Source organism: Pseudotabrizicola algicola, from assembly GCF_010915705.1.
GTDB lineage: Bacteria > Pseudomonadota > Alphaproteobacteria > Rhodobacterales > Rhodobacteraceae > Pseudotabrizicola > Pseudotabrizicola algicola.
Genome location: NZ_JAAIKE010000003.1, coordinates 447,129 through 556,576, shown reverse-complemented (window position 1 = coordinate 556,576; position 109,448 = coordinate 447,129). Strand labels below are relative to the sequence as shown.

Annotated in this window: 123 protein-coding genes, 2 tRNA genes, 1 pseudogene and 1 riboswitch (1 of these 127 only partly in view); of the genes and pseudogenes, 44 read left to right on the top strand and 82 right to left on the bottom strand. The window is 64.4% G+C overall.

Annotated features, from left to right (window positions below):
* The 10 genes and pseudogenes from G3572_RS12375 to bcoG all read right to left on the bottom strand — a co-directional run.
* Positions 1-819: the 5' portion of a hypothetical protein gene (locus G3572_RS12375; RefSeq protein WP_164612227.1), read on the bottom strand. 1,257 nt of this gene lie to the left of the window's left edge; 819 of the gene's 2,076 nt are visible here — the first part of the coding sequence; its start codon is at positions 817-819; the stop codon falls past the left edge of the window.
* Entirely contained in the window at positions 816-3,581 is a 2,766-nt protein-coding gene (locus tag G3572_RS12370) for a DUF4159 domain-containing protein (RefSeq protein WP_164612225.1), read from the bottom strand. Before G3572_RS12370 ends, G3572_RS12375 begins: the two co-directional genes overlap by 4 nt.
* The gene (locus tag G3572_RS12365; RefSeq protein WP_164612555.1) at positions 3,581-4,393 is read right to left on the bottom strand and encodes a DUF58 domain-containing protein; all 813 of its coding nucleotides are present in this window, start codon (positions 4,391-4,393) and stop codon (positions 3,581-3,583) included. The genes G3572_RS12370 and G3572_RS12365 overlap by 1 nt, the downstream gene beginning before the upstream one ends.
* Before the next feature lie 53 nt (positions 4,394-4,446).
* Positions 4,447-5,460, bottom strand: coding sequence for an AAA family ATPase (locus G3572_RS12360; protein ID WP_164612223.1), 1,014 nt, complete (start codon positions 5,458-5,460; stop codon positions 4,447-4,449).
* 120 nt (positions 5,461-5,580) lie between these two features.
* The gene (locus G3572_RS12355) at positions 5,581-6,381 is read right to left on the bottom strand and encodes a carnitinyl-CoA dehydratase (protein WP_240335514.1); all 801 of its coding nucleotides are present in this window, start codon (positions 6,379-6,381) and stop codon (positions 5,581-5,583) included.
* A 3-nt stretch (positions 6,382-6,384) separates the two neighbouring features.
* Positions 6,385-8,373, bottom strand: coding sequence for an acetate--CoA ligase family protein (locus G3572_RS12350; RefSeq protein ID WP_164612222.1), 1,989 nt, complete (start codon positions 8,371-8,373; stop codon positions 6,385-6,387).
* Between the two features lie 275 nt (positions 8,374-8,648).
* Positions 8,649-9,813, bottom strand: a pseudogene (locus G3572_RS12345) (acyl-CoA dehydrogenase family protein).
* Complete coding sequence (locus tag G3572_RS12340) at positions 9,813-11,270, bottom strand: carnitine 3-dehydrogenase (protein ID WP_164612220.1); 1,458 nt, start codon at positions 11,268-11,270, stop codon at positions 9,813-9,815. The pseudogene G3572_RS12345 and the gene G3572_RS12340 overlap by 1 nt, the downstream one beginning before the upstream one ends.
* A gap of 56 nt (positions 11,271-11,326) precedes the next feature.
* A complete protein-coding gene (locus G3572_RS12335) occupies positions 11,327-11,839 on the bottom strand; it encodes a lipocalin family protein (protein WP_164612217.1) in 513 nt (170 codons plus the stop codon).
* On the bottom strand, positions 11,836-12,744 hold the full coding sequence (bcoG, locus tag G3572_RS12330) for a 3-dehydrocarnitine:acetyl-CoA trimethylamine transferase BcoG (protein ID WP_164612215.1): 909 nt from the start codon (positions 12,742-12,744) through the stop codon (positions 11,836-11,838). The genes G3572_RS12335 and bcoG overlap by 4 nt, the downstream gene beginning before the upstream one ends.
* Before the next feature lie 73 nt (positions 12,745-12,817).
* On the opposite strand from bcoG, the gene G3572_RS12325 reads away from it, so the two are divergent.
* Positions 12,818-13,801 carry a GlxA family transcriptional regulator gene (locus G3572_RS12325; RefSeq protein ID WP_164612213.1) on the top strand — a complete coding sequence of 328 codons (984 nt, stop codon included), beginning with the start codon at positions 12,818-12,820 and terminating at the stop codon, positions 13,799-13,801.
* 222 nt (positions 13,802-14,023) lie between these two features.
* Here the strand turns inward: G3572_RS12325 and G3572_RS12320 are convergent, their stop codons facing one another.
* Positions 14,024-16,039 (bottom strand): M3 family metallopeptidase, encoded by a 2,016-nt coding sequence (locus tag G3572_RS12320; protein ID WP_164612211.1) that lies wholly within the window; start codon positions 16,037-16,039, stop codon positions 14,024-14,026.
* Positions 16,040-16,149: 110 nt separating this feature from the next.
* Positions 16,150-16,848 (bottom strand): aminoacyl-tRNA hydrolase, encoded by a 699-nt coding sequence (pth, locus tag G3572_RS12315; protein WP_164612209.1) that lies wholly within the window; start codon positions 16,846-16,848, stop codon positions 16,150-16,152.
* A gap of 76 nt (positions 16,849-16,924) precedes the next feature.
* Between pth and G3572_RS12310 the strand changes: the two genes are divergently transcribed.
* Positions 16,925-17,911, top strand: a complete 987-nt coding sequence (locus tag G3572_RS12310; protein WP_164612206.1) for a glycosyltransferase family 2 protein — start codon at positions 16,925-16,927, stop codon at positions 17,909-17,911.
* A 15-nt stretch (positions 17,912-17,926) separates the two neighbouring features.
* Positions 17,927-18,307: a GFA family protein gene (locus G3572_RS12305; RefSeq protein WP_164612203.1), complete on the top strand. Its 381-nt coding sequence runs from the start codon at positions 17,927-17,929 to the stop codon at positions 18,305-18,307.
* A 56-nt stretch (positions 18,308-18,363) separates the two neighbouring features.
* Here the strand turns inward: G3572_RS12305 and G3572_RS12300 are convergent, their stop codons facing one another.
* A complete protein-coding gene (locus G3572_RS12300; RefSeq protein WP_164612201.1) occupies positions 18,364-18,969 on the bottom strand; it encodes a 50S ribosomal protein L25/general stress protein Ctc in 606 nt (201 codons plus the stop codon).
* 350 nt (positions 18,970-19,319) lie between these two features.
* Between G3572_RS12300 and G3572_RS12295 the strand changes: the two genes are divergently transcribed.
* Positions 19,320-20,459: an MFS transporter gene (locus tag G3572_RS12295; RefSeq protein WP_164612199.1), complete on the top strand. Its 1,140-nt coding sequence runs from the start codon at positions 19,320-19,322 to the stop codon at positions 20,457-20,459.
* Here the strand turns inward: G3572_RS12295 and G3572_RS12290 are convergent, their stop codons facing one another.
* Positions 20,460-21,623: an alpha-hydroxy acid oxidase gene (locus tag G3572_RS12290; protein WP_164612197.1), complete on the bottom strand. Its 1,164-nt coding sequence runs from the start codon at positions 21,621-21,623 to the stop codon at positions 20,460-20,462.
* Positions 21,624-21,759: 136 nt separating this feature from the next.
* On the opposite strand from G3572_RS12290, the gene argC reads away from it, so the two are divergent.
* The 3 genes from argC (at position 21,760) to G3572_RS12275 (ending at position 24,046) form a co-directional block, all read left to right on the top strand.
* On the top strand, positions 21,760-22,677 hold the full coding sequence (gene argC / locus G3572_RS12285; RefSeq protein WP_164612195.1) for an N-acetyl-gamma-glutamyl-phosphate reductase: 918 nt from the start codon (positions 21,760-21,762) through the stop codon (positions 22,675-22,677).
* Positions 22,678-22,871: 194 nt separating this feature from the next.
* Entirely contained in the window at positions 22,872-23,522 is a 651-nt protein-coding gene (locus G3572_RS12280; RefSeq protein WP_164612193.1) for a pyridoxamine 5'-phosphate oxidase family protein, read from the top strand.
* Positions 23,523-23,560: 38 nt separating this feature from the next.
* Positions 23,561-24,046: a GNAT family N-acetyltransferase gene (locus G3572_RS12275; RefSeq protein ID WP_164612191.1), complete on the top strand. Its 486-nt coding sequence runs from the start codon at positions 23,561-23,563 to the stop codon at positions 24,044-24,046.
* Between the two features lie 30 nt (positions 24,047-24,076).
* Here G3572_RS12275 and trpA read toward each other — a convergent pair whose 3' ends face one another.
* The gene (gene trpA / locus G3572_RS12270) at positions 24,077-24,868 is read right to left on the bottom strand and encodes a tryptophan synthase subunit alpha (RefSeq protein ID WP_164612189.1); all 792 of its coding nucleotides are present in this window, start codon (positions 24,866-24,868) and stop codon (positions 24,077-24,079) included.
* 139 nt (positions 24,869-25,007) lie between these two features.
* On the opposite strand from trpA, the gene ychF reads away from it, so the two are divergent.
* The 5 genes from ychF (at position 25,008) to tdh (ending at position 29,387) form a co-directional block, all read left to right on the top strand.
* A complete protein-coding gene (ychF, locus tag G3572_RS12265) occupies positions 25,008-26,105 on the top strand; it encodes a redox-regulated ATPase YchF (protein WP_164612188.1) in 1,098 nt (365 codons plus the stop codon).
* Positions 26,106-26,243: 138 nt separating this feature from the next.
* Positions 26,244-26,540, top strand: a complete 297-nt coding sequence (locus G3572_RS12260; RefSeq protein ID WP_164612186.1) for a hypothetical protein — start codon at positions 26,244-26,246, stop codon at positions 26,538-26,540.
* A gap of 171 nt (positions 26,541-26,711) precedes the next feature.
* Complete coding sequence (locus G3572_RS12255) at positions 26,712-27,029, top strand: hypothetical protein (RefSeq protein WP_164612184.1); 318 nt, start codon at positions 26,712-26,714, stop codon at positions 27,027-27,029.
* A gap of 133 nt (positions 27,030-27,162) precedes the next feature.
* Positions 27,163-28,350 (top strand): glycine C-acetyltransferase, encoded by a 1,188-nt coding sequence (locus G3572_RS12250; RefSeq protein WP_164612182.1) that lies wholly within the window; start codon positions 27,163-27,165, stop codon positions 28,348-28,350.
* 11 nt (positions 28,351-28,361) lie between these two features.
* Complete coding sequence (tdh, locus tag G3572_RS12245) at positions 28,362-29,387, top strand: L-threonine 3-dehydrogenase (RefSeq protein ID WP_205518712.1); 1,026 nt, start codon at positions 28,362-28,364, stop codon at positions 29,385-29,387.
* Between the two features lie 6 nt (positions 29,388-29,393).
* On the opposite strand, the gene G3572_RS12240 is transcribed toward tdh, so the two are convergent.
* The 5 genes from G3572_RS12240 to thiM form a co-directional block, all read right to left on the bottom strand.
* A complete protein-coding gene (locus tag G3572_RS12240; RefSeq protein ID WP_164612178.1) occupies positions 29,394-29,954 on the bottom strand; it encodes a helix-turn-helix domain-containing protein in 561 nt (186 codons plus the stop codon).
* Between the two features lie 85 nt (positions 29,955-30,039).
* Positions 30,040-30,804: a 3-oxoacyl-ACP reductase gene (locus G3572_RS12235; protein WP_164612176.1), complete on the bottom strand. Its 765-nt coding sequence runs from the start codon at positions 30,802-30,804 to the stop codon at positions 30,040-30,042.
* A complete protein-coding gene (gene thiD / locus G3572_RS12230) occupies positions 30,801-31,607 on the bottom strand; it encodes a bifunctional hydroxymethylpyrimidine kinase/phosphomethylpyrimidine kinase (protein ID WP_164612174.1) in 807 nt (268 codons plus the stop codon). The genes G3572_RS12235 and thiD overlap by 4 nt, the downstream gene beginning before the upstream one ends.
* On the bottom strand, positions 31,604-32,215 hold the full coding sequence (thiE, locus tag G3572_RS12225; RefSeq protein ID WP_164612172.1) for a thiamine phosphate synthase: 612 nt from the start codon (positions 32,213-32,215) through the stop codon (positions 31,604-31,606). The genes thiD and thiE overlap by 4 nt, the downstream gene beginning before the upstream one ends.
* Positions 32,212-33,015: a hydroxyethylthiazole kinase gene (gene thiM / locus G3572_RS12220; protein WP_164612170.1), complete on the bottom strand. Its 804-nt coding sequence runs from the start codon at positions 33,013-33,015 to the stop codon at positions 32,212-32,214. Before thiM ends, thiE begins: the two co-directional genes overlap by 4 nt.
* Positions 33,016-33,075: 60 nt before the next feature.
* A riboswitch (TPP riboswitch) is annotated at positions 33,076-33,171 on the bottom strand.
* Between the two features lie 306 nt (positions 33,172-33,477).
* Here thiM and G3572_RS12215 point away from each other — a divergent pair.
* The 9 genes from G3572_RS12215 (at position 33,478) to G3572_RS12175 (ending at position 45,424) form a co-directional block, all read left to right on the top strand.
* Positions 33,478-34,500: a hypothetical protein gene (locus G3572_RS12215; RefSeq protein ID WP_164612168.1), complete on the top strand. Its 1,023-nt coding sequence runs from the start codon at positions 33,478-33,480 to the stop codon at positions 34,498-34,500.
* Between the two features lie 225 nt (positions 34,501-34,725).
* Entirely contained in the window at positions 34,726-35,823 is a 1,098-nt protein-coding gene (locus G3572_RS12210; RefSeq protein WP_164612166.1) for a hypothetical protein, read from the top strand.
* Positions 35,816-36,841: a site-specific integrase gene (locus G3572_RS12205; protein WP_240335513.1), complete on the top strand. Its 1,026-nt coding sequence runs from the start codon at positions 35,816-35,818 to the stop codon at positions 36,839-36,841. Before G3572_RS12210 ends, G3572_RS12205 begins: the two co-directional genes overlap by 8 nt.
* 157 nt (positions 36,842-36,998) lie before the next feature.
* The gene (locus G3572_RS12200) at positions 36,999-39,023 is read left to right on the top strand and encodes a type I restriction-modification system subunit M (RefSeq protein WP_164612164.1); all 2,025 of its coding nucleotides are present in this window, start codon (positions 36,999-37,001) and stop codon (positions 39,021-39,023) included.
* Between the two features lie 8 nt (positions 39,024-39,031).
* Positions 39,032-40,435, top strand: coding sequence for a restriction endonuclease subunit S domain-containing protein (locus G3572_RS12195; RefSeq protein ID WP_164612162.1), 1,404 nt, complete (start codon positions 39,032-39,034; stop codon positions 40,433-40,435).
* Complete coding sequence (locus G3572_RS12190) at positions 40,435-41,253, top strand: hypothetical protein (RefSeq protein WP_164612160.1); 819 nt, start codon at positions 40,435-40,437, stop codon at positions 41,251-41,253. Before G3572_RS12195 ends, G3572_RS12190 begins: the two co-directional genes overlap by 1 nt.
* Positions 41,254-41,416: 163 nt before the next feature.
* A complete protein-coding gene (locus G3572_RS12185) occupies positions 41,417-43,030 on the top strand; it encodes a hypothetical protein (RefSeq protein ID WP_164612158.1) in 1,614 nt (537 codons plus the stop codon).
* A 13-nt stretch (positions 43,031-43,043) separates the two neighbouring features.
* Complete coding sequence (locus G3572_RS12180) at positions 43,044-44,549, top strand: AlbA family DNA-binding domain-containing protein (RefSeq protein WP_164612156.1); 1,506 nt, start codon at positions 43,044-43,046, stop codon at positions 44,547-44,549.
* Entirely contained in the window at positions 44,546-45,424 is an 879-nt protein-coding gene (locus tag G3572_RS12175; protein WP_164612154.1) for a hypothetical protein, read from the top strand. Before G3572_RS12180 ends, G3572_RS12175 begins: the two co-directional genes overlap by 4 nt.
* Before the next feature lie 51 nt (positions 45,425-45,475).
* Here G3572_RS12175 and G3572_RS12170 read toward each other — a convergent pair whose 3' ends face one another.
* Positions 45,476-45,841, bottom strand: coding sequence for a helix-turn-helix domain-containing protein (locus G3572_RS12170; protein WP_164612152.1), 366 nt, complete (start codon positions 45,839-45,841; stop codon positions 45,476-45,478).
* Between the two features lie 88 nt (positions 45,842-45,929).
* Between G3572_RS12170 and G3572_RS12165 the strand changes: the two genes are divergently transcribed.
* Complete coding sequence (locus G3572_RS12165) at positions 45,930-46,382, top strand: YdbT family protein (RefSeq protein WP_164612150.1); 453 nt, start codon at positions 45,930-45,932, stop codon at positions 46,380-46,382.
* Positions 46,383-46,460: 78 nt separating this feature from the next.
* Here the strand turns inward: G3572_RS12165 and G3572_RS12160 are convergent, their stop codons facing one another.
* Entirely contained in the window at positions 46,461-46,781 is a 321-nt protein-coding gene (locus tag G3572_RS12160; protein ID WP_164612147.1) for an Arc family DNA-binding protein, read from the bottom strand.
* Between G3572_RS12160 and G3572_RS22375 the strand changes: the two genes are divergently transcribed.
* The 3 genes from G3572_RS22375 to G3572_RS12145 are packed head-to-tail and all read left to right on the top strand — an operon-like array spanning position 46,753 to position 48,354.
* Positions 46,753-47,013 (top strand): FitA-like ribbon-helix-helix domain-containing protein, encoded by a 261-nt coding sequence (locus G3572_RS22375; protein ID WP_354004025.1) that lies wholly within the window; start codon positions 46,753-46,755, stop codon positions 47,011-47,013. The two genes, G3572_RS12160 and G3572_RS22375, sit on opposite strands and share 29 nt — an antisense overlap.
* Positions 47,013-47,291: a hypothetical protein gene (locus G3572_RS12150; RefSeq protein ID WP_164612143.1), complete on the top strand. Its 279-nt coding sequence runs from the start codon at positions 47,013-47,015 to the stop codon at positions 47,289-47,291. Before G3572_RS22375 ends, G3572_RS12150 begins: the two co-directional genes overlap by 1 nt.
* Position 47,292: 1 nt before the next feature.
* The gene (locus G3572_RS12145) at positions 47,293-48,354 is read left to right on the top strand and encodes a tyrosine-type recombinase/integrase (RefSeq protein ID WP_164612125.1); all 1,062 of its coding nucleotides are present in this window, start codon (positions 47,293-47,295) and stop codon (positions 48,352-48,354) included.
* Between the two features lie 56 nt (positions 48,355-48,410).
* On the opposite strand, the gene G3572_RS12140 is transcribed toward G3572_RS12145, so the two are convergent.
* From G3572_RS12140 to G3572_RS12130, 3 genes are all read right to left on the bottom strand, one after another.
* Positions 48,411-48,485: transfer RNA gene (locus G3572_RS12140), tRNA-Glu, on the bottom strand.
* 55 nt (positions 48,486-48,540) lie between these two features.
* A complete protein-coding gene (locus G3572_RS12135; RefSeq protein WP_164612123.1) occupies positions 48,541-49,341 on the bottom strand; it encodes a lytic murein transglycosylase in 801 nt (266 codons plus the stop codon).
* A 165-nt stretch (positions 49,342-49,506) separates the two neighbouring features.
* Positions 49,507-49,767: an accessory factor UbiK family protein gene (locus G3572_RS12130; protein ID WP_164612121.1), complete on the bottom strand. Its 261-nt coding sequence runs from the start codon at positions 49,765-49,767 to the stop codon at positions 49,507-49,509.
* Positions 49,768-49,893: 126 nt separating this feature from the next.
* Here G3572_RS12130 and lgt point away from each other — a divergent pair, with 126 nt between their 5' ends.
* The 4 genes from lgt (at position 49,894) to G3572_RS21875 (ending at position 52,969) form a co-directional block, all read left to right on the top strand.
* Complete coding sequence (gene lgt, locus G3572_RS12125; RefSeq protein WP_164612119.1) at positions 49,894-50,769, top strand: prolipoprotein diacylglyceryl transferase; 876 nt, start codon at positions 49,894-49,896, stop codon at positions 50,767-50,769.
* Positions 50,766-51,821 carry a class I SAM-dependent methyltransferase gene (locus tag G3572_RS12120; protein WP_164612117.1) on the top strand — a complete coding sequence of 352 codons (1,056 nt, stop codon included), beginning with the start codon at positions 50,766-50,768 and terminating at the stop codon, positions 51,819-51,821. The genes lgt and G3572_RS12120 overlap by 4 nt, the downstream gene beginning before the upstream one ends.
* A gap of 4 nt (positions 51,822-51,825) precedes the next feature.
* Positions 51,826-52,578 carry a peptidoglycan editing factor PgeF gene (gene pgeF / locus G3572_RS12115; RefSeq protein WP_164612115.1) on the top strand — a complete coding sequence of 251 codons (753 nt, stop codon included), beginning with the start codon at positions 51,826-51,828 and terminating at the stop codon, positions 52,576-52,578.
* A gap of 244 nt (positions 52,579-52,822) precedes the next feature.
* Positions 52,823-52,969, top strand: a complete 147-nt coding sequence (locus G3572_RS21875) for a hypothetical protein (protein WP_205518697.1) — start codon at positions 52,823-52,825, stop codon at positions 52,967-52,969.
* A gap of 438 nt (positions 52,970-53,407) precedes the next feature.
* Here the strand turns inward: G3572_RS21875 and G3572_RS12110 are convergent, their stop codons facing one another.
* Complete coding sequence (locus G3572_RS12110; RefSeq protein ID WP_164612112.1) at positions 53,408-53,908, bottom strand: Lrp/AsnC family transcriptional regulator; 501 nt, start codon at positions 53,906-53,908, stop codon at positions 53,408-53,410.
* Positions 53,909-54,108: 200 nt separating this feature from the next.
* Here G3572_RS12110 and trxB point away from each other — a divergent pair, with 200 nt between their 5' ends.
* Together trxB and G3572_RS12100 are read left to right on the top strand one after the other, a co-directional pair.
* Positions 54,109-55,071 carry a thioredoxin-disulfide reductase gene (trxB, locus tag G3572_RS12105; protein WP_164612110.1) on the top strand — a complete coding sequence of 321 codons (963 nt, stop codon included), beginning with the start codon at positions 54,109-54,111 and terminating at the stop codon, positions 55,069-55,071.
* Between the two features lie 129 nt (positions 55,072-55,200).
* Positions 55,201-56,316: a 2OG-Fe(II) oxygenase gene (locus G3572_RS12100; RefSeq protein WP_164612108.1), complete on the top strand. Its 1,116-nt coding sequence runs from the start codon at positions 55,201-55,203 to the stop codon at positions 56,314-56,316.
* Here the strand turns inward: G3572_RS12100 and G3572_RS12095 are convergent.
* Positions 56,310-56,879 (bottom strand): hypothetical protein, encoded by a 570-nt coding sequence (locus G3572_RS12095; RefSeq protein ID WP_164612106.1) that lies wholly within the window; start codon positions 56,877-56,879, stop codon positions 56,310-56,312. The two genes, G3572_RS12100 and G3572_RS12095, sit on opposite strands and share 7 nt — an antisense overlap.
* 162 nt (positions 56,880-57,041) lie before the next feature.
* Here G3572_RS12095 and G3572_RS12090 point away from each other — a divergent pair, with 162 nt between their 5' ends.
* Entirely contained in the window at positions 57,042-58,070 is a 1,029-nt protein-coding gene (locus tag G3572_RS12090) for a Hint domain-containing protein (RefSeq protein ID WP_164612104.1), read from the top strand.
* A 17-nt stretch (positions 58,071-58,087) separates the two neighbouring features.
* Here the strand turns inward: G3572_RS12090 and G3572_RS12085 are convergent, their stop codons facing one another.
* Complete coding sequence (locus G3572_RS12085) at positions 58,088-58,315, bottom strand: DUF1150 family protein (RefSeq protein ID WP_164612102.1); 228 nt, start codon at positions 58,313-58,315, stop codon at positions 58,088-58,090.
* 21 nt (positions 58,316-58,336) lie between these two features.
* Positions 58,337-58,750, bottom strand: a complete 414-nt coding sequence (locus G3572_RS12080) for an Hsp20 family protein (RefSeq protein ID WP_164612100.1) — start codon at positions 58,748-58,750, stop codon at positions 58,337-58,339.
* Between the two features lie 281 nt (positions 58,751-59,031).
* Between G3572_RS12080 and G3572_RS12075 the strand changes: the two genes are divergently transcribed.
* The 3 genes from G3572_RS12075 (at position 59,032) to G3572_RS12065 (ending at position 60,869) form a co-directional block, all read left to right on the top strand.
* The gene (locus tag G3572_RS12075; protein ID WP_164612098.1) at positions 59,032-59,250 is read left to right on the top strand and encodes a YdcH family protein; all 219 of its coding nucleotides are present in this window, start codon (positions 59,032-59,034) and stop codon (positions 59,248-59,250) included.
* A 64-nt stretch (positions 59,251-59,314) separates the two neighbouring features.
* Positions 59,315-59,800, top strand: a complete 486-nt coding sequence (gene purE / locus G3572_RS12070; protein WP_164612096.1) for a 5-(carboxyamino)imidazole ribonucleotide mutase — start codon at positions 59,315-59,317, stop codon at positions 59,798-59,800.
* The gene (locus G3572_RS12065; protein WP_164612094.1) at positions 59,793-60,869 is read left to right on the top strand and encodes a 5-(carboxyamino)imidazole ribonucleotide synthase; all 1,077 of its coding nucleotides are present in this window, start codon (positions 59,793-59,795) and stop codon (positions 60,867-60,869) included. The genes purE and G3572_RS12065 overlap by 8 nt, the downstream gene beginning before the upstream one ends.
* A gap of 179 nt (positions 60,870-61,048) precedes the next feature.
* Here the strand turns inward: G3572_RS12065 and G3572_RS12060 are convergent, their stop codons facing one another.
* Together G3572_RS12060 and G3572_RS12055 are read right to left on the bottom strand one after the other, a co-directional pair.
* Entirely contained in the window at positions 61,049-61,447 is a 399-nt protein-coding gene (locus G3572_RS12060) for a DUF4864 domain-containing protein (RefSeq protein ID WP_164612092.1), read from the bottom strand.
* A gap of 113 nt (positions 61,448-61,560) precedes the next feature.
* The gene (locus G3572_RS12055; protein WP_164612090.1) at positions 61,561-63,144 is read right to left on the bottom strand and encodes a lysine--tRNA ligase; all 1,584 of its coding nucleotides are present in this window, start codon (positions 63,142-63,144) and stop codon (positions 61,561-61,563) included.
* Positions 63,145-63,258: 114 nt separating this feature from the next.
* On the opposite strand from G3572_RS12055, the gene G3572_RS12050 reads away from it, so the two are divergent.
* Positions 63,259-63,681, top strand: coding sequence for a tellurite resistance TerB family protein (locus G3572_RS12050; protein ID WP_164612088.1), 423 nt, complete (start codon positions 63,259-63,261; stop codon positions 63,679-63,681).
* Between the two features lie 13 nt (positions 63,682-63,694).
* Here G3572_RS12050 and dacB read toward each other — a convergent pair whose 3' ends face one another.
* Together dacB and G3572_RS12040 are read right to left on the bottom strand one after the other, a co-directional pair.
* Positions 63,695-65,188, bottom strand: a complete 1,494-nt coding sequence (gene dacB, locus G3572_RS12045) for a D-alanyl-D-alanine carboxypeptidase/D-alanyl-D-alanine endopeptidase (RefSeq protein ID WP_164612085.1) — start codon at positions 65,186-65,188, stop codon at positions 63,695-63,697.
* Positions 65,189-65,213: 25 nt separating this feature from the next.
* Positions 65,214-65,879 (bottom strand): nicotinate-nucleotide adenylyltransferase, encoded by a 666-nt coding sequence (locus tag G3572_RS12040; RefSeq protein ID WP_164612083.1) that lies wholly within the window; start codon positions 65,877-65,879, stop codon positions 65,214-65,216.
* Positions 65,880-66,087: 208 nt separating this feature from the next.
* Between G3572_RS12040 and ettA the strand changes: the two genes are divergently transcribed.
* Entirely contained in the window at positions 66,088-67,743 is a 1,656-nt protein-coding gene (ettA, locus tag G3572_RS12035; protein ID WP_164612081.1) for an energy-dependent translational throttle protein EttA, read from the top strand.
* 501 nt (positions 67,744-68,244) lie between these two features.
* Here the strand turns inward: ettA and G3572_RS12030 are convergent.
* The 4 genes from G3572_RS12030 to G3572_RS12015 form a co-directional block, all read right to left on the bottom strand.
* Positions 68,245-68,321: transfer RNA gene (locus G3572_RS12030), tRNA-Arg, on the bottom strand.
* 50 nt (positions 68,322-68,371) lie between these two features.
* Positions 68,372-69,721, bottom strand: a complete 1,350-nt coding sequence (locus G3572_RS12025) for a sensor histidine kinase (RefSeq protein ID WP_164612550.1) — start codon at positions 69,719-69,721, stop codon at positions 68,372-68,374.
* A 99-nt stretch (positions 69,722-69,820) separates the two neighbouring features.
* Positions 69,821-71,239, bottom strand: coding sequence for a dihydrolipoyl dehydrogenase family protein (locus G3572_RS12020; protein ID WP_164612079.1), 1,419 nt, complete (start codon positions 71,237-71,239; stop codon positions 69,821-69,823).
* Position 71,240: 1 nt separating this feature from the next.
* On the bottom strand, positions 71,241-71,954 hold the full coding sequence (locus tag G3572_RS12015; RefSeq protein WP_164612077.1) for a TVP38/TMEM64 family protein: 714 nt from the start codon (positions 71,952-71,954) through the stop codon (positions 71,241-71,243).
* A 260-nt stretch (positions 71,955-72,214) separates the two neighbouring features.
* Here G3572_RS12015 and rpmH point away from each other — a divergent pair, with 260 nt between their 5' ends.
* From rpmH to yidD, 3 genes are read left to right on the top strand one after another with little or no spacing between them, the layout of a single operon-like run.
* Positions 72,215-72,349 (top strand): 50S ribosomal protein L34, encoded by a 135-nt coding sequence (gene rpmH, locus G3572_RS12010; RefSeq protein ID WP_100195973.1) that lies wholly within the window; start codon positions 72,215-72,217, stop codon positions 72,347-72,349.
* Between the two features lie 41 nt (positions 72,350-72,390).
* Positions 72,391-72,807 (top strand): ribonuclease P protein component, encoded by a 417-nt coding sequence (gene rnpA / locus G3572_RS12005; RefSeq protein WP_164612075.1) that lies wholly within the window; start codon positions 72,391-72,393, stop codon positions 72,805-72,807.
* Positions 72,808-72,824: 17 nt separating this feature from the next.
* The gene (gene yidD, locus G3572_RS12000) at positions 72,825-73,094 is read left to right on the top strand and encodes a membrane protein insertion efficiency factor YidD (protein WP_164612073.1); all 270 of its coding nucleotides are present in this window, start codon (positions 72,825-72,827) and stop codon (positions 73,092-73,094) included.
* On the opposite strand, the gene yihA is transcribed toward yidD, so the two are convergent.
* The 6 genes from yihA to G3572_RS11970 all read right to left on the bottom strand — a co-directional run bounded on the left by yihA (position 73,065) and on the right by G3572_RS11970 (position 79,791).
* Positions 73,065-73,718: a ribosome biogenesis GTP-binding protein YihA/YsxC gene (yihA, locus tag G3572_RS11995; protein ID WP_164612071.1), complete on the bottom strand. Its 654-nt coding sequence runs from the start codon at positions 73,716-73,718 to the stop codon at positions 73,065-73,067. The genes yidD and yihA overlap by 30 nt on opposite strands.
* Positions 73,715-74,461, bottom strand: coding sequence for an MOSC domain-containing protein (locus G3572_RS11990; protein ID WP_164612069.1), 747 nt, complete (start codon positions 74,459-74,461; stop codon positions 73,715-73,717). The genes yihA and G3572_RS11990 overlap by 4 nt, the downstream gene beginning before the upstream one ends.
* Positions 74,458-76,305 carry a membrane protein insertase YidC gene (gene yidC, locus G3572_RS11985; protein ID WP_164612066.1) on the bottom strand — a complete coding sequence of 616 codons (1,848 nt, stop codon included), beginning with the start codon at positions 76,303-76,305 and terminating at the stop codon, positions 74,458-74,460. The genes G3572_RS11990 and yidC overlap by 4 nt, the downstream gene beginning before the upstream one ends.
* 160 nt (positions 76,306-76,465) lie before the next feature.
* The gene (locus tag G3572_RS11980) at positions 76,466-78,001 is read right to left on the bottom strand and encodes a putative bifunctional diguanylate cyclase/phosphodiesterase (protein WP_164612064.1); all 1,536 of its coding nucleotides are present in this window, start codon (positions 77,999-78,001) and stop codon (positions 76,466-76,468) included.
* Between the two features lie 70 nt (positions 78,002-78,071).
* Positions 78,072-78,941 carry a tRNA 2-thiocytidine(32) synthetase TtcA gene (gene ttcA, locus G3572_RS11975; protein ID WP_164612062.1) on the bottom strand — a complete coding sequence of 290 codons (870 nt, stop codon included), beginning with the start codon at positions 78,939-78,941 and terminating at the stop codon, positions 78,072-78,074.
* 118 nt (positions 78,942-79,059) lie between these two features.
* Positions 79,060-79,791, bottom strand: a complete 732-nt coding sequence (locus tag G3572_RS11970; protein WP_164612060.1) for an SDR family NAD(P)-dependent oxidoreductase — start codon at positions 79,789-79,791, stop codon at positions 79,060-79,062.
* Positions 79,792-79,927: 136 nt separating this feature from the next.
* On the opposite strand from G3572_RS11970, the gene argB reads away from it, so the two are divergent.
* The 4 genes from argB (at position 79,928) to G3572_RS11950 (ending at position 82,384) form a co-directional block, all read left to right on the top strand.
* Positions 79,928-80,806, top strand: coding sequence for an acetylglutamate kinase (argB, locus tag G3572_RS11965; protein ID WP_435530979.1), 879 nt, complete (start codon positions 79,928-79,930; stop codon positions 80,804-80,806).
* A 45-nt stretch (positions 80,807-80,851) separates the two neighbouring features.
* Complete coding sequence (locus G3572_RS11960) at positions 80,852-81,508, top strand: ferredoxin (RefSeq protein ID WP_435530975.1); 657 nt, start codon at positions 80,852-80,854, stop codon at positions 81,506-81,508.
* A gap of 25 nt (positions 81,509-81,533) precedes the next feature.
* Positions 81,534-82,037 carry a SixA phosphatase family protein gene (locus tag G3572_RS11955; protein WP_164612056.1) on the top strand — a complete coding sequence of 168 codons (504 nt, stop codon included), beginning with the start codon at positions 81,534-81,536 and terminating at the stop codon, positions 82,035-82,037.
* A gap of 158 nt (positions 82,038-82,195) precedes the next feature.
* Positions 82,196-82,384 carry a hypothetical protein gene (locus tag G3572_RS11950; protein WP_164612055.1) on the top strand — a complete coding sequence of 63 codons (189 nt, stop codon included), beginning with the start codon at positions 82,196-82,198 and terminating at the stop codon, positions 82,382-82,384.
* A gap of 60 nt (positions 82,385-82,444) precedes the next feature.
* Here the strand turns inward: G3572_RS11950 and G3572_RS11945 are convergent, their stop codons facing one another.
* The 39 genes from G3572_RS11945 to G3572_RS11755 all read right to left on the bottom strand — a co-directional run.
* Positions 82,445-83,362 (bottom strand): SdiA-regulated domain-containing protein, encoded by a 918-nt coding sequence (locus G3572_RS11945; RefSeq protein ID WP_164612053.1) that lies wholly within the window; start codon positions 83,360-83,362, stop codon positions 82,445-82,447.
* 31 nt (positions 83,363-83,393) lie between these two features.
* Complete coding sequence (locus G3572_RS11940) at positions 83,394-84,197, bottom strand: amino acid ABC transporter ATP-binding protein (protein WP_164612052.1); 804 nt, start codon at positions 84,195-84,197, stop codon at positions 83,394-83,396.
* A gap of 12 nt (positions 84,198-84,209) precedes the next feature.
* Positions 84,210-85,520 (bottom strand): amino acid ABC transporter permease, encoded by a 1,311-nt coding sequence (locus tag G3572_RS11935; RefSeq protein WP_164612050.1) that lies wholly within the window; start codon positions 85,518-85,520, stop codon positions 84,210-84,212.
* 1 nt (position 85,521) lies between these two features.
* Entirely contained in the window at positions 85,522-86,775 is a 1,254-nt protein-coding gene (locus tag G3572_RS11930; protein ID WP_164612048.1) for an amino acid ABC transporter permease, read from the bottom strand.
* Between the two features lie 135 nt (positions 86,776-86,910).
* On the bottom strand, positions 86,911-87,936 hold the full coding sequence (locus G3572_RS11925) for an amino acid ABC transporter substrate-binding protein (RefSeq protein ID WP_164612046.1): 1,026 nt from the start codon (positions 87,934-87,936) through the stop codon (positions 86,911-86,913).
* A 242-nt stretch (positions 87,937-88,178) separates the two neighbouring features.
* Positions 88,179-88,886, bottom strand: a complete 708-nt coding sequence (locus G3572_RS11920) for an ATP12 family chaperone protein (protein ID WP_164612044.1) — start codon at positions 88,884-88,886, stop codon at positions 88,179-88,181.
* Positions 88,883-89,926 (bottom strand): RluA family pseudouridine synthase, encoded by a 1,044-nt coding sequence (locus G3572_RS11915; protein ID WP_164612042.1) that lies wholly within the window; start codon positions 89,924-89,926, stop codon positions 88,883-88,885. Before G3572_RS11915 ends, G3572_RS11920 begins: the two co-directional genes overlap by 4 nt.
* Before the next feature lie 181 nt (positions 89,927-90,107).
* On the bottom strand, positions 90,108-91,421 hold the full coding sequence (locus G3572_RS11910; protein ID WP_164612040.1) for a replication-associated recombination protein A: 1,314 nt from the start codon (positions 91,419-91,421) through the stop codon (positions 90,108-90,110).
* Positions 91,422-91,453: 32 nt separating this feature from the next.
* Entirely contained in the window at positions 91,454-92,830 is a 1,377-nt protein-coding gene (locus tag G3572_RS11905) for a Do family serine endopeptidase (protein ID WP_164612038.1), read from the bottom strand.
* Between the two features lie 204 nt (positions 92,831-93,034).
* Complete coding sequence (gene rplQ, locus G3572_RS11900) at positions 93,035-93,448, bottom strand: 50S ribosomal protein L17 (RefSeq protein ID WP_164612036.1); 414 nt, start codon at positions 93,446-93,448, stop codon at positions 93,035-93,037.
* 167 nt (positions 93,449-93,615) lie between these two features.
* A complete protein-coding gene (locus G3572_RS11895; RefSeq protein WP_164612034.1) occupies positions 93,616-94,632 on the bottom strand; it encodes a DNA-directed RNA polymerase subunit alpha in 1,017 nt (338 codons plus the stop codon).
* A 119-nt stretch (positions 94,633-94,751) separates the two neighbouring features.
* Complete coding sequence (gene rpsK, locus G3572_RS11890) at positions 94,752-95,147, bottom strand: 30S ribosomal protein S11 (protein ID WP_164612033.1); 396 nt, start codon at positions 95,145-95,147, stop codon at positions 94,752-94,754.
* A 15-nt stretch (positions 95,148-95,162) separates the two neighbouring features.
* Positions 95,163-95,531: a 30S ribosomal protein S13 gene (rpsM, locus tag G3572_RS11885; protein WP_164612031.1), complete on the bottom strand. Its 369-nt coding sequence runs from the start codon at positions 95,529-95,531 to the stop codon at positions 95,163-95,165.
* A gap of 177 nt (positions 95,532-95,708) precedes the next feature.
* Positions 95,709-96,293, bottom strand: a complete 585-nt coding sequence (locus tag G3572_RS11880; RefSeq protein WP_164612029.1) for an adenylate kinase — start codon at positions 96,291-96,293, stop codon at positions 95,709-95,711.
* 3 nt (positions 96,294-96,296) lie between these two features.
* Positions 96,297-97,655 carry a preprotein translocase subunit SecY gene (gene secY / locus G3572_RS11875; protein ID WP_164612027.1) on the bottom strand — a complete coding sequence of 453 codons (1,359 nt, stop codon included), beginning with the start codon at positions 97,653-97,655 and terminating at the stop codon, positions 96,297-96,299.
* 109 nt (positions 97,656-97,764) lie between these two features.
* The gene (rplO, locus tag G3572_RS11870) at positions 97,765-98,235 is read right to left on the bottom strand and encodes a 50S ribosomal protein L15 (protein ID WP_164612025.1); all 471 of its coding nucleotides are present in this window, start codon (positions 98,233-98,235) and stop codon (positions 97,765-97,767) included.
* Between the two features lie 158 nt (positions 98,236-98,393).
* Complete coding sequence (locus G3572_RS11865; RefSeq protein ID WP_164612023.1) at positions 98,394-98,927, bottom strand: hypothetical protein; 534 nt, start codon at positions 98,925-98,927, stop codon at positions 98,394-98,396.
* A 156-nt stretch (positions 98,928-99,083) separates the two neighbouring features.
* Positions 99,084-99,278, bottom strand: a complete 195-nt coding sequence (gene rpmD, locus G3572_RS11860; protein WP_164612021.1) for a 50S ribosomal protein L30 — start codon at positions 99,276-99,278, stop codon at positions 99,084-99,086.
* 2 nt (positions 99,279-99,280) lie between these two features.
* Entirely contained in the window at positions 99,281-99,850 is a 570-nt protein-coding gene (gene rpsE, locus G3572_RS11855; RefSeq protein ID WP_164612019.1) for a 30S ribosomal protein S5, read from the bottom strand.
* Between the two features lie 11 nt (positions 99,851-99,861).
* Entirely contained in the window at positions 99,862-100,221 is a 360-nt protein-coding gene (gene rplR / locus G3572_RS11850; RefSeq protein WP_164612017.1) for a 50S ribosomal protein L18, read from the bottom strand.
* A 10-nt stretch (positions 100,222-100,231) separates the two neighbouring features.
* A complete protein-coding gene (gene rplF / locus G3572_RS11845) occupies positions 100,232-100,765 on the bottom strand; it encodes a 50S ribosomal protein L6 (protein ID WP_164612015.1) in 534 nt (177 codons plus the stop codon).
* Positions 100,766-100,775: 10 nt separating this feature from the next.
* The gene (rpsH, locus tag G3572_RS11840; protein WP_205518695.1) at positions 100,776-101,174 is read right to left on the bottom strand and encodes a 30S ribosomal protein S8; all 399 of its coding nucleotides are present in this window, start codon (positions 101,172-101,174) and stop codon (positions 100,776-100,778) included.
* Between the two features lie 12 nt (positions 101,175-101,186).
* Positions 101,187-101,492, bottom strand: coding sequence for a 30S ribosomal protein S14 (gene rpsN / locus G3572_RS11835; RefSeq protein WP_164612013.1), 306 nt, complete (start codon positions 101,490-101,492; stop codon positions 101,187-101,189).
* An 18-nt stretch (positions 101,493-101,510) separates the two neighbouring features.
* Positions 101,511-102,071: a 50S ribosomal protein L5 gene (gene rplE, locus G3572_RS11830; RefSeq protein ID WP_164612011.1), complete on the bottom strand. Its 561-nt coding sequence runs from the start codon at positions 102,069-102,071 to the stop codon at positions 101,511-101,513.
* Positions 102,071-102,376 (bottom strand): 50S ribosomal protein L24, encoded by a 306-nt coding sequence (rplX, locus tag G3572_RS11825; RefSeq protein WP_164612009.1) that lies wholly within the window; start codon positions 102,374-102,376, stop codon positions 102,071-102,073. The genes rplE and rplX overlap by 1 nt, the downstream gene beginning before the upstream one ends.
* Complete coding sequence (rplN, locus tag G3572_RS11820; RefSeq protein WP_013066055.1) at positions 102,376-102,744, bottom strand: 50S ribosomal protein L14; 369 nt, start codon at positions 102,742-102,744, stop codon at positions 102,376-102,378. Before rplN ends, rplX begins: the two co-directional genes overlap by 1 nt.
* A gap of 81 nt (positions 102,745-102,825) precedes the next feature.
* Positions 102,826-103,059 carry a 30S ribosomal protein S17 gene (gene rpsQ / locus G3572_RS11815; RefSeq protein WP_164612007.1) on the bottom strand — a complete coding sequence of 78 codons (234 nt, stop codon included), beginning with the start codon at positions 103,057-103,059 and terminating at the stop codon, positions 102,826-102,828.
* A gap of 10 nt (positions 103,060-103,069) precedes the next feature.
* Positions 103,070-103,270, bottom strand: coding sequence for a 50S ribosomal protein L29 (gene rpmC / locus G3572_RS11810; RefSeq protein WP_164612005.1), 201 nt, complete (start codon positions 103,268-103,270; stop codon positions 103,070-103,072).
* A gap of 238 nt (positions 103,271-103,508) precedes the next feature.
* Positions 103,509-103,922 carry a 50S ribosomal protein L16 gene (gene rplP / locus G3572_RS11805; protein WP_100195933.1) on the bottom strand — a complete coding sequence of 138 codons (414 nt, stop codon included), beginning with the start codon at positions 103,920-103,922 and terminating at the stop codon, positions 103,509-103,511.
* Positions 103,923-103,936: 14 nt separating this feature from the next.
* Complete coding sequence (rpsC, locus tag G3572_RS11800) at positions 103,937-104,653, bottom strand: 30S ribosomal protein S3 (protein WP_100195932.1); 717 nt, start codon at positions 104,651-104,653, stop codon at positions 103,937-103,939.
* Entirely contained in the window at positions 104,653-105,033 is a 381-nt protein-coding gene (rplV, locus tag G3572_RS11795; RefSeq protein ID WP_100195931.1) for a 50S ribosomal protein L22, read from the bottom strand. Before rplV ends, rpsC begins: the two co-directional genes overlap by 1 nt.
* A 3-nt stretch (positions 105,034-105,036) precedes the next feature.
* Entirely contained in the window at positions 105,037-105,315 is a 279-nt protein-coding gene (rpsS, locus tag G3572_RS11790) for a 30S ribosomal protein S19 (RefSeq protein WP_100195930.1), read from the bottom strand.
* Positions 105,316-105,318: 3 nt separating this feature from the next.
* Positions 105,319-106,158: a 50S ribosomal protein L2 gene (rplB, locus tag G3572_RS11785; RefSeq protein WP_164612003.1), complete on the bottom strand. Its 840-nt coding sequence runs from the start codon at positions 106,156-106,158 to the stop codon at positions 105,319-105,321.
* A 263-nt stretch (positions 106,159-106,421) separates the two neighbouring features.
* Positions 106,422-106,991, bottom strand: coding sequence for a hypothetical protein (locus tag G3572_RS11780; RefSeq protein WP_164612001.1), 570 nt, complete (start codon positions 106,989-106,991; stop codon positions 106,422-106,424).
* 132 nt (positions 106,992-107,123) lie between these two features.
* The gene (locus G3572_RS11775) at positions 107,124-107,420 is read right to left on the bottom strand and encodes a 50S ribosomal protein L23 (protein WP_164611999.1); all 297 of its coding nucleotides are present in this window, start codon (positions 107,418-107,420) and stop codon (positions 107,124-107,126) included.
* Positions 107,417-108,037 (bottom strand): 50S ribosomal protein L4, encoded by a 621-nt coding sequence (gene rplD / locus G3572_RS11770; RefSeq protein ID WP_164611997.1) that lies wholly within the window; start codon positions 108,035-108,037, stop codon positions 107,417-107,419. The genes G3572_RS11775 and rplD overlap by 4 nt, the downstream gene beginning before the upstream one ends.
* Entirely contained in the window at positions 108,034-108,753 is a 720-nt protein-coding gene (gene rplC / locus G3572_RS11765; protein WP_164611995.1) for a 50S ribosomal protein L3, read from the bottom strand. Before rplC ends, rplD begins: the two co-directional genes overlap by 4 nt.
* Positions 108,754-108,768: 15 nt before the next feature.
* Positions 108,769-109,077 carry a 30S ribosomal protein S10 gene (gene rpsJ, locus G3572_RS11760; RefSeq protein WP_023666234.1) on the bottom strand — a complete coding sequence of 103 codons (309 nt, stop codon included), beginning with the start codon at positions 109,075-109,077 and terminating at the stop codon, positions 108,769-108,771.
* A 166-nt stretch (positions 109,078-109,243) separates the two neighbouring features.
* A partial coding sequence (locus G3572_RS11755) for an EF-Tu C-terminal domain-related protein (RefSeq protein ID WP_494338099.1) occupies positions 109,244-109,448 on the bottom strand: 205 nt, incomplete at its 5' end.

Here is a 109,448-nt window from a genome sequence, read left to right as displayed (position 1 = left end):
GCCGTTGATCTGCACAACGGCGGCATTGTTGCGGTCGGTCAACTCGCCCGTCGCGGTGGCCACGGTGAATTGCAGCACGTTCATCCCGCCATGCGGCAGCGTGACCGGCAGTTCCAGATCCTCCCCCACCGGCACACGGTAGGTTTGCGGTTCGTCGGCATCAACCGCGATGGTCAGTTCCGCCAGCGGGCTGATGTCGGCAGGCACCGCGCCCTGATCCTCGATACGCAGGGTCAGCATCACCTCTTCGCCCAGGATGGCAAAGGCGGGCGCGTTCTTGATGATCAGGCGGCGGTCCCAATCCTCGGGCTCTCCGGTCAGCAGCAGGTGCAGCGGCGCGGGCACGTTCGGCGCAAGCTCCAGATCATGCACCTGCCCGTCGCTGATGATCACCGCCCCAGCCACACGCGCGCGCGGCTCCTCGGCCAGCGCCTCGGCCAGCGCGGTCATCGCCAGCGTGCCGGCATCCTCCGGCCCGTCGCCCACGCGGGTGACGCGCAATTCGGTATTCTCCAGCGCCGCCACCTCTGCCTGCAAGGCGGCCAGCGCCCTCGCGGTCTGCTCGGGGCGGCCTGCAAGCTGCTGGCTGGCGCTGTCATCGACCACCGCGATCACGATATCGGATTGCGGCGCGCGGTCCTCTTCCTGCAAGGCCGGATTGGCCAGCGCCAGCAGCACCACGCCCGCCGCCACCGCCCGCAACCACCAGCCCGACAGGCCGCGCAGCACGGCCAGCGCCAGCAGCACCACGGCAAAGGCCAAGGCCCCCCACAGCATCGGCCACGGGATCAGCGGGGCGAAGATAAGGCTTTGTGTCATTGTCCCAACCTGTCCAGCAGCGCAGGCACATGGACCTGATCGGATTTGTAGTTGCCTGTCAGCACATGCATGATCAGGTTGACGCCAAAGCGGTAAGCCATCTCGCGCTGCCGCTCTCCGGCAAAGCCGCGCCCCACCGGCAACAGCGGCGCGCCGCTGTCGGTCACCGCCCAGGCCGAGGCCCAGTCATTGCCGCCGATCACCACCGGCGTCACCCCGTCATTGAGGTTGCGAAACGGCATCCCCTCCACCTGCTCGGCATCCGGCGGCGCGGCTTCCACCCAGACCGCCCCGCGCGCATGACGTCCGGGGAAGTCCTGAAGCAGATAGAAGGTGCGCGTCAGCACATGATCCACCGGCATCTGCTCCAGCGGCGGAATGTTCAAGCCCGCGGCCAACCGCTGCAGATGCTGCGCCTCGGGCGACGATCCGCCCGCAAGATCGGCGTCTCGGGTATCAAACAGGATCATCCCGCCAGTGCGCAGGTAATCGTTCAGCTTGGAATAGGCCTCCGCCGAGGGCAGCGGCTGCGCGGTCGACACCGGCCAGTAGAGAAAGGGGAAGAAGGCCAGTTCATCGGTTTCGATGTTCACCCCGATCGGCGGGTCCGGCTCGATAGAGGTGCGCGCCCACAAAATCTCGCCCAGCCCGGTCAGCCCGCGCGCCGCCGTGTCATCCAGCCGCGCATCGCCCGTCAACACATGCGCCAGCACCAGCCCCGTCGTCGCCTGCAGGGCAAAGGCATCATCGGCGGGCGCCTGTGCCTGCGCCTGCGCGTCCGGCGTAACCAGCAGCAACGCCGCCAGCACCGCCGCCCCGCGCGCAAAGCCGCCCAAGCGGCCCGAAACAAACAGCGCCGCCAGAATGTCCAGCATCAACAGCGCCAGTGCGCCCGACAGGAACGCGCCCTTCAGCGCCTGTTCCGGCGGCGTCTCCAGCCCTTCGATCACCGTGCCCTGCGGCCATGCGGCGGCCACCAGCGTCGTCTCGGCGCCGATCACGTTCAGCGCCACCCGCCGGTCGGCCCCGGCATAAAGACCCGGCGGCTGCTCCGGCCCCGGTCCTGCGGCCATCGCCTGCGCCAGCACCTCGCCCGCCTGCCCCGGCAGATCGCCTGCATCGCGCAGCTGGCCATAGGCGTCCAGCACCACCTCGGGCACCCATGTCTGCCCCGCCAGATCGGCGGCTTCGGGTGCTGCGGGGCGGGTCGACACCGCCAGCCGCTCCAGCATCGACATGAACAGCCCTGACAGCGGCAGCGTCGACCATTCCGCATTGGCGGTCACATGCACCAGCACGACCTGCCCCTGCCCCACCACCTTGCGCGTGACCAAGGGCGTGCCGTCGGCCAGCGCCGCAATCGTGCGCTCGGCCAGCGTCGGGTCGGGCTGGGCCAACACCTGCGCGGTCACCGCCACATCGGCAGGCAAGGGCAGGCCATGAAACGGCGACTCTTCGGGGAAAGGCGCCAGCGCCTTCGGCTCGCCCCAACTCATCGCGCCGCCCACGCTGCGCCCCCCTTCGCGCAAGCGCACCGGCATCAGCGGGTCTTCACTCATCCGGCTGACATCGCTCGCCGCCAGTTGCGGACCGGCAAAGCGCAGCAACAGCCCCCCCGTATCCAGCCAATCCAGCAGCGCATCGGTGTCGGATTGCGACAGCCGCGCCACATCGGCCATGATCACCACATCGGGCGAGGCCAGCAGCATGTCGCGCAGCCCCCCCTCCATCAGGTCGGCCACAGGCTCCAGCGCCTGCCGCAGATAGTGCAGCGGAGACAGCAGTTGCAGCCCCTCGCGGTCCGCGCCACCGCCGATCAGCGCCACCTTGCGCCGCTTCAGGCTGTCATCCGTCAGGCTCACAGCACCCGCGCTGCGCAGGCCCGCAATCTCGAAGCGGGTGATCCGGTTGCGCAATTCGGGCGGCAGCGACAGCGCCGCCTCGGCCCGCGCGTCACCGCCGCCAAACTCCAGCGCGATCCGCGCAAGCTCACGCTCCACCCCCGCCGGATCGGGACCGCGCGCCGAAACCTCGACCGCCGCCGCACCCTCGACGGGCAGACGCGACGCCGCAAGCTGGATCGCCCCATCCTCGTAACGCGCAGGGTGCAAGGCAAAGACAGGGCGCGGGCTTTCGAACACCGTCACCCCGCCCCTGGCCTCGAATGCCGCCATCAGCGCCGCACGCCCCGGATGATCCAGGCCATCCGACAGCCAGAACGTATCAAACCCGCCCTCGGGCAGCGCAGGCACCCAAGCCGCCAGATCGCGCGGCCCCCACGCCTGCGGGGTGACCCCGCCCAGCCGCGCCGCCACCGCATCCGCCGCCTGAAACGCCACCTGCCCCGGCGCATCGGTCAACCGGATCACTGCCACGGGCCGGCCATCGCGCCCCGCCTCGTCGATCAGCGCCGCCGCGCGGTCGATCCGGCGCGGCCAGTCGCGCGCATCGGCCCATGTCGCATCCAGCGCGATCAGCAGCGGCCCGTTACCGACCTGCCGCTCCACCGGATTCAGCACCGGCCCCGCAAAGGCGATGATCGCCGCCGCAATCGCCGCCATCCGCAGCAAGAGCAACCACCACGGCGTTTTGTCGGCCTCGGCCTCCTCATCGCGCAGACCCAGCAGCAGCGCCACACCCGGAAAGCGCCGACGGACCGGCGCAGGCGGCACCGCCCGCAACAACAGCCACAACAGCGGCAAAGCGATCAGCCCCAGCAAAAGCATGGGCGTGGCAAAGCCGATGGGGCCGAGCATGAACATCAACGGCCCCCCTGCAAGGCGCGGTAAATCCACAGCAAGGCCGATTGCGCAGGCTGCCCCGTATGATGCGTGCTCACATGCCAGCCCACCGCGCGGCCAAGCTGCGCCAGCCGGTCCTTGCGCTCGGCCAGCCGCGCCAGATACCGCGCGCGCAGATCGCCCGCCTGCTGGGTTTCATGGCGCATCCCGCCCCCCATCGATTCAAAGATGGTGCGGCCGGAAAACGGAAACTCCTCCTCGGCAGGGTCCAGCACCTGCACCAGCGCGCCGCGCACGCCGCGATCGGCCGCCGCCGTCAGCGCCGCCTCGACGGGGGCCAGATCGCCAAGGAAATCCGACAGGAACAGCGCGCGCCCGTGGCTGACCATGCCGGTTGCGGTTGGCGCGCCATATTCGCCCGCTTCTTCCGCACCCGAAAGCACCGCCGCCAGCTTCACGATCTGCGCCCTGCCGGGACGCGGCGGCGCGCCATCGCCCGCCAGCCCCACCCGCTCCCCCGCGCGCAACAGCAAAACCGCCGTTGCCAGCGCCAGCACCTGTGCGCGGTCGGCCTTGGGCGCGCGCGATTTATCGCCCGAAAACGCCATCGACTTGGCCGGATCGACCCAGAGCGTCACAGACTGCGCCGATTGCCACTCGCGCTCGCGCACGAAATGCGCATCCCCCCGCGCCGACCGCCGCCAGTCGATCAGCCGCGCGGAATCGCCTGCGTTGACGGGCCGGTACTGCCAGAATTCATCCCCCTGCCCCGCGCGCTTGCGGCCATGCTCGCCCATCATGACGGTGGCGGCCAGCAACTCCGCCTCTGCCATCAGCGGCGGAAGCGACTGGCCAAGCGTCTCGGCGCGGGACTGGAGATCAAGGCTCACGCCGCAGCCTCAAGCCGCAGGGTGCGCGTGGTAACCTGATCGATGATGCCCGACAGCGTCTCGCCCCGCGCCCGCGCGGCAAAGGACAGCGCCATCCGGTGCGTCAGCACCGCACGGGCCATCGCCGCCACGTCCGAGACCGATGGCGCAAGCCGCCCGTCCAGCAGCGCCCGCGCCCGCACCGTCAGCATCAGCGCCTGCGCCGCACGCGGCCCCGGCCCCCAGCTCAGACTGCCCTCCAGCGCACGGCCCTCGGCCTCGCCGGGGCGGCAGGCGCGCACCAGATCGAGGATCGCCTCCACCACCGCCTCGCCCACCGGCATCCGGCGGATCACCGATTGCGCCGCGATCAGTTCCTCGGCGGTGAACACTTGGGTGGATTGCGCATCCTCGGCCCCCGTGGTGGCGATCAGGATGTCCCGCTCGGTCGCGCGGGTGGGATATTCCACATCGACCTGCACCAGAAAGCGGTCAAGCTGCGCTTCGGGCAGCGGATAGGTGCCTTCCTGTTCAATCGGGTTCTGCGTCGCCAGCACGTGAAACGGCTTGCCCAGCTTGCGATGCTGGCCCGCAATGGTCACTTCCTTTTCCTGCATGGCCTGAAGCAGCGCCGATTGCGTGCGCGGGCTGGCGCGGTTGATCTCGTCCGCCATCAACAACTGGCAAAAGATCGGCCCTTCGATAAAGCGGAAGGCGCGCGCCCCGCCTTCGCCGGTTTCCAGAACTTCCGACCCCAGAATATCGGCGGGCATCAGGTCGGGGGTAAACTGGATGCGGTTGGCCGACAGCCCCATCACCGTGCCCAGCGTATCGACCAGCCGCGTCTTGCCCAGCCCCGGCAGACCCACCAGCAGCGCATGACCGCCGCAAAGCATGGACGCCAGCACCAGATCGACCACCTTTTCCTGTCCGATGAAGCGCCGGTTGATCGAGGCCTTGGCCTGCCCCAGCTTGTCACCCAGCCTTTCGATCGCCTCGACAAGATCGGCTTCGGGGGGGGTTGCGGCCATGTCGTCGCCTCCTTGGGGTTGTTGCGGTCCCATTAGAGCGAACTATGCCGCAAGGCACAAATGGCAAAAGCGCGAGGGGCACAAATGATCGTGAGAACCCGAAATGATCTGACGGCGCGCCTAACGCCCTTTCCACACCGGATCGCGCTTTTCGGCAAAGGCCCGCGCCCCCTCCAGCTGGTCCTCGCTGGAATAGAGCCTGTCGACCGTGGGCAACTGCCGCTTGGTGATCCGGTTCAGCGCATCCTGAAACCGCATGTCCTCGGCCTCGCGCACCACTTCCTTGATCGCCGCATAGACCAGCGGCGGCCCGGATTCGAGCAGCCGCGCCAGGTCCCACGCCTTGCCCAGCAAAGCCTCCGGCGCGCAGATTTCCCTGAGCAACCCCCAGCGCAGCGCCTCCTCGGCATCGAACCACCGCCCCGTCAGCAGCAGGTCCATCGCGACATGATAGGGAATGCGCTTGGGCAGCTTGATGCTCGCGGCATCCGCCACCGTGCCAGACCGGATTTCGGGCAGCGCAAAGGTGGCATTGGCGCTTGCAAGGATCAGGTCGCAAGACAGCGCCAGCTCCAGCCCGCCCCCGCAGCAGATGCCGTTCACCGCCGCGATGACCGGCTTGTTGAGGTTCGGCAACTCCTGCAAGCCGCCAAAGCCCCCCACCCCGTAATCGCCATCCACCGCATCCCCCGCCGCCGCCGCCTTCAGGTCCCAGCCGGGGCAAAAGAACTTCTCCCCCTCGGCCCGCAGGATCGCGACGCGCAAGGCATCATCATCGCGAAAGGCGCGGAACACCTGCCCCATGATCCGGCTCGTCACCAGATCGATGGCATTGGCCTTGGGCCGGTCCAGCGTCACCTCCAGCACCGCGCCTTCCACCCGCGTGCGGATCGGCCCCTCGGTCAGCATCTCCATCGGCATCGCTCATCCTTTCCGCATCAAGGCATCAACCGCCATCACACCCTGCTCGAACACCAGCACGGGGTTCAGCTCGATCTCTTCCAACCCGTCATCCGCCATCAGATCGCACAGCCGCAGCACCAGCCCGACCAGCGCCGCCACATCCCCCCGAGGCCGCCCGCGATAGCCATCGAGCAGCGGAAACAACCGGAGCCGCCCCAGCGCATCCCGCACCTGCGCCCCCGTCACCGGCAACACCAGCGTCACCGTATCGGCCAGAAGCTCTGCCGTCACCCCGCCCATGCCCAGCGTCAGCGATACCCCATAGACCGGATCGCGCCGCAGCCCCACCAGCACCTCGGCGACGGCACCCGTGGCCATCTCCTCCACCAGATAACCCGTGGCCCCCGGCATCTCTGCCGCACCTTCCAGCGAAGTCAGCCCCAGCCGCACCGCCCCCGCCTCGGTCTTGTGGGCAAAACCGAGGCCCTTGAGCACCAGGGGCGCGCGCAATCCCGCCGCCAGCCGCGCCGCCTCGTCCAGCGACCGCGCCGTCACCCCCACGGGAACCGGCACCCCCGCCCCGCGCAACACCGCCTTCGCCGCCGCCTCATCCAGCAGCAGCGCTTCCCGCAGGGGCCGGGCCGGCAGCGGACTCTCGGGCACCACATCCCACAGGCTCTGCGCCGCGCAGATCGCGCCCAGCGCCGCCTCCAGCCCCATCAGCGGCACCACGCCCTCGGCCATCATCTGCCCTGCCAGAGCCTCGTCGAAATTCTCCGGCAGGGAGGACACCGCAAAGGCCGGCTTCCCCGTCTGCCGCGCCGCCGCCACGATCGCCTCCAGAGCAGGCCGGAAGGACGACGGATCGCAGCGGTCCGGCCGGGGCGGATCGATGATGAACACCCCCGCATCATACCCCGCCAGCATGGTGGCAAACACATCGGTGGTGCGCGGCCCGTCCCCCCAGATGAAGGTGTGGTAATCCAGCGGATTGGCGATGGCGACGATCGGCCCGAGGATCTCCCCCAACCGCGCCCGCTGCGCCTCGGAAGGGGGCTGAAACTCCACCCCCGCCGCAGCCCCCAGATCGGCCACGAGACCCGCCTCGCCCCCGGAACAGGACAGCGAGCACAGGCGCGGCCCCAGACCCCGGCCATGCGCGTGGAAGATCTTCAGCGTCTCCAGCAGTTCGGGCAGGGTCGACACCTCGGCAATGCCCGCCTTGCGGAAGAATGCCGAAGACACCGCCGCCTCTCCGGCAAGCGAGGCCGTATGCGACGCCGCCGCCACCCTGCTCAGCTCGGTCTTGCCGGATTTCAGACAGACAATCCCCTTGCCCGCCCGCGCCGCCTCCGCCGCCAGCCGCGCCAGAGCAGGTGCATCGTCAATGCCCTCCACATACATGCCCAGCGCGGTGACCCGCTCATCCGCCAGAAGCGCGCCCGCAAGCTCGGCCAGCCCCACCTGCGCCGCATTGCCCAGACAGGCGACATAGGCCACCGGCAAACCCCGCGCCTGCATGGTCATGTTGATGACGATGTTGGAGGATTGCGACAGAAGCGCCACCCCCCGCTCCACCCGTTCCCCGCCATGCTGGTCCGGCCACAGCAAGGCGCCGTCGAGGTAATTGATCACGCCATAGCAATTGGGGCCCAGCACCGGCATCGCCCCCGCCGCCGCCACCAGCTCTGCCTGCAATCCGGTCTCGCCGGCCTCCTCCCAACCGGAGGCAAAACAGATCGCCCCGCCGGCCCCCATCGCAGCCAGATCGCGCACGACATCCAGCGTGGCAAAGCGATTGACCCCGATGAAGGTGGCATCGGGAACGCCGGGCAGGTCCGCCAGCGACTGAAAAGCGCGCACGCCCCCCACAGTCTCGCGGGTCGGATGCACGGGCCAGACCGGCCCGTCAAAACCCATCTTCTGACATTGCGTGATGACATTCTCGGCCCAGACCGAACCCAGCACGGCAACCGAGCGCGGGCGTAAAAGACGCGAAAGGCGGGTCATCTTCCGACCTCGCGCCTGCGCCACCCCCCGGGGGCTTTGCCCCCGGACCCCCAGGATATTTTTGAACAGATGAATGGCAGACAGAGTCGCCCTGCCCCGAACCAACGGGGCAGGGAAACTTCACCTGTTACCGTCATCGGGGTCCCCCCCTGTTCGGCCGGATCAGAATCACCGAGCATGGTTAAAATTCCGTTTCATCTGTTGAGAAATATCCTCGGGGGTGAGGCCGCAGGCCGAGGGGGCAGACAGCCCCCTGATTTTTCGCAGAAAAATCGTCATCCTCCGACGGCGCGCAGCAGCTCCCTGCTGATGATGTGGCGCTGGATCTCGGAGGTGCCTTCCCAGATCCGCTCCACCCGCGCGTCGCGCCAGATGCGTTCCAGCGGCAGGTCGTCCATCAGGCCCATGCCGCCGTGGATCTGGATGGCCTCATCCGCGATCATGGCCAGCACTTCGGTGGCCTTCAGCTTGGCCATGCTCATGTCGGCCTCGGTCACCGCGCCCTGATCGAACTTCCACGCGGCCTCCCATGTCAGCAATTCGGCGGCCTTGAGTTCCATTGCCATGTCGGCCAGCTTGAAGCTGACGCCCTGGAACTTGCCGATGCTCTGGCCGAACTGGCGGCGTTCGGCGGCATAGGCGATGGCAAGCTGCAGGGCGCGGCCCGCGCGGCCGAGGCAGGTGCTGGCGACTTGCAGGCGCGTGGCCCCGAGCCAGGTGTTGGCCACCTCAAAGCCCCGGTGCGGCTCGCCCAGCACGTTTTCGGCCGGAACCCTGCAGTCATCGAACTCCAGCACGGCATTGGTATAGCCCCGGTGGCTCACGTTGCGATAGCCTTCGCGGACGGTGAAGCCCTTGGTGCCCTTGTCCACGAAGAAGGCCGTGATCTTCTTTTTCGGCCCCTTGGACGTGGCCTCCTCGCCCGTCGCCATGAAGGCGATGGTGAACCCTGCGAGATCGGCATGGCTGATGAAGTGCTTGGTGCCGTTCAGCACCCAGTCGCTGCCCTCCTGCCGCGCGCTCGCCTTCATGCCGCGCAGGTCGGACCCGGCGCCGGGTTCGGTCATCGCAAGGCAATCCCAGGTCTCGCCCCGGATGCAGGGCATCAGGTAGCGTTCGCGCTGTTCGGGGGTGCCCCGCCAGCAGGATGTTCGACGGGCGGGCCACGCATGTCCAGTGCAGGGCGTAGTTGGCCCGGCCAAGCTCGCGCTCATAGAGCAGCCAGGACAGCGTATCGAGCCCGGCGCCCCCCACCTCGGCAGGCATGTTGGCGGCATAGAGCCCCGCAGCGATGGCCTTTTTCTGGATCTCGCGGATCAGGTCCAGCGGCAGGTGGTTGGTGCGTTCGACCGCAAGTTCATGCGGGTAAAGCTCGGTTTCCACAAAGCTGCGGGTGGTCTCGACGATCATCCGCTGTTCATCGGTCAGGCCGAACTGCATCACGAGACCCGCTGGCCGACGTGGCGTCCGGCTCCTTCGGGGCGCGGCAGGGTGGCATGGGCGGCGGCGATGGGGCGCAGGCGGTCCAGAATGGCGGCGGGTGCGGCGCAGGTCTTGCCGCGCCCCATGTCGACATGCAGCAGCATCTGCTCCAGCGTGGCGACAGGCGTACCGTCCTTCAGGATGCGGATGAAGATGTGCAGCCGCTTTTCATCCGCCGCCAGCACCTGCACCGTGCCCGTCAGCGCGTCGCCCAGTTTCGCCTCGCCCAGATGCAGGATATGCGTCTCGGCCGTGTAATAGCTGAAGCCGGTGCCGACATAGGCCACATCCGCCCCGATATGGCGCAGGAACGCGTCCGAGGTTTCGGAGGCCGCAAACAGATAGCGGCTTTCCGTCATGTGGCCGTTGTAGTCGATCCAGCCGGGCAGCACCGTCAGCCGCGCCATCTCCATCGGCCCGTCCCCCGCCACCGGAGCGGGCGCGGCGGCGCGGCGGCGGGCGTCATGGGCGAGCAGCACCTTCCCCGCCCCCCAGTTGCGCTCTTTAAGCACCCGCAGAAAGCCGATCAGGTTCTGGTCGCGGATCCGCTCCAGCTCGCGGATCGTGTGCATCCCCGATTGCGCATCCGACTGGCCGGCGATCAGGTCGACCAGGTCATCGTTGAACTCGGGCACATCCGTCAGCCGTGTCCAGGGCCATTGCAGACAGGGGCCGAACTGCGCCATGAAATGCTTCATGCCCGCCTCGCCGCCCGCCACGCGATAGGTCTCGAACAGGCCCATCTGCCCCCAGCGCAGGCCAAAGCCCATGCGGATCGCCTCGTCGATCTCTTCGGTGGTCGCCACCCCGTCCTTGACCAGCCACAGCGCCTCGCGCCACACCGCCTCGAGGAAGCGGTCGGCGATATGGGCGTCGATCTCCTTGCGCACATGCAGGGGAAACATCCCGATCTCGCGCAACACCTCCTTCACCCGCTCGATCAGCGCCGGATCGGACGCCGCCGAAGGCACCACCTCGGCCAGCGGCAACAGGTAGACCGGGTTGAACGGATGGGCGACGAAGATCACCGCCGGATTGGCGGCATTTTGTTGCAATTGGGAAGGTTTGAAGCCCGAAGTGGAACTCCCGATCGGCACATCCGGCGCGACCTGCTGGATTTGTGCAAAAACGCGGTGCTTCAGATCCAGCCGCTCGGACACGCTTTCCTGGATGTAATCCGCGCCCTCCACCGCCTCGGTCAGCGTCTGGCAAAACACCAGCCGCCCCTCGGCGGGCATCGGCCCGTCCGACAGCGCGGGCAAGGCCGCCCGCGCATTGGCCAGCACCTCGCCCAGTTTGCGCGGCGCCTCCGGGTCGGGGTCGAACACCGCCACATCCCAACCGTTCAGCAGGAACCGCGCAGCCCAGCCGCCCCCGATCACCCCGCCGCCAATGATTGCCGCCTTGCGTGCCATCTGTCGCTCCCCATCCCCCGCCGTCGCCACCACCTCGGGCAACGCAACCGCTACCGCTACCGCTGATCCGTGCGCTGCAAAGCCGCCACGTCATAGCCATTCTTGCCAAATACCTCGGCGGCCCAGCGCCGCTCCGCCTCCGTCACCACAGGGTCACGGTGCAGCATCCAGCCCGCGAGCCGCGTCGGCGTGCCCACAAGCAGCGTGCGCCCGTCGCGGCTCTGCCCGATCACCCAATAGTCTCCGGCAAAGGGCACACCGCCCAGCTTCACCTTCAACTGCCCCGGCCCGACCGGAACCGCCGTGCCGCTGATCTGCACCACCTGCCCGTCCCGCCGACAGCGGTTCACCACGCTCAGCCCCCCGTCGATCACACCATAGGTTGCCGTGGTGTGGCTGCATCCGTCCTGAAACGGCGCGGGAAAACTGGCCACCTCATACCAGGTGCCGACCAGCCGCTCGGGCGCGACATCGACCACATACATCGGCGCAAAGGCATAGCGCGGCGAGGGCGTATGAAAATCACACCCCGCCAAAGCCAGCACAGACAGCAGAAGAAGCCGTTTCATAGCGGCGCCCTCTTCTCCAGCTTCAGCCGCGCCCGCACCTCGGCGGGGGTAATCACCCGCGCGCCGAGGTTCTCGATGATGGTGGCCGCGCGCTCCACCAGTTGCGCATTGGTCGCCAGCACCCCTTTGTCGAGCCAGAGGTTATCCTCCAGCCCCACCCGCACATTGCCGCCGCCCAGCACCGCCGCCGCCACATAGGGCATCTGGTGCCGACCCAGCGCAAAGGCGCTCCAGTGCCACCCCGATGGCACGTTGTTCACCATCGCCATGAATGTGTTCAGATCATCCGGCGCGCCCCACGGCACGCCCATGCACAGCTGCACCAGCACCGGGTCGGGGATCACGCCTTCGCGCACCAATTCCTTTGCCAGCCACAGATGGCCGGTGTCAAAGGCCTCGATCTCGATGCGCACACCCGCCGCCGTCATCCGCCGCGCCATGTCACGCAACATGCCGGGGGTGTTCACCATCACATAATCGGCCTCGTTGAAGTTCATCGTGCCGCAATCCAGCGTGCAGATCTCGGGGCGGCAATCGACCACATGCGCCACCCGCTCGGCCGCGCCCGCCATGTCCGAGCGCGGGCCGATGCGGCCCATATCCTCGGTGCCCTCGAAATAGATGTCGCCGCCCATGCCTGCGGTCAGGTTCAACACCACATCCTCGCCCGCATCGCGGATACGTTCGGTGACCTCGCGATACAGCGCCAGCGCGCGTGACGGCTTTCCCGTCTCGGGGTCGCGCACATGGCAATGCACCACGGCGGCCCCCGCCTTGGCGGCATCAATCGCCGAATCGGCAATCTGCTTCGGGCTGCGCGGCACATGCGGGCTGCGATCCTGCGTGCCGCCCGATCCGGTCACGGCACAGGTGATGAAAACCTCGCGGTTCATGGTCAGTGGCATCGCGCCCTCCCCTTCTGCTTGAGGCCAGCTTAACGCCCTTGCCAGCCCGCGCTTTGCGTTTTACGAAATCACGATGACGGAAAATGCCCTGTTCAGCGCCGCGACCCGACCGCTCGATCTCGTCGTTCTGGTGCTGCCGCATTGCTCCATCCTCGAGGTGGCCAGCGTGCTCGACCCCCTGCGCGCCGCCAACCGCCATCTGGGGCGCGACGCCTTCCGCTTCCGCATCGTCACGCCGGATGGCCAGCCCGCGCCGCTGACCTGCGGCATCGAACTGCCGTCCTCCGGCGCGCTCGCCGCCGCCAAGGGGGCCGACCTTCTGATGGTGATCGCAGGCTACCGTCTGGCCGAGGTGGCAACCCGCCCGCTGATCCGCGATCTGCGCCGCATGGCCCCGCTCTGCGCCGCCATCGGCGGGGTCGATGCCGCGCCTTGGGTGCTGGCCCGCGCAGGGCTGCTGGACGGCCACCGCGCCACCGTGCATTGGGAGGACCTCGAAGACCTTGCCCATGCCCATCCGCATGTCACCGTCAGCCCCGACCGCTTCGTGATCGACCGCAACCGTCTGACCGCCGCAGGCGCAGCCCCGGCCTATGATCTGATGCTGCACCTGATCCGCGCCCGCCACGGCGCAGGGCTGGCGCGTCAGGTGGCGCAAAGCTTCCTGCAACCGCCCCGCCCCGGCCATACCGCCCAGATCACCGCAACCGCAGGCCCCTCCCCTCCCGAACCGGGCTATGATCCGCGCGTCGCCCGCGTGCTGGCCCGGATGGAGGCAACCCTTGACAGCCCCGAACCTGTCAGCGCCCTCGCCGCCCGCGTCGGCCTTTCGGCCCGCAGGCTGGAAAGCCTCTTTCGCGACAATCTGGGCACCACGCCGGGGGCGCATGCCCTCTCGCTGCGCCTCGCCGCGGCACGGCGCATGCTGACCGATACCGCACACCCCCTGTCCGAAATCGCCCTGCGCTGCGGGTTTTCCAGCCCCGCCACCCTGTCCCGCGCCTTCCGCCGCGCCTTCGCCTGCGCCCCGGCCTCGCTCCGGCGGCAGCGGGATTAGGGGGGCGCTGCCCCCCGCCTGCGGCCCCCCCGGAGTATTTTCAAAGCAGCAATGCAAGGCCTGTTGCGCCCCCCTGAATTGCTGCTTACCGAATACTCCGGGGGATGGGCCAAAGGCCCAAGGGGGCAGCGCCCCCTTTCCCCAGAAGATGAAGAAAGTCTTAACCCCGCAGGTCAAGCCCTTGATTTAAAATGACTCGTCCGCCTGTAACACAGGGGGCGCTCACACCTCCTCCAAAAGCCCGCGCCCCTTGAGCAAGGCCTCCACCCCCGGCATCCGCCCCCTGAAGCGGGTGTAGAGGCTCTCCGCCTCCTCGGACCCGCCCGCCGCCAGAATGAACCGCTCCAGCCGCCCCGCCGTGGCCGGATCAAACGGGTCCCCCGCCTCCTCGAAGGCCGCGAAGGCGTCGGCATCCATCACCTCGGACCACATGTAGGAGTAGTAGCCCGACGAATACCCGTCACCGGAAAACACATGGGCAAAATGGGGCGTCGCGTGCCGCATCCGGATCGCCCGCGGCATCCCCAGCGCCTCCAGCACCTCGGCCTGCTTCTGCATGGGATCGGCGGGGGCCGCGCCGTCATGGAAGGCCAGATCGACCATGGCCGAGGCGATGAACTCCACCGTGGCAAAGCCCTGGTCATAGGTGCCCGCCGCCAGCAACCGCTCCAGCATGTCCGCAGGCATCGGCGCGCCTGTCTGCCAGTGCCGCGCATGCTGCTCCAGCACCGCAGGCACCTCCAGCCAATGCTCGTAAAGCTGACTGGGCAGTTCGACAAAATCCCGCGCAACCGAGGTGCCCGAGATGAAACCGTAGGTCACATCGGACAGCATCTGGTGCAGCGCATGGCCGAACTCATGGAACAGCGTGCGCGCGTCATCATAGGACAACAGCGCCGGATTCCCCTTGGCGAAGTTGCAGACATTGACGACGATCGGCCGCACCTCTCCGCCCAGCTTGCGCTGCGATCGCATGGCCGAACACCACGCCCCCGACCGCTTCGAGGCGCGCGCGAAGTAATCCCCTAGGAAAACTGCAACATGAGCCCCGTTCCGCGTCACTTCCCATCCGCGCACATCAGGGTGGTAGAACGGCCCCTCAAGTTCGCGGAACTCCAGCCCGAACAGACGCGCCGCACAATCAAACTGCGCGGCAAGCATCGCCTCCAGCGACAGATAGGGCTTGAGCGCGGCCTCATCGAGATCACGCTCCAACCGCCGCCGTTTCTCGCTGTAATACCGCCAGTCCCAAGGCTCCAGCGGCCCCGAGATCCCATCCTCATGCAGCATCGCCTCGAGCACCGCCGCATCCGCCTCGGCCTTGCGCTTGGCGGGCTGCCAGACCCGCATCAACAGGTCACGCACCGCCGCTGGAGTCTTGGCCATCTCGGGTTCCAGCTTGTACTCGGCAAAGCTTGCATAGCCCAGCAGCGCCGCCCGCTCGGCCCGCAAGGCAAGGATTTCCGCCGCGATCGCGCGATTGTCCTGCGCGTTGCCATTCGCCCCCCGCGCACCCCATGCCTCGAAGGCGCGCTCGCGCAAGGCGCGGCGGGGAGAGAATTGCAGGAACGGCACGATGAGCGAGCGGTTGAGCGTGACGATCGGCCCACCCGCGCCGCGTTCCTCGCCCGCCGCCCGAGCAGCAGCCACGACAAACTCGGGCAGCCCTTCCACATCCGCCTCGGCCAGCGGCATGAACCAGTCGCGCTCCTCGGCCAGAAGGTTCTGGCTGAACTGCGTCCCCAAAACCGCAAGGCGCGATTTCACCTCGGTCAGGCGCGCAGCCGCCTCGCCCTCCAGAAGCGCCCCGGAACGCACGAACATCTGCCGGTATAGGGTGAGCACCCGCAGCTGTTCCGGCGTCAGGTCCAGCGTCTCCCGTCCTTGCCACAGGGCCTCGATCCGCGCGAACAACGGCTTGTTATTCGATACCTCCGAGGAAAAGGCGCTCATCTTCGGGGCCAGTTCGCGCATGAGCGCCTCGCGCGTGTCATTCGCATCTGCGCCGGAAAGATTGTAGAACACCCCCGCCACCCGGTCGAGCGCGCCCTCGGCCAACTCGAGCGCCTCGATCACATTGGCAAAAGTGGGCGCCTCTTCATTCTGGGCGATGGCGTTGATATTGGCCCGCGCCGCGGCAAGGGCCGCATCAAAGGCAGGGCCGAAATCCTCGTCGCGGATCTCGTCAAAGGGCGGCAATCCGAAAGGTGTGGTCCAGTCGTGTGCGAATATGGTCATCGGGCTCTCCTTTGCCTGCAAAGCTAGGCATGCGCAGGGCAAAGGTCCACACCCCGCAGCGTTGCGCCTGTTTGAGAGACTCCCCGACGAAGCGCATCCGCGCCTTGCCGCTAGCGAAAGCGGTCCAACAGCCTTTGCATCGGGCTGCGGCTGTCCTCTTGCGGCTCTGTCTCTGTCCGAGCGGCAGGGGCCGCTGGCTGGGCAGCCGGGGGCGCAGGCCGTGCCTTTTCGGAAGAGCGCGGCGGCGCCACCCGCAGGGCGACCGCGTTCATGAATTTCTGGCCATCACCTGCCGCCAGATGTGGTGCCCCGTCAGACAGGCCGCGAAGCAAATCGTCCAGCCAGTCCTGATCGGACTTGGCAAAATCATGCAGCACGTAAGCGGCCACCGCATCCTTGTGACCCGGATGCCCGATGCCAAGGCGAACGCGGCGATACCCTTCGCCCACCATCCCGCTGATCGAGCGCAGGCCGTTATGCCCGGCATGGCCGCCGCCTTCCTTGATCCTGCATTTGCCGGGGGCAAGATCAAGCTCGTCATGAAAGACCGTGATTTCGGCAAGGGTCAGCTTGTAGAAGGCCATTGCCGCCTGAACCGATTGGCCCGACAGGTTCATGAAAGTGCCCGGCTTGACCAGCAGCACCTTTTCAGAACCCAGACGGCCCTCGGCCACCTCTCCCTTGAAGGCCGATTTCCACGGACCAAAGCCATGATCGGCGGCGATCCTGTCCATTGCCATGAAGCCGATGTTATGGCGGTTGCCCGCATATTTCGCACCGGGATTTCCAAGGCCGACAAAGAGTTTCATCATGCTCTCCTTCGCCCTCCTCCTTGACGAAGCCCGCCCCGCCCGTCAAGCATCGGCTCAGCAAATGGGAGCCTGCATGCGCTTTGCCGTCGTCTGTTCTGTCCGCAACGAAGGGCCGTTTCTGGTGGAATGGGTGGCGTGGTACAAGCGGCTCGGCTTCACCGACATTGTCGTTGTCACCAATGATTGCACCGACCATTCGCCCGCCTTGCTCGACGCGCTGCACCCCGAGGGGGTGACACACCTGCGCCATGACGTCCCCGACGGGGTCGACATTTGCGCCCGCAAACTGGAAGCGGCCAAGGCACTACCGCAGGTTTCAAAGGCCGATTGGGTTCTGGTCTGTGACGTGGACGAATTTCTGGTGATCCATAACGGGCAAGGCCAGATCACCGATCTGATCCCCGACACTGCCGATTTTCTGGGTATGGCGATCAATTGGCGGGTGTTCGGCACCTCGGGTCTTGGCCTATGGTCAGACGGGCTCACGCACCTCCAGTTCCGCAGTTGCGCGAAATCCCACGATTTTTCGTCGACTTGGGTCAAGACGTTGCACGCCAGACCCGACTGGTTCCGCAAGTTGGGTGAACATGGGCCAAAGCGGCTGAAGCGCCGCCATGCCCTGCGCTGGGGTGAACCGGGCATGCGCTGGGTCAATGCCGATGGTGCCGACATTCCCGAATGGACCCCGGGCGGCGATTACCTGCGCCGCGTTCCGCTGGAGAGGGTCAGCCATGCGACCGCGCAGATGAACCACTACATGGTGCGCGCGGCCGAGAGCTTCGAGTTGAAGCGCGGCAGCCTGTCTCCGGTTGCGGGCAAGGATCGTTACACCGACGGTTACTTTGACCGCTACAACCGAAACGAAGCTGTGGATGACAGCGCGCTGCGTCATAGGGCAGAGTTCGACCGGGTTCATGCAAGGCTGATGGCCCTGCCCGACGTGGCGCGGCTGCATCATCTGTGCTGCGCCGATTATGTCGCGAGGCTGGCGGCCAAAGCCGGAACAAACGTAAAGGACGACCCGCGCCACGCCCATCATCTTGGCTTGGCGGGTGGCTAGAACGGGGGGGTGCACATGCACGAAGGGTCTTGCCAGTGCGGCGCGGTGCGCTTTCGCGTAAAGGGGGCCTTGCCGCCCCCTAATGCCTGCCATTGCACCATGTGTCGCAAGCAATCCGGGCATGTCTTCGCTTCGACCGAAGTGAAGAAAGCCGATCTCGCTGTGACCGGGGCCGAGCATGTCACATGGTATGCGTCATCGCCCAAGGTCAGGCGCGGATTTTGCGCGCGGTGCGGATCTTCGCTGTTCTGGGACCCGCCGCAGCGTGACTGGATCGCGGTGGCGATGGGGGCTTTTGACGGGCCGACGCAGACAGCGCTCCATCTGCATATCTTTGTGGCTGACAAGGGCGACTATTATGAAATCGCCGATGGCCTGCCACAGAACGCCCAGTAACAAAAGGCGCGGCAGGTCTCCCCGCCGCGCCCTTGCTTGCCTTATCGGCGCAAGAGTTATTCAGCGCTTTCGGCGTTGTCGTCCGAACGCAGGCCCGAGGGCGCAGCGATGTTGGCGATCACGAAGTTCCGCGCGATGGTCGGCTTCACGCCTTCGGGCAGGGTGACGTCGCCGATGTGGATGACATCGCCGATGTTCTTGCCGGTCAGGTCAACCGTGATGTGATCCGGAATGTCACCGGCGGTCACTTCCAGTTCGACTTCGGGACGCACCACGGTGAGCGTGCCGCCACGCTTCAGGCCGGGGGCCTTGTCATGGTTTTCGAAGTTCACGTGAATGAACAGATTGATACGCGAGGTGCGACGCAGGCGCATCAGGTCGACGTGGGTCGGAAGGTCCTTCACCACATCACGCTGCACACCGCGGCAGATCACGCGGACATCTTCCTGACCTTCAACCTTGAGGTTGAACAGCGTCGAAAGGAACCGGCCCTTGCGCAGTTTGGTCAGCAGATAGTTGTATTTGATGTTGATCGGTTGCGGGTCCACACCGCCACCGTAAACAATACCGGGCACGAGTTGCTCACGACGAGCTTGACGGGCGGCCCCCTTGCCTGTCCCCGTACGTGCCTCGGCGATCAGATCAGGGATCTCACCAGCCATTGCAGTTCTCCATATAAATAAGTCCACCGCCCTCCAAGGGTGCGCGGCGCGACCGGGGGGCTATAGCGGGGAATCAGCGCGGGGGAAAGCGGAAATTGCCCCTTTCTTTCCCTATTGCTGCAAGCCTCGCGCAAGCGCGGCAAGGGTGAGGGAGCGGAAGGCCGACGCGCTGTTTGCCGCCACTGATGGCGCAAGGACCGGAACCGCCGCCCAGCCAGCCCGGTTGTTCCCCGACACCAGAGGGCGCCGGAGCCCGCGCGCGTCGCCCCGCATGGGCGCTCCGTCGCCTTGGGGATGGCGGCGGCACGCTGCCTCTGCTAGGTCCGGCTGGTAAGAACGGAGTCCCCCCTATGGCCAATCTCGTGACAGTCGCGCGTGCGCCGCTGGCCGCATTTGCTGGCATGGGCGTGGTCTGGGGCAGTTTTGCCGCCGCCCTGCCCGACATAAAGGCGATGCTGGCGGTCGATGAGGCGCAGTTGGGCCTTTTGTTGCTGTTCACACCGCTCGCGGCGGTAACGGCCATGCTGCTGGCGCCCGCGTTCGGGGCGGCGATGGGTCGGCTTGCGCTGCCGCTCGCGGCGCTCGTCATGGGGCTGGGCGTCGCCTTGCCGGGGCAAACCGCCAGTCTGGTGCTGTTTCCACTGGCGATGATGATCTGCGGGGCGGGCACCGGACTGACAGATGTTTTGATGAATGCCCGCGTGGCCGAGTTGGAAAACACCCGCAAAATTCACCTGATGAACCTGTGTCATGCCGCCTACAGTTTCGGCTATGCCGGTGCGGCCATCGGCACAGGCGTGATGCGGGGCGCAGGCTGGGGGCCGGATTGGGTGCTGGGCAGCATGGCGCTTGCCGCCGGCGCGCTTGCACTGACCACGTGGGAGCCGGACGGCCAGATCAGCGGATTGCGCAAGCCCAAGGGGCCGGGGGCTGCGGCCCTTGGCCTGCTGCCATTGCTGGGGGGGGCGGTGGTGCTGATCGCCTTCATGACAGAGAACGCGGCCGAAGCATGGTCAGCGCTGCATATCGAAAAGACCCTGGGCGGCAGCCCCGAACAGGGCGCACTCGGACCGGCAGCCCTGGCGCTGACAATGGGATTTGCCCGCCTCGCGGGGCAAGGTCTGGCGCAGCGCGTTGACCCTTACCGCCTGTTGACAGGCGGTGCGCTGATCGCGGCACTGGGGGCCTTGGGTGCGGCAGCGGCGCAAACGCCCGCGATGGCCTATGCCGGGTTCATCGTGATGGGGCTGGGGGCCTCTGTCATCGCGCCGACTGCATTTTCTCTGGTCGGCCGCCTCGCAAAGCCCGAGGCGCGGGCACGCGCGGTCGCGCGCGCCACCCTCTATGGCTATTTCGGCTACTTTTTCGGCCCGCCGATGCTCGGCTTTATCGCGGGCGGCTTCGGGCTGCGCTTTGCCTTTGTCTTTGCCGCCTGCCTGCTGCTGGCCGTGCTCGTGCTGTCGCCCCTGATGGCACGCACGACGCGCTGATTACTGCCAGCTGTCAGAAAATCCCTTCGGAATCAGAAGGTTGTGGCGGCCGAGGTCATGCACGTCACGCTCTCCGCACAGGGCCATCGTGGTATCGAGCTCTTTGCGGATGACCTCGAGTGCACGCGTCACTCCGGCCTCTCCCATCGCGCCCAGCCCATAGATGTAGCTGCGCCCGATCATGGTGCCCTTGGCCCCCATCGCCAAGGCCTTGAGCACATCCTGCCCAGAGCGGATGCCGGAATCCATCCAGACTTCAACCCTGTCTCCCACCGCATCGACAATCCGCGGCAACATGCGGATCGAAGACACCGCCCCGTCCAGCTGACGCCCGCCGTGGTTCGACACGACGATGGCATCGGCCCCGAAATCGGCGGCCTTGCGGGCATCCTCTTCGTCAAGGATACCCTTCAAGATGAACTTGCCGCCCCATTGGTCGCGGATACGGGCGATCTTGCTCCAGTCAAGCTGCGGGTCGAACTGGTCGGAAATCCAGCTCATCAGGCTCGACGTGTCGCCGACGCCTTTGACATGGCCCACGATATTGCCGAATTGCCGCCGCTTGGTGCCAAGCATTTCCAGCCCCCACCCCCATTTGGTGGCAAGGTCCAGAAGCACGGGCAAAGTCAGTTTGGGCGGAGCCGACAGGCCGTTTTTCAAATCCTTGTGCCGCTGCCCCAGAATTTGCAGATCAAGCGTCAGCACCAAGGCGCTGCATTTGGCATCCTTGGCCCGCTGGATGATGCGGTCGACGAAATCCTCGTCCTGCATGACATAAAGCTGAAACCAGAACGGGGCCGGGCTGTTGGCAGCCACATCCTCGATAGAGCAGATCGACATGGTCGACAGCGTGAACGGCACCCCGAACTTTGCAGCCGCGCGGGCCGCCTTGATCTCTCCGTCAGCGGCCTGCATCCCCGTCAACCCCACGGGGGCAAGGGCCACCGGCATTGTCACCGGAAACCCTGCCATCGTGCTGGCCACATTGCGGCCCAACATGTCGACGGCAACCTTCTGGCGCAACCGCAACTCGGCAAAATCGGACGTGTTCTCGCGGAAAGTCTGTTCGGTATAGCTGCCGGATTCCGCATAATCGTAAAACATCTTGGGCGTGCGGCGTTTGTGCATGCGCTTGAGGTCTTCGATACAAGTAATCACCGGCATGGCGCGCCCCCTTGATGTGGTCAAACATCCTTACCAATCGGCGAAGTCGCGCGCAATTGCAAAGGGCTGCAGGGCAAAAGCTGTTTCCCCTGTGGCCAAGATGCGCTAGCACGCGCCACAAAGACAGGAGACCAGCATGACGGCAGCGGTATTCATTGACGGTGAAGCGGGAACGACGGGTCTGCAGATCCGTGATCGTTTGCTGAAACGCGGCGATATCCGGCTGGTTCAGGTGGACCCGGCCCGGCGCAAGGATCCGGCGGCGCGGCGGGAGGCGTTTGCCGCCGCCGATGTGGCGATCCTGTGCCTGCCCGATGCGGCGGCGATCGAGGCGGTCGCGCTCTGCGAAGGGTTGCCGACCCGCATCATCGACGCCAGCACGGCCTATCGGGTCAACCCGGACTGGGCATTCGGATTTGCCGAGCTGTCCGCCGCCAACCGGGCGCGGATCGCGGGGGCGGCGCGGGTTTCCAATCCGGGCTGCTATTCGACGGGGTCGATCGCGCTGCTGGCACCCTTGGTCGCGGCGGGGCTGATCGCGGCGGATGCGGCGCTCTCGATCAACGCGGTCTCGGGGTATTCGGGCGGGGGCAAGGCGCTCATCTCGGAGTTCGAAGAGGGGACCGCGGGGGCGCATTTTGTTTACGGGCTGGAGCACAAGCACAAGCATATCCCCGAGATCATGGCACATTCGGGGCTGACGCGGCGGCCGATCTTTGTGCCTTCGGTGGGCAACTTTGCCCAGGGGATGGTCGTGCAGGTCCCGCTGCACCTGCCCAAGGGGCAGACGGCGGGGGAGTATCATGCGGCGCTGGCGGCCCATTATGAAGGGGCCCGGTTCGTGCGGGTGGTGGAGGGGGACAGCCTGCTGCCCCGCATCAACCCCGAGCGGCTGAACGGGACCAATGTGATGGAACTGTCCGTCCATGCCGGGCCGGAGGGGGACCGGGTGGTGCTGCTGGCCACGCTGGACAACCTTGGAAAAGGGGCCTCTGGCGCGGCGGTGCAGAACCTGAACCTGATGCTGGGCATGGAGGAAGGGGCCGGGCTGTAACACGGGGTTCCCCCTGTGTTACAGGGTTGACTGTCGTTTTATATCAATGGGTTGACCTGCGGCCCTTCATCTTTTGTTAACCTGCTCCCGCAGTCGGGCGCGGGGTAGCACGGTGCAGCGGATACGGGGGTTGACGGCGGCGGGGAGCGGCGCCTAGCCTGCCCCATTCCCTTTGCGCGCGAGATCCGACGCCCATGACAGACGCCCCGCTCAACCCCGACTTCCTGATTGCAACCGAACAGGGCCTGCGGGCGCTGTTCCCTGCCACGCATGACCTGGCCCTGCGCAAGTGCCAGCCCCGTCTGGACCGGCATGCGCGCGACTTCGTGGCGCGCTCGCCTTTTGTCTGCATCGGCACGCAGACCCCCGATGGCCGCGCCGATGTGAGCCCGCGTGGCGACCCTTGCGGCTTTGTGCAGGTGCTGGATGACCGGACGCTGCTGATCCCCGACCGGCCCGGCAACAACCGGCTGGACACCCTGAGCAACCTGATTGCCAACCCTGCCATCGGGCTTTTGTTCATGGTGCCGGGGTTCGACGACACGCTGCGGATCAACGGGCGGGCACAGGTGACACGCGACCCTGACGTTCTGGCGCGGCTGGCGGTGAACGGTCGGCTGCCCGGCGTCGCCATCGTGGTCAGCGTGACGGAGGTCTTCCTGCACTGCGCCAAGGCCTTCCGCCGGTCTGACCTGTGGAACCCCGAGCGGCGGCAGAACCGGCGCGAGATGCCATCGCTGGTGCATATGATCCTTGACCAGACCGGCGGCGCGCCCGAGGACCCGTCGGCGCTGGCAAAGTTGGACAGCGATCTTGAGGAGGCTTACCGCCAGTCCATGTATTGAGGGTGGGGCCTCTGCCGACAACAGGGACGCAAGGCGGCATGACAGACCATCGCTACAGCTTCCGCAGGGTGACGGCGGATGACGCCGACCTGCTGATGCGCTGGCAATCAAACCCGCATGTCCGCGCGTGGTGGGAGCCACGCGGCCCCTATAGCGCAGAAGAACTGGCGGATCGCCGCGTGCTGCGCCAGATCGTGACCTGTGAGGGCCGCCCCTTTGCCTTCATGCAGGATTATACGGTGCATGGCTGGGAGGATCATCATTTTGCCAGCCTTCCCGAGGGGTCGCGGGGGATCGACCAGTACATCGGTGCGCCCGACATGCTGGGCATCGGGCATGGACCGCGCTTTATCCGGGCGCGGATGCAGGCCTTGTTTGAGGCCGGGGCACCTGTGATTGCCACAGATCCGCACCCCGACAATGCCCGTGCGATCCGGGTCTACAGCACCCTTGGGTTCACGCAACTGGGCCCACCCCGGCAGACGCCGTGGGGGTTGATCCTGCCGATGGTGGCAAAGGCGTAAGCCGTGGCCTTGGCGGGCAAGGCCACAGGGTCAGGCCGCGTGGGCGCCTGCGGCGAGGGCGGCGACGTTGGCCAGCACTTCGGACACCGGCTTGCCTGCGCCGATATCCTTGACGATGGCGGAGCCGACGACGCAGCCGTCGGCCACGCTGGCGATGGCCTTTGCCGCGTCAGGCGTGTTGATGCCGAAGCCCACGATCACCGGCAGGTCGGTGGATTGTTTGATGCGCGCCACCTCTGGCCCCACATCGGCGGCTTGGGCGGCGGCGGCGCCGGTGATGCCGGTGACCGAGACGTAATAGACAAAGCCCGAGGTGTTTTTCAGCACGGCGGGCAGGCGCTTGGCGTCTGTCGTGGGCGTGGCGAGGCGGATGAAGTTCAGGCCCGCGGCTTGGGCGGGGATGCACAGCTCGCTGTCTTCTTCGGGTGGCAGGTCGACGACGATCAGGCCGTCGATGCCAGCCTCTTTCGCCTGGGCCAGAAAGCGATCGACGCCGCGCGCATAGATAGGGTTATAGTAACCCATCAGCACGATGGGCGTGGTCGCGTCGCCCGCGCGGAAGTCGCGCACCATATCAAGCACCTGATCCATCTTCATGTGATGGTCGAGCGCGCGCTGCCCTGCCAGCTGGATGGTGGGGCCATCGGCCATCGGGTCGGTGAAGGGCATGCCGAGTTCGATGATGTCGACCCCCGCCCCCGGCAGACCCTTCATCACTTCCAGAGATGTGGCGATATCGGGGTCGCCTGCCATGATATAGGCGACGAAGCCTTTTTTCCCCTGCTGGCGCAGGCGTGCGAAGGTCGCGTCGATTCTGGTCATGTCTGGCCCCATCCCGTTTGTCTGCCATGCGGTTTGCACGGGCGGGGCGGGAAAATCAATGGGGCGCGGCGGGGCTGGCGGGATTGATCCCGTGCCTTATCACGCTTAAGAGCCTGTCAACCGCCGGATGGAGAAGATCATGGGTTTCAAGATGGGTATCGTGGGTCTGCCGAATGTGGGCAAATCGACCCTGTTCAACGCGCTGACCCGGACGGCGGCGGCGCAGGCGGCGAACTTTCCGTTCTGCACCATCGAGCCGAATGTGGGCGAGGTGGCGGTGCCGGATGCGCGGCTGGACAAGCTGGCGGCGATTGCCGGATCAAAGCAGATCATCCCGACGCGGATGACCTTTGTCGATATTGCGGGTCTGGTGCGCGGCGCATCGAAGGGCGAGGGACTGGGCAACCAGTTTCTGGCCAATATCCGCGAATGCGATGCGATTGCCCATGTGCTGCGCTGTTTCGAGGATGGCGACATCACCCATGTGGAGGGGCGGATCGACCCTGTGGCGGATGCCGAGACGATTGAAACCGAGTTGATGCTGGCCGATCTGGAAAGCATCGAGCGGCGGCGGGCGAACCTTGCGCGCAAGATCAAGGGCGGCGACAAGGAGGCGGCGGATCAGGACCGCCTGCTGCTCTTGGCGCAGAAGGCGCTGGAGGATGGCAAGCCCGCCCGCACGGTCGAGGTGGCGGCGGATGACCTGCGCGCATGGCGGTTGCTGCAGTTGCTGACGTCGAAGCCGGTTCTCTATGTCTGCAATGTGGAGGAATCCTCGGCGGCGAGCGGCAACAGCCAGTCGGCGCGGGTGGCCGAGATGGCAAAGGCGCAAGGGGCCGGAACCGTGGTGATCTCGGCCCGGATCGAGGAAGAGATCAGCCAGTTGCCGCAGGACGAGGCAGAGATGTTCCTTGGCGAGATGGGGCTGGAGGAAGCGGGCCTCGACCGGCTGATCCGCGCGGGCTACGAGCTTTTGGGCTTGCAGACCTATTTCACCGTCGGGCCGAAGGAGGCGCGGGCCTGGACGATCCTGAAGGGCACGCTGGCCCCGCAGGCGGCAGGCGTCATCCACGGCGATTTCGAGAAGGGCTTCATCCGCGCGGAAACCGTGGCCTATGACGATTACATCGCCGGCAAGGGCGAGGCGGGCGCGAAAGAGGCGGGCAAGTTCCGGGTGGAAGGCAAGACCTATGAGGTCAAGGACGGGGATGTGCTGCACTTCCTGTTCAGCGGCTGAGGCTGGACGGAATCGCGACGTCTGGAACGGCAGTCAGCGGGGGCGCTGGCTGCCGTTTCGCGTTGTGGCGGGGGGGCGTGTTGAATTTGTTCCTGTTATGTTCTATATTCCGAGTCTGTAGAACAAGGAATGCTCGCCATGTCGTCCAGCACCTTTACCCTGCCCGCCACTCCGCGACAGATTGCCTATGCCCGCTCGCTTGCCCTGCGTAACCAGACGCTGTTGCCGTGGGAGGTGCAGCAGGACCGCCGCAGCCTGAGCGCATGGATCGAGGCGCAGGCGCAACTGGCCCCTGCGGCGGCGCTGGACGGGTTGCCGAGTTCGAAGCAGGTGGCCTTTGCCGAGCGGTTGGCGCGGATCAAGCGGCGCGCGGTGCCGGAGGCCTGTTTCCGCGACAAGGGGCTGATGGCCAAATGGATCGACGGCAACAAGTGAGGCCCGAAATTTCTTGTATAGCGGATAGATGGGCGCTATAGCGCCACCTACCGACGCGCCGATTTGAGCACCAGCTTGCGGGCGCGCAACAAATGCAGCTAAAGCGAAGGGGTCCTGCGGTCTTCTTCGATGTTTTGTGGTCACGACAGGCGTGGCCGGAAGGAGAGGACGATGCGTGACACCCTGCCTGCGCTGGAGGAAACCGGCGCGCAAATTCCGCTTGCCGACATTGCCCGCAGCCGCGCGGATTTTCCGGCGGCGCGGATGTCTTTTCATCTGGAGCTGGTTTGTGCGGGGCTGACGGGGCTTGGCGCGCTGTGTCTGGCCTTGGGGCGGGCGGGGCTGGAGCTGCGGTCTTTGCGGGTGGGTGACGCGGGGCGCGTGTCTTGCGTTCTAGCGGGCGACGGCACGGCGGACCTGACCGGCCTTGCGCTGGACTTGCCGCAGGTGGCCGCTTTGCGGCGCTGGACCACGCAACTGGAGTTCTGAGGTGGAAGCTTGGCCCCTTTCTGCCCTGCCCGACACCTGCACCGCCGCCATTTCCGTCATGACGGAATCTTATCCCCTATATTGACAAAGAGCCGCTTTGGCCCGAGCATGATCGCATAGCAGCGGAGGTGTCATGGCGCGGAACGAATTTCTTCAGGAGCTTTCCCGCACTCTGGCCGAGATTGAAGCGGCGGGCCTGTTCAAGCGCGAGCGGCAGATCACCTCGCCGCAATCGGCGCATGTGTCGGTAGATGGCCGGCCCCTGCTGAACCTCTGCGCCAACAATTACCTCGGGCTGGCGGATGACCCTGCCCTGATCGCGGCGGCGCACAAGGCACTGGACGAGCACGGGTTCGGCATGGCCTCGGTGCGGTTCATCTGCGGGACGCAGGATTTGCACCGCCGCCTCGAGGCGCGGATCGCGCAGTTTCTGGGGATGGAGGACAGCATCCTGTTCGCCGCCTGTTTCGATGCCAATGGCGGGCTGTTCGAGCCGCTGCTCGGGCCGGAAGATGCGGTGATTTCGGACGCGCTGAACCATGCGTCGATCATCGACGGCATCCGGCTGTGCAAGGCACGGCGTTATCGTTATGCCACGTCGGACATGGCCGATCTGGAGGCGCAACTGCAGGCTGCGCGGGCGGCGGGCGCGCGGCATATCCTGATTGCCACCGACGGCGTGTTTTCGATGGATGGCACGCTGGCCAAGCTGCCCGAGATCACGGCGCTGGCGGAGAAATACGGCGCGCTGACGATGGTGGATGATTGCCACGCCACAGGATTCATGGGGCCGCAGGGGCGCGGCACGCCTGCCCATGCGGGGGTGACGGTGGATATCCTGACCGGAACGCTGGGCAAGGCGCTTGGCGGGGCCTTGGGCGGCTATATAGCGGGGCCGCAGCCGGTGATCGACCTTTTGCGCCAACGCGCGCGGCCTTACCTGTTTTCCAACGCCCTGCCCCCCGCCATTGTGGCGGCAGGGCTGGCCGCGCTGGATATTATCGAGGCGGCGGATGATCTGCGCGCGCAACTGTTTGAAAACGCGGCCTATTGGCGCGCAGGGCTGACCGAGGCGGGCTTTACCCTGCTGGACGGCGCGCATCCGATCATTCCGGTGATGACGCATGAGGCGCCGCTGGCGCAGGCGATGGCGCGCGATCTGTTCGCGCGCGGGGTCTATGTTTCGGGCTTTTTCTTTCCGGTGGTGCCGAAGGGACAGGCGCGCATCCGCACGCAGATGAATGCGCGGCTGACGCGAGGGGATCTGGATTTCGCGCTGGAGCAGTTCCGCGCGGCGGGCAAGGCGGTGGGGGTGATCTGATGCGCAATGACATGCAGGCGCTGGCCAAGACCAGACCGGAACCGGGGCTGTGGATGGAGCGCCGCCCCGTGCCCGAGATCGGCCCCGATGACGTGCTGATCCGCATCCGCAAGACCGGCATTTGCGGCACCGACATTCACATCTGGAACTGGGATGACTGGGCCGCGCGCACCGTGCCGTTGGGGCTGGTCACGGGGCATGAGTTCGCGGGCGAGATCGTGGAATTGGGCCGCAATGTCACCGGCCTGTCGGTCGGGCAGCGCTGTTCGGGCGAGGGGCATCTGATTTCCAACCAGTCGCGGCAGAGCCGTGCGGGCAAGTTCCATCTTGACCCCGCAACGCGCGGCATTGGCGTGAACGAGCAAGGGGCATTCGCGCAATACCTGTGCCTGCCCGCGTTCAACGTGGTGCCGTTGCCCGACGAGATCGACGACGAGATCGGCGCGATCCTCGACCCGTTGGGCAATGCGGTGCATACGGCGCTGTCCTTCGATCTGGTGGGCGAGGATGTGCTGATTACCGGTGCGGGGCCGATCGGCATCATGGCGGCGGCGGTGGCGCGGCATGTGGGCGCGCGGCATGTGGTGATCACCGATGTGAACCCCGACCGGCTGGCCTTGGCGGCCGAGGTCACCGATGTGGTGCCGGTGAATGTGGCGACGCAAGATCTGCGCGACGTGGTGGCGGGCCTGAAGATGAAGCAGGGCTTTGACGTGGGCATGGAAATGTCGGGCAATCAGGCGGCGCTGGACCAGATGATCGAGCATCTGGTGATGGGCGGGCGGATTGCCATGCTGGGGATTCCGCCCGGAAAATCGCCGGTGGACTGGAGCCGGATCGTGTTCAAGGCGATCACCCTGAAGGGGGTATACGGGCGCGAGATCTTCGAGACATGGTACAAGATGATTGCCATGCTGGAAAACGGGCTGGACGTGCGGCGGGTCATCACGCACCGCTTTGATGTTGCGCAGTTCCGCGAGGGGTTCGAGGTGATGCGGGCCGGGTCCAGCGGCAAGGTGGTGCTGGACTGGGGCTGACGGGGCCTAGCTGTTCTGCACGATCAGGATGGCGCGGGCGGGGCCGCCTTCGGCCTCGATCCGGTGGGGGCGGTCGGCGAAATAGCGGGCGGTGTCGCCCTTGCCGAGGTGCTGGGTTTCCTCGCCCGAGGTGACGCGGATTTTCCCGTCGAGGATGGTCAGATGCTCGCGGCAGCCGGGGCCGTGCGGGTCGCTGGCGAGCGTGCCGCCGCTGCTGAAGGTCAGGTCATAGACTTCGTGCACGCCGACCGCCTCGGCGGGCGAGAGGATGCGGATGCTGACCCCCTGCCCGCGCCCCGCTATGACGGGGGCGGCTTCGGCGCGGATCACTTCGATCCGCGGGGTGGCGCGGGGCTCGAGGAGGCCCGCGAAATCGACCTGGAGCGCCTGGGTCAGGTTCCAGAGCGTGGCGACGGTGGGGCTGGATTCGCCGCGCTCGATCTGGCTGACCATCGAGCGGCTGACGCCGGAGAGCTTGGCCACGGCATCGAGGCTGAGGCCCTTGGCGGTGCGCGCCTCCTTGAGCGAGGCGGCAAGGCGCAGGTGGATGTCGGAGCGGGGGTTCATGGGGCCATTCTGGCACGGCCGGCGGTGACGGGGCAAGGCCCCGCCAGGGCGCGCGCTCGGGTCAGGGCGCACGCCGCGGGAGGCATCAGCCGAAGACCAGCCCGCCATCGACGATCAGGTTCTGCCCTGTCACCGCGCGGGACCAGGGCGCGGCGAAGAACAGCACCGCATCGGCCATGTCGGCGGGTGTGGTCACGCGGCCAAGCGGGGTTTGCGCGGCGATGATGTCGAACACCGCCTCGGGGGTTGCGGCGCTGGCATCGGTGGTGCGCAAGAGCCCGCCCGACACCATGTTCACCGTCACGCCGAGCGGGCCGAGTTCCTTGGCCGCGGTGCGGGTAAAGGCCAGAAGCGCGCCCTTGGCGGCGGTGTAGTCGTGGTAGGGCACCACGGGGTTCTGCATCAGGTTGGTGCCGACGGTGATAACGCGGCCAAAGCCCTGCTGCGCGAAATGCGGCTGCAGGGCTTGCATGCAGGTGAGCGCGCCGCCCACCGCCGTTTCAAGCTGCCGCGCCATCTCGGCCCATGTCAGCCGGTCCAGATGCGCGCGCGCGTCGCCATTGAAGGCAAAATCCGCCAGCGCGTTGTGGACCAGCACATCGGGCAGGCCAAACCGGGCGCGGATCGCGTCGAGCATCGCGGCGACCTGCGCGGGATCGGTCACATCGGCCTGAAAGGCGGCGGCGCGCGGGCCGAGGTCGGCCACCAGCGCCTCGGCGGCTTCGCGGCTGCGGCGGAAGTTCACGGCAACGCGCGCGCCTTCGCGGTGGAAGGCACGGGCGATGGAGGCGCCAAGCCCCCGCCCCCCGCCGGTGACAAGAACGGTGAGATCGGACAGAGGGCGGGTCATGCGGGAGCTCCTTGGAAAAGGCGGTGGAAGTGGTGGGTCGGGCCATGCCCCTGCCCGACGCAGAGCGCATCGGCGGCAGCGATGGCCCCGGCGACATAGGCCTTGGCGCGCGCCGCCGCCTCGGGCAGCGCATGGCCTTGGCCGATCAGGGCGGCGAGCGTCGAGGACAGCGTGCAGCCGGTGCCGTGGGTGTTGCGCGTCGGATGGCGCAGCCCCGGAAGCCAGAGCGCGCCGCTGTCCTGCATCAGCAGGTCGCGGCAATCGCCCCCCGGCAGATGCCCGCCCTTGAGCAGCACCGCCTGCGGGCCGAGCGCGAGCAGCGCCTGCGCCTGTTCCAGCATCGCGTCGGGCGTGCGGGCCTCGTCTGCGCCCAGAAGATCGGCGGCTTCGGGCAGGTTCGGGGTCAGCAGGGCTGCGCGCGGCAAAAGACCGCGCAGCGCGTCGATGGCGGCGGCATCCAGCAGACGGTCGCCGCTTTTGGCGACCATGACCGGATCGAGCACCACGGGCGCCGCCAACCCCGTCAGCGCGTCGGTCACGGCAGTGATGACGGGCGCGGTTCCCAGCATCCCGATCTTGACGGCATCAATACGGATGTCCGCGCGCAACGCGCGGATCTGGGCCGCCACAAACTCGGGCGGCACCATATGGACGCCCGACACGCCTTGGGTGTTCTGCGCCGTCAGCGCGGTGATCGCGGCCATGGCATAGGCCCCGTTGGCCGAGATTGCCTTTATGTCGGCCTGTATTCCGGCCCCGCCCGAAGGATCGGACCCGGCGATGGCAAGGATGTTCGCGATCATGCCTGCCCCCATTCCGCGCAAAGCGCTCTGGTGGCGGCCTCGGGATCGGCGGCGCGCACCACGGCGCTGACCACCGCCATGCCGATGCAGCCCGCCGCCCTGACCGCCGCCGCATCGGCGGATTTGACCCCGCCGATGGCATAGGCAGGGTAGCGCGCCGCCGACACGATGCGCGCCAGCCCGTCCAGACCGATGGGCGGGGCGTGGTCTGGTTTGCTGGCAGTTGCCCGCACGGGGCCCGCGCCGATGTAATCTATTCCTGCCGGAATGGCGCGGGCCTGTGCCTCTGTTTCGACCGAGAGGCCGAGCAGCATCCCCTCTGGCATCTGCGCGCGGATGCGGAGAGGGTCACCATCGCCCTGCCCGATGTGCAGGCCATGCGCCCCGCAGGACAGGGCCACCGCCACACGGTCATTGACGACGAGCCGCGCGCCCAGCGCCGTGATCTGCGGCAAGAGCCGCGCCACCAGCGCCGCAAACTCGGCATCGCTGGCCTGTTTGTCGCGTATCTGGATCAGGTCGGCCCCGCCGCGTGCCGCAGCCAGCGCCTGCTGCGCCACGGGCAGGGGCGCGTCGGGGTCGGTGATGACATAGATCGGCCCCATCATGCGCGGGCCACCTTGGCGCCCGCACTCAGGTCTTGCGGGGTGAGCGTGTAGAGCGCGTCAAGGAAGGCCGCCTGAAACCCGCCCGGAGCCTGCGCCGCCTGTGCCGCCCGCTCTCCGGCCAGCCCGTAATAGGCGAGCGCGGCGACCGTTGCGGGCAAGGCGGGTTGGCCGACGAGGAAGGCCGCGATCACGCCGTTGAGCGCGCATCCCAAGGCGGTGATACGGGGCATCAGCGGGTGGCCATTGGCGACGCGCCATGCGTCCACGCCGTCGGTTATGTAATCCACCGGACCGGAGACGGCGACGACCGCCCCGCAGCTTGCGGCAAGCTGGCGCGCGGCGGCCTCGGCGGCCTCGACCGGATCGGCGCTGTCGGCCCCTTTGCCGGTGGCCCCGCCGCTGCCCGCGCCAAGGCTTGCCAGTGCGATGATTTCAGAGGCGTTGCCGCGGATCACGGCAGGCCGCAGCGCCAGAAGGCGGGTGCAGACCTGTTGCCGGAAACGGGTTGCGCCGACGCCCACCGGATCGAGCACCCAGGGCTTTTGCGCGGCCACCATGACCTGCGCCGCGTGCTCCATCGCGGTGGCCCAATCGGGGTCGAGCGTGCCGATGTTCACGCTCAGGGCCTGGGCCAGACCGGCAAACTCTTCCACCTCGGGCAGCGCATGGACCATCGCCGGCGAGGCCCCTGCCGCCAAGAGCACATTGGCCATGATGTTCATGGCGACGTAATTGGTGATGTTGTGGACAAGCGGGGCCGTGGCCCGCATCTGGTTCAGGAAATGGCCGGTGTCTGTCATGGTCTCCTCCGCGCGCAGAAGAGACCGGTGGCGGGGAGCAAGGGCCGATTGCCGGCACAGGAAACACCCGCCGCGGACTCCCTACGCCAGCATGATCTGGTTCAGGTTCAAAGGGTGCTTCTCAGCCCGGTTGCCCGGACGCCCCTGTCGCGCGGGCAAGGTGTTGCGAAAGACGGGCAGTGTCAAGAGTGCGGGGCGGGTCCGGGGCAGTTGAGCGGGGCCGAGGCCGATGCGCGCCGTCCTGTGCCGCGCTGGACCGGCGCGCGCAAGGATTTTGCCATCTTGCGGATGGCTTGGCGCAGGTGTGTCGGGGGGGAAAGTGGCAGCCCGTAGGGTTCACTTTTTCCCTCACCGTTTCAATTGCTTAGGCTTGCTAACTGCTGAGAGCCACCCCTTGGGCAACAAAGTCAATTTGCCCGCCCCTGCTAACCGCCTTCTGGGCCTGAAATCGGGGGACTGGCGATGAGCAAGCAGACCAAAGCCATGGTGACAGGATCGGACGGAGCGGTTGCTGCATCGCCGGTTGCTCCGACCTCGAAACCGACGAAGTGGCAGAAACCCGCGAAGAAAACCGCGCACAATCCGGGGGATGCAGGCGTCGCGTCTTACATTCCGGTTCCGGTCATAAGCAAACATCAGTCAGATGGTTTCGCAGCAAAGCAAATGCCCGATGACCCGGCGTGGATCGCGTTGCTGCATGACCTCGGCACCCTGTCCACCATGGCGTTGCGGGCCAAGTATGCGGGCGAGGCGAACACCCATCGGAACATGCTGCAACGGGTCAAGACCTCTGGGGCAGTGGTGCATCCCGCGTTCCGAAGCTTCGCGGAATTTCTTCGGTTGGTTGGGCCGAAGCCGACATCGAGGGCGACCCTCGACCGGATCGACAATCACGATCCCGAATACGCCCCCGGCAAGGTGCGATGGGCCGACAAGACAACCCAGAACCGCAACAAGGGTGACAGCCTGATCTTCACCTGCCCGAACACCGGGCGCAGCTACACCGCCTCCCAGCTTGCCGCAAAGCAGGGGGTCAGCCCTACGGCGATCAGGAAGCGGCGAAAACAGGGGTGGACGGATGGTGAGATCATCGCCGGGGAGCGTGCAGCTTTGGTTGCCGTGGTCCCTCGCAAAAGGGTCTCTGCCCCCGCGAGGTCGGCTGCACCCCCGCTGACCTTGGCTCAAGTGCTCTTCGAGCGGAACCGTGAATACTGCGAGTTCATCCGACAGACGGAAGGCTGTGAATACTTCATCTGCACACCCGCAGAGTTGCAGGCCGAAGTTGCCGACGACTTCTCGCACTGCCGAGGCCCAGAATGGCTTCGTTCCTGTGAGGAAAACTTCCTGAACAAGAAGCTGCCGCAGTGGTGGAAGCAGTATGGCCCCCATATCCGCTTTCACGCGCTGCAACCCCATCAGCAGGCATGGGTTCTGAGGATCGACCCCTCGCAGGGACAGAAATCGGAACTGTCAGGCGCGCTGTAACCCGCTGATCCTGCGCGGTTTCGGCGGCGGGTGTGGTGGAAAGACAAGGGAACGTTCCCGGCGGCGACATTCCATGTGTCGCTGCCACCCCCCCTCCGCCAACCCGGTTGAGACGCGGAAATCGGCATCGTCAGGTGTTCTTTCCTTTCCTTAGGTGGCCAATCTCATACGCTTAATGAGGGTCGCAAGTCATTGATCCCCCTTCCAAAATCGAAGGAGCGATGGATGACTGACCCCGACCTGATTTCCCGTTTCCGAACTGACCTGATCCAGCGGATCGCCGCGCAAGAGCGTGTCCCACAGGGACAGCCCCTGCCGATCTCCCCTTGGCTGGCCATGAGCCTGCTGCAAAAGGCCGTGCGCCGGGGCCGTTCCGATCTGGCGCTGAACGCCGCCGCCACCTTGCTGAGGGATGCCCCCGACCGCCTCTGGCGCAGGCTGGGCGGCATCGCCTTTGAGGATGTCGGGCTGGGCAGCCTGCCGACCGTGGGCCTGACCGTCGCCGCCCTGACCGGCAAGCGGTTCCGGGCTGCCATCGGGGGCGATTGGGCCGTGGCGTCTGTCGTGGTCAAAGCTCTGGCAGACGCTCCGAAGAGCCGGGCGACCGATGACCTTTTCATGGCCCTGGAAACGCTGCCCGGCCTTGCCGACAGCCGTCGCGCCCTTGCCGCCGAGACCAATCCCCGCCTGCGGCTGATCGCGCTGACCACCCCGAACCTGCACTGCCGCTCCCTTGCCACCCTGTTCTTGCTGGGCACTGACCGGCCCGGTGGCAAGCTGCCGGTTCGGCGTGGCGAGGTCGCCTTGGCCTTCGACCTGCTGGATGAACTCGGCACCGCGCCCACGACGCTGGCGATCTGCCGCGAAGGCTATCGCAAGACGGGCGAGGCCCTGCCGCCCTTGCTGGCCCTTCTGGCGCTGGAAAACGGCCTGCGGGCAGGCACGACCGATGACCCCCTGCCGCCCGAGGTGATGATCGGCGGGGTTCAGGGCTGGGCGCTCGACATGTTCACCCGCGAGGGCAAGCTGGCCCTGTCCCGGTTGGCCGCGACGCAAGCAGGCGTGGCGGAGTTTGCCCGCGCAATGCTGCCCCCCGGCCAGCGTGTCGGGTTCCTCGGTCAGGTGCTGTTCCGGGTCGAGGGCGGCTTGCTGACCCGCCGTGTCGGGGGCGATCTATCCGACCGCCTCCACGCGCAACTGATGTTTGAAACGCTGGGGGTGGACCCAGAGGCTGCGGTGCAGTCGCTTGACCTGATGCGGCAGGATTTGCCGCTGCTGAACCGCATTCGGGCGGGCGTGATGAGGGAGGTTCGGGATGCGTGACGCGGTTCTCACCTCGGATACTCACCCATTATCACGGGTCAACAAGGGCGGTCAGGAGGGGCAGATGGACGAGCGTTTTGCAGTTAATTGCAACGCCAATACGTTCCTACATAAGGAGCGTGAAACCCTGACCGATGAAGCAACCGACCTGCTGCGGCACAGCCTCGCCCCGGCCACCGAACGGGCCTTGCGGGGTGATCTGATGCACTTCCAAGATTGGGGCGGGTCGCTGCCTGCAACCCCGGCCACCGTCTGCGCCTATGTCGGCGATCACGCGGGCTACCATGCCGTGGCGACCATCCAGCGCCGGGTGGCCTCGATCAGCAAGGCGCACGAAATGGCTGGCCTGCCGAACCCCTGCCGCGCTGAGGTTGTCAAAGCCACGCTGCGCGGCCTGCGCCGTAAGCACGGCACCGCCCAGCGGCAGGCCAAGCCCCTGATGCGCGACGACCTGCTGCTGGTGCTGGACAGCCTGGGGGAAACCCTGCGCGACCAGCGCGACCGGGCGCTGTTGCTTCTGGGCTTCGCCGGGGGCTTCCGCCGCTCCGAACTGGTGGCGCTGGAACGGGCCGACATCGAAACCGTCCGGCAAGGTCTGATCGTGACGATCAAGCGCAGCAAGACCGATCAGGAGGCGGCAGGCCGCCGCATCGGCATCCCTCACGGTCGCACCCGCCATTGCCCCGTCGCGGCTGTCGAGGCGTGGCTGTCTGCATCTGCCATCGACACCGGCCCCCTGTTCCGCCCGATCACCCGGCACGGTCATGTTGCCACAAACCCGCTGACCGGGGACGCCGTTTCGGTCCTGCTGCGGGAACGGCTTGCAGCGGCGGGGATCGACCCCGAGGGCTACTCCGGCCACAGCCTGCGGGCGGGCTTTGCCACCAGCGCAGCACAGGCGGGGGTCTCCACACTGAAAATCCGCGCCCAGACCGGCCACGCCTCCGATGCCATGCTGGCCCGCTACGTCCGCGAGGGGGAACTGTTCACCGGCAACGCGGCGGGTGCGCTGTTGTAGCACCTGCCCGGCGATGCCCCCCAAATGCCCGGAAAACCGGGCAAATCGCACATCTGGCCTTGTGACATGTGCAACCCAAAGGCTAGAAACGAAGCAAAACCAAGCCGGACGCCCAAGCGCGGGGGATCGTGGCGCAAGGAAGGGTGGGTTGTATCCAATGAATAAGATCGCGGCTGAGTTCAGCGAATTCGTTTTGTTCTCCGAAGAAGAGGCCCGCGCACTCGATGCCCGCGTGGTCATGCGTGAGAACCGGGGCAAGCAGGTGCCCTATGTGACCTGCCTCGTCCGCGACAAGGAAGTGCAACTCAAGCCCGAGGAACGCACCCGCCAGCTTTGGCTGGCACGCCTGATTGACAAGCTGGGCTACGCCCGGTCGCGCATCGCCATCGAATACCCGATCACCTTCGGGCGCGACAGTTCCAAGCGGGCCGACATCGTGGTCTTCGACGCTGACCGCCCGACCGTCCCCTACATCATCGTCGAGGTGAAGCAGGCCAAGTATAAGGACGGCAAGGAGCAACTCCGGTCCTACGCCCATGCGACCGGCGCACCGCTTGCCGTTTGGAGCGACGGCATTCTGGCCGAGGTCTGGCACCGCAAGAACCCCAACTACTTCATGCCGATCCACGAGCTGCCCCGCGCAGATCAGACCATCGAACAGGTCGTGGATCAGCCCTGGACCATCCAGACCCTGATCGACCTTGAGGAAGAGCGGGTGAAGGAGGGCAAATTCGCCCGCTCCCTGCGCGACCTGATCGAAGACATGGAGGACGAGGTTCTGGCAAATGCCGGGGTCGATGTGTTCGAGGAAGTCTTCAAGCTGATCTTCACGAAGCTTTATGACGAGATGAACTCGCACCGGCTGGGCAACGCCCTGCGTTTCCGCAACCAGAACACGGCGGCGCAGCTAAAGGTGGCGATCCAGAACCTGTTCGACGAGGCCAAGAAGAAATGGCCCGGCGTCTTCCTTGACGATGAACGCATCCGCCTGTCGCCCGACCACCTGCAAGTCTGCGTCGGCTCGCTGGAAGAATGGAAGCTGTTCAACTCCAACCTCGACGTGATCGACGACGCCTTTGAATACCTGGTCTCGAAGTCGTCAAAGGGCGAAAAGGGCCAGTATTTCACCCCCCGATGGGTGATCGACATGTGCGTCAAGATGATGAACCCGAAAGAGGGCGAGACGGTGGTTGATACAGCCTGCGGCTCGGCGGGGTTCACCGTGCACAGCATGTTCCACGTCTGGCGGCAGATCATGCGTGCCATGGGGCGCGAGGAAAGCCACCTCTTCACCATGGAGGCCAAGCCGCCCCGCTGCATCGACTATGTGCGCGACAACGTGTTCGCCATCGACTTTGACGAGAAAAGCGTCCGCGTCTCGCGCTGCCTGAACCTGATTGCGGGGGATGGCGAAACCAACGTCCTGCACCTGAACACGCTCGACTGGACGAAGTGGGACGAGACGGTCAAGCAGGACGATTGGCAAGATACCTATGGCGACGGCTGGCGGCGGCTGCGCAAGCTGCGCGAGAACCAGCGCCAGACCGATTACCGCAGCTTCGGCTTCGACGTGCTGATGGCAAACCCGCCCTTCGCCGGTGACATCAAGCAGTCTGACATGCTGGCGGTCTATGATCTGGGCAAGAAGAAGGACGGCAAACTGGAGAAGGCAGTCGCCCGCGACCTGCTGTTCATCGAACGCAATCTGGACTTCCTCAAGCCCGGTGGTCGGATGGCGGTAGTCCTGCCGCAGGGGCGGTTCAACAACTCGTCGGATCAGCGCCTCCGCGAGTTCATCATGGAACGTTGCCGCATCCTTGCTGTGGTGGGGCTGCACCCGAACACCTTCAAGCCGCACACCGGAACCAAGACCAGCGTCTTGTTGGTGCAGAAGTGGAATGACGATCCGGCCAAGGGGCCGCTGTGCCCGAAAGTCGAGGATTACGACATCTTCTTTGCCACGCAGCAGGTGGAAAGCGTCGATAACTCGGGCCGCAAGGTCTATCGCAAGAACGCGGACGGCACGTTCATGCGCGACACGCACGGCCATTTCGTCGTGTCGCATGACCTGTTCAACCACGATGGCCTGACCGAGGACGGGATCGCGGAGGCCTTCGAGGAATTCGCCCGCAAGGAGGGCTTCAGTTTTTTTCCGGCCGCCCCTTCGACCAAGGCCGCCTAAGCGGTCTGTTGGAGGGGCTTGAGGTTTCGATCCTAGCCACGCATCATGTCTTTGCTGAAAACCGCGATAAGCGGCTCGACAGTCAGTATTTCCGGCGTGCGGCTTTGGCTGCTGATCAACTGATCGCACAACATAGCCCCGAGAAAATCTCTGAGGTCGCATCAGAAGTCAGGAGTTTTGGCGCTTACGCTCTGACCAATGAGTTCGAGTATCAGGACGATGGGATACCGTTCATTAGAGGAACTGACTATTCCGGCGATTTCATCAACTTTTCAAGCGTCCTAAGGGTATCGGAAGAGGCCCATGCTTTGCTGCACAAGTCAGAAGTCCAGCCCGGAATGGTCTTGCTTTCCATGTCCGGCAGTGTCGGAAGCGTCGCAGTAGCGCTTGAAAGCTGGAATTACCCGATCAACTCAAACCAAGACATTGCAAAGATATTGCCCGTTGGTGTGTCGCCGTTCTTCATGGCGGCATATCTGGCATGTCGATACGGCCAAATCCAGATTGACCGCCTCCCGGTCGGAAGCGTTCAGCAACATGTTTTCCTTTGGATGATCGAGCGCATCCAAATCCCAAGGTTCTCTTCGGTTTTGGAAGGCAGAGTTGCTGAACTGTCCCAGCGCGCTTACTCCAAGCATGAGGCGGTAAACACCGACTTTCAGCGCGCAGAGGATGCATTACTTGCCGCCCTCGGCCTTGCCAACTGGACCCCGCCCGAACCGCTCGCCTACACCGCCCGTGCGGCGGATGTCTTCGCCTCGGGCCGGTTCGATGCCCGATTTTTCGCCCCGCGCATTCAGGCCCTGCTTGACCTGCTGGCCGTGGATGGGCGCACCATTGCGGACTTGGCCAACCCACGGCGCGAAAAATTCCGCCCCAATGCCTGCGCTGCCTTCGACTATATCGAGATCAGCGACATCGACGGGGCAGGGGCGGCCACCAGCACCCGCCTTGCCTCGGAAGACGCGCCCAGCCGCGCCACATGGCATGTGCGGGCGGGGGACATTATCACGTCCACCGTGCGCCCGATCCGCCGCCTGTCGGCCCAGATCACGCCCGAGCAAGAGGGGTTTGTCTGCTCTTCGGGGTTCGTCGTGGTGACGCCCCGCGACATCGCGCCCGAGGTTCTGCTCACCTACCTGCGCCTGCCGGTGATCTGTGAACTGCTGGACCTGTTCGCCAGCGCCAGTATGTATCCGGCGATCACCGATGCCGACATCTTCAACCTGCCGCTGCCCCATATCCCGGACGCTGTGGCCGATCAGGTGACGCAGAACGTGATTGCCGCGAAGGCGGCAAAGGCCCGTGCGGCCAGCATGTTGGAGGCGGCCAAACGCGCCGTCGAGATTGCGATTGAGGACGGGGAACCCGCCGCCATGGCCTACCTTGACCAAGCAGAGGGGGCAATCTGATGGCCCTGCCTCCCCACGCCGCCGACTGGATGAACCGCGCCGAAATCGACTACATCGGCCCCTTCGTCAAAGCCTGGGCCGCGTTCAATGCGTGGTATCGTCATGCGTCGGGATCACGCAAAGACCGCGATGGGCTTCGGTTCGTCAAAACACAACCGAACCCAGTTCGTAGCGGGATCATGCCTCTCTTGCGTCCGATGCAGCGCGACGGCCACGGGAACATCATCCCTGACGGTGAACCTGCGCAAAAGCTGAAACTGCTGATCCGCGACCTGCATGTCTGCCTCGATGGCTTCCACATCGAAGTGACGCGGGATGAAGATGTGGTGGAACGTATCTCGTTTCGGTCGGTCTGCATCAGTAATGGTGCAGCACTTCCGCAGAGTTCGGACAGCTACGGGCTGCGGTATCGGGTCGAGAAGGCAAATGGAGGCTGGCAATGCACAGTGAAGTCCATCGCCAACCCGGCAAATGTACGGGCGACCATTCCGACTGTTGGATTTGACGTCGATGCTTTGCAAGCTCACGAGCAGTTTGCCGCGCTGTCAGTTGCACAAAGGGCAACCCTGCTAGAGGTTTTCAATCGCTGTAATCCGCGCCCGTTCACCGACCTGTTCGCGGGCGGCGGTGCCGGGATCGTGGCGAGCGACATCACCTTCCGATGCAGCGACCAACAACTGTTCGAAGGGCTGATCGAGGTGATCTATGGGCTGCGCAACACCTTGCTGCACGGCGAATTGCAGCCCTCCCCCCAAGCCTTCGCCGCCTATGAACCTGCATATCGGATACTCCTGACATTTCTAGGGTGCGTGCGTTGATGGCGGACGCCTTGGTCGGTTTGCCCGCGAAGACCAGCCTTTCTGCCGAGAGAGTGAGGCAACACGGCTTGGCGAAGCGCAATTTCTGATTGAATGATGAAAGCGGTGCTTGCCGCTTTCTCTGCGATGTAGCGATGAAGTCCTGATGCCAGCGAGGTTTCCAATGTCCACCACGTTCAGCGAAGCCCTCACACCTCTCGCCCGACGGATGCCGCGTCCAGTCCGGGACATTGAGATACTCCGCGTCGCGGCTCAACTTGACGGTGACGATTTCGCTGCGGCAGCAGATCGTGCACGAATGGCTGCTTTGGCGTGGGCCAAGAAGCGGGCTGGCGGCAATCTTCCAAAGGATGCGTGGGATCACCTCGACTTTGAATTCCTAGCAGGAGGTCGCAATAGTTCGGCAGTTCGTTTCAAGACGGAAACGGCTGATCTCTGGGCGTTGAGAGCAGAAGACCCTGACAAAGATGTAGCTGGGCGCATCTGGACAACAGAAATTGTGATCGGCGGCGAAGTGGGCAAACGCCCCCAGTTGAGCCTCCGGTTGATCGTCAGCACGGCGGAGGCTGAGGTCAGCATCGAACCCCACGTTCCTGGAACCGTGCTGCAAATGGTCTCGTCGCCGGGGCTTGTCCGCGCAGGACGTCCATTGCGCGATACACCGGCAACTCCGCGCACTGAGAACGATGCCGAAGACCTCTGCGATCATCTGGAAGACCCGGAGCGGCGGCTTCCTGTGGTCGTGGTCACGCTGCCCGAGGGAGAAGCCGCGCAACCACTCATCAATGATAGAGAAGTTGCAAAAGCCACGGCTGGACTTGCCCGAGTTGTCCGGCTGCCAGCCGATTTGACATGGGTTCTCACCAAACGCTTCGGTAAGTTCAGATCGGTATTCGACGGGGCTGTGCGCGTCTATCTGCCCGGTTTTTCGAATTCAGATGACCCGTATCGGCACCGCCTCTTTCTTGCAGCCCCTTTGCGGGAACCTGAGAATGCCAAGTCTTGTGCAGTCTGGTTGCGTCGCCTCGCCGCTGATCTCAGCACTTCAACAACCCGCCTCGGCAAGGATGTCGTTGACTTTGCTGCTGTTCGAACCGCCAGTAGGCGACTTAAGGCGAGCAGCCTCACCGAGCAGCAGGCTCCCGACGCCGAGCTATTGGGTATCGCGCAAGAACTGATCGACAGTCTTGAGCGACAACTGACAAGCAAAGACAAAGAGATCGAGTATTTTAGCGGCGAGGCCGTGGTAGCCGAAGAACGTGCAAAGGCTGCCGAACAAGAGAACCGTTCTCTGCTCTTCAAGATCAGGCAGTTGCAGGACGCCTTGGCAAGAGGAGGGGACACCCCGACTGCCGAACCGCCTTTGCCGCAAGATTGGGCTGAATTCCCCGACTGGCTCGATCAAACCTTTCCCGACCGCATTGTGCTCACTCCAGCTGCGCGGCGCATGGTTAGAAGTCCAGAGTTTGAGGATGTGGGCCTAATTGCGCGAGCGATTACCTGGCTGGCCACCGATCAGCATTTGCGTCGTTTGAATGGTGGCGGAAGCACAAGGGATGAGGTTATCGAACCGGGCATATTGAACGCCTACTGCGGCGGAGACACTTACGAAACCGTCTGGCAGGGTCGCCGCTATGAGGTGGACCAACATGTAAAGAACGGTGGCAACGCCCGCGATCCGAAGCGTTGCTTGCGAATTTACTACTTTTGGGAGCCTGATTTGCAGCAGACGGTGATTGATCATCTGCCCGCTCATCGCCACACCAGCGCAACCTGAGAGACCCAGACGCGTGCCGCGTAGAAGCATCACGGACGAAGAGATTGGCCTGATCAAGGCTATGCTGCGCCGGGGGATGCGCAATCGAGACATCCAGTTCTACTTCAACCGGCAAGATCGCCCTGTAAACTCGGGCAGGATAACTGGGATCAATGCCGGGGATTATGGGCCAGAGGTGCCAGCGGCCACCGAAGCAGCTTTGGACGCATTCCTTGCTGGCTTCGCGCCTGCCTTGGTGGGGGTGGCAATCGAGGCTGGCGCTCCGCGGGAACCTACGTTGGCTGAAAGGGCGTTCGCCCGCTTCGTGCAACGTGACGGCGGCTGGTTTCTCGCGGACGGGGAGACCTCGGATCAAGAGTGCAAGGCGCAGTTCGACCCTCGCCGCATGGAGCCAATTGTTCGTGCGATTGCTGCACTGGCGAACAATCGGGGTGGTTTTGTTTTCATCGGCGTCCAAGACGCAGAGTGCCGTGTTACCGGGATGCCCGACACCGCCTTCCAAGATACCGACATCGTCCGCATCACAGACAGGGTGAAAAACCTTCTGACGCCTACGCCAGCCTTTTCCAAGGATGTTATCGAGGTCGGCGATCAAGCAGTCGGCTTCATCCATGTCGAGAAGTATCCAACCCCACCCGTGATCGTGTGCCGTGATGCAAACGGCCTTGAAGACGGAACGATCCTGTTCCGCTATGCCGGGCAGTCTGGAAAAATCAAGTTCGGTGACTTGCTGGCCATGCTGCGCGAACGGGACAGGGCTGCAACGCAGACCTTGTTGGCAAGCGCCACCCGCCTCAGCGAAATCGGCGCGGACCGGGCATTGATCGTAGACACAGAAAAGGGCGAGTTGGATGCAGGATCAAAGCGAATTGTGATCGACCGCGCCTTAGCCGATCAGCTCGATTTCATTCGCGAAGGCGAGTTTGAAGAGCGCGCAGGGGCACGAGCTTTGCGCCTTATCGGCGATGTTCATGCAGTTGACCCTGAGGGTCAGGTGGTCGAACGGATCGAGGGGCGAGCACTGGACGCCGATGCCGTTTTGCTTGCTTACCTCGGCCATGACGTTGTTCGCGAACCGCTCGAATACATCTGCTTGTCCGCAAAGGTGCAGAGGCAATGGCTCCCCGTCTTCTACTTTGTTCGGCTTGCTGGCGGCGACATCGACGCCGCGATTGAGGCGCTAGATGCAACGAATGCGGTCTACCGCGTCTCAAAGCAAAACGCTCTTGAACGACTGAGGGGACAGCGATCCGCCTTCGAACGACCCGGCGGAGCCATCCTTGAAGTGGTGGCAGCTTTGCAGGCTGGCCAGTTCGACGAACTCCGTCAGAGGTTCAACGACCTGCAGATCGTGCGCGGCATTCGTGGCCTGCCTGACGGGCTTGAGCCTGCCGATCCGCTTTTCGACCTATTGCGAGACATCTATCGGGATGCAGACGGCAACGCGAATGTCCGAAGCGGCGTTTTCAGTGCAGCCGCTCGCCTTGATGAACTCGAAAACCCAAGGCAGCCGCGATGAACAAAGTCTTCTTCACATACGTCTGGGGGCCGCCCGGAAACCCGGCTTGGCCGCTGACCTTTGCGACGAAGGCCGCACGGAGCCATGCGCGGAAGGTTCTGACCGAGGGCGATCTGGTGTTCGCCGTGGGCACCAGAGGGGAGCCGACCGAAGAGGCACACAAGGGGCGCGTCGTCGGCGCGTTTCGCGTGTCCGATCTGGAAGTGAACACGCAGGACTACGACCTGCCCCGCAAGCGGGACAATCCAGAATACGACAGCGTAACCCGCTTCCCGTTCGCCCTGCACCCGATCACCGTCTGGGAGATCACCGACCCGAACAACATGTTCGCGGAACTGGTGGGGCCGTTGACGCCGAACCATCACCTGCAAGCCCAATCGAAGATCGTGGAACTCGACACGATCACCGCCGAGCCGTTGTTGGTGCTTGAGCGACGCGAGGTGCCGCCAGCCATGCCGATGACCGAGTTCGGCAAGGGGCTGGTGATGAAGAAAAACAGCAAACTAGCCCCGAAGCATCAGGGCAGTTTCACCGGGGCGTTCGGGGATCACGAAGTCTGGTATGTCTACGCCCTCGTGCTGCGCGACGAGCGCAAGAAGCCGCTGGCGGTGAAGGTCGGATATTCCAACGCGCCCGACGCTCGGGAAGCTGCGCATAATGGGCCGATGGCTTTCGAGGTGACGGGCCTTCGGTGGCGGGCCGAGTTTCAGCAGCCCACGTCCAGCGAAGATGTCGCTCGGGAGGTCGAGCAAGCCGTGCTGAACCGCTTTGCCAAGCACCAACTCGCCAGTAACGGTGAGATACTAGGCGGGGTCGATCCGGTCATGGTCCAGTCGGCGATTGCCATGGTGATGCGCGACCTGTCGAACGCCTGAGCACCCCATGAATTTCGGCGCGGTGACGGTTTGGCCTTCGGAACGGAACGCCTAGACGCCTGAAATTGGAGGGATTTTCTTGCCGGTTTTCTTTGGGCGCGGAATTGCAAGTGCCTCGGTCTGGGTAACGATGGTTCGCAGTTCCTCGTCCGTCAGCGAGGCAGCGGCGACGTTCAGGCGATCCAGAAGCCGCGCCCGTGCGGTCTGCGGCGTCGGGTCTGTCAGTCCGAGCAGGTGATCGGCGGAGGTGTTCAGAACGCGGGCGATCTTGGCCAGTGTCATGAGGTCCGGCTCACGCTGATCGTTGGCGTAGTTGGCATAGCGGCGCTCGTCCAACTCGCATAGCCGGGCGGCCTGCGCGTTGGAAATGCCTAGGTCAGCGGCCCGCTCCTTCAGTCGTTTTGCAAAAATATCCATCCGGAACGTTCTGTTCCGGAAAAAACCTTACCGCCATGAATGTTATGGGCATACGATACGGAACGAATTGTTCTTATCCGGTGTATCCATGACCCCAGACCCTTCCATCCGCGCCCATGTGACCCTCGCCCAGGGTGAGGAAGTTGTCCATGTCTCGCCGTGGTCTAAAGGTGGCATGTTCGCGCAACTCCTGCTCCTTGCTCTCCCCCTCGCTGGGCTATCCCTGCTGCTGATCGCAAAAGGTGGGGAGGTTCTGGGGGTCGGGATCGTCTTCGGAGTGTTGGCCGCGATCACCTATGCCTTGGCCTATCTGTCATGGCAGCGGCGGCTGGCGGTAGTGACGACGCGCAACGTTCTGTTCGTTGCGGGCCTGAGCAAGACGGTGCGGGCGATCCCGCTGGAACAGATCAACCAAGTGACTGTCGCGCCGGGTCTCGTGACGGTGCGCACCGGGTCGATCCTGAATACCCTGCTGCTGCGCGTCCCAGATGCTGAGGTCTTGGCTGAGAAGATCGAGCAGGCGCGTCAGGTCCGAACCTAGTCTGTGGAAGGCTGAGCGTCGGGAGTGGTTCACAGAGCGGGCCTGCGCTCACGGTATCCCTTCACCCCCGCATACCGATCAGGCCGTTTCTGGGCCGTCCTGTCGTGCCTGTCGCAGTTCCAGCAGCCCCGCCTTCAGTTCCCGGACCTCAGCTTCCAGCTTAGACAGCCGTTCGTCTGGTGATCCACCCGCGGCCGCTCGCTTTGCAGCCTTGATCCAGCCTGTGCCGGGAGCACTGCGTGGGAGGGGCGTGTCTTCGGGCACAATCCCAAAGCTCTCCTCCAGACGTGCGTTGATTTCAGCGTTCATCGAACGACGATTGTTCTTCGCCGCCTCTTGGACGAGGTCTTTCAACTCTTGGCCAAGTCGGATGCGAACAGGGGGGTCATCTCGCGTCATGACCCACCATTGCCCCACTGTGGGGTTGACATCAAGCAAAATCCATCTAGCCTCACGGAAGCCCCACCGTGGGGCAAATGGAGGGTTCTACATGAAAACCTTGAGGCTGCGACTGACAGAAGACGAGAAGGGTTGGCTCGAACGCAGGGCTGCCGAGAACGGCAGGTCCATGAACGCCGAACTTCGGCAATTGTTGAAGAACAGCATGGCATCTGGGCACGGGGTGCGGTGATGACAGAGGAAAAGACGAATTCGGCTCCGCAGGCGTCATCGGCTGCCAAACCCCAGAAAGCCAGCTTCACATGGGCTAAGAAGCTCATCAGCGAAGCGAAAAAACCAAAAGGCTTCTCTGTCACGGCCGCGAAGCGGGCGATGCAACTCGTGACGGGGCAGGGAAAGGAACCTGCCGCATTCAAGGTCGCTCCGGATGGCAGCTTTGCCATCGAATTGGTGCAGGTGGGCAAGCCCGCTGCTGCACCCACCGAAAACCCTTGGGACAAGGTGCTGTGACATGGGCAAGCGTGAAGTCTCATTCGTGCATCTGCACGTTTACAATGATCGGCACGGCAAGACCCGCGCCTATTACAAGCCGCAGGGGGGCAAGGGCATTGCCCTGCCTTTGCCGGTCGGAAGCCCCGAGTTCCTGCTGGCCTATGCAAAGGCCGTGGAGGGCGAGAAACTGGAGCGCGCCAGAGCCAAAATGCCGACCTGCAAAGACACTTTCCGGGACTTGCTGCGGCTCTACCTCGGGTCGCCCCTCTACATGAAGCTCAGCCCAAGTTCGAAGCGCAACTACCGGATCATCCTTGAAAAGTTCTGCGCCAAATACGGAAACTTACCCATGTCGCAGTTCTCGCGGAAACACGCTTCGGCCATCTTGGGCAAGCTCAGCGACACGCCGGAAGCGGCGAACACGCTGATGAAGCGGTTGCGCCTCCTTTTGGGGTTTGCGGTGCAGATTGGCATGATCGCCGCGAACCCCATGACCAAAATGGAAAGCTATGCCGCCAATGAGGACGGCTACCACACTTGGACCGAGGAAGAGATCGCGCAGTTCATGGCTCGTCACCCGCTGGGAACCAAGGCGCATCTGGCCCTGATGCTGATGCTCTGCACCGGGCAGCGCAAGTCTGATGCTGTCAGGATGGGGTGGGGCGATGTTGCCAACGGGATGATCCGGATTCGTCAGCAGAAGACCGGAACCCCGCTGATGATCCCAATCCTCCCGGAGCTGAAAGCAGCGTTGGCCGACCAACCCAAGGACGCGCCTACCTTCTTGCGGACGGAGTATGGTCGCCCCTACTCGGTGGCTGGCTTCGGAAACTGGATGCGGGATCGGTGCGACGAGGCGGGGCTGCCCAACTGCGCATCGCATGGTCTGCGCAAGGCTTGTGCCCGGCGTCTGGCCGAGGCGGGTTGCACCATTCACCAAATCAAGGCGATCACCGGCCACAAGACCGACGCAGAAGTGCATCGCTACACGGCGAAAGCCGATCAAGTTCGGCTCGCTCACAGCGCGTTCGAGAAGCTGCAAGACACTGCCAACAACCCGAAACCTGCTAACCCCCTCTGAGAGGTTAGCAAACAAGAGGAAAAACCCCATGCGTTCCAATATCTTAGCGGAGGAAGTGGCAGCCCGTAGGGGAGTCGAACCCCTCTTCCCAGGTTGAAAACCTGGTGTCCTAACCGATAGACGAACGGGCCACTGGCGGGCTGATTAAGGCAGCCGCCGTCCGGGCGCAAGAGGAAAAGTGACGGTTCAGCCGTCGATCCGCTTGCCCATGATCGCGATGGCCTGCTGGTAGACGGTCGCCGCGTTCCATTGCTTGATGACGGCGAAGTTGGGTTCGCCCTCCTGATAGCCGAGGCCCGGCTGCCAGCCCTTCTGCCGCAGGAAATTGGCGGTCGAGGCCATTGCATCGGTCAGGTTGTTCAGGTCGACCTTGCCATCGCCATTGCCATCCACGCCATAGGTCAGCGCATTGCCGGGCAGGAACTGGGTGTGACCCCATTCGCCATGCTTGGCCCCCACCGAGTTCGAGGTGATCGAGCCTTGGTCCACCAGACGCAGCGCGCCGATCAGATGCGGGCGGAAGAAATCGCTGCGGCGGCAGTCATAGGTCAGCGTGGCGATGGCCGAGACGATGTTGGTGTCGCCCATGAAGCCGCCAAAGGCGGTTTCCATGCCGTGGATGGCCAGAAGCACCCCGGCGGGCACGCCGTAGCGCTGTTCCAGCGCGGCATAGAGATTGGCGTTCTTGGCCTTGCGCTGCTTGCCCTGACGGATGATCGTCTCGGCCCCGCGGACCTGCATGAACTTGTCGAGCGTGTAGCGAAAGCTGCGCTGGTTGCGGTCGGCCCCGATGGTGGCCTGCGAATAGCTGCTGGCCATCAGCGCGGCGATGCCCCGCTCTCCCACACCGGCGGCGCGGGCCTCGGCGGCCATCTCGGACTTCCACGCCTCGTAGCGGCCGCCGGTATCGGAACAGAAGGCGGCCTGCGAGGCCGAGGCGGCACAGATCAGGGCGGTGGCAAGGGTCAGGGACTTCAGCGCAGACATACGACACTCTCCGGGTAATCGGTTTGCGCCAGTCTACGGTGGTGGCAAGCCGGATCAAGCCTTTGCGGCCATAGGCTGCAACGCGGCTGCACAAGTTTTCGTCAGATTTCCGCGAGCCCGCAGGGGAGAACGCAGCAAGCCGGCGCCAAGCGTCGGCCCCGCCTCTCAGGCGGCGGGCTTGCCGTTGGCGGCCGCTTCCAGTGCGGCGATGCGCGCTTCGAGCGCGTCATTCTGCTCGCGCGCCTTGAGCGCCATCGTGCGCACGGCGTCGAATTCCTCGCGCGTCACGAAGTCGCGATCGGCAAGCCAACGGTCCATCAGCCCCTTCATTGCCGTCTCGGCCTCGGTCTTGGCCCCCTGCGCCACACCCATCGCATTGGTCATGAGCTGGCTGAGGTCGTCGAAGATCTTGTTGCGGCTTTGCATGGGGCTGGTCCTTGTTGATCTGCTCCCTTTATATGGCCCTGCGCCGCCGCGCCGCAAGACGGCGCGGCACATTGACAACCGGCCCGCACCTGCCGACAAGGCAGGGGACCCGACAGCCGAGGTGCCATGTCCTACATTCCGTTCCCGCAGATCTCGCCCGAGATTTTCGCCATCGAGATCTTTGGCATGACGCTGGCCCTGCGCTGGTATGCGCTGGCCTATATCGTCGGGCTGATCGGCGGCTGGCGGCTGGCGCTGGATACGCTGCGCCGCCCCGCCCTGTGGCACGGCGCCCCGCCGATGAGCGCCGATCAGGTGGAGCGGCTGCTGACATGGGTGATCGTGGGCGTCATCCTTGGCGGGCGCTTCGGCTTTGTGCTGTTCTACCAGCCGGGGTTCTACCTGCAGAACCCCGCCGCGATCTTGCGGGTCTGGGAAGGCGGCATGTCGTTTCACGGCGGCTTTCTGGGTGTGGTGGTGGCGGGCATCCTGTTCTGCCGCCGCGAGGGCATCGCGATGCTCAAGGCCGCCGACATCATGGCGCTGGCAGCCCCGCTCGGGCTGTTTCTGGGGCGCGTCGCCAATTTCATCAATGCCGAGCTCTGGGGCCGCCCGACGAGCCTGCCCTGGGGCGTGGCATTCCCCGGCGATGCGGCGCAGAACTGCCCCGGTGTCGTCGGCATCTGCGCGCGCCACCCCAGCCAGCTTTACGAGGCGCTGCTGGAAGGCTTGCTGCTGGGGCTTGCGCTGATCTGGCTGGCCTATCGGCGTGGCTGGCTGAAATGGCCGGGCGCGCTGACAGGGGTTTTTCTGGCCGGATATGGCGCGGCGCGCTTTGTGGTGGAATTCGTGCGCCAGCCCGATGCGCAGTTTATCACCGAAGGCAACCCGCTTGGCCTTGCGCTGCATATCGGCGGCTACGGGCTGACGATGGGGCAGATCCTGTCGCTGCCGATGATCGCCGCCGGTCTGTGGCTGCTGCTGCGCGCGCGCCCCGCATGACGGAACTGGCGCGGATCATCGCCGCGCGGATCGCGGCCACGGGGCCGATGACGCTGGCCGACTATATGGCCGAATGCCTGCTGCACCCCGCGCATGGCTATTACACCACGCGCCCTCCCTTTGGCGCCGAGGGCGATTTCATCACCGCGCCCGAGATCAGCCAGATGTTCGGCGAGCTTCTGGGCCTGTGCCTCGCGCAGGCGTGGCTGGATCAGGGCGCGCCCGCGCCCTTCACGCTGGCCGAGCTTGGCCCCGGACGCGGCACCCTGATGGCCGATGTGCTGCGCGCGACGCGCGGCGTTGCGGGCTTTCATGCCGCAGCGCAGGTGGTGCTGGTCGAAGCCTCGCCTGCCCTGCGCGCGCAGCAGGCGGCGCGGCTGGCCCCGCATCCGCTGGCCCATGCCGCGCAGATCGACGCGCTGCCAGACCAGCCGCTGTTTCTTCTGGCCAATGAATTCTTTGACGCCCTGCCCATCCACCAGTTCCAATACGATGGCCGCGCGTGGCGCGAGCGTCTGGTGGGGCTCAAGGACGGTGCCTTGGTCTTTGGCCTGTCTGACCCTGTGCAACCCGATCTGTCGCTGCCGGTGTTTCAAGACCCCGTGGCGGGCCGCGTGGCAGAGGTTTGCCCCGCCGCACGCCCCTATGCGGTGGTGATCCGCGACCGTATCGCAAGGCATGGCGGGGCGGCGCTGATTGTGGATTACGGCGGCTGGCGGTCTTCGGGCGATACGTTTCAGGCCCTGCGCCGCCATGCCTTTGCCGATCCGCTGGCCGCGCCGGGCGAGGCCGATCTGACCGCCCATGTCGATTTCGAAGCGCTCGCTGCCCTTTGCGCCCTGCCCTATGGCTATTGCGAACAGGGCGCGTTCCTGACCCGGCTTGGCATCGAGTCGCGCGCGGCCCGTCTTGCCCAATCCTTGACCGGAGACGCCTTGCAATCGCATCTTGCCGCGCATCGGCGCTTGACCCACCCCGATGAAATGGGTTCGTTGTTCAAAGTGCTGGGGCTGCATCGGCCCGGCACGCAACCGCCGCCCGGATTGGCCTGACATCATGACGTTGGAAATCATCACCTCGGACGCCCTGCCTGTGCGCCACGGATTTTTCACCCGCAAGGGCGGGGCCTCGTCGGGCATCTTTGCCGGGCTCAACTGCGGGGCGGGATCGTCGGACCAGTCGGAGGCGGTGGCGATCAACCGCGCGCGGGTGGCCGCCGCGATGGAGGTACCGCTGGACCATCTGATCGGGGTGCATCAGGTGCATTCCGCCGATGTGGTGGCCGCGACCGGCCCGCTGCCGGTGCGCCCGCATGCCGATGCGCTGGTCACGGCAACGCCCGGAGTGGCGCTTTCGGTGCTGTCGGCGGATTGCCAGCCGGTTCTGTTCGCCGATGCGGAGGCAGGGGTCATCGGCGCGGCCCATGCCGGATGGCGGGGCGCGGTGGACGGGGTGCTGGAGGCGACGGTTGACGCGATGGAGGCGCTGGGGGCTGACCGCGCCAATATCGCCGCCGTCATCGGCCCCTGCATCAGCCAGCGTGCCTATGAGGTCGGGCCGGAGTTCTTTGAGACCTTCACCGCCGAAGACCCTGCCAACAGCCGCTTTTTCATCAACGGCACCGGGGACAGGATGCTGTTCGACCTGCCCGGTTTCGGCCTGCACCGTTTGCGCAGCGCAGGGGTGGGCCATGCCGAATGGACGCGGCACTGCACCTATCATGATGCGGAGCGGTTTTTCTCGTTCCGCCGCACCACCCACGCGGGCGAGGCCGATTATGGGCGCCTGATTTCGGTGATCCGGCTTTAGCCTGCGGCAAAATTGCGGCAAAACCTGTCACGCATACCGGAAACAATCAGGGGAATTTCGAGACGTTGTTTCCGATTTCCCTTGTTTTCGGGGGGATATGGGCCGCGCGGAGGGTGCCACATTCTCTCCCGCCACTGCGAAGCGCGACCACAATCTTTCACATTTGCCGCCCAGAGCGCGCCCCAAATGCGGGTCAAACATGAACCCGAGGTCGACAGACACATCAGACAAGGGAACGGGGACCATGAAGAAAGAACGCCGCTGGTTGAAATCCGTCATCGCTGCCAGCCAGGAGCCGCAGATCGCCCTGCCCTGGACGCGTGGCGCACGGCGCAAGCCCGCTGCCCTGAAGCCTGCCCCGGTGCAGCCGCGCGCGCTCGCTGCGCGGTAACAGCGCGCCGCAACTCGCGGTAAAGCCGAATCACATGATCTGAAAAACGTGCCGCGCCCCCGCGCGGCGCGTTTTCATTTGTTTGGCCCCACCTTGTTTTGGCCACATTTGACCCGCCATCGTCACCAAAAGGCGAACAATATCTGCGATTTGGCCAATTGGATCACAAACTGCGGCCAATTGCGGAAATCCTTTGACCAAGCGCCAGATTCTCGCCATTATCTCTGCATCACGGTCTCCCACCTGCATGGTGGTCTGGCCAGCGGTGTAAGACCCCGGATTAAACCCTTGGGCAGCGTTGGACAGTCGGACTGATGCTTTGGCAAAAGCGGTCCCGGTGCTCCTCTGGCACGATAACGGGGCCGCTTTTTGCATGTGCGGGGTGCTGTGCGCTGCCGCGCTTTGGCGGGATTTCGGGCGCGGGGCGGTCGGGCGCAGTCAGGCCGTTTTGGCCAGCCGCGCCTCCAGCACGTCAAACGGAACACCCGGTTCATCCTTGGCGCAGCGGATCACCAGCGAGGTTTTCACATTCGCCACATTCTCGGCCTTGAGCAGGTCGCCTGTCAGAAAGCTCTGGAACGAGGAGAGATCGGGGGCCACGCATTTGAGGATGAAGTCGATCTCGCCGTTCAGCATGTGGCATTCGCGCACAAGCGGCCAGGCGCGGCAGCGCGATTCGAAGGCGGCCAGATCCGCCTCGGCCTGACTTTGCAGGCGCACCATCGCGAAGACCTGCACCTCGAACCCCAGCTCGCGCGCATCGATGTCGGCGTGATAGCCCTTGATGTAGCCCGCCTCTTCCAGCGTGCGCACGCGGCGCAGGCAGGGGGGCGCGGAAATGCCCACGCGCTTGGCCAGTTCCACATTGGTCATCCGGCCATCGGCCTGCAACTCGGCCAGAATCTGACGGTCGATCGGATCAAGCTTGGAAACGGCCATAGGGAACTCCTTTTGCGCCTATCTAGGGATGGCCCCCGTCTCACGCAACAATGTTTCAACATTGCGCAGGAATATTTCGCAAATCAACTGTTGTGCGACCCATTTGGCCCGATGCCTGCCGGAAAGCGCGGCGAACTCTGGGCTTTTCGCTCTGGCTTTGACGGCCTATATGAAAGCCGCACAGAAAACTTGGGGATATCATGACCAACACCCGGCACACGCGCGTTCTGATCATCGGCTCCGGTCCGGCCGGGTATACGGCGGCGGTCTATTCGGCCCGCGCCATGCTGAACCCCATTCTGGTGCAGGGTCTGCAACCCGGCGGGCAGTTGACGATCACGACCGAGGTGGAAAACTGGCCGGGCGACACCCATGTGCAAGGCCCCGACCTGATGGTGCGGATGCAGGAGCATGCGCAGGCGATGGGGGCCGAGATCATCAGCGATTACATCTCGTCGCTGGACCTGTCGCAGCGCCCCTTCGTCGCCAAGGCCGATTCCGGCACCACCTTCACCGCCGATGCGGTGATCCTTGCCACCGGCGCGCAGGCCAAATGGCTGGGCCTGCCGAGCGAGGAGAAGTTCAAGGGCTTTGGCGTGTCGGCCTGCGCCACCTGTGACGGCTTCTTCTATCGCGGCAAGGAAGTCGTGGTGATCGGCGGCGGCAATACGGCGGTGGAAGAGGCGCTGTTCCTGACCAATTTTGCCACCAAGGTGACGCTGATCCATCGCCGCGACACCCTGCGCGCGGAAAAGATCATGCAGGACCGGCTGTTCAAGCACCCCAAGATCGAGATGCTGTGGAATTCGGAAGTGACCGAGATTCTGGGCGACGAGGCCCCGCTTTCCGTCACCGCCGTGCGCACCCGCAACCTGCTGACCGGCGAGGTCAAGGACGTGCCCTGCCACGGCTTTTTCGTGGCCATCGGCCATGCGCCCGCCTCGGAACTGGTCAAGGACCAGCTGGAACTGCATTCGGGCGGCTATGTGACGGTCGAGCCGGGCACGACCCGCACCACCATTCCGGGCGTCTTTGCCGCAGGCGATCTGACCGACCATGTCTACCGTCAGGCGGTGACCAGCGCCGGTATGGGCTGCATGGCGGCGCTGGATGCCGAGCGGTTCCTCGCTGCGCAGGATGCGGAACTGAAGGCCGCCGAATAAGCACGGCGCCCGTCCCGCGAGGGCGTTGCACAATCGCACAGGCCGGGGAAAAACAGCCCGCCGCCCGGTTGACCCGCCGGGCGGTGGCTTTCAGTCTTGCGCCCCCGTCCCTTTGTCTGAACAGGTGCAATGACCCAAGCCACCCTGCCACCCCCCGTCATCCTCACGCCGGGTGATCCGGCGCCGTCCTTCACCCAACGCTCGGCCACAAATCCGCGCTATGCGATCGACACGGCAGCAGGGCGCTATCTGGTCCTGTGCTTCTTTCACAGCCTTGACGTGCCGCAGGCGCAAGAGGCGGTTGCCGCAGCCCTGTCGCGGCCCGATGTGTTCGACGACACCCACGCCAGCTTTTTCGGCATCTCGTCAGACCCGCAGGATGAAGCGCGCTTGTCAAACCAGATCCCCGGCCGCCGCTTCATCTGGGACAGTGACCTGACCGCCAGCCGCCTTTACGGCGCGGCGCAGGGCGATCGGCGCAGCCCGCTCTGGGTGGTGACCGACCCGACGATGCGGGTGCTGAAGGTGGTGCCGTTCCAGAAAGAGGGAAGCCAAGCCGCCGAGGTGATCGGTTATGTCGCCAGCCTGCCACCCCCTGCCCGCTTTGCCGGACCGGAATTGCAGGCCCCGATCCTCTATCTGCCGAATGTGTTCGAGCCGGACCTGTGCCGCCACCTGATCGGCCTTTACGACGCGCAGGGGGGCGAGGAATCGGGCTTCATGCGCGAGGTGGATGGCAAGACCATCGGCATGAAAGACCGCAGCCACAAGAGCCGCCGCGACATCACGCTGAACGACCCCGATCTGATTGCTGCCCTGCAGGCGCGGTTCGTGCGGCGGGTGGTGCCGCAGATCGCCAAGGCCCACCAGTTCCATGTCACGCGGATGGAACGCTATATCGTCTCTTGCTATGACGCCGCCGAGGGCGGGCATTTCGCCCCGCACCGCGACAATACCACAACAGGCACCGCGCATCGCCGCTTTGCCGTGTCGATCAATCTGAACGAGGATTTCGAAGGCGGCGAGGTCAGCTTTCCGGAATACGGGCCGCGCAGTTTCAAGGCCCCTCCGGGCGGGGCGGTGGTGTTTTCCTGCTCGCTGCTGCACCGCGTGTCGACGGTGACGCGCGGGCGGCGCTATGCGTTTCTGCCGTTCCTCTACGACGATGCAGCCGCGAAAATCCGTCAGGCAAACCTGCATGCGCTGGACGCGGCCGAAGCCGCGACCAAGGCGCAAGATCAGTAGCGGGTGCGCGAGCGTTCGCGCGAGGGCAGTTCGCCGCCGTGGTCCAAGGCCCCTGACGGCGCGATGTTGCGGGCCTGATCGGCCAGCGCGCCCTTGCCCGGATCGGCCTCGGGGTCTTGCGGGTGGAGGGGGCCGCCCTTGTCCTGCGCTTCCGCGCCGGACTGGCCCGACTGCTTGAGCGCGAGAGCCTTCTGGGCAAGCTCTTGCTGAGTGGGGGACTGCGCGGCGGTCTCATCGCCCTTGGCCCTGCGGTCACGCTCCTGAGTGAGGAGGTCAAGCGCCATGCCCAGCACCCGCGCCTTGCCTTCGGTGCCGTCATTGCGCTGCGCGGGCGCGACGCCCGACGGGTCGGCCTTGCCCCGCGCTTCGCGGCGCTGGCGGTTGGCAATGTCACGCGCGCGGTCACGGCGGTCCCGCAGACGCTGGACCGTTTCGGTCAGTTCGGACTGGCCCAGACGGTCCAGCCCGCCGCGCCGTGCCACTTCGACCAGCTTTGCTTCGTCCTGATCGAGCAGGCGCAGATCGTCGGCGGTGAAGGTGGGGCTGCTGTTCTGTGCGGTCATGCTCAATCTCCCGTTGCGCAATCTGAAGTCAGCAAATCAACGCACATAGGCTGCAAAGGTTCCTGCCCGCTGGTGCAGGCGAGGTGTCCTTAACCGGTTCGAAACGCGGACCTGCCAGATTTCGGACAGGGAGACCCGAGGGAAAGGACAGAACGGCAGGCGATGACAGACACAAACAGCTGGGCTTGGCATGTCACATCGCTGTGGCCCGGGTATAACGCGACCAGCCAGAACAATCTTGATGCGCGCGGCAACGGTTTGTCGATCGATCCGCGCACGATCACCCTGATCACCTGGCGCGACCCCGAAGGCGATGACCGCATCGCCGATACCGATACGGATGACGGCTCGACCACGTCGAATGACCGGGTCATCATCAACGAGAGGATCTATAGTGTGCGGGAACTTGCCGCCTATCGCGGCGGCACGATGGTGGCGAACGGCATCACCTATCAGGTCGATTTCGCCGTCTGGCTGCTGGAGGATGGCACCTATATGGTGCGCATCCGTGACGACCAGATTCCGCCCGACCTGCATTACAAGAAGGTCACGTCCCTGCGTCTGGGACAGTTCGACAATGTCGACTACAGCCACAGCTTTGTCTCGACCCGCGACGAGGCGTTCTTGTGCTTTGTCGCCGGAACGCTGATCCACACCAAGGAGGGGCTGGTCGCGGTGGAAACCCTGCTGCCCGGAGATCTGGTGCTGACCGTCGATCACGGCTTTCGCCCGCTGCGCTGGATCGCGCACCGCCGTGTGGCCGGTCACGGGGCGGCGGCCCCCGTGCTGATCAGCGCGGGGGCGCTTGGCAACAGCCGTGATCTGCTGCTGTCGCAACAGCACCGCATCATGCTGGCGGACTGGCGCGCGGAACTGATGTTCGGCGCGTCCGAGGTGCTGGTGGCGGCCGCGCATCTGGTGAACGGCGGCACCATACGGCTCCACCCCTGCGCCGAGGTGGAGTATGTGCATTTGCTGTTCGACCAGCACGAACTGGTGTTTTCAGAAGGCATCGCCACGGAGAGTTTCCATCCCGGCGCCTACAGCCTGACCGTTCTGGGGCAGGCCACGCGGGACGAGGTGCTGGGCCTGTTCCCCGAACTGGCCCGGCATCCTGACAGTTATGGCCCCAGCGCCCGCCCTAGCCTGCGCGCCCGCGAAGCGCGCACGCTGCGGCCGAATGGGCGCTGAAGGGGGGCTAATGGGCGCTAATGGGCGCTGACGGGGGCCAGATCGTTCTGCCGCGCCAGCGAAAACGCCAGATTGCGGTCACGCACGAGCGCCAGACGCGCGCCATCGGGCCGATGCACCGAATAGACCGTTTCGACATCGCCGATCTGCTCGCGCAGGTCTTCGGGCAGGTCTGCCACGGTGACAGGGCGCACATAAACGATCGGGCTTTGCGGGGCAGCAATGGCCTTGAAGGGACTGTTCATGAAAGACGACTCCTTATCCGGTTATCCTCGCCCGATGCGGATGGTCTGCACCACCGCATCCGGCACCGATCGCTTCAGATCAATGTGCAGCAGCCCGTGATCCATGCTGGCCCCGGCCACCTCCACACCATCCGCCAAGACAAAGCTGCGTTGAAAGGCCCGCGCGGCAATCCCCCGATGCAGGAACACACGGTCTTGTGTGTCATCGGGCTGGCGCCCGCGCACCACAAGCTGGCGGTCCTCGACGGTGATCGCCAGATCATCCTCGCGGAACCCCGCCACGGCGAGCGTGATGCGGTAGGCGTTGTCGGCCGTGGCTTCGATGTTGAACGGGGGGTAGCCCTCACCGGCGGATTTCGCCGTGCGCTCGACCAGCCGTTCCAGTTGTTCAAACCCCAAAAGGAACGGGTGCGCCCCAAAGCTCAGTTTCGTCATCTGTGAGATGCCCTTTTCAAAAAGCGACATGATCTGCGGCAGGCCCCTTTCACAGGCGACCCGCCATATCTGAAATATGGGGCGCATTGACGCAGCCTGCAAGGGCATGGCCCCGCCGCGGGCGCTGTGGCGGGGCCTGCGCCGCCAGCCAGAGGCGAATCCAGCGAATGCGCAGCAAAAGGGCGCAAAATCTTTGCCGCATGGTCAAAGAATCACTATATTCAAAAGGAAGCGTCCCTGACGACTCAGCCCCTGCCTTCCCTAGCCAGCAAGCGAACACCATGAACGCGCCCAGCGAACTCAACTTCGAAGATATGCTCAAGATCCGGCTGGAAGTGCTCCGGCGCGAGCATCGCGATCTTGATGCCGCGATTCATGCGCTGGAAGAAACCGGCCGCCCCGACCAGTTGACCCTGCGGCGGTTGAAAAAGCAAAAGCTGTCGCTGAAGGACCAGATCGTGAAGATCGAAGATCAGTTGATCCCCGACATCATCGCCTGACCCGCCAAACCCTTGCGCCAGAGCCTGACCTGTCGTAAGCGCGCCCCATCATATGGAGGCGCGCATGACCACTGACGTCGGAATCATCATGGGGTCGCAAAGCGACTGGCCGACCATGAAGGAGGCCGCGCTGATCCTTGATGCGCTTGGCATTTCCTATGAGGCCAAGATCGTCAGCGCCCATCGCACGCCCGACCGGCTGTGGTCCTACGGGCGCGAGGCGGCGGGCCGCGGGCTGAAGGTCATCATCGCAGGGGCGGGCGGCGCTGCGCATCTGCCGGGCATGATGGCCAGCAAGACGCGGGTGCCGGTGATCGGCGTGCCGGTGCAGACCAAGGCGCTGTCGGGGGTCGACAGCCTCTATTCCATCGTACAGATGCCCAAGGGCTATCCGGTGGCGACCATGGCCATCGGCGCGGCGGGCGCGGCCAATGCGGGGCTGATGGCGGCGGGCATCCTTGCGCTGATGGACCCTGCCCTTGCCGAACGGCTGGACGCATGGCGCGCGGCCCTGTCGGCCAGCATTCCCGAGGAGCCGAAGGATGACTGAACCGCTGCGCCCCGGTGCCACGATCGGCATTCTCGGCGGCGGCCAGCTCGGCCGCATGCTCTCGGTCGCGGCCAGCCGCCTCGGCTTTCAGTGCCATATCTACGAGCCGGGGGCGGCCCCTCCGGCGGGGCATGTCGCGGCACAGGTGACCACGGCCCCCTATGAGGACCTTGCCGCGCTGCGCGCCTTTGCCCAAAGCGTCGATGTCATCACCTATGAATTCGAGAACGTCCCGACCGCCTCGCTAGACGCGCTGGAGGCGCTGCGCCCGATCCGCCCGAACCGCCGCGCCCTTGCCGTCAGCCAGGAACGGGTGGCGGAAAAAGACTTCCTGACCGGCCTCGGCCTGCAGACCGCGCCCTATGCGCGGGTAACGGATCTGGCCGCGCTGGAGCAGGCGCTGGAGCGGATCGGCACACCCGCCATCCTGAAGACCACCCGTCTCGGCTATGATGGCAAGGGTCAGGCGCGGATCATGACGTCCGAGGATGCGCCCGCCGCATGGGAGGCGATGGCCGGGGCCGAGGCGGTGCTGGAAGGCTTCATCGACTTCAGCCACGAAGTCTCGGTCATCGCCGCGCGCGGGCTGGATGGCTCGGTCGCCTGCTATGATCCGGGCGAAAACGTGCACCGTGCGGGCATCCTGCACACCACCACCCTTCCCGCCCGCCTGTCGCCCGGGCAGCGCACCGATGCGGTGCTGATCGCCGCCCGCATCCTGAACGCGCTCGACTATGTCGGCGTGATGGGGGTAGAGCTTTTCGTGACCCCGCAGGGGCTGATCGTCAACGAGATCGCCCCCCGCGTGCACAACTCCGGCCACTGGACGCAGGCCGGCTGCGCCGTGGACCAGTTCGAGCAGCACATCCGCGCCATCGCGGGCTGGCCGCTTGGCGACGGATCGCGCTATGCGGATGTGGTGATGGAGAACCTGATCGGCAGTGACGTCGACCGCGTGCCCGGCCTCTCCCGCGAGCGCAACTGCCAGATCCATCTGTACGGCAAGTCCGAGGTCAAGCAGGGACGCAAGATGGGCCACGTCAACCGCGTGATCCGCGGCCTGACCTGAGCACAGGGGCCGTCCGCGGGGGCATCGAGCCCCCTTGGACGGCGTTGCCACGCCGCAATTTTCGTCCGCGCACGGGCGGCGAAGGCAGGAGCCTCCGGCGGGGATATTTAGGAACAGGTGACTACGGATTTCATCTGTTCATAAATATCCCGGGGGTTTGGGGGCAGAGCCCCCATGCTTCAGGCGCCCACACCCACTGATGGCAGCAACTGCACGCCGTTGATCTGCCAACCATCGGCCGTTTCGATCATCTGATAATCAAGCAGATGGGTCCGGCCCTGTTCGTCGGTGATCATCACCCGTTGCCAGAGATTGCCCGCAACCTCGCGCAACTCGAGCATTTTGACCGTCCCGGGGCGATGCACCATGGGATAGCCCTGCCGCACCATCATGCCAAATCTGTCGGGGGTGCCGAAGATGCCTTTTATGGTCGGGCTGGCGAAGCTGAAGGCAGTGGCGAAATCATCCGCTTTCAGCGCGTTCAGCTGGTTCTGGATGGTTTGCTGGATCGGGTCTTCCTGTGCCATTGCGGCAGAGGCAAGGAAAGCAGCGGTCAGCAGTCCGGCAAAAAGGCGCATGGCCCAATTCCTTTCGCAAAGACGTCCCCGCGATGGAAGCTAGACCGGGCGGGCGCCCGGTCAATGGTCGTGACGGTGCTGTCTTGACGCCGCTGTCTTGACCGTGCCGCCGGTCAGGCCTTGACGAAATCGCCCGCCAGCCCCTTGTCGATCAGGGCGATGGTTTCGGGCACGCCGTAGAGCGCCACGAAGCCGCCAAAGCGCGGGCCTTCGGAGGCGCCGAGAAGCACCTCGTAGAGCGCCTTGAACCAGTCGCGCAGCGGCTCGAAGCCGTGCTCCTTGCCGACGGCGAAGACCATGGTCTGCAAGGCGTCGGCATCATTGCCGCCGTCCCAGACGGCAAGCCTTGCGCGCAGGTCTTCCATCGCCGCGCGTTCCTGATCGGTGGGCAGGCGGAACACACGGTGCGGCGCGATCTTGTCGGCAAAATAGCGCACGGCATAGCCCGCCGCCGCATCGAGATCGGGGTGGGTTTCGGGCGAGGCCCCGGGCGCATAGGCGCGGATATAGCCCCAGAGGCCGCGTGCATCCTTGGCCCCCGCCACCGAGGCGAGGTTCAGGAGCATCGAGAAGGGCACCACCATGCGCGACTCGGGCGGCTGGCCCCCGTGGATGTGCCAGACAGGGTTGTTGACCTGCGCCTCGACATCCTGATCGGGGTAGGCGCGGAGTTGCTGGTGGTATTCGTCCACCGCGCGCGGGATCACGTCGAAATGCATCCGCTTGGCCGTCTTGGGCTTCTGATACATGAAATAGGACAGGGACTCGGTCGCGGCATAGGTCAGCCATTCGTCGATGGTCAAGCCATTGCCTTTCGACTTCGAGATCTTCTGGCCTTGGTCGTCGAGGAACAGCTCATAGGTCATGTGGTTGGGCTTGCGCCCGCCCAGCACCTCGCAGATGCCGTCATAGATCGGGGTGTTGGTGGAATGGTCCTTGCCATACATCTCGAAATCCACCCCCAGCGCGGCCCAACGGGCGCCGAAATCGGGCTTCCATTGCAGCTTCACATGGCCGCCCGTCACCGGCAGCGTCCATTCGCGCCCGTCCTCGTCATCGAAGGTGATCTCGCCGCGCGCCGCATCGACGTTCTTCATCGGCACATAGAGCACGCGGCCCGTTTCGGGGTGGATCGGCAGGAAGGCCGAATAGGTCTGCTGGCGTTCTTCGCGCAGGGATTTCAGCATGATCGCCATGATCGCGTCATAGCGTTCGGCGCAGCGCAACAGCGTTTGGTCAAAGCGGCCCGATTTGTAGAATTCGGTGGCCGAGATGAATTCATATTCGAAGCCGAAGGTATCGAGGAAGCGGCGCAGCATGGCGTTGTTATGCGCGCCGAAGCTGTCGAACTCGCCATAGGGGTCGGGAACGCTCGTCAGCGGCTTTTGCATGTGCTGGCGCAGCATATCCTGCTGCGGCACATTCTCGGGCACCTTGCGCATGCCGTCCACATCGTCGGAAAAGCAGATCAGGCGCGTCGGGATGTCGCTGATCACCTCGAAGGCACGGCGGATCATGGTGGTGCGCGCCACCTCGCCGAAGGTGCCGATATGCGGCAGGCCCGAGGGGCCATAGCCGGTTTCGAACAGCACATACCCCTTTTCAGGTGCCTTCTTTTCATAGCGTTTCAGAATGGCGCGCGCCTCTTCAAAGGGCCAGGCCTTCGATTTCATCGCCGCATCGCGCAAAGCAGACATTGCTTTCATCCTTGAACCGCCCCCCTGCCCCATGCAGAGGAAACCTCGCGTCGTCTATTGCCGGAACCCTGTCGCGTCAATATTCTGGCGCTGCGAACGCAAAAGGAATGCACCATGCCCGATACCCCCCCATCCCTGTCGCCGCAAGATGCGCTGGTCGCCGTCATGGTGGCGGTGTCGGCCTCGGATGAGCAGATGCGCACGTCGGAACTGGTGGCTATCCAGCGCATGGTCAACCATATGCCGGTGTTCAACGCCTATGATTCCGACCGCATCCGCACCGTCAGCCAGACGGTGTTTGACCTGTTCGAGGAAGAGGACGGGCTGGACGCCCTGTTCGGCCTGATCCGCGACGCGCTGCCCGAACGGCTGCGCGAAACCGCCTATGCGCTGGCCTGTGATGTGGTGGCCGCCGATGGCAAGCTGCGCGATATGGAATTGCGGATGCTGGAAGAGGTGCGCGAGGAACTGGCGATCGACCGGCTGCACGCTGCCGCCATCGAATGGGGCGCGCGGGTGCGGCACCTGCGGCCCTGAGGCCGCCGCGCCTTCAGGTATAGACCTGCGCCCAGCGCGCCAGCAATTGCCATTGCAGGTTGCGCGCGCGCGTCAGCCACGCCTGCCCGCCCGGCGGCGATTCCCGCTCGGCCTCGGCCAGCGCGTCGCGGCGGGCCACATCGCCGATGAAGATCGCAAAGATCAGCTCGCGGCCCTGCGGCGGGCGCAGATGCCCCGACAGGCCCGACACGAAGTTGAGCGTTCCGCTTTTCGCGGTGACGCGCACGGGGGAATTGGCAATCTCTTTGCCCTTGGCATCGCGCAGGCCCAGATCGCGCAGGAGGGGTTGCACCCCCGCCCCCGCCAGATGCGCCTGCCGGATGATCTGCGCCATATCGGTGGCAGTCACCCGCGAGGCAGAGCCAAGCCCCGAATGATCGACAAAGCGGCAGGCTACCCCGTAGCGCGCCTGCGCCCAATCCGACATGGCCGCCCCCGAGGCGGCCAGCGTCGCCGCGCCCGAGGCGCGCAGGCCCAGCGCCTCGGCGGTGATGTTGGTGGAAAAGCGCAGCATATCGCGCAGGAGAACCGGCAAAGGATCGCTTTGCACCGACGCAAGCTCTTGCCCCGTCGGCTCTGCCGCCAGCGCCTGCGGCTCGGGCAGGGTGATGCCCTGCGCGCGGGCCAGCGTCTGGAACACATCGCCGGTATAGGCCGCCGGATGGCGGACCGGCAACCAGCGGCTGCCACCTTGGCCGAGCGCGCTGGCGGCGACGGTCCAGTCATCGGTCACGTCGCGGGTTTCATAGGTGAACACCGGGGTTTCCCGCGCGACGACCCGCATCTTGGCCATGCGCACCTGCGGCACAAAGCGCTGTCCCCGCGCATCCATCGCGGTCGACCAGCCGTTGCTGGCGCGCTTCCATTCGAAATGCACGCGGTTGAAGTTCAGGTTCAAGCCGCTGATCGAGGGGTTGTAGCCCACCTGCACCGGCTGCTCGTCACTGATGCGGGAGATCGGTGGCAGGGCGCGGTCCCATGTCAGAAAGCGGCCCGTGACCCCTTTGACGCCGCGCGCGGCCAGTGCTGCGGCCAGATCGCCAAGTTGGTCGGTCTGCAACGTGGGGTCGCCAGATCCGACCAGCAGCAGATCGCCCTGGACGATGCCTGCGGCAATCGGCCCTGTCGCCAGAATACGGGTGCGGAAGCGGAACTCTGGCCCCAGCCGTTCCAGCGCGTAGAGCGCGGTCACCGCCTTGGCCACACTGGCGGGCGGCATGGGGCGCTGTGCCTCGCGCTCTTCGAGCACGGTGCCGCTGGCCGCGTCCATCACGACATAGCTCGCGGTCGCCGCCTCCCCCAGCTTGGCCTGCGCGATCAGCACCTCGGCCGAGGTTGCGGCCAGTGCGGGCGACACCCCGCCGCGCGGCTGCGGGCGGGGCGAGCGGGCCGGAGCCTCGGCAAAGGCGGGCATCGCCGCCGCCAAGGCCACCCCTGAAAGCAGGCCGCCCACAAGCTGCCGCCGCGATATCCGTCTTGCCGTCATGCCGCATCCCACCTCAAAGCGCCGGTCAGTCTATGCGCGACGTGCCGGCCCGATCAACCGGCGGGGCATCACGTTCCTGCGTTCTGCCTCCCGCCCCGCCGTGCCAGGCGCCCCGCGCGCGGATGGCCGAGCTGCTGGCGCCGTTCATCGGCAGGTTGATGAAGGCCCAGACCGGAGGCTGCCGCCCCCCCAGCCATTCGCCCCGGTCAAGCTGTTTGCCGCGAAAGGCCTGCGCCGCACGGCTCAGCCGCGCCTTGACGCCCGATCCGGGCCGCGCCAGCACCGCCACCGGCACCTGCGCCAGAATATCCTGCCAGCGGTCCCAGCGGTGGAACTGCACCAGATTGTCCGCCCCCATCAGCCAGACAAACCGCACCCCCGGATAGATTGCCTGCAACCGGTCCAGCGTCGCATGGGTGAAGCGCGTTTGCAGCCGCGCCTCCAGATCGGTGATCCGCACCCGCGGATGCCGCATCACCGCCTGCGCCCGCGCGATCCGGTCCGCCATCGGGGCGGGTTGCCTTGCCTTGAGCGGGTTGCCGGGGCTGACCAGCCACCACACCTGATCGAGGCCGAGCCGCTTCATCGCCTCACGCGTGATATGCGCATGGCCTTCATGCGCCGGATCGAAAGAGCCGCCCAAAAGCCCGATGACCATCCCCCGCGCCGCCAGCGGAAATCCCTGCCGCACACTCGCCCTCCTCTGCACATGCCCCCGTTTCAAAGGGTTGCCGCGCAAAGTCAATGCCCGCCCCCTGCACGCGCCGCGCCCCTTCACCGGCTGGACCGGCGGAACCGCCCCTGCACTGCCACCGCAGCGCAAAACACGACCTTCCATTGCCCCCGCGCCCGCTTTCGCCTATCTGAACAGCAACGCATTCAGCACGGGATCCAGGGCCATGGCCAGCTATCAATATGTCTACCACATGGAAGGCGTCTCAAAGACCTATCCGGGTGGCAAGAAATGCTTCGAGAACATCCACCTGAACTTCCTGCCCGGGGTCAAGATCGGCGTCGTCGGCGTCAACGGCGCGGGCAAGTCCACCCTGCTCAAGATCATGGCGGGCATGGACAAGGACTTCAAGGGTGAGGCTTGGGCCGCCAAAGGGGCCAAGGTCGGCTATCTGGCGCAAGAACCCTATCTCGATCCGGCGCTGACCGTGAAGGAAAACGTAATGCTGGGCGTCGCCAAGCAGACCGCGATTCTGGAACGATACAACGAACTTGCGATGAACTATTCCGACGAGACCGCGGACGAGATGGCGCAGTTGCAGGACCAGATCGACGCGGGCAACCTGTGGGAACTGGAAGCCACCGTCGGCGTCGCGATGGATGCCCTGCGCTGCCCGCCCGATGATGCCAATGTCGAGGACCTGTCGGGCGGGGAACGCCGCCGCGTCGCGCTGTGCAAACTGCTCTTGGAAGCGCCCGACATGCTGCTTCTGGACGAACCGACCAACCACCTTGACGCCGAATCGATCGCATGGCTGCAAAAGCACCTGATCGCCTACAAGGGCACGATCCTGATCGTCACCCACGACCGTTACTTCCTTGACGACATCACGTCCTGGATCCTCGAACTCGACCGTGGCCGCGGGATTCCCTATGAGGGCAATTATTCGGCATGGCTCGACCAGAAGGCCAAGCGCATGCAGCAAGAGGCGCGCGAGGACAAATCCAAGCAGAAGGCGCTGGAAAAGGAACTGGAGTGGATCCGCTCCGGTGCCAAGGCACGTCAGGCCAAGGGCAAGGCGCGTCTGTCGCGCTATAACGAGATGGCCAGCCAGACCGTCACCGAACGCGCCAGCACGGCGCAGATCATCATTCCCAACGGCGAGCGGCTGGGCAACAAGGTGATCGAGGTCACGAACCTGAAAAAGGCGATGGGCGACAAGCTGTTGATCGAAGATCTCAGCTTCACCATCCCGCCGGGGGCCATCGTCGGCGTGATCGGCCCGAATGGTGCGGGCAAATCGACCCTGTTCCGCATGATCACCGGACAGGAAAAGCCCGACGAAGGCACCATCACGCTGGGCGAGACGGTGAAACTTTCCTACGTCGACCAGTCGCGCGATGCACTCGATCCGGAAAAGAACGTCTGGGAGGAAATCTCGGGCGGGTCCGAGATCATCCAGCTGGGCGACATGCAGATGAACAGCCGTGTCTACACGGGGGCGTTCAACTTCAAGGGCACCGACCAGCAGAAGAAGGTCGGCCTGCTGTCGGGCGGGGAACGCAACCGCGTTCACATGGCAAAGCTGCTGAAATCGGGCGGCAACGTGCTGCTGCTTGACGAACCGACCAACGATCTGGATGTGGAAACCCTGCAGGCGCTGGAATCGGCGATCGAGGATTTTGCGGGCTGCGCGATCATCATCAGCCACGACCGCTTTTTCCTTGACCGGCTTTGCACCCATATCCTCGCCTTCGAAGGGGATGCCCATGTGGAATGGTTCGAGGGCAACTTCGAAGCCTATGAACAGGACAAGATCCGCCGTCTGGGGCCGGATGCGCTCGAACCCAAGCGGGTGAAATACAAGCGCTTCAGCCGCTGAATCGGGGACATACCCTTGGTGCGAAGGCGGGGCTTGCCCCGCCTTTGTTTTTTGCGCGCGCGGTGGGGGGCGTCAAGACGGGCGCGAGGGACGCGGCCCCCGCCGGACATCGCGCTGCGAAGCGCCCGCCGGCAGGTCTGTGATGCCCGGCCCCTTGCGGGAACCAAAGCGGGGATCGGGCGTTGACAGGCAAGCACCCAGGAAAGGACATCCTATGAAAGGCGGACTTGCATGGCTGATCGGCATTCCGATCCCCATCATCATTCTTCTCTACCTGATCGGCGTTTTCTGATCACGACACCACGGCCCTGAGGGCCACCGGCGCCCTGTCGCCGCACAGACCTTCGCCCTGACCGGGGCGGAGGTCTTTTGCATTGCGCCGCAGATCCACGCCTTCGCCCGCCAGCGCCACGCGGCCGCGCGCCCCGCTGAACCGCACGCCACAACGAAGAGCCCGCAGACAAAATCCACGGCCATCAACAGTTTAGCATTTTGGGTAAATGGCGGACCCGGAGCGATTCGAACGCCCGACCCTCAGATTCGTAGTCTGATGCTCTATCCAGCTGAGCTACGGGTCCGCTATGGGGGCGGATGTAACGGCCCCTGCCGGGGTTTGCAAGGGCAAAAGTCACAGACTGTGCAGACTGTTTTCAGAAATCTGCTTGGGCAGGTGAATCACGAATTCGCTGCCTTCGGAATCGCTGCGCGCCAGTTCGAGCCGCCCGCCATGCCCGCGGATCAGTTCGGCCGAAATCGCCAAACCCAGCCCCGTGCCGCCCTTGCGCGTGCCGCCCTGGAAGGCGGCAAAGAGATGCTCGCGCGCTTTGGGCGGCAGGCCCGGCCCGGTGTCGCCCACCCGCAGCCACCATGCGCTGTCGCCCTCTCCGGCGGAAATCTCGACGGTGCCGCCCCGTCCGGTCGCCTCCATCGCCTGCCTCGCATTGCGCACCAGATTGGACAGGACACGGTAGAGCTGTTCGCTGTCGGCCCGCAGGGACAGCCCTGCGGGAATGTCGATCAGGGCGGTGACGGGGCTTTCGCCCGACAGCCCCTCGGCCTCTGCCACCTCTTCCGCCAAGGGACGCAAGGCGAACCATTGCAGGCGCGGCGGCGGTTCTTCTGCCTTGCCGAAGGCCAGTGTCGCCTCGCACAGATTGACCGCGCGGCTGATCGACCCCACCAGCTTGGGCGCCGCGCGGGCGACCATCGGATCGGCGCTGCCTTCGATCCGGTCCGCGAAAAGCTGCGCGGTGGTCAGGATATTGCGCAGGTCATGGCTGATCTTGGCGACGGCCCCGCCCAGTTGTGCCAGCCGTTCCTTTTGCCGCAGCGCGCCTGTCAGCTGCTTTTGCATGCTTTCCAGCGCATCCTCGGCGGCGCGCAGTTCCACCACCGGCGAAGTGGGCGCGATGACGCGGCGGGCGTCTTCCGGAGCCTCGGCATAGGCCTGCATGTGGTTCACCACGCGGCGAATCGGGGCCACGATCATCCGCTGCACGGAGATGAACAAAAGCACCGCCGTGACCGCCGAGATCAGCACCGACAGCACAAGGATGCGCAGCCCGTAATCGAGCATGGCGCGGCGCAGCGGCCCGGTTTCCATCGTGACCTCGATCAGCAAACCCGCCTGCTGCACCGGATTGCCGATGACCCGGATCACGCGGTTCATCGGGTCGCGCAGCACCACGAAGGCATCGCGGATCAGCTCCCACGGGCCAGAGGCGCGCAGGTCATAGGTGTCGTAGATCGCGGCCGGAATGGGTGAGGACAAGACCAGCTGCCTCACCTCGTCGCGCCGCAAGACGACGTTGAACACGCCGGCATTCACCAGCAATTCTGCTTCGAGATCGGGGGCGATCACCTCGTCGGTGGTGAGCAGGGCCAGCGATGCGATCTGTGCCTTTTCCAGCCGCAACAGCAGGTAATCGGCACGGAAGCGGGCGATGGACGGCACCAGAATAAGCACCTCGGCCAGCATGACAAAGGCGATTGTCAAAAGCAGGAACCGCCCCGAGAGCGTCTTGAAAAACCCGCCGTTCCCCGCCTTCACCCTGCCCCACCCTCCTGTCGTCCTGCGTCAGGGCATCACCCGCTGCACCAGACGCACAAACCGCTTGAGCATAGGATTATCAAAGAGTTTGGGGGAAAAATAGGCTCCTGCCGCACGTTTCGAGATTTCGCCCAAGGTCGGATAGGGGGCCACCATGCCTGCGATGGCACTGATCTTGGCGCGGGAAGCGATGGCAAAGGCCCAAAGCCCGATCAACTCTCCCGCCTGCGGGCCGACGATGGACACCCCGACCGGACGCCCCCCCGCCACCATCACCTTGAGCAGCCCCTTGGTCTTGCCCTCGGTCTGCGCCCTGTCATTGTGGAGGAACTCTTGGCGCAGCACCGTGAGCGCGTCACCATGCGCCTTGCGCGCCTCGGCCTCGGTCAGGCCGACCTGCGCCAGTTCGGGGTCGGTATAGGTGACCCAAGGGATGTGCCGCGTCGTGGCCTTTGCGGGCAGGCCCAGCACGATCTGCCGGATCACCACCCCCGCGTGATAGCCCGCCACATGGGTGAACTGCAGACCGCCCGCCGCATCCCCCACCGCATAGACACGGCGGTTGGAGCTGCGCAGATCCGGCCCCACCGTCACGCCCTTGCGGTCGTGGCGCACCCCCGCGGCCTCGAGGTTCAGCCCGTCGAGATGCACCTTGCGCCCCGCCGCCATCAGCAGATGCGAGCCGTTCAGCTTGCGCCCGTCCTCAAGCGTGACGGTGATATCGCCCTCTTGCCCCGCCAGCGCGCCGACCTTGGCATTCTCGAGTATCTCCACCCCCTCGGCCCGCAGGTTCGACAGGACCACGGCGGCAAGTTCCGGATCATCGCGGCCAAGCGCCGAGGCGCCTTCGATGACTGTCACTTGGCAACCGAGGCGCCGGTGCGCCTGCGCCATTTCCAGCCCGATCGGACCGCCGCCGATGATCAGCAGATGGTCGGGGCGATCGCGCAGGTCAAAGATGGTTTCATTCGTCAGAACCGGGACCGTAGCGGCCCCCGGAATCGGCGGCACCATCGGGCGGCTTCCCGTGGCGATCACAAAACGGCGGGCCTTGATGCTCTGCCCCCCCGCCTCGACCGTATCGGGTCCGGTGAACCGCGCCCAAGCGCGGATTACCTGCACGCCCAGCCCTTCGAACCGCTCTTGGCTGTCGACGGGGGCAATGGTTTCGATCACGCGGGCCACATGATCCTTGACGGCGGCAAAATCGACCTGTGGCTCGACCGGCGTGATGCCGAATTGCGCCCCATCGCGCATGGCCTGCGCCGCCTTGGCCGCCGCGATCAGTGCCTTGGACGGAACGCAGCCCGCATTCAGGCAATCGCCCCCCATCTCGCCGCCCTCGATCAGCACCACACGCGCGCCCATCTGCACCGCGCCCGCTGCGATGGACAAACCGCCCGATCCTGCACCGATGATGCAGATGTCTGTCTCGATCTGGCGCATGTCAGGCCTCTTTCTTGAAACGCTTGAGAAGGATCGGCAGTGCCGAGAGCGCGGCCAGCCCCAGAATGGGGCCAAGGATATGCGGCGCAAAGAGAATCGACAGATCAGGCGTTTCCCCGCGCGCGAAAACCTCGCCCAGACCGGCGCCCACCGAGGTAAACACCAAAGTGCCCGGAATGATCCCTGCGAAAGTGGTGACGGCAAAGCGCCAGACCGAAGTGCCGACGAAGGCAGGCAGCAGATTGGCGATGAAGAAAGGCACGGCGGGCACCAGACGCATGATGAGCAGAGCCGACCATTCGTTCTCGCGCAGGTTCTGCTGCAGGCGCGCCGCCGCGCCGCCCTTGCCTTCGATACGGGCCGCAACATCGGCCCCGAACCCGGCCCGCGCCGCAAGGAACACCACGACCGCCCCGAGCGTTGCAGCCCCCACATTGTAAAGCCCGCCGGGAAACAGGCCGAACAGGAAGCCCCCCGTCAGGGTGGCGATGGTGCCCCCCGGCAGGCTGAAGCCCACAATCGCCACATAGGCCGCCACAAAGGTGAGGCTGGCGAGCGCGAAATTGGCGTCACGGAAGGCCAGCAGCGAGTCGCGGTGACGGGCCAGCGTTTCGAAACTGATCTGGTCGCGCAAAAGGAAGGCCCCCCCGAGCGCGACAAGCGCGATCACCAGAATCGGCAGGCGTTTCAGGACGGGGCTTTGCGTTGCGGTCATGGGGCTCTCTTTGCGGCGGATTGTTTGCATTACGCATGACGGGCGGAATGTGTTTCAGCAAAAGCGGTTTGCAACAGCGGCTTCACGCGGCCTTGATCGCAGACCCCGTGCGCTATGTCAGGCGAAGTTCTGTGTTTTGTTGGCAGAATTCGGCGCAGCCTGCGTTGACTTGGCCGCCAAGCCTGCGTAAAGGACGGGCTTCAAGTTCCCTGCCCTCGAATCCTTTGGGGTTCGGGCAAGCCGTCTGATGGAGAGCCGCGATGAAGCGCACATACCAACCGTCTAACCTGGTCCGCAAGCGCCGCCATGGTTTCCGCGCCCGCATGGCCACCAAAGGTGGCCGTCTGGTGCTGGCCGCCCGCCGCGCCAAGGGCCGTCACAAGCTGTCCGCATAAGTCTTTCGGCCCTGTCCGGGCCGCAGATGGATAGGCAAGACATGACGCCGCCGGAGGAAACGGGCCAAGGCATTACCGCCGAAGCGCCCGTTGCGCCTCCGGCGGTTTCGCTTTGCCTGCAAACCATGCGCCACCGCCCCGAATTCCTGCGCGCCGCTTCGGCCCGCCGGCAGGGGACGGGTGGCTTTTTGTTGCAGGCGCGTGACCGCAAGGATGACGCGCCGCATGTGCAGGTGGGTTTCACCGCCTCCAAAAAGATCGGCAATGCGGTGTTTCGGAACCGCGCCAAGCGCCGCCTGCGCGAGGTGGCGCGCGCGGTGCTGCCCGGTCTCGCGCAACCCGGTTGGGATTATGTGCTGGTCGCACGCCCCGGCGCGACGGTGGACCGCCCCTTTGCCCTGCTTCTGGCGGATCTGGAGGCCGCGCTGCGCGCCGTCCACGCGCCGCGCTCCCGATGACAGGGCCGGGGCGCGGGATGACGCCGCTCGCGCATCTGATCGCCTTGCCGGTGCGCGCCTATCGCCTGCTGCTCAGCCCTTGGGTCGGGCATGGCTGCCGGTTCCAGCCCACCTGTTCGGTTTACGCGCTCGAGGCACTCCAGCGGCATGGCGGCCTCAAGGGCGGCTATCTGACCGTGCATCGCCTGTGCCGCTGCCACCCCTGGGGCGGACATGGCTATGATCCGGTGCCGGGGTCAGACCCCGACCATGACGCCTCACTCCAGCGTGGCGATGATCGCGCGTAGGGTCTCGATCCCCTCACCCTTTTCGGAACTCGTCACCACGATCTGCGGGAAGGCCGCCGGATGCTTGGTCAGTGCGGCCTGAACCTGCGCGATCGTCTCGGCGCGGGTTGCGGCATTCACCTTGTCGGCCTTGGTCAGCACCACCTGAAAGGTCACCGCCGACTTGTCGAGCAGGGTCAAAATCTCTTTGTCCACTGCCTTGACCCCGTGGCGCATGTCGATCAGCACGAAGGCCCTGCGCAGCGTCTGCCGCCCTTGCAGGTAGGAGCGCAGCAGCGCCTGCCACTTTTCCACGATCGCCACCGGCGCCTCGGCGTAGCCATAGCCGGGAAGGTCGACCATGTAGCGCCGATCTCCCAGCGCGAAATAGTTGACCTCTTGCGTCCGCCCCGGCGTGTTCGACGCCCGCGCCAGCGTCTTGCGCCCAGTCAAAGCGTTGATGAGGCTCGATTTCCCCACATTCGAGCGTCCGGCAAAGCAGACCTCGATCCGGTCGGCAGGGGGCAGTCCGGGCATGGCGACCACGCCTTTTACAAAATCCACCGGTCCGGCGAACAACAGGCGGCCCAGTTCGCGCGGCTGCTCGTCGGGCAGGTCGGCCAAGGGAAAACGTGCAGCGCTCATAGCACCTCCACTGGGTCACCACAGGCGATGGGACCGGATTTCGTGACCACGGCGTAAAGGCCGAAGTCCTGATGGCCGAAAGCAGTCTGCAAGGCAGACAGCGTATCGGCATCGGCCACCCCCGTTTCGGGGTTTACCGTGGTGGCCTTGCAGCGCGTGATGCGCTCTTGCAGCCGCACCTCGGCCCCGCCGATGCGCAGGCTGCGGCCAAGCAGGTCCCACTCGGCCCAAGGCGCGAGCCCGTCAAGCCAGAGATTGCCGCGCCAGCGATGGACCGACAGATCGCGCCCCATGCGCGCGCCCAGATCGGCGTTGGACGCAAGGTTGAGGACCGCCAGATACGGCTCTGGCACATCTGTCATCGCCTGCCCCGGCACATGGCACAGCCGCGCCGGAGCCGGACGGTCCTGCGGCCAGAGCGGACGCACCCAGGCCAGCAGCGCGGCGCTATCGGTGTCGGGCGCGAGGGTGATCTCCCCCGCTGCGGGATGGGTCAGCGTAAGCCGCCGGGTCCCCTCCTCCAGCCGCGCGCGGATGGCCATCAACTCCGGCCCCGCGACGCCGCGCAGAAAGTTCATCTTGGGCTGCCAGCCGGTGGGTGCCGCCACCTTTGCCGCCTCGTGCAGCAGCGCCCATTCCCGATCAAAGGGCAAAGCGCGCCCCTCTGTCAGGGACGCGCTTGCCAGTTCCTCAAAGCCGATGGATTTGATCGGATGGCGGCAGATCTGGGCCAGCCGGATCATTTCTTCTTCGACTTCACACTCTTGTCAGCCACCGGCACGGGCTGCTTGCGCTTGAAGCCCGACTTGATGTTGCCGAACAGGTCCGGCTTGTGACCGTGGCTGCGCATGATGGCGTATTGCTGGACGAAGGTGATCACGTTGTTGGTGATCCAGTAGACCACAAGGCCGCTGGCAAATCCGCCGAGCATGAACATGAACACCCAGGGCATCCAGGCAAAGATCATCTGCTGGGTCGGGTCGGTGGGCGCGGGGTTCAGCTTTTGCTGCAGCCACATGCTGACGCCGAGCAGGATCGGCAGGATACCGATGAAGATCAGCGCCATGATGCTGGTCGGCTCTGGTGCCGCCCAAGGCAGAAGGCCGAAGAGGTTGAAGATCGACGAGCTATCGGGGGCCGACAGGTCATTCAGCCAGCCGAAGAAGGGCGCGTGGCGCAATTCTATGGTGACGAAGATCACCTTGTAGAGCGCGAAGAAGATCGGAATCTGGATCAGGATCGGAAGGCAGCCCGCGGCGGGGTTCACCTTCTTGTCCTTGTACAGCTTCATCATCTCGCGCTGCATCATCTGCTTGTCTTCGCCCGCACGCTCCTTGATGGCCTCCATCTCGGGCTGCAATTCCTTCATCCGCGCCATGCTGACATAGGATTTGTAGGCCAGTGGCAGCACCAGCAGCTTGAGGATGAAGGTCAGCGCGATGATCGCCAGACCCATGTTGCCGATGGTGGCGTTCAGCCAGTGCAGCAGCGCAAAGATCGGCTTGGTCAGGAAGAAGAACCAGCCCCAGTCGATCGCATCGATGAAACCGGGGATCGGCTGGCCCGTGCCGGTGATGGCCCCGTTGTTCTGATAGGCGCGGATGGTTTCCCATTCCTTGGCACCGGCAAACAGGCGCTGCGTGGTGGTAGCCGTCTCGCCGGGGGCGACCGTCAGCACCGGATGGCGCGTCTCGGTCTGGTAGATGTTGGCCTGCGGCACGAACTTGGTGACCGAGGTAAACGGCTTGCCCTGTTCCGGCACCAGCACCGTCATCCAGTATTTGTCGGTAAAGCCGATCCAGCCGTCGGTGGTCGCCTCGACCACAGCGGCCTGCGCGCCCTCACGCTCGACCAGCGGCAGATCGGCGACCTTGTCATATTTCGTTTCGGTCAGCTTGCCATCGGCGCGGGCGACCACGCCTTCGTGGCTGACAAAGAAGTTCTCGAGATTGGTCGGTTTGCCGTGACGGGCGACGATGCCATAGGGGAAAAGACGCGCCTCGGCAGCGCCGGTGTTCTGCACGCTTTCCGTCACGGTGAACATGAAGCGTTCGTCAACCGCGATCTGGCGGGTAAAGACAAGCCCGCTTCCATTGTCCCACCGCAGGGTGACCGGCTGGCCGGGCGACAGGGTGCCGCCGCCTGCAGGCATCCATTCGGTATTGGCACCCGGAACGTCATCAAAGCCGAGCGTTCCGGCAGGGCCCCAGCCAAACAGGGCGTAATAGGCATTCGGCTGGCCCACGGGCGCGAGCAGCCGGACAATGCCGGAATCGTCATCGATCGTTTGCTGGTAGGTCTTGAGTTCCAGATCATCGATCCGGCCGCCGAGCAGCGAGATGGAGCCCGTCAGTTCCGGCGTGTCGATGGTCAGACGCGGCGCCTCTGCCGTGGGGGCGGCGCCATCGGCTGCCACGGTTGCACCGGGCTGCGTCGCGGCCGGGGGCGTGGTGGCGTCTGTCACCGTCACCGCGGGTGCGTTGGGGTCAACCACCGGCTCGGGCGGCGGAAACAGCACAAACCAGACCATGATGACCACGAAGGACAGCACGGTTGCGAGGATAAGGTTCTTGTTCTGATCGTCCATCGGGACTTCCGCCACCATTGTTCAGGTCAGCGGTCGTTCAACAGAAGGGGGCGGCAAAGGTCAAGCGGTTTTCCGAAGGCGGGGCCAGTATTGATGTGGCAAAGCGCCTCTGGCGGCCCCTGCGCCCACAAGCGACGCCCCCGAGGCGACAGCGCCCCCGCTAACGCTGACGACCGAACCGGCGGGTTTTCACCCGCTCTCTTTCGTGGCGCGCGATCCAGCCAAAGGTTTCCTCCAGCGCCATCGGGCGCGAGATGCCGAAGCCCTGCACATGACCACAGCCCAGTTGCGCCACCGTCGCATGTTCACCGGGGGTTTCCACGCCTTCGGCCAAGGTTTCTAGCCCGAGCTGTTCACACATCGAAAGGATCGCCGCCACCATCCGCTTTTGGTCGGCGTCGGTGTCGCAGCGCTGCACAAAGCAGCGGTCGACCTTGATCCGCCGCACCGCAAAGCGGCGGATATTGGCAATCGAGGCGTGACCCGTGCCGAAATCGTCCAGATCAATGCCGCAGCCCAGCGCCGCCAGCCGCGCCAGATTGGTGACAATCACATCATCGTCAGGACGCGACGCCACCGTTTCCAGCACTTCGACCGTCAGCCGCTGCGGGGCGAGCGAAAAGCGGTCAAGCTCCCATTTCAGCTGGTCGGGCAGACGGGGGTTGCCCAGTTCGGCGGCAGAGAAATTGACGGAAACGCGCGGAACACGGTGTCCCGCCTTGTCCCAGCGCGTCATCGCCGAAAGGGCACCGTAGAGAATCACCTCTCCCAGACGTTCAGACAGACCCGCCTCATGGATCAGCGGCAAGAACTCGGCCGGGGCGATGATCCCTCGGTCGGGGTGGTGCCAGCGGGCCAAAGCCTCGAACCCGCTGATCTCTCCGGTATCGGTCGAAAGCTGCGGCTGGAACCACGGGCGGATCTGCCCCTCGTCCAGCGCGGTTTCCAGCCCTGCGCGCAGGGCGGCACGATCGGCGCGACGGCCCGTCATTTCGGGCTGATAGGCGCGGATGGCGCCCGGTCCGTTCCATGCCGCCTCTTCCGCGGCGGTGCGCGCAGCCCCCAGCAGCGGGGCCGCATGCAGCGCGGGGGCGCGCACGGACAGACAGAACCCGACGGAAAGCGACGGATGCACCGTCATGTCGCCAAGGACCAGCGGCGCGGTCGCCGCGGCCTGCAGGCGCACCGCGATTTGCACCGCATTTTCCAGATCAAGCCGCCGAACCGGCGCAAGGCTGATGGCAAAGCCGCCCCCCTGCAGCCGTGCGACCACATCACCGGGGCGCAACGAGAGGCTGAGCCGTTCGGCAATGCGCTGCACCATCTGATCGCAAGCCAGCCTTCCATGCCGGGCGGCCATCACATCGGCATCATCAAAGACAAGCACGAAGCAGGCAGTCGAGCGCCCGTCATGCGCCAGCCCGTCAAGAACCCTGTCCAGATGGGCAAGAAACCGCGGCTCTGTCGCAAAACCATCGGCCCCGGCGTTATCGGGCGCGCTGCCCGCTGCCACCCTGCCGCGCGCGAAGACGGCAAAGACCAGCGGGACCGCAACCGCCAGCGTCAGCAGCCCCCCTTCCCCCCCCAGCCAATAGGCCGCGACCGAAAAGGCCGGCATAAGGACAAGCCCGTCAACACCCGCGAACCGGCGCAAGACGCCCAAAGCTGCGGTCTGGGTGAAAAATTTGCCGCGCATGGCGCCCCCGATATGCCACGGGCCAGCCGCCCATGCCCGCCAAGGCTAGGGCGTGCGGGTATGCGAAACCTTAATCCGCATCGCGAAGTTGCGGAGGATTGTCGGTATCCGGGGCCATCTGCTGCATCAGCCCGGCAAAATCGAACAGGCCGGGGTCTGCCAGATGCGAGGGGCGCACATTCATCAGCGCGCGGAACATCACCTGACGCCGTCCCGGCACCCGCGCCTCCCATTCATCGAGCAGTTTCTTGACCTGGGCCCGCTGCAGCCCTTCCTGGCTGCCGCACAGATCGCAAGGGATGATCGGATAGCCCATCGCCCGCGCGAAACGGTCGCAATCGGCCTCGGCGACGAAGGCCAGCGGCCGCGCGACGAAAAGATCGCCGTCCTCATTGAGCAGGCGCGGCGGCATCGACGCAAGCCTGCCCCCGTGAAACAGGTTCATGAAGAACGTCTCGAGAATATCGTCCCGGTGATGGCCCAGAATCACCGTGGAACAGCCCTCTTCGCGCGCGATGCGATACAGGTTGCCGCGCCGCAGGCGGGAGCACAGGCTGCACATGGTTCCGCCCGGCTTGATCTTGTCGATTACCACCGAATAGGTGTCCTGATACTCGATCCGGTGCGGCACTCCCATCCGCGTGAGGAAATCGGGAAGCACGGTGGCGGGAAAGCCGGGTTGGCCCTGATCGAGGTTGCAGGCCAGCAGATCGACGGGCAACAGGCCGCGCCACTTCAACTCGTGCAGCACCGCAAGCAGGGTATAGCTGTCCTTGCCCCCCGACAGGCAGACCAGCCAACGGTCGCCCGCGCGGGCCATACCGTAGGTTTCGATCGCCTCGCGTGCCTGCTGCACCAGCCGTTTGCGCAGTTTGCGGAACTCGAGCCCCTTGGGCGCGCCATGGAACAACGGGTGGATGTCGTCGGCATCGTCAAGCATCATGGCCTCCGCAGGATGGGCGGGGTATGCGGCCCATGCGGGCGCTCGTCAAGCGTTCCCGCTTTCCTCGCTGGCACCGCAAGCGACAAGCGCCCGCAAGGGAGCGCGGAGCGCGCCGTCAGACATGCTGCGCGCCGTTCACTTCGATCTCGGCCCCCGAGATATAGCTCGACTGGTCCGAACACAGAAACCAGATCACATCCGCCACTTCCTTGGGCTGGCCAAGCCGCTGCATCGGCAGCTTTTCCACGATCTTGTCGGTCCCGGGCGACAGGATCGCGGTTTCCACCTCTCCGGGCGCAATCGCATTCACCCTCACCCCCAAGGGGCCGAAATCATGCGCCATCTCACGCGTCAGCGCCGCCAGCGCCGCCTTCGATGTCGCATAAGCCGCGCCGGCAAACGGATGCACCCTGACGCCCGCTATCGAGGTGACATTGACAACAGAGCCCTTGGCAGCCGCCAGTTCCTCCTTCAGCCCGCGCGCCATGATGACGGAGGAGAAGAAATTGACATGGAACACCTGCCCCCATGTGCGCAGGTCGGTATCCAGCGTGTTCAGCCGGGCGCCATCCGGCCCCTTGGGGCTGATCCCGGCGTTGTTCACCAGCGCATCGAGCCGCCCGTTCACCTTTTGCTTGATCGTCTCGATCGCGGCGATGGTCTTGTTGGGATCGGCCAGATCGAGCTGGATGTGGTTGTCCTCGCCGCCCGGCCAGGGGCAGCGCGGATCGAACGGCTGGCGCGAGCAGGTGAGCACGCGCCAACCCTCGGCTGAAAACCGCTTGACGGTGGCATGGCCGATTCCACGCGAAGCCCCCGTGAGCACAATGGTTTTCTGATCGGACATGGCGGCCCCCTGCTTTGGGCGAACCCTACGCTTATGCTAAGGAAAGGCAAGGCGGGACTGGGCGCTTGGCAGGCCGCGGCAAAGGCGTTACCAACCTGCGAACCCCGGAGGCCCCATGAAACAGCAGACCCTGACCATGCAAGATGCCCTGAACACCGCAAAGATGCTGTCCGAAGCCCTGCCCTACCTGCAACGCTATGCCGACTCGGTCGTGGTGGTGAAGTTCGGCGGCAACGCCATGGGAGACGACGCTGCCATGGCGGAATTCGCCCGTGATATCGTGCTGATGCGACAGGTCGGGGTGAACCCGGTGGTGGTGCATGGCGGCGGGCCGATGATCAATGACATGCTGACCAAGCTCGGCATCAAATCCGAATTCGTGCGCGGCAAACGGGTGACGGACAAGGCGACGGTGCAGGTGGTCGAGATGATCCTGTCGGGCCTTGTGAACAAGCGCATCGTGCAGGCGATCATGGATGCCGGTGGCCGCGCGGTCGGCATCTCGGGCAAGGACGATGACCTGATGGTCTGCGAGGCAGATGACCCGGAACTCGGCTTTGTCGGCCGCCCGGTAGAGATGAACGTGCAGGTGCTGCGCGATCTTTACAAGGCGGGGATCATCCCGGTGATCGCGCCCGTCGGCACCGGCATGGCGGATAACGAGACCTTCAATGTGAATGGCGACACCGCCGCCGGCGCGATTGCGGGTGCGCTGCAAGCCGACCGCCTGCTGCTGTTGACCGACGTCGCCGGCGTCAAGAACGCCGCCGGAGAGGTGATGACCCAGATCACCCCCGACGAGATCCGCCAGATGACAGCCGAGGGCGTGATTTCGGGCGGAATGATTCCCAAGACCGAGACCGCGCTGATGGCGATCGAACAGGGCACCCGTGCGGTCACCATTCTGGATGGCCGCATCCCGAATGCCTGCCTTCTGGAACTGTTCACCGACCACGGCGCGGGCAGCCAGATCCGGTCGACCGAGCCGCGGGTGAAGCCGAGGGTGCGCCGCTGACCGGACCGGGGGTGCCTCCGGCGGGAGTATTTGGAAAAGGTGCAAATGGCAGAGCTGAGCCTTGACCGTCTGTCCGTGCTCTTGGAGCCGCATTATCTGGAAGTTCTGGGCGGGTTCGGCTGCGCGGGGGACCCGGCCTTTCCGGACTGGGCGCGCAGCCTTGTGCTGCTTGGCCCGCGCGAGCCGGGGTTCTGGCCGCATCTGAAGGCGCAGCCGGAATGGGGCGGGCCGGACCCGGTGGATCGCTGGTCGCGGCGGGTCATCGGGCGGCTGGCTTGCGATCTGGGCGGCAAGGCGCGCTTTCCCTTCGGCGGGCCGCCCTATGACCCGTTCTACGCCTGGGCGCTGCGCAGCGGGCGGATCTGGGACAGTCCGGTGCGGCTTCTGGTGCATGGGGCCCAAGGGTTGATGGTGAGCATCCGGGGCGCACTGGTCCTGCGCGAGGCGCTGGATTTCACGGCGGGGGAAAAGCCCTGTCTGACCTGTGTGGAGCGGCCCTGTCTGACCGCCTGTCCGGCGGGGGCGCTTGGGGCGGCGGGCTATGATGTGCCGGCCTGTCACGCCTATCTTGACATGGCGGAGGGGGCCGCCTGCCTGACGGGGGGCTGTCTTGTGCGGCGCGCTTGCCCGGTGTCGCAAGGCTATGCAAGACTTGCCGAACAGTCGGCCTATCACATGGGGCGATTCCACAGGGCGGGGTAACCGCCCGTATTCGGGGGGAGTGGGAATGAAGCGCCTTATTCTGACGCGGCACACGAAATCGAGCTGGGATGACCCTCTTACGCCCGACCACGAGCGGCCGCTGAACGAGCGGGGGAAGGCGGCGGCGGCGGATCTGGGGCAATGGCTGGCGAGCCGGGGCTATGTGCCGGGGCAGGTGCTGTGCTCGGACAGCTTGCGGACCCGCAAGACCTGGTCGGGGATTGCCCCTGCCCTGCCGGCGACGCCGGTGCTGGAGCTGAAGCCCGCGCTCTATCATGCCGGACCCGAGGTGATGCTGGCGGTGCTGCGGCATGCCTCGGCCGATACGGTGATGATGATCGGGCATAATCCCGGCATCGCGGAATTTGCGGCCCGGATCGTCGCGCAGACCCCGCTGAACCCCGAGTTTTCCCGCTTTCCGACGGGGGCGACGCTGGTGGTGGATTTTGTGGTCCCGACCTGGGCCGAGGTGGGGTTCGGGCTGGGGGCGGTGGATGATTTCATCGTGCCGCGAGAGATCATGGCCTGACCCTCCCTGTGTTACAAAGGAAAGACTCGTTTGGAATCAACCCCTTGACCCTGCGGCGTTAACCTTTTGTCAACCTGATCCCGGCGTGGGCCATGCTTGCGGCGGGGGCGGGTTTCAGGCATGACGCAGGATCAGAGGTCAGGACAAGGCGACAGCGCATGGATTACGGAAAATCGGGCAACCCGAAACTGAGCAAGGATCAGGGCCGTCAGAAAGACCCCAGCGCCAAGCCGGGCAAGGAATTGAAGGCCAAGGCTCCGACCAAGATTCCGAACAGGCGCCCGAGCAAGGAAGAACTGCTGGAGCGGCTGAAGGCCAAGGCGGCGGGCAAGAAGGCAGAGGACTGAGCGGCGGGCCAAGCGAAGGCCCCCACGCACAGCGGCAAGCGCCGCCACGGCGAGGCCCCGTCAGCGCGCGGCGTTTCGAACGGCCCCCTGAGGCGCGGTGAAGCGGTAGAACAGGTTCGGCTCTGACACGATGTAGAGCCTGCCATCCGCGTCCAGGGCCAGCCCTTCGGCCTGCTGGATGGTATCCGCAAGCCCGTTTTCGCCCGCGCGCAGCGACAGGAACCCCAAGGGCTGCCCGTCGGCGTCGAACTCGGCCAGAAAGGCCGACATATGGCTGAGCAGAAGCAGGGTTTCGCTGGATTCGTTGAAGGACACCGAGGACAGATCGAGCATCAGAAAGCCCTTTAGCGAGGGCAAGGACCATTGCCGGATGTCGAGTGCCAGCCTGCCGCCGCGCATGGCGCTGTCCAGTCCGGTGACGCGGATCACCCGCATCGGGCGCATTTCCTGAACCAGATAGAGGCTGCGCGTCACGGAATCCCATGACACGCCTTCAAAGCCCATGTTGCGGCTGTAGTCGATGCCAAGGGTCATCCGGTGCCCCTGCCCCAGTTGAACCGAGGTGCTTTCGGGCCGGATCGACACCCAGTGCAGCGACTGGTCGCCTTCGTCCGACAGAACGAAGGTATCGCCCTCGATATGCGAAATGCCCTCGGGGTCGATGCTGCCCAGCACCGGCATAAGGCGCAAAAGCCTGCCATCCGTGCTCAGTTCGGCCACCTGTGGCGGCCTGTTGATGACCGCAAACAGCGTATCGGTGCGGCTTGAATAGGTCAGCCCCGAGAGGTTGCTCGTCAGCCCCTCGACCGCCTTGCCATCTATATCGGCGATGCGGTTTGCCGCCAGCACATGCGGCACGCCAGCATCCTGCGCGGTGACCCAAGCGAAATAGAAAGGCGCCGCGCGCCCGCTTGCCCAGAACACCACGATTGCCCCGAGGCAGAGCGTGAGAACCAGAGCAAGCAGGCGGCGGCGCATCTATCGTTCAGGCAAGCAGGCGCCTTTTGCGTCAGTGCCCCAGAATCTGCGACAGGAACAGTTTGGTCCGGTCCGATTGCGGGTTGTTGAAGAACTCTTTGGGCGAGTTCTGTTCGACGATCTGGCCCTGGTCCATGAAGATCACCCGGTTGGCCACAGCCTGCGCAAAGCCCATTTCATGGGTGACGCAGAGCATGGTCATGCCCTCTTCGGCAAGCTGGATCATGGTGTCGAGCACTTCCTTGATCATCTCGGGGTCGAGCGCGGAAGTGGGTTCGTCGAACAGCATGATGCGCGGCTTCATGCAGAGCGAACGCGCGATGGCCACCCGCTGCTGCTGGCCGCCCGACAACTGGCCCGGATACTTGTTCGCCTGTTCGGGGATCTTCACCTTGCGCAGGAAGTGCATGGCGATTTCCTCGGCCTCTTTCTTCGGGGTCTTGCGGACCCAGATCGGGGCGAGCGTGCAGTTTTCCAGAATGGTCAGATGCGGGAAGAGGTTGAAGTGCTGGAACACCATGCCGACTTCGGAGCGCACCTTGTCGATGTTCTTCAGGTCTGACGTCAGTTCGGTGCCGTCCACGATGATCTGGCCCTGCTGGTGTTCTTCCAGCCGGTTGATGCAGCGGATCAGGGTGGATTTGCCCGAACCGGAGGGGCCGCAGATGACGATACGTTCGCCCCGGTTCACGGTCATGTTGATGTCACGCAGGACGTGGAAGGTGCCATACCATTTGTTCATCTGGGAAATCTGGATGGCGACTTCGTTGCTGACCTGCATCTGGCTGCGGTCAATCTTGCGCGTATCGAGGTCGAGGGCTGTGGCTTCGGACATGTTCCGGCTCCCTTAGCGATGATCGGTTTTCAGCTTGCCTTCGAGATACATCGAGTATCGCGACATGGCGAAGCAGAAGACAAAGAAGATGGTGCCGACAAAGATGTAGGGTTCCCAGTAGATGCCCTTCCAGTCGGTGGAGGCGCGCACGGCATCGGTGATGCCCTTGAGCGGATCGAGCAGGCCCACGAAGACCACCAGCGTGGTATCCTTGAACAGGCCGATGAAGGTGGACACGATGCCGGGGATCGAGATTTTCAGCGCCTGCGGCATGATGATGAGCCGCTGCGCCTTCCAGTAATCGAGCCCCAGCGCGTCGGCGGCTTCATACTGCCCTCGCGGCAGGGCGGCGAGGCCGCCACGCACCACTTCGGCAATGTAGGCGGCGGCGAACAGCACCACCATGATGATGACGCGCAGGATGATGTCGAAATCGGTGCCCGGCGGCAGGAAGTAGTTGAGCAGGAGCGAGGCCGTGAACAGCAGCGTGATGAGCGGCACGCCGCGGATGAACTCGATGAAGCCGACCGAGAGCTTGTTCACGATGAACATGTCCGACTGGCGGCCAAGGGCGAGCATGATGCCCAAGGGCAGCGAGAAGGCGATGCCGGTGAAGCCGATGGTGAAGGCCAGCACGAAGCCGCCGAATTCACGCGAGCGCACCGCTTGCAGGGCGACCGGCAGGATGGATTGCATCGCATCGGCGGCAGGCCCCGCGAGGAACAGCCACCACAGCACAGGCGCCAGCACGGCGGCGATGGTGGCAATGATGGTGCCAGCCAGCGGTTTGACGATTCTGGCAGCGGCGTAGCCGATGGCAAAGCCCGCCAGCGCCATCACCGGCACCCAGACCGACCCGCCCCAGAGGAGCCAGAAGCCGACGGCCGGGTAGACCAGCGAGAACCACAGCATCTTGCGCGGCAGTTTGTCGAACAGCACCGGAGCGACGGCGACGCAGAGCAGCACGAAGGCCAGCACCGGACGCCAGTAGAGGTGCGACGGGTAGAAGCCGAAAAGGTATTGCGGCCAGCGTTCGCGGATCACCGCCCAGCAGGCGCCGGTCGCGCCTTCGCCATAGCGCTCGGTGATGATCTGGCGGCATTCCGACAGGGTGTTCGCGTTCCAGACCGAGCGGGAGAGCCACGGCGCGATGTGCATGACCAGATAGGCCACGGCGGCGACGCCGAGGATGGTCAGGATGGTGTTGAGCACCGAGGAGAACAGGTTCTCGCGCAGCCATTTGACGGCCCCGGCCTCGGTGATCGGCGGGGCTTGCTGCGGCAGCATTTCGGTGCGCACGAAGGTGCTTGTGCTGGTGTTCATCTCAGCGCTCCTTCAGCTTGACGGATTGGTTGTAGACGTTCATCGCCGACGAGATGGTCAGGCTGATGATCAGGTAGATCAGCATGAGGAGCAGCATCGCCTCCAGCCCGCGGCCGGTCTGGTTCAGCGTGATGCCGCCCAGCGTGCCGCGCAGGTCCATGTAGCCCACCGCGATGGCAAGCGAGGAGTTCTTCGTCAGGTTCAGGTATTGCGAGATCAGCGGCGGGATGATGACGCGCATCGCCTGCGGCAGGATGATCAGGCTCATGGTGCGGCCCGGACGCAGGCCGAGGGCAAAGGCCGCCTCGGACTGCCCGCGCGAGATGGCGTTGATGCCGGCGCGCACGATTTCCGCGATGAAGGCGGCGGTATAGAGCGTCAGCGCCAGCCACAGCGCCACCAGCGAGTTTGACACCTGCAGACCGCCGGTGAAGTTGAAGCCTTGCAGGCTGGGGTAATCGAAATGGGTGCCCAGCGCGAATTTCAGCACGATGATCGGGCCGAACAGCGCCAGCAGCGACTGCCACCATGTGGTCGGACGCACGCCCGTTGCTTCCTGGATACGCGTCGCACGCTTCAGGATCGCGCGGTTGATCAGGAAGCCGCCCACCAGCGCCACGATGATCGCGGTGAAATCGAGGTTCAGCCAGATCGGCCCCAGTTGCAGCCAGCCCAGCGAGCGGTCGAACACCAGCCACGGAATCGCGGTGTAGCGGTTGGTAAAGGCCACCGTGTCGAACAGCGCCATCGACGCGGCCGGGTTTTCACCGCGAAAGGCGTTGGGCGCGGGCAGCGCCTCGGTGAACACGGTGTAGATCATCAGGATCCACAGCAGCAGGGGGATGTTGCGGAAAATCTCGACGTAGACCGTCATCAACCGGGCAACCACCCAGTTCTTCGACAGGCGCAGAACCCCCGCGATCACCCCCAGAACCGTCGCCGCGACGCAGCCCAGAAAGGCGATCAGCAGCGTGTTCAGAAGACCGACAAGCGTGGCACGGGCATGTGTGCTGTCGTTGGTGTATTCCACCAGCGTCTGGTTGATATCATACCCGGCACGGTTCCACAGAAATCCGAAATCGATGCCCCGGCCCAAGGCGGCGAGGTTGCGCAAAAGGTTGTCGATCAGCCAGGCAGCGCCCAGCATGACCAAGAACAAAACGACGATCTGAATGGTGATGGAACGATAGCGGGTGTCATAGATGAGCATCCCGAGCCGAAAGCCAGCTTTCGGTTCTTCCGTGACTACGGCCATTTATTTTCCCCTGAAGTCCGCGCGCTTTCGGGCTTTGCCCTTGTTGGTGGGGAATCTCCCCGGCGCAGCGAATTACCCTGTTCTTACTTTTGGAAGGGGCGCGCCTTGCGGGCGCGCCCCTGTCTTTTCAGCCGATCAACGGAACGGCGGGGTGTAGAGCAGACCGCCCTGGGTCCACTGGGCGTTCAGACCGCGCGCCAGACCGATCGGGGTCGATTCCCCGATGGTGGCTGCGAAGATCTCGCCGTAGTTGCCGCTGGCCTTGATCGCGTTCTTGGCCCAGTCAGCCTCCAGCCCGATCATCTTGCCAAGCTCGCCCGAGGTGCCCAGCAAACGCTGCACTTCGGGGTTCTGCGAGGAGGTTGCCAGCTCGTCGATGTTGGCCGAGGTGATGCCGAATTCTTCGGCAGCGATCAGCGCGTTCATCGTCCAGCGGATCACGTCACCCCAGGCGCTGTCGCCGTGGCGCACGGCCGGCCCGAGCGGTTCTTTCGAGATGATTTCCGGCAGGATGATGTGGTTTTCCGGATCGGCGAAAGCCGCGCGGGTTGCGGCAAGGCCCGATGCGTCGGTGGTGTAGGCATCGCAGGCGCCAGCCAGATACTGCTGTTCACCCTCGGCGTTGGTTTCGATCGGAACCGCCGTGTAGGTCATGTTGTTGGCCTTGAAGTAATCGGCCAGGTTCAGTTCGGTGGTGGTGCCGGTCTGGATGCAGATCGTCGCGCCGTTCAGCTCTTTGGCCGAGGAGACGCCCAGATCCTTGCGGACCATGAAGCCCTGTCCGTCATAGTAGTTCACGCCGACGAAATCCATTTTCAGGTCGGTGTCGCGCGAGAAGGTCCAGGTGGTGTTGCGGATCAGGAAGTCGATCTTGCCCGAGGTCAGCTGTTCGAAGCGGTCGGACGAGGTGGTCGGGATATAGACCACTTTCGAGGCGTCGCCGAAAATCGCGCCGGCGACGGCCTTGCACAGGGCAACGTCAAAGCCCTGCCAGTTGCCGCTTGCGTCCGGTGCGGCAAAGCCGACCAGACCGGTGTTGACGCCGCAGTTGAGTTCGCCACGGGCCTTGACGGTTTCGAGCGTCGAGGTGCCCTGCGCCAGTGCCACGCCTGCAAACAGGGTGGTGGCGGCGAGGGTGCCGAGGAATACGGATTGTTTCATTCTTACCTCATCCTGAGTTGCCGGCCTTGTGCCGACGTTTTTTTATGCCCCGCAGCCCTTTGATGGGCGCACGGGGGCGAAACTGATGGAGGTGAGCCTCTCCCAGTCCGCACAGTTTCGTCCGAAGCGGTTTGAAAGGTCAAGCGGGTCGCGGTGTTTTGCCTAAAATCTTTGCATCCACTCGCTTTGGCGGCAGGCTTTGGCAAGAAGGCGTCGCTCCGCCCGCAATTTGGGCAGGATTGTTACCCGCACAATGCAAAGAATCGCTCTGCGGTCAGAAATGCCTCGCGGCGCTGGCGCTCTTGTTCGGCGGCGGTGTCGTCGACGCCCCAGAGTTCCGCCTGCCACGATTCATCGATTCGGCTCAGATCGAAGGCGGCAGCGCCCGTCAGGCGCCCCCGCGCCACCGCCAAGCCCAGAATCAGCGAGCCCGAGATGGCGGTCAGGTCGTGCAGCGCGGCCAGCTGGAAGGCGCTGTGCGCCGCCACATGTGCGCGGAGGGCGGCAAGGCTTTCGGCGGGCTGCGCCACAGGGATCACCCCTGATGTCACCCGCAGCGGCGCACCCAGCACGCCTTGCGCCCAGTCGAGCAGCGGGGTCCATGCCGCCGCCTGCCGGTCGATGAGCGCCTGCGGGTCGGTGGCGCGATAGCACAGCAGGTCGGTCCCGCCGTAATTGGCGATCTCATCCACCACGGCATCCCGCAGGGGGTCCACCTTGTCGATGGCGGAATTGGCAGCGCGGGTAAAGGGCATGGTCTCGGGGCGCACCAGCCCCTGCTGTGCATCCCATTCCGCCGCGATGGCCTGCGCCATAGCCAGTGTGGGCAGCAGCAGCGGACGCTTGGCCGGGGTCTTGACCGGGCGCGCGTCGAGCCGGACGGTAAAGCCGGTGTCGCAGGCCTCGGCGGTGGCGGTCTGCCAGAAGCGTTTGGCCGACCAGCCGCTCATCGCATCGCCTCGAACGGGTCGGCGGGAACGTCGGTTTCGTTCCAGTCGAGCAGTTTCCAGGTGCGGGCCATGTGTTCGGGCAAGGGGGCGGTGAAGGTCATCATTTCCTTGGTGATCGGGTGCTGCACCGACAGGCTGCGGGCATGCAGGTGCATCTTCTTGGACATCTCGCCGCCCGCTTGCGCGCCCCAGCCGTCGCCCATGTTTTCCTGCGTCGAGCCGCCGTATTTGCCGTCGCCGATGATCGGATGGCCAAGTTCGGCCAGATGCGCACGCAACTGGTGGGTGCGGCCCGTCACCGGCTCCAGCGCCATCCACGACATGCGGGTGCCAAGGAACCAGAGCGTGAAGAAATCGGTATGGGCGCGCTTGGCATCGGGGAAGTCGGCCATCTTGGCGGGGTGGACGCAGACCATCTTCTCGCCTTCGCCGCGCCCGCCGCCGGGGGCCTTCATCAGCCCGTATTTGATGCTGCCCTGCCGGGGGTGCGGCACCCCGGCGACCAGCGCCCAATAGATCTTGCGGGTGTTGCGGTGGCGCAAAGCCTCGGACAGGGCGCGCGCCACGCGGTCGGTGCGCGCCAGCATCAGCAGGCCCGAGGTGTCTTTATCAAGCCGGTGCACCAGCTTGGGCTTTTCCTTGTAGCCGAACTTCAGCGCCTCGGCCAAGCCATCGACATGCCGCTCCCCCTGCCCCGAGCCGCCTTGCGAGGGCAGACCCGGCGGCTTGTTCAGGATGATGATGTGCTCATCCTTCCACAGCACCGCGTTCTGGATCATCTTGGCATCGGCGGCGCTGATGCGGCCTTCGGCGGGGCGGCTGGGTGCCTCGGTGTCGGGCAAGGGCGGGACGCGGATGGTCTGGCCGGGCGCCACACGGTCGGCCGCCTTGGCGCGGGCGCCATCGACGCGGATCTGGCCGGTGCGGCACATCTTTTCGACATGGCCCTGGGTCAGTTGCGGAAAGCGGCGCTTGAACCATTTGTCGAGCCGCTGCGCGCCCTCGTCTTCAGAGACTGTCAGAAGTTTCACGCCACTCATGTCAAAGACCTTGCAGATGGGAGGCCCGCCAGATGTGCGGCAAGCAGGAAAGCAAAGCGTTTCTTTGCGGGTCCGGCGCGGAATTGTCAACGTGCGCTCATCGCTCGGGCAAAGCCCTGCGCTCTTCGCGGCGGCTGCGGTGCCAAAGCGATGACGTCCATCAGGACGGAAGAGCGCGCGATCAGCTGCCCTGCCGCTTGGCGCGCAGCTTGGCGAAATACTCCACCCGCTTTTTCAACTCCCGCTCGAACCCGCGTTCGGGCGGCAGGTAGAACACCGGGCGCTTCATGCCTTCGGGGAAGTAATCCTGCCCCGAAAAGCCATCCTCGGCCTCGTGGTCATAGGCATAACCCGCACCATAGCCGATCTCTTTCATCATCTTGGTCGGCGCGTTCAGGATGTGGCGCGGCGGCATCTGGCTGCCTGTCTCGCGCGCGCTTGCCCGCGCGGCCTTGTAGGCGACATAGACCGCGTTGGATTTGGGCGCGAGCGCGAGGTAGACCACCGCATTGGCCAGCGCGAGTTCCCCCTCGGGGCTGCCGAGGCGTTCATAGGTGTTCCACGCGTCCAGACAGACGCTTTGCGCCTGCGGGTCGGCAAGGCAGACATCTTCCACCGCCATCCGCGTCAGGCGGCGGGCCAGAAAGCGCGGGTCCTCGCCGCCCTCCAGCATGCGGGCGAACCAATAGAGTGCGGCATCGGGATCGGAGCCCCGCACCGATTTGTGCAGCGCCGAGATCAGGTTGTAATGTTCCTCGCCCGACTTGTCGTATTTCGCGGCGCGGCGCATCAGGCGGGTAGCCAGTTGCGCCTTGTCGATCGGACGCGCCAGCCGCCATGCCGCGACCTGCTCGATCAGGTTCAGGAGCGCCCGCCCGTCGCCATCGGCCATTTCCAGCAGCGCCTCGCGCGCTTCGCCGGTCAAGGGCAGATTGCGCGCCAGTTCCATCTCGGCCCGCTGCATCATGCGTTCCAGATCGGCAAGGCCGAGCCGTTCCAGCACGATCACCTGCGCGCGGCTGAGCAAGGCAGCGTTCAACTCGAAACTGGGGTTTTCCGTGGTGGCCCCGACCAGAAGGATGGTGCCATCCTCCATATGCGGCAGGAAGCCGTCCTGCTGCGCCTTGTTGAAGCGGTGGATTTCGTCGACGAACAGCAGCGTCCCCTGCCCGTTCTGCCGCCGGATGCGGGCCGCCTCGAACACCTTGCGCAACTCCGGCACGCCGGTGAAGATTGCCGAAATCTGCACGAAGGCCAGATCGGTCTCATCCGCCAGCAGCCGCGCGATGGTGGTCTTGCCCACACCGGGCGGCCCCCAGAGGATCAGCGAGGACAGGCTGCCCGAGGCCAGCATCGCACCCAGCGGACCCTCCGGCCCCAGCACATGCGCCTGCCCGATCACCTGCGACAGGCTTTGCGGGCGCAGACGGTCGGCCAAGGGCCGAGGGCCTTCGGCTTTGGGGGTGGCGGGGGCGGTGTCGAACAGGTCTGCCATGCCCCCAACCTAAGCGCAGCGGCCCGCCTCCGCTAGAGGCGGAAGCGCAGCCGCACGATCTGGCCGCCACGGTTCACGTCGATGGCCCAGCGGCGCGTCGGCTCGCGCGCGGCCTCGGCTACATCCTGCGGCAGGGTGACGGGGCGTTCGTTGATCGCAAGCAGCACATCGCCGGGGCGCAGGCCCACCTGCGCCGCCAGATCCCGCACCTGCGTGACCGCAACGCCGGAGGATTCCATCGCAAGACCAAGCTCGGCAATCAGCGCCGGATTGATGCGCGCCACGCTCAGCCCGCGCAGGGCGACGTTCTCGGTGATGGTCAGCGGATCGCGCGCGGGCGTCTCGGGGGCAGCGATCAGCGTGACCTCGACCGTTTGCGTGCCCTCTTCATCCAGATAGGTGACCGGCACCGTCGCCCCGACACCCAGCGCAGCCAGCCGGAACATCATTTCCTGCGGGGTATTGGTCGGCGCGCCTGCCACCGAGAGCACCACATCGCCTGCGCGCAGCCCCGCTGCGGCAAAGGGGCTTTCGGGGTGCAGATCGACAAGAAGCACGCCATCGGGGCGGGCAAGGTTCATGGCCGCCGCCAGCCCCGCATCCATCGCCTGCCCCTGCACACCCGCCCAAGGCCGTTCGAACCGCGCGCCACCGGCCTCGGCCTGCGCCACCACGGTCTGCACCAGATTGGCCGGAATCGCAAAGCCGATGCCGTTCGACCCGCCCGAGCGGGTGAGGATCGCCGTGTTGATCCCCACCAGACGCCCCTGCATATCCACCAGCGCGCCGCCCGAGTTGCCGGGGTTGATCGCGGCATCGGTCTGGATGAAATAGCCGCGCCCCAGTTCCACCGAACTGCGCGCAAGGCCCGAGACGATGCCCGAAGACACGGTCTGCCCCACCCCGAACGGGTTGCCGATGGCCAGCACCAGATCGCCCACCTCCACCTCGTCCGAGTTGCGGAATTCGAGCGCGGGCAGGTCCGCCGCATCCTGCAGCCGCAGGATCGCCAGATCGCTTTCCTCGTCGCCAAGGATCAACTCGGCCGCATATTCGCGGCGGTCGTTCAGCACGACGCGGATTTCTGTGGCCTGCCCGACCACATGGTAGTTTGATACCACGATGCCTTCGGAGGACACGATCACGCCCGAGCCGAGCGAGTTCTGCACACGCGGCTGGCTTTGGCCGAAGCCGTTGAAGAACTGGTCAAAGAACGGGTCCCCCGCAAAGGGCGACAGGCGCTCTTCCACCACGCGGCTGGCATAGATGTTCACCACGGCGGGTGCGGTGGCCTTGACCACGGGGGCAAAGCTGAGGCTGATTTCGGCCTGCGATGCGGGAACGCGGGCATCGGTCTGCGCGGCCAGAGGGGTGGCGCAAAGCAGGATCAGGGTGACGAGACGGAGCATGGCACCTCGCAAGGATGGTTTGCCTTGGCATATGGCAAGCCGCGCGGGGGATTCAACCACCCGCCCGGCGCCCTTGCCCCCGCAAGGCCGGCCTATCGGAAGGCGGGGGTTTGGCGGCAGTCGTTTGGCGGCGGGCAGAGATGACAAAGCCCGCCCCTGTTGCCAAGGGCGGGCTTTGCGGTAACGGGCCGGTGGCCGAAAGGCTTATTCCGCCTCGGCAGCCTCGGTGCGGGCGTGGTCTGCGGCGCCCTTGGCGTTCGGGTCACGATCGACGAACTCGATGATCGCCATCGGAGCCATGTCGCCATAGCGGAAGCCTGCCTTCAGCACGCGCACATAGCCGCCGGCGCGGTCCTTGTAGCGCGGCCCGAGGATCTCGAACAGGCGCGCGGTGTGGATGTCTTGCTTGAGCTGGGCATGGGCCTGACGACGGGCGTGCAGGTCGCCGCGCTTGGCCAGCGTGATCAGCTTTTCGATGATCGGGCGCAGTTCCTTTGCCTTCGGCAAGGTGGTCTTGATCTGCTCGTGCTCGATCAGCGAACCGGCCATGTTTGCGAACATCGCCTTGCGGTGTTCATGGGTGCGGTTCAGTTTGCGGTAGCCGTTAGAGTGACGCATGGGAATCTCCGTCTCGCGTGTTTTGCTTTGTCCGGTGCGGCCTACGTGCCGCCGCACTCACCTTGGGGCGTGTTGCCCGTGTTTTCCCCGGCGGTCCGGGCATCTGGTGTAGGGTGCGTGCTTGCACGCACCCTACGAAAGCCTTGCGGGGGCAGCCCCCCTTGATCTCAGAACTGGTCTTCGAAGCGCTTGGCCAGATCCTCGATGTTCTCTGGCGGCCAGTCTTCGACTTCCATGCCCAGATGCAGACCCATGCCCGACAGCACTTCCTTGATCTCGTTCAGGGACTTGCGGCCGAAGTTCGGGGTGCGCAGCATCTCGGCTTCGGTTTTCTGGATCAGATCGCCGATGTAGACGATGTTGTCGTTCTTCAGGCAGTTGGCCGAACGCACCGAAAGCTCCAGCTCGTCCACCTTCTTGAGAAGCAGCGGGTTGAACTCCAGCCCTGCGTCGACTTCGCCCAGTTTCGCCGATTCCGGCTCGTCGAAGTTGACGAAGATCGACAGCTGGTCCTGCAGAATCCGCGCGGCATAGGCCACGGCATCATCCGGCGTCAGGCTGCCGTCGGTTTCCACCTTCATCGTCAGCTTGTCATAGTCCAGCACCTGACCTTCGCGGGTCGGCTGCACTTCGTAGCTGACCTTCTTGACCGGCGAATAGATCGCATCGATCGGGATCAGCCCGATGGGCGCATCTTCCGGACGGTTCTTGTCGGCCGAGACATAGCCCTTGCCGGTGTTCACGGTCAGTTCCATGAACACGTCGGCGCCATCGTCGAGGTGGCAGATCACATGTTCGCGGTTCAGGATCTCGATCCCGTTCGATTCCGAGATGTCTGCCGCCGTGACAACGCCCGGCCCCTTGGCCGAGATCGACAGGCGCTTCGGCCCCTCGACGTCCATCTTGATGGACACGCCTTTCAGGTTCAGCACGATGTCGGTCACGTCTTCGCGCACGCCAGCCACGCTGGAGAATTCGTGCAGCACGTTGTCGATCTGCACCGAGGTGATCGCCGCGCCTTGCAGCGACGACATCAGCACGCGGCGCAGGGCGTTGCCCAGCGTCAGACCAAAACCGCGCTCCAGCGGTTCGGCGATGACCGTGGCCACACGGCCCGCATCTGCGCCCGGTTTCACAACCAGTTGCGTCGGTTTGATCAGTTCTTGCCAGTTCTTATGGATCATGCTGTCGCCTCCATTCTTGTCCCATTGCCCATGTCCAGCAAGCGGTGGGACGCCCGAGGGTCCGAAAATGCCGAAATCGGGCCGTGCGATACCGCACGGCCCGACAATATGAGTGAAGATCAGACGCGACGACGCTTGGGCGGGCGGCAGCCGTTGTGCGCCAGCGGGGTCACGTCGCGGATCGAGGTGATGTTCAGGCCAACAGCCGCCAGCGCGCGCAGCGCCGATTCACGGCCCGAACCCGGACCCTGCACTTCGACCTCAACGGTCTTCATGCCATGTTCCTGGGCCTTGCGGGCGGCGTCTTCGGCAGCCATCTGTGCGGCATAGGGCGTCGACTTGCGCGACCCCTTGAAGCCCATGGTGCCCGAGGACGACCACGAGATCGCATTGCCCTGAACGTCGGAGATCAGGATCTTGGTGTTGTTGAACGAGGAGTTCACATGAACCACGCCAGCGGCGATGTTCTTGCGCTCTTTTCTCTTGGTGCGGGCGGTTTTGGTATCGCGTGCCATATCGGTCTGCTCCCCTTACTTCTTCTTGCCAGCGATGGCTTTTGCGGGGCCCTTGCGGGTGCGAGCATTGGTATGGGTGCGCTGACCGCGGACCGGCAGGCCCTTGCGGTGACGCAGGCCGCGATAGCAGCCAAGGTCCATCAGGCGCTTGATGTTCATCGAGACTTCGCGGCGCAGGTCACCTTCGACGGTGAAGTTCGCGTCGATGAATTCGCGGATCGCCAGCACTTCGGCATCCGAGAGTTCGTTGACGCGGCGGGCGCGGTCGATGTTCAGAGCAGCGCAAACGGCTTCGGCGTTTGCGGGGCCAATTCCGGTGATGTAGGTCAGGGCGATCGGAACCCGTTTCTGGGTCGGGATGTTAACGCCAGCAATACGTGCCAAACGTGAGTCCTTTTCTTGGTTGCGGTTCCGTCGTGCCAGAACCTTTTTTCACAACTCCACCGGTTCCTATGCCCGATGACGCTCTTCCCGAAAATGGGAAACCCCGGCACGATTCCATGCCGGGACGCTGTGCTTTATGGTCATTCGCCGCGCCCGTCAAGGGAGACGGCGATGATTTTACGGTTTGTCAAGAATTTTCGCGATGGCGGCGGCCACGGCATCCATCTCGGCCAGCCCGTCCACCGTCGCCAGATCGCCCTTGGCATAATAGTATCCGGTAAGCGGCGCGGTGTTCTTGTAATAGGCGCGCAGCCGCACCTCGAACACCTCTGGCGTGTCATCGGCGCGCACGGGTTGCCCGGCGGCGCGGGCCTCTTCGGCGCGCTTGACGATCCGGCCCACCAGCGCCGCATCATCCACCACCAGTTCGATGGCCGCATCGAGCTTGAGCCCCTTTTGCGCCAGAAGCGCGCCAAGGGCATCGGCCTGCGGCAAGGTGCGCGGGAAGCCGTCGAAGATGAAGCCCCCTGCTGCGCCCTGCTCCAGCTTTTCCGCGATCAGGCCGATGACGATCTCGTCGGTCACCAGCGCGCCGCGTTCCATCACCTCGGCAACCTTGCGGCCCATTTCGGTGCCGCTGGTCTTGGCCTCGCGCAGCATGTCGCCGGTTGACAGTTGAACCATGCCACGCTCGTCAACCAGACGCTTTGCCTGCGTGCCCTTGCCGGCCCCCGGAGGCCCCAGAAGAATGATGTTTGCCATAGGTCAGCGCCGTGCAGGGGCCTTGGGCGTCGTCTTCTTGCGCCCACGCAGTTGCGATTTCTCGATCAGGCCTTCGTATTGATGCGCCAAGAGATGCGACTGCACCTGATTGATCGTATCCATCGTGACCGACACCACGATCAGCACCGAGGTGCCGCCGAAATAGAAGGTAAAGCCGAACTGGTTACGCAGGATTTCCGGCAGCAAGCACACGGCGGCAAGATAGGCAGAGCCGAGCACCAGAATACGCGTGACCACATAGTCAAGGTATTCCTCGGTTTTCTTGCCCGGACGGATGCCGGGGATGAACCCGTTCTGGTTCTTCAGGTTCTCTGCCACATCCTCGACCTTGAAGGCGACGTTATAGGTGTAGAAGAAGCTGAAGAACACGATCATGCCCGTGAAGAACAGCAGGTAAAGCGGCTGTCCGGGGCCGAAATAGGCAAGGATGGTCGACATCACCGGGCCGGTCTGCGCGCCAGAGAAGGTCGAGATGGTCACAGGCAGCAGCAGCAGCGACGAGGCGAAGATCGCGGGGATCACGCCCGCCGGGTTCACCTTGACCGGCAGGTGCGACGAGCCGCCGTCATAGACCTTCATGCCGACCTGGCGGCGGGGATACTGGATGTGGATCTTGCGCAGCGCGCGCTCCATGAACACCACAAAGGCGATGACCGCGATCACCATGATGATCACCCCGATGATCACCGCAGGCGAGATCGCGCCCGACCGGCCCTGCGACAGGAATTGCGCGATGGCGGCGGGAAGTTCGGCGACGATGCCGACGAAGATGATGAGCGAGATGCCGTTGCCGATGCCGCGCGCGGTGATCTGCTCGCCCAGCCACATCAGGAACATGGTGCCGCCGACCAGCGTGATCATGCAGGCCGCCTTGAAGAACAGGCCCGGATCATGGGCAAGCCCGCCCGCCTCGAGGCTGGCGGCAATGCCCCAGGCCTGGAAAGTCGCCAGAAACACCGTGCCGTAGCGGGTATACTGGTTGATCTTCTTGCGGCCCTGCTCGCCCTCTTTCTTGAGCTGCTCCATCGCTGGGACCATCGCCGTCATCAGCTGCACGATGATCGAGGCCGAGATATAGGGCATGATGCCGAGCGCGAAGATGCCCATACGGCTGATCGCGCCGCCGGTGAACATGTTCAGGATACCGCCGATGCCTGCCCCCGCCTCCTCCATGAAGGCCCGCAGCTGGACGCCATCAATGCCCGGCACCGGAATATAGGTGCCAAGCCGATAGACGATCAGCAAGCCGATGGTAAAGAAGATGCGTTGGCGCAAGTCGGTTGCCTTGCCCAGGGCGCCCCAGCTGAGGTTCGCCGCCATTTGCTCTGCAGCAGATGCCATATCCGGTCTCTTTCAAAGACAGCGCCGCCAAACCGTTCTCCGGTCGGCGGCGCGGGAAAACTAAAGGTGATGTAAGCGGTCTGACGCCCGCTCACAACTCCTATTTGGCTTACTCAGCCACTGCCGCCGGAAGGGTGATCGACCCGCCCGCAGCTTTCACGGCTTCGACCGCCGCAGCCGAGGCGCCCGACACGACCAGTTTCACAGCGGATTTGATCTCGCCCTTGTTCAGGATGCGGATGCCATCACGCTTGTGGTTGGTCAGGCCGGCAGCAACCAGAGCGTCTTCGTTCAGCTCTGCCTTGATGTCCAGCTTGCCCGCGGCGATGAATTTCTCGATCAGGCCAAGGTTGATGACCGCGAATTCCTTGCGGTTCGGCTTGTTGAAGCCGCGCTTGGGCAGGCGGCGATAGAGCGGCATCTGGCCGCCTTCATAGCCACCGAGCGCCACGCCGGAACGCGATTTCTGGCCCTTGATACCACGGCCGGCGGTCTTGCCCTTGCCCGAACCGGGACCGCGCGCCACACGCTTCTGCTTGCGGGCTGCACCGTCATTGTCACGAAGTTCATTCAGTTTCATGTCGCACTCTCCATCGCCGGAACGTCCCCGCCTGCGACGGGAAGGGACAACACGGCATTTCTTGTTGATTCCATGACCCGCAGAGGGCCACCGGGGGCGTATAGGGCCTGCGCCCCCGTTACGCAAGAGGCCACGCCAGCCGCCCCGGGTCCACAGGCCTAACCGCAGTGCTGCGGACGCAGCCCCTGCCCCTCCGGCTCGGCCACAAAGGCAGCGGCACGGCAGGCCGGACACACCGCATCTTCGGCCATCGCCCCGCTTGGCAACTGAAAGCGCCGCCCTTCGACCCAAGGCCCGCCGAAATTGCAGCTCAGGCACTGGCTGCACCGCAGATAGCGCAGATGCCCGAGCGCGCAGAGCGGCAACGGACGCAAGGGGCGGCAGCGGATCTGGCGGTGCAGCACCTGCAGCCCTCCGCGCTCCAGCGGGACAACCTGCATCACGAACAGGCGCTCCTGCACGGGGCTGTCGCACCGGTAGAGCAAGCCGGTCACGGTTTGCCCGCGGCGGCTGTTGTAGAAGGTCTGTTCAAGAAACCGGACCGTTGCCGGCCCCGCCACCATCTCGAACAAGGGCCGCCCGATGACCGCATGAGCCATGGCGCCCGCCCCGTCATTCTCGGCGGCAAAGTCATCCCACCGTCCCATCGTCGCCGCCACCACATCGTCGGACGTCAGGCTGTAACCGCGCATCTGTAAACCCCACAGGCGAAAAACTGCGGAATATACTCGTGACCGGCACTTAGAGCGTGGTAAACGCGCCGCGCGCAAAAGCAAACGCCCCGAGGTTTCCCCCGGGGCGCAGGATAAAGCGTAGGGTGCGTGCTCGCACGCACCTTACACAAGCGGTCAGCCGCGCTCTTCGATGATCTTCACAAGATGCGGGATCTTGTTGACCATGCCGCGCACGGAAGGCGTGTCTTCCAGTTCGCGGGTGCGGTTCATCTTGTTCAGGCCCAGACCCTTCAGGGTCGCGGTCTGGACGGCCGGGCGGCGGGCGGCGGAAGCCACCTGCTGCACAACGATGGTTTTCTTGTCAGCCATGATCAAGCCTCCTGCACTTCAGCTTCGGGCTTCTTCAGGATCTCGGCCACCTTCTTGCCGCGACGTGCGGCCACCTGGCGGGGCGAGGTCTCTGCTTTCAGGCCGTCGATGGTGGCGCGGATCATGTTGTAGGGGTTCTGCGAGCCGATCGACTTCGCAACAACGTCCTGGATCCCCAGCATCTCGAACACGGCGCGCATCGGACCACCGGCGATGATCCCGGTCCCCGCAACGGCCGTCCGCATCACGACTTTTCCGGCGCCGTGGCGGCCTTCCATGTCGTGGTGCAGGGTGCGGCTGTCCTTCAGCGGCACGCGGATCATCTGGCGCTTGGCCTGTTCCGTTGCCTTGCGGATCGCCTCCGGCACTTCCTTGGCCTTGCCCTTGCCGAAGCCGACACGACCACGCTGGTCGCCGACCACGACGAGTGCTGCAAAGCCAAAGCGCTTGCCGCCCTTCACGGTTTTCGAAACACGGTTGATCGCGACCAGACGGTCTGCGAACTCGGGCGTTTCCTCACGGGTTTCCTGACGACGATCGTCGCGACGGCCCCGGTTTTCACGTTCTGCCATATCCAAACTCCTCAGAACTTCAGGCCGCCTTCACGGGCAGCATCGGCCAAAGCCTTGATCTTCCCGTGAAAGAGGAAACCACCACGATCGAAGTAGACGTCTTCGACCCCGGCCTTCTTCGCCCGCTCGGCAATCGTGGCGCCGATTTTGGCCGCAGCCTCGACGTTGTTCTTGCCGATCAGGCCCAGATCCTTCTCGAGCGTGGAAGCGGACGCAACGGTCACGCCCTTCACGTCGTCGATCAGCTGGACACTGATGTTCTTGGACGAACGATGAACCGACAGACGCATGCGCCCGTTTGCCATCGCCTTGATTTTGTTCCGGACGCGCAGGCGGCGCTTGAGGAACAGCTCTCTTTTGTTCAAAGCCATTTTGCCACCCTTACTTCTTCTTACCTTCTTTGCGGAAGATGTATTCATCCTTGTAGCGGATGCCCTTGCCCTTGTAGGGCTCGGGCTTGCGCCATTCGCGGATGTTTGCTGCCACCTGACCAACAAGCTGCTGGTCGATGCCTTCCACAACGATTTCGGTTTGCTTCGGAGACGTCACGGTGACGCCCGCCGGAACGGCGAAGTTGACTTCGTGGCTATAGCCGAGCGACAGCTTCAGAACATTGCCGGCAACCGCAGCACGGTAACCAACGCCCTGAATCTCGAGCTCTTTCTTGAACCCGGTCGAAACACCCGTCACCAGGTTCTCGACCATCGAACGGGCCATGCCCCACTGCTGACGGGCGCGCTTCGAGGTGCCGCGCGGCGTCACCTTGATCTCTTCGCCGTCAACGGTGATGGTCACATCGTCGGTTGCGGTAAAGCTGCGGGTGCCTTTCGGCCCCTTCACTTCGATGGTCTGGCCGGACACGGACGCCGAGACGCCTTTGACCAGAGAGACGGGCTTCTTGCCGATACGAGACATTGCACCCTCCTCAGAATACGGTGCAGAGCACTTCGCCGCCAACATTGGCGGAGCGTGCAGCTGCATCGGACATGACGCCCTTGGGCGTCGACACAATCGAGACACCCAGGCCATTGCGGACCGACGGGATGTCCTTGACGCCCATGTACACACGGCGGCCCGGCTTCGACACGCGCTTGATTTCGCGGATCACGGGGGTGCCTTCGTAGTACTTGAGCGAGATCACGAATTCGCCCTGACCGTTGGCGGTCGGGTTCTTTTCGTAACCGCGGATATAGCCCTCGGACAGAAGCACATCTAGAACACGGCCGCGCAGCGTGGACGCCGGGGTCGAGACAGTGGATTTGCCGCGCATCTGAGAGTTGCGGATACGGGTCAGCATATCGCCGATAGGATCATTCACAGGCATGTCTGCTCTCCCTTACCAGCTGGACTTGACCATGCCCGGGATCTGGCCGAACGAGGCCAGTTCACGCAGCATGATCCGCGACAGTTTCAGCTTACGGTAGTAAGCATGCGGACGGCCCGTCAGCTGGCAGCGGTTGTGAAGCCGCGTTGCCGACGAGTTGCGGGGCAGTTGTGCCAGCTTCAGGGTCGCGCCGAAACGCTCGTCCATCGGCTTGGTTTGGTCTTCGATCACCGCCTTGAGCGACGCGCGCTTGGAAGCATACTGCTTCACCAGCTTGGCGCGCTTCACTTCGCGGTTCACCATGGATTTTTTTGCCATAACTCTGGTTCCTCGCGCTTACGACGTGAAGGGCATGTTGAAATGCTTCAACAGCGCCTTGGCTTCCGCATCGGATTTCGCGGTCGTGCAGATGATGATGTCCATACCCAGAACTTCATCGACCTTGTCGAAGTTGATTTCCGGGAACACGATGTGCTCTTTCAAGCCCATGGCATAGTTGCCACGGCCGTCGAACGAGGTGCCTTTCACGCCGCGGAAGTCGCGGACGCGGGGCAGAGCGACGTTGATCAGACGGTCCAAGAATTCATACATCTTGTCGCCGCGCAGCGTGACCTTGCAACCCAGCGGCATCAGTTCCCGCACGCGGAAGCCGGCAATCGACTTCTTGGCATGGGTGATGACAGCCTTCTGACCGGCAATCTGCGACAGTTCCTCGGCGGCCTGCTTCACCTTCTTGGTGTCCTTGACCGCTTCGCCGACGCCCATGTTGAGAACGATCTTCTCAAGCTTGGGGATCTGCATGTCGTTCTTGTAGGCGAACTCTTCTTTCAGAGCCGCGCGCACCTTGGAGACGTATTCCGCCTTGAGGCGCGGGGTGTATTGAGCAGCGTCCAGCATCAGATCGCATCCCCTGTGGTCTTGGCGAAACGCACCTTCTTGTCACCGTCCATACGGAAGCCGACGCGGGTGGGTTTGCCGTTCTTGTCCACGATTGCCAGGTTCGACAGGTCGATCGGCATGGACTTGGCCACGCGGCCGCCTTGCGAGCCAGCAGATTGCTTGGTGTGACGGATGGCGACGTTCAGGCCCTCGACCACGGCTTTGTTGGCGGTCGGGTTGACGGACGAGATCTCGCCCTTCTTGCCCTTGTCCTTGCCGGTCAGAACGATGACGGTGTCACCCTTTTTGAGTTTCGCAGCCATCAGAGCACCTCCGGAGCCAGCGAGATGATCTTCATGAAGTTCTTGGCGCGCAGTTCACGCACGACCGGCCCGAAGATACGCGTGCCGACGGGTTCACCCTGGTTGTTCAGGATGACAGCGGCATTGCGGTCAAAGCGGATGGCGGTGCCGTCTTCGCGGCGAACTTCCTTGGCGGTGCGCACGACAACGGCTTTACGCACGTCGCCCTTCTTCACACGGCCTTTCGGAATAGCTTCCTTGACCGACACCACGATGATGTCGCCCACGGATGCATAGCGGCGGTGCGAACCGCCCAGAACCTTGATGCACTGAACTCGGCGAGCGCCGGAGTTGTCAGCTACATCCAGATTGGTCTGCATCTGGATCATTTGGTTTCTCCCGACCTTTGGGGACGATCATGCAGGTGATGCCCCAGGGTTTCGATTATCGCAGAACGCGTGCTGACGGCCTCAGGCCGAAACAACAACCGTCCAACGCTTGGTTTTCGAAATCGGTGCACATTCCTCGATGCGGACGGTGTCACCAACCTTGAACTGGTTGTTCTCGTCGTGAGCCCGGTATTTCTTGGACTTACGCACGGTCTTTTGCAGCAGCGGGTGCTTGAAGCGACGCTCGACCAGAACCGTGATGGTCTGTTCGTTCTTGTCCGAGGTCACGACGCCTGAAAGGATACGCTTGGGCATGATAAACCTCTTACTTCGCCGCTTCGGCGGCTTTTTGGTTGAGAACGGTCAGCACGCGTGCTGCATCCCGACGGACAGCGCGCATGCGCGCGGTGTTCTCAAGCTGGTTCGTGGCGGCCTGGAAGCGCAGGTTGAAGGCTTCCTTTTTCAGGGCGACGAGCTGGTCGCGCAGCTGATCGGGGGTCTTGCCCCGGAGTTCTTCGGCTTTCATGCCGTGTTCCTTTTCTCAATCACCAGAAGGCCCCGGCACATGCAGGGTAACCTTGAACCCGGTGGATCAATGATAAACCGTCGATTCCGAGTCGCCCCGGAACCGCAGGATGCGTCCCATTACAGGGGGGGGAGGCGGATGGCAAGCACAATCACGCCGGAACAGAAAAGCCCCCGCCGTTTCCGGCAGGGGCCAGTGCCGCGTAGGGTGCGTGCTCGCACGCACCCTACACCTGTCTTTACCAGTCTTCGCGGGCGACCACGCGGGTCAGCACCGGAAGCTTCATCGCGCCAAGGCGCAGGGCCTCGCGGGCGATGACTTCCGACACGCCGTCGATCTCGAACATGATGCGGCCAGGTTTCACCTTGGCTGCCCAGTAATCGACCGAACCCTTACCTTTACCCATACGCACTTCGGTCGGCTTCGACGACACCGGCACATCCGGGAAAATGCGGATCCAGACACGACCCTGACGCTTCATGTGGCGGGTGATCGCGCGGCGGGCCGCTTCGATCTGGCGCGCGGTCACACGCTCCGGTTCCGTCGCCTTCAGCGCGAAGGAGCCGAAGTTCAGCAAAAAGCCGCCCTTGGCCTCGCCGTGGATACGGCCCTTGTGCTGTTTGCGGAACTTAGTCCGTTTCGGTTGCAGCATCTTTCAATACTCCCTTACGCGCGTTCGCGGTCGCGACGAGGTTGACGCGGAGCCGCGCCTTCCTGTGCTTCTGCGTGACGGCGGTCATGCGCTTGCGGATCATGCTCAAGGATTTCGCCTTTGAAGATCCAGACCTTCACCCCGATGATCCCGTAAGGGGTCGAAGCTTCGGACAGGGCATAGTCAATGTCGGCGCGCAGCGTGTGCAGCGGCACGCGGCCTTCGCGGTACCATTCGGTCCGTGCGATTTCCGCGCCACCCAGACGGCCGGCAACGTTCACCCGGATCCCGAGGGCGCCGATACGCATGGCGTTCTGCACGCCGCGCTTCATGGCACGGCGGAAAGACACCCGGCGTTCCATCTGCTGGGCGATCGACTCGGCCACCAGCTGGGCGTCAAGCTCGGGCTTGCGGACTTCGACGATGTTCAGGTGCAGTTCCGACTTGGTGAAGGCCGACAGCTTCTTGCGCAGGGTTTCGATGTCTGCGCCTTTCTTGCCGATGATCACGCCCGGACGTGCAGCGTGAATGGTCACACGGCACTTCTTGTGGGGACGCTCGATGATCACCTTGCTGATGCCGGCCTGCTTGGCTTCCTCGTGAATGAATTCACGCATGCGCAGGTCTTCCAGCAGCAGGTTGCCATAGTCTTTCGACTCGGCGAACCAGCGGCTGTCCCAGGTGCGGTTGACCTGGAGGCGCATCCCGATCGGGTTAACCTTCTGTCCCATTATGCCGACTCCCCGGACTGACGAACCTTGATGGTGATTTCAGAGAACGGCTTCATGATCTTGCCGAACCGGCCACGCGCCCGCGGACGGCCACGCTTCATCACAAGGTTCTTGCCACACCAGGCTTCGGCAACCACCAGGCTGTCGACGTCGAGGCCGTGGTTGTTCTCGGCATTGGCAATCGCGGACTGCAGGCACTTCTTGACGTCGCCGGCGATGCGGCGCTTCGAGAAGGTCAGGTCGGCCAGCGCCTTCTCAACCTTCTTGCCGCGGATCAGGCCGGCAACCAGGTTGAGCTTCTGCGGCGAGGTGCGCAGCATACGGCTGATCGCCATAGCTTCGTTGTCCGCCACGCGGCGCGGATTCTTTTCCTTACCCATGGCTTACTTCCTCTTGGCTTTTTTGTCGGCGGCGTGACCGTAATAGGTCCGCGTCGGCGAATATTCACCGAACTTCTGGCCGATCATTTCTTCGGTAACCGCAACCGGAATGTGCTTGTGGCCGTTATAGACGCCAAAAGTCAGACCGACGAACTGCGGCAGGATGGTGGAGCGGCGCGACCAGATCTTGATCACTTCGCTTTTGCCCGAGGCGCGCGAGGCTTCTGCCTTTTTCAGGACATAGCCATCGACGAACGGGCCTTTCCAAATGGAACGTGACATGGATTAGCGGCCCTTTTTCTTGGCGTGACGCGAGCGGAGAATGTACTTGTCCGTCTCTTTGTTCGACCGGGTGCGGTTGCCCTTGGTGCCCTTGCCCCACGGGGTAACCGGGTGACGGCCACCAGAGGTCCGGCCTTCACCACCACCGTGCGGGTGGTCGATCGGGTTCATCGCGACGCCGCGAACGGTCGGACGCACGCCCATGTGGCGCTTGCGGCCTGCCTTGCCGAGGTTCTGGTTGGAATGGTCAGCGTTCGACACGGCACCGATGGTGGCCATGCATTCCTGACGCACCAGACGCAGTTCGCCCGAGGACAGGCGGATCTGCGCATAGCCACCGTCACGACCGACGAACTGGGCATAGGTGCCAGCCGCACGTGCGATCTGACCGCCCTTGCCGGGCTTCATCTCGACGTTGTGAACAATGGTCCCGATCGGCATGCCCGAGAACGGCATGGCGTTGCCCGGCTTCACGTCGGTCTTGGCACCAGCGATCACGCTGTCGCCAACAGCGAGGCGCTGCGGAGCGAGGATGTAGGAAAGTTCGCCATCTGCGTATTTCACAAGGGCGATGAAGGCGGTGCGGTTCGGATCGTATTCGATCCGCTCGACGACCGCTGCGATGTCGAATTTACGACGCTTGAAATCCACAATGCGGTACAGGCGCTTTGCGCCGCCGCCCTTGTGCCACATCGTGACACGTCCGGTGTTGTTCCGTCCACCCGTCTTGGTCAAGCCTTCTACAAGGCCCTTGACCGGGCGTCCTTTCCACAGCTCCGAACGGTCGATCAGAACCAACCCGCGTTGGCCAGGCGTCGTCGGTTTATACGACTTGAGTGCCATGCTCTCTGTCTTCCGTCAGCTAGAGGGTCTGATGGGTCAGACCCGAATTATAGGGCCCCGAAGGTCCCCGGCTTATAGGGCCCCGAAGGTCCCCGATTGGAGAAATACCAGTATCGGTATAACAAAGGCTAAGCCCCGGAACGAATCCCGGGGCTAGACCGATGGGCTCGTGTAAGCGAGGTAACATGTGGCGTCAAGACCAATGCAGCGTGGCAGGGCGAGTGCCAAGAAACAAAGCCAATGAGTTAAGTCTGCTAACACTTTCAGGAGACAATTGAGACAGAAAGCCCCAGTTGAAGCGCATCAGAGATACGATCGAGATTCTTTTTCTTCTGCTCGGTGCTACTATGGGTCTTGATGTAGAAAGCTCCCCGCTTCGTGTCACTGTATCGTTGGGATGGCTTACGGGAGACAAGATTTTCGCCATTCACCAAGACCCCTAATTTCTCGACCTCACCGAAGCCGATTTTCTCAACTGCTTTTGCCAGAGTTTCGGCTGCTTTCGCTTCGGCTATGACTGTGCCATCAGGAAACCGAACCAGAAGGCCAGTTTTGGATGACTTCGATGCAGACAGGATTTTCCGAGTGGTATCGAGTGCCACAGACGAGGCGGGTGCCGCTTTAACTTCTGCAGCAAAGGTCGTTCCCCATTCCTCAGACAGTGCTCTGACCTTTGCACAGAACCCCTGCAGGGCAGCTCCCCTGTCGGACAACTCCTTGGCCTCAGGGTATCTCGACGCCTGGAACAAGCGAGCGCCTTCGGAGTTCAGCTCTTCGACCGCAGTCTGTAGCTCCAGAGCCATCAACTCAAAAGCGATAGAACCACTTTCCATTGCTATGAAAACTTTCTGCAGGTGACTGTTTAAATGCTAAGTTGCCTTCGCTATTAAAGCAGGTCTTCTTCCAAGCAATCAAATAAAAAGGGCCCCGCTTTCACAGGGCCCTTCCATTAGCATTGTAAGTCCTCAGAGGCCGGTCGAGACGTCGATAGTGTTACCCTCTTCGAGCGTAACATAGGCCTTTTTCTTGTCGGAACGCTCGCCGGGGCGACCCTTGAAGCGCTTGACCTTGCCCTTGGTGATGGTGGTGTTGACCGCCTTCACCTTCACGCCAAAGACAGCCTCGACGGCTTCCTTGATCATCGGCTTGGTCGCATCCATGGCAACCTGAAACACAACCGCGCCATTTTCCGAAGCCAGAGTGGCCTTTTCGGTGATGATCGGCTTCTTGATCAGGTCGTAGTGCTGGGGTTTCGCGCTCATTTCAGACGAGCCTCCAATGCTTCGAGCCCTGCTTTGGTGATCACGAGGGTGTCACGCTTCAGGATGTCATAGACGTTGGCGCCCATCGTCGGCAGAACGTCGATCCCTTCGATGTTGCGCGCAGCCAGGGCAAAGCCCTGATCCACAGCCGCACCGTCGATGATCAGCACGCGCTTCCAGCCGAGTTCCTTGGCCTGCTTGGCCAGGATCGCGGTCTTGGCTTCCGCCATCGCCAGCGTGTCGACGATCACCAACTCGCCCGCCTTGGCCTTGGCCGAAAGCGCGTGACGCAGCCCGAGGGCGCGCACCTTCTTCGGCAGGTCATGGGCGTGGCTGCGCGGCAGCGGGCCCTTGACCACACCACCCTTGCGGAAGATCGGCGCCTTGCGCGACCCGTGGCGAGCGCCACCGGTGCCTTTTTGGCGGTAGATCTTCTTGGTCGAGTAAGACACTTCGGCGCGGGTCAGCGTCGAATGGGTGCCAGCCTGTGCTTTCGCACGCTGCCAGCGCACCACGCGGTGCAGAATGTCTGCGCGCGGCTCCAGACCGAACAGGTCGTCGTTCAGGTCAACCGAACCGGCCTTGCCGCCGTCGAGTTTCAGAACATCAAGTTTCATGCTTCACCCCCTTCGACGGCCACTTCGGCAGCCGGAGCAGCAGCGGAACGGATGGCTGCGGGCAGCGGCAGATCGGCCGGAGCCGCTTTCTTGACCGCGTCCTTGATCGTCACCCAACCACCTTTGGAACCGGGAACCGCGCCCTTGACCATGATCAGACCACGGTCGGCATCGGTGCGCACCACTTGCAGGTTCTGCGTGGTGACGCGAACGGCACCCAGATGGCCCGCCATCTTCTTGCCCTTGAACACCTTGCCGGGGTCCTGACACTGGCCGGTCGACCCGTGCGAACGGTGCGAGACCGACACACCGTGCGACGCACGCAGACCACCGAAGTTGTGGCGCTTCATCGCACCGGCGAAACCCTTACCGATCGAGGTTCCGGCGATGTCGACGAACTGACCTGCCAGATAGTGATCGGCGGTGATTTCGGCACCCACGTCGATCAGGCAATCCGGGGTCACGCGGAATTCGGCGACCTTGCGCTTGGGCTCCACATTCGCCTTGGCGAAGTGGCCGCGCATCGCAGCCGAGGTCCGCTTGGCCTTGGCAGATCCAGCGCCGAGCTGGACGGCGGTGTAGCCATCCTTGTCAGCGGTGCGTTGTGCCACGACCTGCACTTTGTCGAGGTGCAGAACCGTCACCGGAACCTGCTTGCCGTCCTCGAGGAACAGCCGGGTCATGCCCAGCTTCTTGGCGATAATACCAGAGCGCATCTCTTTCATGCCCCCTTACACTTTGATTTCGACGTCGACGCCGGCAGCGAGGTCGAGCTTCATCAGCGCGTCCACGGTTTGCGGGGTCGGATCGACGATATCGAGCAGGCGCTTGTGCGTGCGGATTTCCCACTGGTCGCGCGACTTCTTGTCGATGTGCGGACCACGGAGAACCGTGAATTTCTCGATCTTGTTCGGCAGCGGGATCGGCCCGCGAACCTGTGCGCCCGTGCGTTTGGCCGTGTTCACGATTTCCTGGGTGCTGGCGTCCAGCACGCGGTAATCGAAGGCCTTCAGGCGAATGCGAATGGTCTGACCTTGCATTTCTTGTTCCTTCGGAACGTAGACGGGGCAACATGCCCGGCCCATAGGTTCACATTTGTGGATGGTCTGCGGCGCGCCCGGAGTCCGGGCGCGCCGCGCGTCGTTATACTGTCATACCGCCTTTGGAAAGGCGATTCGTCAGCCTAGGCGATGATTTTCATCCGCCTCAGGCGATGATTTTCGACACCACGCCTGCGCCGACGGTGCGGCCGCCTTCGCGGATGGCGAAGCGCAGTTTTTCTTCCATTGCGATCGGGGCGATCAGTTCGACGTTGAACTTCAGGTTGTCGCCCGGCATCACCATCTCGGTGCCTTCCGGCAGCTGGACCATCCCGGTCACGTCGGTGGTGCGGAAGTAGAATTGCGGACGG

Coding starts and splice junctions, on each gene's coding strand:
- G3572_RS12370 (WP_164612225.1), bottom strand. CDS start 3,581: ATGTTCATGCTCGGCCCCATCGGCTTTGCCACGCCCATGCTTTTGCTG.
- G3572_RS12365 (WP_164612555.1), bottom strand. CDS start 4,393: ATGGCAGAGGCGGAGTTGCTGGCCGCCACCGTCATGATGGGCGAGCAT.
- G3572_RS12360 (WP_164612223.1), bottom strand. CDS start 5,460: ATGGCCGCAACCCCCCCCGAAGCCGATCTTGTCGAGGCGATCGAAAGG.
- G3572_RS12355 (WP_240335514.1), bottom strand. CDS start 6,381: ATGCCGATGGAGATGCTGACCGAGGGGCCGATCCGCACGCGGGTGGAA.
- G3572_RS12350 (WP_164612222.1), bottom strand. CDS start 8,373: ATGACCCGCCTTTCGCGTCTTTTACGCCCGCGCTCGGTTGCCGTGCTG.
- G3572_RS12340 (WP_164612220.1), bottom strand. CDS start 11,270: ATGGCACGCAAGGCGGCAATCATTGGCGGCGGGGTGATCGGGGGCGGC.
- G3572_RS12335 (WP_164612217.1), bottom strand. CDS start 11,839: ATGAAACGGCTTCTTCTGCTGTCTGTGCTGGCTTTGGCGGGGTGTGAT.
- bcoG (WP_164612215.1), bottom strand. CDS start 12,744: ATGCCACTGACCATGAACCGCGAGGTTTTCATCACCTGTGCCGTGACC.
- G3572_RS12325 (WP_164612213.1), top strand. CDS start 12,818: ATGACGGAAAATGCCCTGTTCAGCGCCGCGACCCGACCGCTCGATCTC.
- G3572_RS12320 (WP_164612211.1), bottom strand. CDS start 16,039: ATGACCATATTCGCACACGACTGGACCACACCTTTCGGATTGCCGCCC.
- pth (WP_164612209.1), bottom strand. CDS start 16,848: ATGAAACTCTTTGTCGGCCTTGGAAATCCCGGTGCGAAATATGCGGGC.
- G3572_RS12310 (WP_164612206.1), top strand. CDS start 16,925: ATGCGCTTTGCCGTCGTCTGTTCTGTCCGCAACGAAGGGCCGTTTCTG.
- G3572_RS12305 (WP_164612203.1), top strand. CDS start 17,927: ATGCACGAAGGGTCTTGCCAGTGCGGCGCGGTGCGCTTTCGCGTAAAG.
- G3572_RS12300 (WP_164612201.1), bottom strand. CDS start 18,969: ATGGCTGGTGAGATCCCTGATCTGATCGCCGAGGCACGTACGGGGACA.
- G3572_RS12295 (WP_164612199.1), top strand. CDS start 19,320: ATGGCCAATCTCGTGACAGTCGCGCGTGCGCCGCTGGCCGCATTTGCT.
- G3572_RS12290 (WP_164612197.1), bottom strand. CDS start 21,623: ATGCCGGTGATTACTTGTATCGAAGACCTCAAGCGCATGCACAAACGC.
- argC (WP_164612195.1), top strand. CDS start 21,760: ATGACGGCAGCGGTATTCATTGACGGTGAAGCGGGAACGACGGGTCTG.
- G3572_RS12280 (WP_164612193.1), top strand. CDS start 22,872: ATGACAGACGCCCCGCTCAACCCCGACTTCCTGATTGCAACCGAACAG.
- G3572_RS12275 (WP_164612191.1), top strand. CDS start 23,561: ATGACAGACCATCGCTACAGCTTCCGCAGGGTGACGGCGGATGACGCC.
- trpA (WP_164612189.1), bottom strand. CDS start 24,868: ATGACCAGAATCGACGCGACCTTCGCACGCCTGCGCCAGCAGGGGAAA.
- ychF (WP_164612188.1), top strand. CDS start 25,008: ATGGGTTTCAAGATGGGTATCGTGGGTCTGCCGAATGTGGGCAAATCG.
- G3572_RS12260 (WP_164612186.1), top strand. CDS start 26,244: ATGTCGTCCAGCACCTTTACCCTGCCCGCCACTCCGCGACAGATTGCC.
- G3572_RS12255 (WP_164612184.1), top strand. CDS start 26,712: ATGCGTGACACCCTGCCTGCGCTGGAGGAAACCGGCGCGCAAATTCCG.
- G3572_RS12250 (WP_164612182.1), top strand. CDS start 27,163: ATGGCGCGGAACGAATTTCTTCAGGAGCTTTCCCGCACTCTGGCCGAG.
- tdh (WP_205518712.1), top strand. CDS start 28,362: ATGCAGGCGCTGGCCAAGACCAGACCGGAACCGGGGCTGTGGATGGAG.
- G3572_RS12240 (WP_164612178.1), bottom strand. CDS start 29,954: ATGAACCCCCGCTCCGACATCCACCTGCGCCTTGCCGCCTCGCTCAAG.
- G3572_RS12235 (WP_164612176.1), bottom strand. CDS start 30,804: ATGACCCGCCCTCTGTCCGATCTCACCGTTCTTGTCACCGGCGGGGGG.
- thiD (WP_164612174.1), bottom strand. CDS start 31,607: ATGATCGCGAACATCCTTGCCATCGCCGGGTCCGATCCTTCGGGCGGG.
- thiE (WP_164612172.1), bottom strand. CDS start 32,215: ATGATGGGGCCGATCTATGTCATCACCGACCCCGACGCGCCCCTGCCC.
- thiM (WP_164612170.1), bottom strand. CDS start 33,015: ATGACAGACACCGGCCATTTCCTGAACCAGATGCGGGCCACGGCCCCG.
- G3572_RS12215 (WP_164612168.1), top strand. CDS start 33,478: ATGAGCAAGCAGACCAAAGCCATGGTGACAGGATCGGACGGAGCGGTT.
- G3572_RS12210 (WP_164612166.1), top strand. CDS start 34,726: ATGACTGACCCCGACCTGATTTCCCGTTTCCGAACTGACCTGATCCAG.
- G3572_RS12205 (WP_240335513.1), top strand. CDS start 35,816: ATGCGTGACGCGGTTCTCACCTCGGATACTCACCCATTATCACGGGTC.
- G3572_RS12200 (WP_164612164.1), top strand. CDS start 36,999: ATGAATAAGATCGCGGCTGAGTTCAGCGAATTCGTTTTGTTCTCCGAA.
- G3572_RS12190 (WP_164612160.1), top strand. CDS start 40,435: ATGGCCCTGCCTCCCCACGCCGCCGACTGGATGAACCGCGCCGAAATC.
- G3572_RS12185 (WP_164612158.1), top strand. CDS start 41,417: ATGTCCACCACGTTCAGCGAAGCCCTCACACCTCTCGCCCGACGGATG.
- G3572_RS12175 (WP_164612154.1), top strand. CDS start 44,546: ATGAACAAAGTCTTCTTCACATACGTCTGGGGGCCGCCCGGAAACCCG.
- G3572_RS12170 (WP_164612152.1), bottom strand. CDS start 45,841: ATGGATATTTTTGCAAAACGACTGAAGGAGCGGGCCGCTGACCTAGGC.
- G3572_RS12165 (WP_164612150.1), top strand. CDS start 45,930: ATGACCCCAGACCCTTCCATCCGCGCCCATGTGACCCTCGCCCAGGGT.
- G3572_RS22375 (WP_354004025.1), top strand. CDS start 46,753: ATGCGAACAGGGGGGTCATCTCGCGTCATGACCCACCATTGCCCCACT.
- G3572_RS12160 (WP_164612147.1), bottom strand. CDS start 46,781: ATGACGCGAGATGACCCCCCTGTTCGCATCCGACTTGGCCAAGAGTTG.
- G3572_RS12150 (WP_164612143.1), top strand. CDS start 47,013: ATGACAGAGGAAAAGACGAATTCGGCTCCGCAGGCGTCATCGGCTGCC.
- G3572_RS12145 (WP_164612125.1), top strand. CDS start 47,293: ATGGGCAAGCGTGAAGTCTCATTCGTGCATCTGCACGTTTACAATGAT.
- G3572_RS12135 (WP_164612123.1), bottom strand. CDS start 49,341: ATGTCTGCGCTGAAGTCCCTGACCCTTGCCACCGCCCTGATCTGTGCC.
- G3572_RS12130 (WP_164612121.1), bottom strand. CDS start 49,767: ATGCAAAGCCGCAACAAGATCTTCGACGACCTCAGCCAGCTCATGACC.
- lgt (WP_164612119.1), top strand. CDS start 49,894: ATGTCCTACATTCCGTTCCCGCAGATCTCGCCCGAGATTTTCGCCATC.
- G3572_RS12120 (WP_164612117.1), top strand. CDS start 50,766: ATGACGGAACTGGCGCGGATCATCGCCGCGCGGATCGCGGCCACGGGG.
- pgeF (WP_164612115.1), top strand. CDS start 51,826: ATGACGTTGGAAATCATCACCTCGGACGCCCTGCCTGTGCGCCACGGA.
- G3572_RS21875 (WP_205518697.1), top strand. CDS start 52,823: ATGAAGAAAGAACGCCGCTGGTTGAAATCCGTCATCGCTGCCAGCCAG.
- G3572_RS12110 (WP_164612112.1), bottom strand. CDS start 53,908: ATGGCCGTTTCCAAGCTTGATCCGATCGACCGTCAGATTCTGGCCGAG.
- trxB (WP_164612110.1), top strand. CDS start 54,109: ATGACCAACACCCGGCACACGCGCGTTCTGATCATCGGCTCCGGTCCG.
- G3572_RS12100 (WP_164612108.1), top strand. CDS start 55,201: ATGACCCAAGCCACCCTGCCACCCCCCGTCATCCTCACGCCGGGTGAT.
- G3572_RS12095 (WP_164612106.1), bottom strand. CDS start 56,879: ATGACCGCACAGAACAGCAGCCCCACCTTCACCGCCGACGATCTGCGC.
- G3572_RS12090 (WP_164612104.1), top strand. CDS start 57,042: ATGACAGACACAAACAGCTGGGCTTGGCATGTCACATCGCTGTGGCCC.
- G3572_RS12085 (WP_164612102.1), bottom strand. CDS start 58,315: ATGAACAGTCCCTTCAAGGCCATTGCTGCCCCGCAAAGCCCGATCGTT.
- G3572_RS12080 (WP_164612100.1), bottom strand. CDS start 58,750: ATGACGAAACTGAGCTTTGGGGCGCACCCGTTCCTTTTGGGGTTTGAA.
- G3572_RS12075 (WP_164612098.1), top strand. CDS start 59,032: ATGAACGCGCCCAGCGAACTCAACTTCGAAGATATGCTCAAGATCCGG.
- purE (WP_164612096.1), top strand. CDS start 59,315: ATGACCACTGACGTCGGAATCATCATGGGGTCGCAAAGCGACTGGCCG.
- G3572_RS12065 (WP_164612094.1), top strand. CDS start 59,793: ATGACTGAACCGCTGCGCCCCGGTGCCACGATCGGCATTCTCGGCGGC.
- G3572_RS12060 (WP_164612092.1), bottom strand. CDS start 61,447: ATGCGCCTTTTTGCCGGACTGCTGACCGCTGCTTTCCTTGCCTCTGCC.
- G3572_RS12055 (WP_164612090.1), bottom strand. CDS start 63,144: ATGTCTGCTTTGCGCGATGCGGCGATGAAATCGAAGGCCTGGCCCTTT.
- G3572_RS12050 (WP_164612088.1), top strand. CDS start 63,259: ATGCCCGATACCCCCCCATCCCTGTCGCCGCAAGATGCGCTGGTCGCC.
- dacB (WP_164612085.1), bottom strand. CDS start 65,188: ATGACGGCAAGACGGATATCGCGGCGGCAGCTTGTGGGCGGCCTGCTT.
- ettA (WP_164612081.1), top strand. CDS start 66,088: ATGGCCAGCTATCAATATGTCTACCACATGGAAGGCGTCTCAAAGACC.
- G3572_RS12025 (WP_164612550.1), bottom strand. CDS start 69,721: ATGCTGGCCGAGGTGCTTATTCTGGTGCCGTCCATCGCCCGCTTCCGT.
- G3572_RS12020 (WP_164612079.1), bottom strand. CDS start 71,239: ATGCGCCAGATCGAGACAGACATCTGCATCATCGGTGCAGGATCGGGC.
- G3572_RS12015 (WP_164612077.1), bottom strand. CDS start 71,954: ATGACCGCAACGCAAAGCCCCGTCCTGAAACGCCTGCCGATTCTGGTG.
- rpmH (WP_100195973.1), top strand. CDS start 72,215: ATGAAGCGCACATACCAACCGTCTAACCTGGTCCGCAAGCGCCGCCAT.
- rnpA (WP_164612075.1), top strand. CDS start 72,391: ATGACGCCGCCGGAGGAAACGGGCCAAGGCATTACCGCCGAAGCGCCC.
- yidD (WP_164612073.1), top strand. CDS start 72,825: ATGACGCCGCTCGCGCATCTGATCGCCTTGCCGGTGCGCGCCTATCGC.
- yihA (WP_164612071.1), bottom strand. CDS start 73,718: ATGAGCGCTGCACGTTTTCCCTTGGCCGACCTGCCCGACGAGCAGCCG.
- G3572_RS11990 (WP_164612069.1), bottom strand. CDS start 74,461: ATGATCCGGCTGGCCCAGATCTGCCGCCATCCGATCAAATCCATCGGC.
- yidC (WP_164612066.1), bottom strand. CDS start 76,305: ATGGACGATCAGAACAAGAACCTTATCCTCGCAACCGTGCTGTCCTTC.
- G3572_RS11980 (WP_164612064.1), bottom strand. CDS start 78,001: ATGCGCGGCAAATTTTTCACCCAGACCGCAGCTTTGGGCGTCTTGCGC.
- ttcA (WP_164612062.1), bottom strand. CDS start 78,941: ATGCTTGACGATGCCGACGACATCCACCCGTTGTTCCATGGCGCGCCC.
- G3572_RS11970 (WP_164612060.1), bottom strand. CDS start 79,791: ATGTCCGATCAGAAAACCATTGTGCTCACGGGGGCTTCGCGTGGAATC.
- argB (WP_435530979.1), top strand. CDS start 79,928: ATGCAAGATGCCCTGAACACCGCAAAGATGCTGTCCGAAGCCCTGCCC.
- G3572_RS11960 (WP_435530975.1), top strand. CDS start 80,852: ATGGCAGAGCTGAGCCTTGACCGTCTGTCCGTGCTCTTGGAGCCGCAT.
- G3572_RS11955 (WP_164612056.1), top strand. CDS start 81,534: ATGAAGCGCCTTATTCTGACGCGGCACACGAAATCGAGCTGGGATGAC.
- G3572_RS11950 (WP_164612055.1), top strand. CDS start 82,196: ATGGATTACGGAAAATCGGGCAACCCGAAACTGAGCAAGGATCAGGGC.
- G3572_RS11945 (WP_164612053.1), bottom strand. CDS start 83,362: ATGCGCCGCCGCCTGCTTGCTCTGGTTCTCACGCTCTGCCTCGGGGCA.
- G3572_RS11940 (WP_164612052.1), bottom strand. CDS start 84,197: ATGTCCGAAGCCACAGCCCTCGACCTCGATACGCGCAAGATTGACCGC.
- G3572_RS11935 (WP_164612050.1), bottom strand. CDS start 85,520: ATGAACACCAGCACAAGCACCTTCGTGCGCACCGAAATGCTGCCGCAG.
- G3572_RS11930 (WP_164612048.1), bottom strand. CDS start 86,775: ATGGCCGTAGTCACGGAAGAACCGAAAGCTGGCTTTCGGCTCGGGATG.
- G3572_RS11925 (WP_164612046.1), bottom strand. CDS start 87,936: ATGAAACAATCCGTATTCCTCGGCACCCTCGCCGCCACCACCCTGTTT.
- G3572_RS11920 (WP_164612044.1), bottom strand. CDS start 88,886: ATGAGCGGCTGGTCGGCCAAACGCTTCTGGCAGACCGCCACCGCCGAG.
- G3572_RS11915 (WP_164612042.1), bottom strand. CDS start 89,926: ATGAGTGGCGTGAAACTTCTGACAGTCTCTGAAGACGAGGGCGCGCAG.
- G3572_RS11910 (WP_164612040.1), bottom strand. CDS start 91,421: ATGGCAGACCTGTTCGACACCGCCCCCGCCACCCCCAAAGCCGAAGGC.
- G3572_RS11905 (WP_164612038.1), bottom strand. CDS start 92,830: ATGCTCCGTCTCGTCACCCTGATCCTGCTTTGCGCCACCCCTCTGGCC.
- rplQ (WP_164612036.1), bottom strand. CDS start 93,448: ATGCGTCACTCTAACGGCTACCGCAAACTGAACCGCACCCATGAACAC.
- G3572_RS11895 (WP_164612034.1), bottom strand. CDS start 94,632: ATGATCCATAAGAACTGGCAAGAACTGATCAAACCGACGCAACTGGTT.
- rpsK (WP_164612033.1), bottom strand. CDS start 95,147: ATGGCACGCGATACCAAAACCGCCCGCACCAAGAGAAAAGAGCGCAAG.
- G3572_RS11880 (WP_164612029.1), bottom strand. CDS start 96,293: ATGGCAAACATCATTCTTCTGGGGCCTCCGGGGGCCGGCAAGGGCACG.
- secY (WP_164612027.1), bottom strand. CDS start 97,655: ATGGCATCTGCTGCAGAGCAAATGGCGGCGAACCTCAGCTGGGGCGCC.
- rplO (WP_164612025.1), bottom strand. CDS start 98,235: ATGAAACTGAATGAACTTCGTGACAATGACGGTGCAGCCCGCAAGCAG.
- G3572_RS11865 (WP_164612023.1), bottom strand. CDS start 98,927: ATGCGCGGTTACAGCCTGACGTCCGACGATGTGGTGGCGGCGACGATG.
- rpmD (WP_164612021.1), bottom strand. CDS start 99,278: ATGGCTGACAAGAAAACCATCGTTGTGCAGCAGGTGGCTTCCGCCGCC.
- rpsE (WP_164612019.1), bottom strand. CDS start 99,850: ATGGCAGAACGTGAAAACCGGGGCCGTCGCGACGATCGTCGTCAGGAA.
- rplR (WP_164612017.1), bottom strand. CDS start 100,221: ATGGCTTTGAACAAAAGAGAGCTGTTCCTCAAGCGCCGCCTGCGCGTC.
- rplF (WP_164612015.1), bottom strand. CDS start 100,765: ATGTCTCGTATCGGCAAGAAGCCCGTCTCTCTGGTCAAAGGCGTCTCG.
- rpsH (WP_205518695.1), bottom strand. CDS start 101,174: ATGCCTGTGAATGATCCTATCGGCGATATGCTGACCCGTATCCGCAAC.
- rpsN (WP_164612013.1), bottom strand. CDS start 101,492: ATGGCAAAAAAATCCATGGTGAACCGCGAAGTGAAGCGCGCCAAGCTG.
- rplE (WP_164612011.1), bottom strand. CDS start 102,071: ATGCTGGACGCTGCTCAATACACCCCGCGCCTCAAGGCGGAATACGTC.
- rplX (WP_164612009.1), bottom strand. CDS start 102,376: ATGGCTGCGAAACTCAAAAAGGGTGACACCGTCATCGTTCTGACCGGC.
- rplN (WP_013066055.1), bottom strand. CDS start 102,744: ATGATCCAGATGCAGACCAATCTGGATGTAGCTGACAACTCCGGCGCT.
- rpsQ (WP_164612007.1), bottom strand. CDS start 103,059: ATGCCCAAGCGTATCCTTTCAGGCGTCGTGACCTCGGACAAGAACGAA.
- rpmC (WP_164612005.1), bottom strand. CDS start 103,270: ATGAAAGCCGAAGAACTCCGGGGCAAGACCCCCGATCAGCTGCGCGAC.
- rplP (WP_100195933.1), bottom strand. CDS start 103,922: ATGCTGCAACCGAAACGGACTAAGTTCCGCAAACAGCACAAGGGCCGT.
- rpsC (WP_100195932.1), bottom strand. CDS start 104,653: ATGGGACAGAAGGTTAACCCGATCGGGATGCGCCTCCAGGTCAACCGC.
- rplV (WP_100195931.1), bottom strand. CDS start 105,033: ATGGGTAAGGAAAAGAATCCGCGCCGCGTGGCGGACAACGAAGCTATG.
- rpsS (WP_100195930.1), bottom strand. CDS start 105,315: ATGTCACGTTCCATTTGGAAAGGCCCGTTCGTCGATGGCTATGTCCTG.
- rplB (WP_164612003.1), bottom strand. CDS start 106,158: ATGGCACTCAAGTCGTATAAACCGACGACGCCTGGCCAACGCGGGTTG.
- G3572_RS11780 (WP_164612001.1), bottom strand. CDS start 106,991: ATGGAAAGTGGTTCTATCGCTTTTGAGTTGATGGCTCTGGAGCTACAG.
- G3572_RS11775 (WP_164611999.1), bottom strand. CDS start 107,420: ATGAGCGCGAAACCCCAGCACTACGACCTGATCAAGAAGCCGATCATC.
- rplD (WP_164611997.1), bottom strand. CDS start 108,037: ATGAAACTTGATGTTCTGAAACTCGACGGCGGCAAGGCCGGTTCGGTT.
- rplC (WP_164611995.1), bottom strand. CDS start 108,753: ATGCGCTCTGGTATTATCGCCAAGAAGCTGGGCATGACCCGGCTGTTC.
- rpsJ (WP_023666234.1), bottom strand. CDS start 109,077: ATGCAAGGTCAGACCATTCGCATTCGCCTGAAGGCCTTCGATTACCGC.